General features: G+C 28.6%; 105 protein-coding genes, 5 tRNA genes, 1 other RNA gene and 1 pseudogene (1 of these 112 only partly in view). 18 read left to right on the forward strand and 94 right to left on the reverse strand.

From position 1 onward, the window contains the following. The 25 genes from ileS to AACP42_RS00465 all read right to left on the reverse strand — a co-directional run. Positions 1-722: the 5' portion of an isoleucine--tRNA ligase gene (gene ileS, locus AACP42_RS00345; protein ID WP_212775467.1), read on the reverse strand. Its footprint begins 1,981 nt before the window's first position; only the first 722 of its 2,703 coding nucleotides appear in the window; its start codon is at positions 720-722; its stop codon lies beyond the left edge, outside the window. 113 nt (positions 723-835) lie between these two features. Beyond that, positions 836-1,927, reverse strand: coding sequence for a redox-regulated ATPase YchF (ychF, locus tag AACP42_RS00350; RefSeq protein WP_212775466.1), 1,092 nt, complete (start codon positions 1,925-1,927; stop codon positions 836-838). Between the two features lie 1,228 nt (positions 1,928-3,155). Then, the gene (gene rsgA, locus AACP42_RS00355; RefSeq protein WP_212775333.1) at positions 3,156-4,076 is read right to left on the reverse strand and encodes a ribosome small subunit-dependent GTPase A; all 921 of its coding nucleotides are present in this window, start codon (positions 4,074-4,076) and stop codon (positions 3,156-3,158) included. Between the two features lie 478 nt (positions 4,077-4,554). After that, positions 4,555-5,805 carry a serine hydroxymethyltransferase gene (gene glyA, locus AACP42_RS00360; protein WP_212775332.1) on the reverse strand — a complete coding sequence of 417 codons (1,251 nt, stop codon included), beginning with the start codon at positions 5,803-5,805 and terminating at the stop codon, positions 4,555-4,557. 93 nt (positions 5,806-5,898) lie between these two features. Beyond that, entirely contained in the window at positions 5,899-6,945 is a 1,047-nt protein-coding gene (locus AACP42_RS00365; protein ID WP_249291042.1) for an energy-coupling factor transporter transmembrane component T, read from the reverse strand. Between the two features lie 12 nt (positions 6,946-6,957). Then, positions 6,958-7,818, reverse strand: coding sequence for an ATP-binding cassette domain-containing protein (locus tag AACP42_RS00370; protein ID WP_212775331.1), 861 nt, complete (start codon positions 7,816-7,818; stop codon positions 6,958-6,960). After that, on the reverse strand, positions 7,794-8,609 hold the full coding sequence (locus tag AACP42_RS00375) for an ATP-binding cassette domain-containing protein (RefSeq protein ID WP_212775330.1): 816 nt from the start codon (positions 8,607-8,609) through the stop codon (positions 7,794-7,796). The genes AACP42_RS00370 and AACP42_RS00375 overlap by 25 nt, the downstream gene beginning before the upstream one ends. A 199-nt stretch (positions 8,610-8,808) precedes the next feature. Then, entirely contained in the window at positions 8,809-10,497 is a 1,689-nt protein-coding gene (locus tag AACP42_RS00380) for a M3 family oligoendopeptidase (RefSeq protein ID WP_212775329.1), read from the reverse strand. Between the two features lie 149 nt (positions 10,498-10,646). Beyond that, positions 10,647-11,288, reverse strand: coding sequence for a hypothetical protein (locus AACP42_RS00385; protein WP_212775328.1), 642 nt, complete (start codon positions 11,286-11,288; stop codon positions 10,647-10,649). A 99-nt stretch (positions 11,289-11,387) separates the two neighbouring features. Then, a complete protein-coding gene (locus tag AACP42_RS00390; RefSeq protein WP_212775327.1) occupies positions 11,388-12,068 on the reverse strand; it encodes a hypothetical protein in 681 nt (226 codons plus the stop codon). 373 nt (positions 12,069-12,441) lie between these two features. Continuing rightward, positions 12,442-13,449 carry a type I glyceraldehyde-3-phosphate dehydrogenase gene (gene gap, locus AACP42_RS00395; protein WP_212775326.1) on the reverse strand — a complete coding sequence of 336 codons (1,008 nt, stop codon included), beginning with the start codon at positions 13,447-13,449 and terminating at the stop codon, positions 12,442-12,444. A gap of 160 nt (positions 13,450-13,609) precedes the next feature. Further along, positions 13,610-14,806, reverse strand: coding sequence for a phosphoglycerate kinase (locus AACP42_RS00400; protein ID WP_212775325.1), 1,197 nt, complete (start codon positions 14,804-14,806; stop codon positions 13,610-13,612). Between the two features lie 165 nt (positions 14,807-14,971). Then, positions 14,972-15,283, reverse strand: a complete 312-nt coding sequence (locus AACP42_RS00405; RefSeq protein ID WP_212775324.1) for a hypothetical protein — start codon at positions 15,281-15,283, stop codon at positions 14,972-14,974. Next, positions 15,258-15,410 (reverse strand): hypothetical protein, encoded by a 153-nt coding sequence (locus tag AACP42_RS00410; RefSeq protein WP_212775323.1) that lies wholly within the window; start codon positions 15,408-15,410, stop codon positions 15,258-15,260. The genes AACP42_RS00405 and AACP42_RS00410 overlap by 26 nt, the downstream gene beginning before the upstream one ends. 106 nt (positions 15,411-15,516) lie before the next feature. Beyond that, positions 15,517-16,383, reverse strand: a complete 867-nt coding sequence (fba, locus tag AACP42_RS00415) for a class II fructose-1,6-bisphosphate aldolase (protein ID WP_212775322.1) — start codon at positions 16,381-16,383, stop codon at positions 15,517-15,519. A 261-nt stretch (positions 16,384-16,644) separates the two neighbouring features. Beyond that, the gene (locus tag AACP42_RS00420; protein WP_212775321.1) at positions 16,645-17,442 is read right to left on the reverse strand and encodes an HAD-IIB family hydrolase; all 798 of its coding nucleotides are present in this window, start codon (positions 17,440-17,442) and stop codon (positions 16,645-16,647) included. Between the two features lie 179 nt (positions 17,443-17,621). Then, positions 17,622-18,446 (reverse strand): triose-phosphate isomerase, encoded by an 825-nt coding sequence (gene tpiA / locus AACP42_RS00425; protein WP_212775320.1) that lies wholly within the window; start codon positions 18,444-18,446, stop codon positions 17,622-17,624. 262 nt (positions 18,447-18,708) lie between these two features. Continuing rightward, a complete protein-coding gene (locus AACP42_RS00430) occupies positions 18,709-19,626 on the reverse strand; it encodes a phosphatidate cytidylyltransferase (RefSeq protein ID WP_212775319.1) in 918 nt (305 codons plus the stop codon). A gap of 72 nt (positions 19,627-19,698) precedes the next feature. After that, on the reverse strand, positions 19,699-20,253 hold the full coding sequence (gene frr, locus AACP42_RS00435) for a ribosome recycling factor (RefSeq protein WP_212508937.1): 555 nt from the start codon (positions 20,251-20,253) through the stop codon (positions 19,699-19,701). Positions 20,254-20,255: 2 nt separating this feature from the next. Further along, complete coding sequence (gene pyrH / locus AACP42_RS00440; protein ID WP_212508938.1) at positions 20,256-20,981, reverse strand: UMP kinase; 726 nt, start codon at positions 20,979-20,981, stop codon at positions 20,256-20,258. A gap of 89 nt (positions 20,982-21,070) precedes the next feature. Further along, positions 21,071-21,895 carry a translation elongation factor Ts gene (gene tsf / locus AACP42_RS00445; RefSeq protein WP_212508939.1) on the reverse strand — a complete coding sequence of 275 codons (825 nt, stop codon included), beginning with the start codon at positions 21,893-21,895 and terminating at the stop codon, positions 21,071-21,073. 101 nt (positions 21,896-21,996) lie between these two features. After that, a complete protein-coding gene (rpsB, locus tag AACP42_RS00450; protein ID WP_212775318.1) occupies positions 21,997-22,812 on the reverse strand; it encodes a 30S ribosomal protein S2 in 816 nt (271 codons plus the stop codon). Positions 22,813-23,405: 593 nt separating this feature from the next. Beyond that, positions 23,406-23,858, reverse strand: a complete 453-nt coding sequence (dut, locus tag AACP42_RS00455) for a dUTP diphosphatase (protein ID WP_069028337.1) — start codon at positions 23,856-23,858, stop codon at positions 23,406-23,408. A gap of 183 nt (positions 23,859-24,041) precedes the next feature. Beyond that, positions 24,042-24,683, reverse strand: a complete 642-nt coding sequence (locus AACP42_RS00460) for a uracil-DNA glycosylase (protein WP_212508941.1) — start codon at positions 24,681-24,683, stop codon at positions 24,042-24,044. 81 nt (positions 24,684-24,764) lie between these two features. Next, entirely contained in the window at positions 24,765-25,538 is a 774-nt protein-coding gene (locus tag AACP42_RS00465; protein WP_212508942.1) for a S26 family signal peptidase, read from the reverse strand. A 277-nt stretch (positions 25,539-25,815) separates the two neighbouring features. Here AACP42_RS00465 and AACP42_RS00470 point away from each other — a divergent pair, with 277 nt between their 5' ends. Continuing rightward, entirely contained in the window at positions 25,816-26,541 is a 726-nt protein-coding gene (locus tag AACP42_RS00470; RefSeq protein ID WP_212775317.1) for a DUF2963 domain-containing protein, read from the forward strand. Here AACP42_RS00470 and AACP42_RS00475 read toward each other — a convergent pair. The 9 genes from AACP42_RS00475 to trhA all read right to left on the reverse strand — a co-directional run bounded on the left by AACP42_RS00475 (position 26,538) and on the right by trhA (position 30,924). Further along, positions 26,538-26,678, reverse strand: a complete 141-nt coding sequence (locus AACP42_RS00475; RefSeq protein ID WP_212508944.1) for a hypothetical protein — start codon at positions 26,676-26,678, stop codon at positions 26,538-26,540. The two genes, AACP42_RS00470 and AACP42_RS00475, sit on opposite strands and share 4 nt — an antisense overlap. 14 nt (positions 26,679-26,692) lie before the next feature. Beyond that, positions 26,693-27,382, reverse strand: coding sequence for a hypothetical protein (locus AACP42_RS00480; RefSeq protein ID WP_249402804.1), 690 nt, complete (start codon positions 27,380-27,382; stop codon positions 26,693-26,695). 343 nt (positions 27,383-27,725) lie between these two features. Then, a tRNA-Trp gene (locus tag AACP42_RS00485) sits at positions 27,726-27,800 on the reverse strand. 20 nt (positions 27,801-27,820) lie between these two features. Continuing rightward, a tRNA-Leu gene (locus tag AACP42_RS00490) sits at positions 27,821-27,902 on the reverse strand. A 50-nt stretch (positions 27,903-27,952) separates the two neighbouring features. Beyond that, positions 27,953-28,027: transfer RNA gene (locus tag AACP42_RS00495), tRNA-Gln, on the reverse strand. An 85-nt stretch (positions 28,028-28,112) separates the two neighbouring features. After that, positions 28,113-28,188, reverse strand: a tRNA-His gene (locus tag AACP42_RS00500). A 438-nt stretch (positions 28,189-28,626) separates the two neighbouring features. Then, positions 28,627-28,714 (reverse strand) — tRNA-Ser (locus tag AACP42_RS00505). Positions 28,715-28,760: 46 nt separating this feature from the next. Further along, the gene (locus AACP42_RS00510; protein WP_212775316.1) at positions 28,761-29,993 is read right to left on the reverse strand and encodes an acetate kinase; all 1,233 of its coding nucleotides are present in this window, start codon (positions 29,991-29,993) and stop codon (positions 28,761-28,763) included. Positions 29,994-30,231: 238 nt separating this feature from the next. Further along, positions 30,232-30,924 carry a PAQR family membrane homeostasis protein TrhA gene (gene trhA, locus AACP42_RS00515; RefSeq protein ID WP_212508946.1) on the reverse strand — a complete coding sequence of 231 codons (693 nt, stop codon included), beginning with the start codon at positions 30,922-30,924 and terminating at the stop codon, positions 30,232-30,234. A gap of 697 nt (positions 30,925-31,621) precedes the next feature. Here trhA and AACP42_RS00520 point away from each other — a divergent pair. Further along, the gene (locus tag AACP42_RS00520; RefSeq protein ID WP_249402803.1) at positions 31,622-32,191 is read left to right on the forward strand and encodes a hypothetical protein; all 570 of its coding nucleotides are present in this window, start codon (positions 31,622-31,624) and stop codon (positions 32,189-32,191) included. A gap of 12 nt (positions 32,192-32,203) precedes the next feature. On the opposite strand, the gene AACP42_RS00525 is transcribed toward AACP42_RS00520, so the two are convergent. Next, positions 32,204-32,416 carry a hypothetical protein gene (locus AACP42_RS00525; protein ID WP_212508947.1) on the reverse strand — a complete coding sequence of 71 codons (213 nt, stop codon included), beginning with the start codon at positions 32,414-32,416 and terminating at the stop codon, positions 32,204-32,206. Between the two features lie 443 nt (positions 32,417-32,859). On the opposite strand from AACP42_RS00525, the gene AACP42_RS00530 reads away from it, so the two are divergent. The 9 genes from AACP42_RS00530 (at position 32,860) to AACP42_RS00570 (ending at position 42,881) form a co-directional block, all read left to right on the forward strand. After that, positions 32,860-33,129, forward strand: coding sequence for a hypothetical protein (locus AACP42_RS00530; protein ID WP_212775315.1), 270 nt, complete (start codon positions 32,860-32,862; stop codon positions 33,127-33,129). A 39-nt stretch (positions 33,130-33,168) separates the two neighbouring features. Then, positions 33,169-33,573, forward strand: a complete 405-nt coding sequence (locus AACP42_RS00535; protein ID WP_212508949.1) for a hypothetical protein — start codon at positions 33,169-33,171, stop codon at positions 33,571-33,573. A 519-nt stretch (positions 33,574-34,092) separates the two neighbouring features. Further along, on the forward strand, positions 34,093-35,574 hold the full coding sequence (locus tag AACP42_RS00540; RefSeq protein ID WP_339332549.1) for a hypothetical protein: 1,482 nt from the start codon (positions 34,093-34,095) through the stop codon (positions 35,572-35,574). Further along, positions 35,575-35,973: an AAA family ATPase gene (locus tag AACP42_RS00545; protein WP_212775393.1), complete on the forward strand. Its 399-nt coding sequence runs from the start codon at positions 35,575-35,577 to the stop codon at positions 35,971-35,973. Positions 35,974-36,001: 28 nt separating this feature from the next. Next, the gene (locus tag AACP42_RS00550) at positions 36,002-36,427 is read left to right on the forward strand and encodes a hypothetical protein (protein WP_212775340.1); all 426 of its coding nucleotides are present in this window, start codon (positions 36,002-36,004) and stop codon (positions 36,425-36,427) included. Next, positions 36,424-37,080 (forward strand): hypothetical protein, encoded by a 657-nt coding sequence (locus AACP42_RS00555; RefSeq protein ID WP_249402806.1) that lies wholly within the window; start codon positions 36,424-36,426, stop codon positions 37,078-37,080. The genes AACP42_RS00550 and AACP42_RS00555 overlap by 4 nt, the downstream gene beginning before the upstream one ends. An 8-nt stretch (positions 37,081-37,088) precedes the next feature. Continuing rightward, positions 37,089-38,366: an ATP-dependent metallopeptidase FtsH/Yme1/Tma family protein gene (locus AACP42_RS00560; protein ID WP_249402811.1), complete on the forward strand. Its 1,278-nt coding sequence runs from the start codon at positions 37,089-37,091 to the stop codon at positions 38,364-38,366. A gap of 158 nt (positions 38,367-38,524) precedes the next feature. Beyond that, positions 38,525-40,966 (forward strand): replication restart helicase PriA, encoded by a 2,442-nt coding sequence (gene priA / locus AACP42_RS00565; RefSeq protein WP_212775341.1) that lies wholly within the window; start codon positions 38,525-38,527, stop codon positions 40,964-40,966. 634 nt (positions 40,967-41,600) lie between these two features. Next, on the forward strand, positions 41,601-42,881 hold the full coding sequence (locus AACP42_RS00570) for a hemolysin family protein (RefSeq protein ID WP_212775342.1): 1,281 nt from the start codon (positions 41,601-41,603) through the stop codon (positions 42,879-42,881). A gap of 107 nt (positions 42,882-42,988) precedes the next feature. On the opposite strand, the gene pth is transcribed toward AACP42_RS00570, so the two are convergent. The 34 genes from pth to AACP42_RS00740 form a co-directional block, all read right to left on the reverse strand. Next, on the reverse strand, positions 42,989-43,555 hold the full coding sequence (gene pth / locus AACP42_RS00575; RefSeq protein WP_212775343.1) for an aminoacyl-tRNA hydrolase: 567 nt from the start codon (positions 43,553-43,555) through the stop codon (positions 42,989-42,991). A 301-nt stretch (positions 43,556-43,856) separates the two neighbouring features. After that, positions 43,857-44,198: a 30S ribosome-binding factor RbfA gene (gene rbfA, locus AACP42_RS00580; RefSeq protein WP_212509139.1), complete on the reverse strand. Its 342-nt coding sequence runs from the start codon at positions 44,196-44,198 to the stop codon at positions 43,857-43,859. A gap of 3 nt (positions 44,199-44,201) precedes the next feature. Next, positions 44,202-46,061: a translation initiation factor IF-2 gene (infB, locus tag AACP42_RS00585; RefSeq protein ID WP_212775344.1), complete on the reverse strand. Its 1,860-nt coding sequence runs from the start codon at positions 46,059-46,061 to the stop codon at positions 44,202-44,204. A 159-nt stretch (positions 46,062-46,220) separates the two neighbouring features. Continuing rightward, positions 46,221-46,478 (reverse strand): YlxR family protein, encoded by a 258-nt coding sequence (locus AACP42_RS00590; RefSeq protein ID WP_212775345.1) that lies wholly within the window; start codon positions 46,476-46,478, stop codon positions 46,221-46,223. Between the two features lie 5 nt (positions 46,479-46,483). Beyond that, positions 46,484-47,557, reverse strand: a complete 1,074-nt coding sequence (nusA, locus tag AACP42_RS00595; RefSeq protein WP_212775346.1) for a transcription termination factor NusA — start codon at positions 47,555-47,557, stop codon at positions 46,484-46,486. Between the two features lie 242 nt (positions 47,558-47,799). Next, a complete protein-coding gene (locus AACP42_RS00600; protein WP_212775347.1) occupies positions 47,800-49,656 on the reverse strand; it encodes a DUF2779 domain-containing protein in 1,857 nt (618 codons plus the stop codon). A 207-nt stretch (positions 49,657-49,863) separates the two neighbouring features. After that, positions 49,864-50,322 carry an SsrA-binding protein SmpB gene (gene smpB / locus AACP42_RS00605; RefSeq protein WP_212775348.1) on the reverse strand — a complete coding sequence of 153 codons (459 nt, stop codon included), beginning with the start codon at positions 50,320-50,322 and terminating at the stop codon, positions 49,864-49,866. Between the two features lie 245 nt (positions 50,323-50,567). Next, positions 50,568-51,122: an inorganic diphosphatase gene (locus AACP42_RS00610; protein ID WP_212509133.1), complete on the reverse strand. Its 555-nt coding sequence runs from the start codon at positions 51,120-51,122 to the stop codon at positions 50,568-50,570. 94 nt (positions 51,123-51,216) lie between these two features. Continuing rightward, positions 51,217-51,921 (reverse strand): TrmH family RNA methyltransferase, encoded by a 705-nt coding sequence (locus tag AACP42_RS00615; RefSeq protein ID WP_212775349.1) that lies wholly within the window; start codon positions 51,919-51,921, stop codon positions 51,217-51,219. Positions 51,922-52,044: 123 nt separating this feature from the next. Continuing rightward, complete coding sequence (gene thiI / locus AACP42_RS00620; protein ID WP_249402807.1) at positions 52,045-53,337, reverse strand: tRNA uracil 4-sulfurtransferase ThiI; 1,293 nt, start codon at positions 53,335-53,337, stop codon at positions 52,045-52,047. Between the two features lie 286 nt (positions 53,338-53,623). Next, complete coding sequence (locus AACP42_RS00625; RefSeq protein ID WP_212775351.1) at positions 53,624-55,264, reverse strand: nucleoside kinase; 1,641 nt, start codon at positions 55,262-55,264, stop codon at positions 53,624-53,626. A 171-nt stretch (positions 55,265-55,435) separates the two neighbouring features. Continuing rightward, positions 55,436-56,752 carry a cysteine--tRNA ligase gene (cysS, locus tag AACP42_RS00630; RefSeq protein WP_212775352.1) on the reverse strand — a complete coding sequence of 439 codons (1,317 nt, stop codon included), beginning with the start codon at positions 56,750-56,752 and terminating at the stop codon, positions 55,436-55,438. 161 nt (positions 56,753-56,913) lie between these two features. Beyond that, positions 56,914-58,263: a glutamate--tRNA ligase gene (gene gltX, locus AACP42_RS00635; RefSeq protein WP_212775353.1), complete on the reverse strand. Its 1,350-nt coding sequence runs from the start codon at positions 58,261-58,263 to the stop codon at positions 56,914-56,916. Between the two features lie 99 nt (positions 58,264-58,362). Beyond that, entirely contained in the window at positions 58,363-58,755 is a 393-nt protein-coding gene (gene rpsI, locus AACP42_RS00640) for a 30S ribosomal protein S9 (RefSeq protein WP_212775354.1), read from the reverse strand. A 4-nt stretch (positions 58,756-58,759) separates the two neighbouring features. Then, positions 58,760-59,218, reverse strand: coding sequence for a 50S ribosomal protein L13 (rplM, locus tag AACP42_RS00645; protein ID WP_212775355.1), 459 nt, complete (start codon positions 59,216-59,218; stop codon positions 58,760-58,762). A gap of 341 nt (positions 59,219-59,559) precedes the next feature. Further along, positions 59,560-60,102: a DJ-1/PfpI family protein gene (locus AACP42_RS00650; RefSeq protein ID WP_212775356.1), complete on the reverse strand. Its 543-nt coding sequence runs from the start codon at positions 60,100-60,102 to the stop codon at positions 59,560-59,562. Between the two features lie 152 nt (positions 60,103-60,254). Then, positions 60,255-60,479 carry a 30S ribosomal protein S15 gene (gene rpsO, locus AACP42_RS00655; RefSeq protein ID WP_034172201.1) on the reverse strand — a complete coding sequence of 75 codons (225 nt, stop codon included), beginning with the start codon at positions 60,477-60,479 and terminating at the stop codon, positions 60,255-60,257. Positions 60,480-60,554: 75 nt separating this feature from the next. Then, positions 60,555-60,878, reverse strand: coding sequence for a cyclic-di-AMP receptor (locus AACP42_RS00660; protein ID WP_212775394.1), 324 nt, complete (start codon positions 60,876-60,878; stop codon positions 60,555-60,557). 120 nt (positions 60,879-60,998) lie between these two features. After that, on the reverse strand, positions 60,999-61,700 hold the full coding sequence (locus AACP42_RS00665; protein ID WP_212775357.1) for an ABC transporter permease subunit: 702 nt from the start codon (positions 61,698-61,700) through the stop codon (positions 60,999-61,001). A gap of 12 nt (positions 61,701-61,712) precedes the next feature. After that, positions 61,713-62,756 (reverse strand): MetQ/NlpA family ABC transporter substrate-binding protein, encoded by a 1,044-nt coding sequence (locus AACP42_RS00670; protein WP_212775358.1) that lies wholly within the window; start codon positions 62,754-62,756, stop codon positions 61,713-61,715. A 94-nt stretch (positions 62,757-62,850) separates the two neighbouring features. Continuing rightward, positions 62,851-63,546, reverse strand: a complete 696-nt coding sequence (locus AACP42_RS00675; RefSeq protein ID WP_212775359.1) for an ATP-binding cassette domain-containing protein — start codon at positions 63,544-63,546, stop codon at positions 62,851-62,853. Positions 63,547-63,664: 118 nt separating this feature from the next. Further along, the gene (locus AACP42_RS00680; protein WP_212775360.1) at positions 63,665-64,576 is read right to left on the reverse strand and encodes an RluA family pseudouridine synthase; all 912 of its coding nucleotides are present in this window, start codon (positions 64,574-64,576) and stop codon (positions 63,665-63,667) included. A 235-nt stretch (positions 64,577-64,811) separates the two neighbouring features. Continuing rightward, complete coding sequence (gene ftsH / locus AACP42_RS00685) at positions 64,812-66,830, reverse strand: ATP-dependent zinc metalloprotease FtsH (protein WP_212775361.1); 2,019 nt, start codon at positions 66,828-66,830, stop codon at positions 64,812-64,814. Between the two features lie 121 nt (positions 66,831-66,951). Next, positions 66,952-68,262 carry a tRNA lysidine(34) synthetase TilS gene (gene tilS / locus AACP42_RS00690; RefSeq protein ID WP_212775362.1) on the reverse strand — a complete coding sequence of 437 codons (1,311 nt, stop codon included), beginning with the start codon at positions 68,260-68,262 and terminating at the stop codon, positions 66,952-66,954. 9 nt (positions 68,263-68,271) lie between these two features. Continuing rightward, positions 68,272-70,032 (reverse strand): aspartate--tRNA ligase, encoded by a 1,761-nt coding sequence (aspS, locus tag AACP42_RS00695; RefSeq protein WP_212775363.1) that lies wholly within the window; start codon positions 70,030-70,032, stop codon positions 68,272-68,274. A gap of 3 nt (positions 70,033-70,035) precedes the next feature. After that, positions 70,036-71,304, reverse strand: coding sequence for a histidine--tRNA ligase (hisS, locus tag AACP42_RS00700; protein WP_212775364.1), 1,269 nt, complete (start codon positions 71,302-71,304; stop codon positions 70,036-70,038). A 304-nt stretch (positions 71,305-71,608) separates the two neighbouring features. Further along, the gene (locus AACP42_RS00705; RefSeq protein WP_212775365.1) at positions 71,609-73,846 is read right to left on the reverse strand and encodes a RelA/SpoT family protein; all 2,238 of its coding nucleotides are present in this window, start codon (positions 73,844-73,846) and stop codon (positions 71,609-71,611) included. Positions 73,847-73,913: 67 nt separating this feature from the next. Further along, the gene (mnmA, locus tag AACP42_RS00710) at positions 73,914-75,077 is read right to left on the reverse strand and encodes a tRNA 2-thiouridine(34) synthase MnmA (protein WP_227807390.1); all 1,164 of its coding nucleotides are present in this window, start codon (positions 75,075-75,077) and stop codon (positions 73,914-73,916) included. Between the two features lie 105 nt (positions 75,078-75,182). Beyond that, positions 75,183-77,129 (reverse strand): NAD+ synthetase, encoded by a 1,947-nt coding sequence (locus AACP42_RS00715; RefSeq protein WP_212775367.1) that lies wholly within the window; start codon positions 77,127-77,129, stop codon positions 75,183-75,185. Between the two features lie 404 nt (positions 77,130-77,533). Then, entirely contained in the window at positions 77,534-78,235 is a 702-nt protein-coding gene (locus tag AACP42_RS00720) for a hypothetical protein (protein WP_212775368.1), read from the reverse strand. Between the two features lie 158 nt (positions 78,236-78,393). Further along, complete coding sequence (groL, locus tag AACP42_RS00725) at positions 78,394-80,004, reverse strand: chaperonin GroEL (RefSeq protein ID WP_212775369.1); 1,611 nt, start codon at positions 80,002-80,004, stop codon at positions 78,394-78,396. Positions 80,005-80,185: 181 nt separating this feature from the next. Then, positions 80,186-80,455: a GroES family chaperonin gene (locus AACP42_RS00730; RefSeq protein WP_011160495.1), complete on the reverse strand. Its 270-nt coding sequence runs from the start codon at positions 80,453-80,455 to the stop codon at positions 80,186-80,188. Between the two features lie 247 nt (positions 80,456-80,702). Further along, the gene (locus AACP42_RS00735; RefSeq protein ID WP_212775370.1) at positions 80,703-81,416 is read right to left on the reverse strand and encodes a hypothetical protein; all 714 of its coding nucleotides are present in this window, start codon (positions 81,414-81,416) and stop codon (positions 80,703-80,705) included. Between the two features lie 1,115 nt (positions 81,417-82,531). Continuing rightward, positions 82,532-82,888 carry a hypothetical protein gene (locus tag AACP42_RS00740; protein ID WP_212775371.1) on the reverse strand — a complete coding sequence of 119 codons (357 nt, stop codon included), beginning with the start codon at positions 82,886-82,888 and terminating at the stop codon, positions 82,532-82,534. A 547-nt stretch (positions 82,889-83,435) separates the two neighbouring features. Here AACP42_RS00740 and rpmB point away from each other — a divergent pair. The 6 genes from rpmB to AACP42_RS00770 all read left to right on the forward strand — a co-directional run bounded on the left by rpmB (position 83,436) and on the right by AACP42_RS00770 (position 88,164). Further along, a complete protein-coding gene (gene rpmB / locus AACP42_RS00745) occupies positions 83,436-83,624 on the forward strand; it encodes a 50S ribosomal protein L28 (RefSeq protein WP_011160481.1) in 189 nt (62 codons plus the stop codon). 223 nt (positions 83,625-83,847) lie between these two features. Further along, on the forward strand, positions 83,848-84,129 hold the full coding sequence (gene rpmE / locus AACP42_RS00750) for a 50S ribosomal protein L31 (RefSeq protein WP_212775372.1): 282 nt from the start codon (positions 83,848-83,850) through the stop codon (positions 84,127-84,129). A 118-nt stretch (positions 84,130-84,247) separates the two neighbouring features. Then, positions 84,248-84,877 carry a thymidine kinase gene (locus AACP42_RS00755; RefSeq protein WP_212775373.1) on the forward strand — a complete coding sequence of 210 codons (630 nt, stop codon included), beginning with the start codon at positions 84,248-84,250 and terminating at the stop codon, positions 84,875-84,877. A 58-nt stretch (positions 84,878-84,935) separates the two neighbouring features. Then, the gene (locus tag AACP42_RS00760) at positions 84,936-85,421 is read left to right on the forward strand and encodes a nucleoside deaminase (RefSeq protein WP_212775374.1); all 486 of its coding nucleotides are present in this window, start codon (positions 84,936-84,938) and stop codon (positions 85,419-85,421) included. 377 nt (positions 85,422-85,798) lie between these two features. After that, positions 85,799-87,019 (forward strand): CCA tRNA nucleotidyltransferase, encoded by a 1,221-nt coding sequence (locus AACP42_RS00765; protein WP_212775375.1) that lies wholly within the window; start codon positions 85,799-85,801, stop codon positions 87,017-87,019. Between the two features lie 179 nt (positions 87,020-87,198). Next, on the forward strand, positions 87,199-88,164 hold the full coding sequence (locus AACP42_RS00770) for an HD domain-containing protein (RefSeq protein WP_227807278.1): 966 nt from the start codon (positions 87,199-87,201) through the stop codon (positions 88,162-88,164). A 107-nt stretch (positions 88,165-88,271) separates the two neighbouring features. On the opposite strand, the gene AACP42_RS00775 is transcribed toward AACP42_RS00770, so the two are convergent. The 7 genes from AACP42_RS00775 to AACP42_RS00805 all read right to left on the reverse strand — a co-directional run bounded on the left by AACP42_RS00775 (position 88,272) and on the right by AACP42_RS00805 (position 94,829). Then, positions 88,272-88,553 carry an ATP-binding cassette domain-containing protein gene (locus AACP42_RS00775; protein ID WP_249402808.1) on the reverse strand — a complete coding sequence of 94 codons (282 nt, stop codon included), beginning with the start codon at positions 88,551-88,553 and terminating at the stop codon, positions 88,272-88,274. A 149-nt stretch (positions 88,554-88,702) separates the two neighbouring features. Continuing rightward, complete coding sequence (locus tag AACP42_RS00780; protein ID WP_249402809.1) at positions 88,703-88,822, reverse strand: ATP-binding cassette domain-containing protein; 120 nt, start codon at positions 88,820-88,822, stop codon at positions 88,703-88,705. Between the two features lie 205 nt (positions 88,823-89,027). Then, complete coding sequence (locus AACP42_RS00785; protein WP_212775376.1) at positions 89,028-90,212, reverse strand: hypothetical protein; 1,185 nt, start codon at positions 90,210-90,212, stop codon at positions 89,028-89,030. A gap of 426 nt (positions 90,213-90,638) precedes the next feature. Continuing rightward, positions 90,639-91,733: a metal ABC transporter permease gene (locus tag AACP42_RS00790; protein WP_212775377.1), complete on the reverse strand. Its 1,095-nt coding sequence runs from the start codon at positions 91,731-91,733 to the stop codon at positions 90,639-90,641. Then, complete coding sequence (locus tag AACP42_RS00795) at positions 91,733-92,797, reverse strand: metal ABC transporter permease (RefSeq protein WP_212775378.1); 1,065 nt, start codon at positions 92,795-92,797, stop codon at positions 91,733-91,735. Before AACP42_RS00795 ends, AACP42_RS00790 begins: the two co-directional genes overlap by 1 nt. 91 nt (positions 92,798-92,888) lie before the next feature. Further along, entirely contained in the window at positions 92,889-93,653 is a 765-nt protein-coding gene (locus AACP42_RS00800) for a metal ABC transporter ATP-binding protein (protein WP_212775379.1), read from the reverse strand. A 30-nt stretch (positions 93,654-93,683) separates the two neighbouring features. Beyond that, positions 93,684-94,829 carry a metal ABC transporter solute-binding protein, Zn/Mn family gene (locus AACP42_RS00805; protein ID WP_212775380.1) on the reverse strand — a complete coding sequence of 382 codons (1,146 nt, stop codon included), beginning with the start codon at positions 94,827-94,829 and terminating at the stop codon, positions 93,684-93,686. 1,399 nt (positions 94,830-96,228) lie between these two features. Here AACP42_RS00805 and AACP42_RS00810 point away from each other — a divergent pair. Further along, positions 96,229-97,134: a hypothetical protein gene (locus AACP42_RS00810; protein WP_249402810.1), complete on the forward strand. Its 906-nt coding sequence runs from the start codon at positions 96,229-96,231 to the stop codon at positions 97,132-97,134. 286 nt (positions 97,135-97,420) lie between these two features. Here AACP42_RS00810 and rnpB read toward each other — a convergent pair. From rnpB to AACP42_RS00900, 18 genes and pseudogenes are all read right to left on the reverse strand, one after another. Beyond that, positions 97,421-97,792, reverse strand: an RNA gene (rnpB, locus tag AACP42_RS00815) — RNase P RNA component class B. A 95-nt stretch (positions 97,793-97,887) separates the two neighbouring features. After that, positions 97,888-98,403, reverse strand: a complete 516-nt coding sequence (locus tag AACP42_RS00820; RefSeq protein ID WP_212775382.1) for a Panacea domain-containing protein — start codon at positions 98,401-98,403, stop codon at positions 97,888-97,890. Positions 98,404-98,745: 342 nt separating this feature from the next. Then, positions 98,746-100,005, reverse strand: coding sequence for a GTPase ObgE (gene obgE / locus AACP42_RS00825; protein ID WP_212775383.1), 1,260 nt, complete (start codon positions 100,003-100,005; stop codon positions 98,746-98,748). A 35-nt stretch (positions 100,006-100,040) separates the two neighbouring features. Continuing rightward, positions 100,041-100,319, reverse strand: coding sequence for a 50S ribosomal protein L27 (rpmA, locus tag AACP42_RS00830; protein ID WP_011160463.1), 279 nt, complete (start codon positions 100,317-100,319; stop codon positions 100,041-100,043). 1 nt (position 100,320) lies between these two features. Continuing rightward, positions 100,321-100,656: a ribosomal-processing cysteine protease Prp gene (locus AACP42_RS00835; RefSeq protein ID WP_034172006.1), complete on the reverse strand. Its 336-nt coding sequence runs from the start codon at positions 100,654-100,656 to the stop codon at positions 100,321-100,323. Positions 100,657-100,661: 5 nt separating this feature from the next. Then, positions 100,662-100,970 (reverse strand): 50S ribosomal protein L21, encoded by a 309-nt coding sequence (gene rplU, locus AACP42_RS00840; RefSeq protein WP_212775384.1) that lies wholly within the window; start codon positions 100,968-100,970, stop codon positions 100,662-100,664. 183 nt (positions 100,971-101,153) lie between these two features. Then, on the reverse strand, positions 101,154-102,080 hold the full coding sequence (locus AACP42_RS00845; protein WP_212509238.1) for a rhodanese-related sulfurtransferase: 927 nt from the start codon (positions 102,078-102,080) through the stop codon (positions 101,154-101,156). A gap of 200 nt (positions 102,081-102,280) precedes the next feature. Next, positions 102,281-102,604, reverse strand: a complete 324-nt coding sequence (locus AACP42_RS00850) for a hypothetical protein (protein ID WP_212509237.1) — start codon at positions 102,602-102,604, stop codon at positions 102,281-102,283. Positions 102,605-102,797: 193 nt separating this feature from the next. Next, positions 102,798-104,072, reverse strand: a complete 1,275-nt coding sequence (gene serS / locus AACP42_RS00855) for a serine--tRNA ligase (protein WP_212775385.1) — start codon at positions 104,070-104,072, stop codon at positions 102,798-102,800. A gap of 164 nt (positions 104,073-104,236) precedes the next feature. Next, on the reverse strand, positions 104,237-104,491 hold the full coding sequence (locus tag AACP42_RS00860; protein ID WP_212775386.1) for a hypothetical protein: 255 nt from the start codon (positions 104,489-104,491) through the stop codon (positions 104,237-104,239). A 128-nt stretch (positions 104,492-104,619) separates the two neighbouring features. Beyond that, complete coding sequence (locus AACP42_RS00865) at positions 104,620-104,883, reverse strand: hypothetical protein (RefSeq protein WP_212775387.1); 264 nt, start codon at positions 104,881-104,883, stop codon at positions 104,620-104,622. 147 nt (positions 104,884-105,030) lie between these two features. Next, entirely contained in the window at positions 105,031-105,291 is a 261-nt protein-coding gene (gene rpsT / locus AACP42_RS00870; RefSeq protein ID WP_212775388.1) for a 30S ribosomal protein S20, read from the reverse strand. Between the two features lie 234 nt (positions 105,292-105,525). Then, positions 105,526-106,113, reverse strand: coding sequence for an IS3 family transposase (locus tag AACP42_RS00875; RefSeq protein ID WP_212775389.1), 588 nt, complete (start codon positions 106,111-106,113; stop codon positions 105,526-105,528). A 177-nt stretch (positions 106,114-106,290) separates the two neighbouring features. Continuing rightward, positions 106,291-107,019 carry an amino acid ABC transporter ATP-binding protein gene (locus AACP42_RS00880; protein WP_212775390.1) on the reverse strand — a complete coding sequence of 243 codons (729 nt, stop codon included), beginning with the start codon at positions 107,017-107,019 and terminating at the stop codon, positions 106,291-106,293. Position 107,020: 1 nt separating this feature from the next. Further along, the gene (locus tag AACP42_RS00885) at positions 107,021-108,799 is read right to left on the reverse strand and encodes an ABC transporter substrate-binding protein/permease (protein ID WP_212775391.1); all 1,779 of its coding nucleotides are present in this window, start codon (positions 108,797-108,799) and stop codon (positions 107,021-107,023) included. A gap of 511 nt (positions 108,800-109,310) precedes the next feature. After that, a complete protein-coding gene (locus tag AACP42_RS00890) occupies positions 109,311-111,899 on the reverse strand; it encodes an ABC transporter substrate-binding protein/permease (protein ID WP_212775392.1) in 2,589 nt (862 codons plus the stop codon). Positions 111,900-114,284: 2,385 nt separating this feature from the next. After that, complete coding sequence (locus AACP42_RS00895; RefSeq protein ID WP_212775638.1) at positions 114,285-114,620, reverse strand: hypothetical protein; 336 nt, start codon at positions 114,618-114,620, stop codon at positions 114,285-114,287. Positions 114,621-114,792: 172 nt separating this feature from the next. Then, positions 114,793-115,181: pseudogene (locus AACP42_RS00900) on the reverse strand (sigma-70 family RNA polymerase sigma factor); the annotation flags it as partial. Positions 115,182-115,343: the final 162 nt, after the last annotated feature.

A 115,343-nucleotide genomic window follows, 5' to 3' on the forward strand; every position in this document is an offset into this window, starting at 1 on the left:
GCTACATTGGCAGGCAAAGTCCAAGGAGTAGTTGTCCAAATTACCAAAGCCACATTGTCAAAAATATCTAGTTTTTTCATGCTAAAAGCAACATAAACAGAAGGAGATTGGTGATTGTGGTACTCTAATTCTGCTTCTGCTAAAGCAGATTCTAAAGTAGGTGACCAATGAATGGGTTTGAGGGCTTTAAAAATTAAGCCTTTGTCAACCATTTGTCCAAAAATTCTTACCTGATCAGCAACAAAAGTTTTATCCAACGTTAAATAAGGATTTTGCCAATCTCCTAAAATACCTAATCTTTGAAATTGCTGTTTTTGATTATTAACATTTTCCAAGGCAAATTCTTGACATTTATCTAGGAAAGACTTTCTAGTAAAAGCATTTTTAGAAGTTTTTTTAAGAACTGCTGCCTCAATTGGCAAACCATGAGTATCCCAACCAGGAATTAAAGGAGTGTAAAAACCTTGCATACTACGAAAACGAACAATAAAATCTTTTAAAATTTTGTTTAAGGCGTGCCCCATATGAATATTGCCGTTAGCATAAGGAGGTCCATCGTGCAAAATAAAAGGGTTGTTGTCTTGATTTTGTTGTAATTTTTTTTGATATAAGTCAAGTGTTTGCCAATGTTTTTGAATGTTAATTTCGTTTTTGCCTAAATTTCCTTTCATAGGAAAATCAGTTTTTGGCATCAAAAGAGTTGTTTTATAATTTGTTGTCATATCTTTTTTATCTCCTTATTTTTAGGTTGTTAAATTGATAATTTGTTATTTGGGGGGGTTAAAGTTGAAAATAGAAAAAATCGAATTTCAAAATTAAAAGTTTGAATATTAAACTAAACATTAAATCTAAAAGTAATAATATCACCATCTTTAACTATGTATTCTTTGCCCTCAATGCGAACTTTGCCTTTTTCTTTGCTTTTTTGAAAAGTTTGGGCTTCTAATAAATCAAGGTAAGAAACAACTTCGGCTTTAATAAAACCTTTTTGTAAATCGGTGTGAATAATGCGGGCACATTCGGGAGCTTTAAGACCTTTTTTAAAAGACCAAGCGCGAACTTCTTTAGGTCCTGCAGTAAAATAAGTTTGGAGACCTAAAAGAGCATAACTTTCTTGAATTAATTTAGTAAGCCCTGATTCTACAAGACCATAGTCCTTTAAAAAAAGTTGCTTTTCTGCAAAGTCTAAAGACGATATTTCTTTTTCTAATTGCACACACAAAGGAATTACTTTTTTGGATTCTTTAGTAGCATACGCTAAAACTTGTTGATAAAAAACGTTGGAATCCAAAGATAATAAATCATGTTCTTTAATGTTGGTTAAATAAAGGGAAGGTTTTAAAAACAACAAATTAAAGGTTTTGACAAGCTTTAATTCTTCATCCGAAAAAACCAAATTTTTTAAATCTTGGGTAGTTAAATGGGTTTTAATTTTGGTTAATAACGCTTTTTCTTGCAATAATTCTTTGTCAAGTTTATTTTTTTGTTTACCCAGTTTAAGTAAGCGTTTTTCAATTTGTTCTAAATCTGCTAAAGCTAGTTCTGTTTGAATAATATCAATTTCTTCTACAGGATTATTCGTTTCTGTCACATGAGCAATATTGGGGTCTTCAAAACATTTAACCACATGACAAATAGCATCTACATTGCGAATATGACTTAAAAATTGATTGCCAAGCCCTTCGCCTTTGGAAGCTCCCGCCACTAAACCTGCAATATCTTTGAATTCTATCAAAGCAGAAATAGTTTTTTGAGATTGAAAAATTTGAGATAAAGTTTGGAGACGCGAATCTGAAACTTCTACAATGCCAACATTAGGTTCGATAGTGGCAAAAGGATAATTTCCTTCTAAAACTTGCATTTTAGTTAAAGCATTAAATAAGGTAGATTTGCCCACATTTGGCAAACCAATAATTCCGACTTTCATTTTTGAGTTTCCTTATGGTATTTTATTTTGTAAAAAATAATTGGTTGGTAAAAAAAGGGGGTGGTTTTTTGGTTGGGGGTAAAATGCGATTTTACAATTGTATAAAAAATAGATAAAATGCAATCTTGTAGCAATTCTTAAATTAAGTGGGCGCGAATAAACGCATCATTATAGTAATCTAGCCAGTTGCCACGGATTTGATTATTCCGTGAGGTCATGCGGTCGGTCAGCCAAACGAAAGAATGGTGGATTACAGCAGACCGTAAAAGCGGAGTGAGGTGAAATAACTAGCCAAGATGCTTTCGCAAGACTAAGATAGTCATGGAAAAGGTGCAAATCCCTAATCGCGGAAATTATCGTAATTTAAGAACTTCAAGGGCAAGTTATTGAAACCCTGGAATGAAGGTAAGATATGAAGATATGATTTAAGTCTTTATATATAATCACATGTCGCTTTAAGTAGCACCCTTCATGATATCGTTGACGGAAACAAAGTGTTCTAGTCTAGCCACAAGCTTTAACAACGAAAGCGAACCTAAAACTATCAGGCATAATGATGTCGGAAATTCGAGATTCCTAAAAACCATACCAAACAGAGGAAATTAAAATGCCTCTGGGTTCAAGGAAAAAGAGACTTTTAGTAGTCGGAGGAGTTAAAACTTGGTTTGGAATAACCAAGATAATTGTCCTCACACGGAGCCTAGGAAAGCTAGGTACAAGGCGAAGGAGTCAGTAAATTAATTTAAACCAGAAGCAAAAAAGAGTCTAAATTTCTGAATCCAGAAATGTTAAACCTATATTATTAGGCGCCCAAACCCTGACACCAATTATATGACAATACCATATAAGAATGGAAGACTGTCACGGCTCACTTAGGTGTGGTAAGACAAAAGTCCGAAAAGAAAACTTCCTAGAATAAATGCGGGACATACCGAAATGAAAACAGGATTCGGGGTAATATAGGACCTTAACTGGGCGGAGCGATTATTTCGTTAAGAAATAAGGACTCGTGGAGGAGCTAGGGTGTATCCTAGGTAAAGCAGTTGCGAAATACTGGCCTTCAAAAAAGAGATGTGAGCCTGAATATAATTAATTTAGGGAAAGCCGTATGCTTGGAAACTTGCTTGTACGGTTTGGAGCGGGGCTGCACGTAAATAACCAACACGCGTGTAATCTATCGCTATTCTAAAATGATGCTATAAAAAATGTGCAAAAAAATAAAAAATAACTAATATTTGAGTTGGTTTTTGATTTCTTCGTAAAAGCTCACATAATTTTGATATCGAAAGGGAAGTATTTTGCCGTTTTCTAAGGCTTTTTTAACGCCACATTTTTCTTCTTGCAAATGAAGACAACTTTCACCAAAAAAACAATCACAAACATGTTCTACAAAATCAGGATAAAAATTCTTTAAAGTCCTAGGGCAAAAAGTAGTTAAGTCTAGTTTGGAAAAACCAGGAGTATCAACAATAAATCCACCATTAAACTCGTATAATTGGGCGTTTTTGGTGGTATGTTTGCCTCTGCCAAGACTTTCAGAAATTTCTTGTGTTTTGAGTTTGGCATCTGGAATTAAGGCTTTGAGTAAGGTCGATTTTCCTACTCCGGTTTGTCCTGCCAAAACTGTAATTTGATTAGCAAAAATGTGTTTAAGGGCATCTATTCCTATTTTTTGCTTGGAGTTAATATAATAAAAGGGTTGAAATTTTTGGTAATAAGATAATTGTTGTTGCATTGTTGTAAGGTTTTCGGGTTCTAACAAATCTATTTTAGAAAAAACCAAAACTACATCTAATTTTTGTTGTTCTAAAATTAATAAAAACTTATCTAATAAAAAAAATTGAAAATTGGGCTTTACTAAGGAAAAAACTAGCAATACCTGGTCAATATTTGCAACATTAGGTCTTTTTAATTCATTTTTACGAGGCAAAATAGATTGAATTAAATAAGTATCACAAGAAAGTTCATAAAACACAATATCGCCTACTTTAATAATAAAGTCAGAGGCAGAACTATTTTCTTTTTGGGTAGTTTTGATATCAGGGGTTTTTAATTTGCCTCTTTTTTTAGCTTCCAAAATAATTTGAGTTTTTAAATCTTTAATATAATAAACTCCAGCCAAAAATCTTAATACTAAAGCTTTTTCCAAATAATAACTCCTTTTTATATTTTGAAATCTTTTTTAATTATTTTTTTCTTATTTTGTCTAAATTACTTTTTAAAAATTTTTAAATTGTCTGTGTGTGTGCGATAAAAAATGCTAGATACTAATTTATTCTAATTTGAGTAACTTTTTTATAATTAATTAAAAAAACCATTAATTATTTTTATTATAACATATAAAAAAACAATAATTACATATAAAGATAAATTGGGTTTAAATAAGCAAAAGCAGAGTTTATTTGCTAATGTTTTTATGGGTGTGGCTTTGACAAATGGGATGTTTGTTGCAAAATAAAAAAGTTTTGGGGGGTGGCAAAAATTGTTACATAAAAAAGGAAGGACCCCTTAATAAAAAGGAGTCTTTTGTTAATGTTTTATTAATATTTTATTAATGGAATTAGGCAAGAAAAAATGTAGGATTACAAAATAATTATTTTTATGTTTGAAAATAGGGATGTTGTTTTTTACTTATTAAATTTACTTAATAAAGCCAAAACTTGTTGTTTAATTTGGGCTAAATAAGATTCGTCGTCCAAGTGATTGATAGCTTTGTCCATCAAATCTGCAACTAAAATAAAATCATTTTCTCTAAAACCTACTGTTGTCATAGCAGGTGTGCCAATTCTAATACCGCTTGTCACAAAAGGTTTTTCTTGATCAAAAGGAATGGTATTTTTGTTGACAACAATATTTATTTTTTCTAACATGTTTGCAATTTTGGATCCTGTAAACTCAGGATTTTTATGTTTAACATCAATTAAAAATAAATGATTATCAGTGCCTCCACTTACAATGCGATAACTTTTTTGTTGGAAGGCTTTAGCAAAGGTGTTTGCATTTTTGATAACTTGCTTTTGATATTCTTTAAAGGAAGGCATCATCGCTTCTTGAAAAGCAACAGCTTTAGCTGCAATAGTATGAATACAAGGTCCTCCTTGAATACCTGGAAAAATACCACGATTTATTTTTTTAAATACTTCTTCTTTATTGGTTAAAATCAAACCTCCACGCGGTCCTCTCAGCGTTTTGTGCATAGTAAAAGTAACAACATCGGCGTTAGCTTCAAAGGGACAAGGATGAAGCCCACAAGCAACTAAACCTGCAATATGGGCAATATCTGCCATTAAATAGGCATTAACTTCATCAGCAATTTGACGAAACTTTTTAAAATTAATAGTTTTAGAATAAGCCGAATATCCTGCAATAATTAATTTAGGTTTAACTTTTAAGGCAACTTTACGAATTTCATCATAATCAAGCATTTCAGTTTGGGGATTGACATTATAAAAATGAGCTTCATAAAAACCACCAGAAAAACTTAATTTATGACCGTGAGTAAGATGTCCTCCATCCATTAAAGATAATCCTAAAATTTTGTCACCAGGTTTTAATAAGGCTTGAAATGCTCCCATATTGGCTTGTGAACCTGAATGAGGTTGGACGTTTGCATATTTAGCACCAAACAGCTTGGTTGCTCTTTGAATGGCAATTTTTTCTATTTGATCTACATTTTTACAACCATTATAATATCTAGCTTGAGGATAACCTTCTGCATATTTGTTAGTCAAAATGCTTCCTTGGGCATCTAATACTGCTTGAGAAACAAAATTTTCCGAAGCAATTAATAAGATATTTTCTTTTTGTCTAATTTTTTCTTGTTCAATAAGATCAAAGATTTCTTGATCTTGGTCTTTTAATCCTAACTTTTGATTCATTTGGGCACAACCTTTTTCTTTTTTTATTTTTAGGCATTCAATGTAATTATTGGAAAAACAAAATGTTTTATAAAAGCATTTACAAATACGAATTTATTTGATAAACAATAGAGCAAAAATGGTAGTTATGGTTATAAAATCAAGCATTTTCCAACGATAAGTAATCATTTTGGTGCGAGGAGCTCCCAAAACATAACCTCTTACTTCCATAGCATTAGAAATTACCAAAGACCTTTTAAAAACCAACACAAAAATAGGAACCAATAAGGCTAAAAGATGATTAATTCTTTTAAAAATATTTTTTTTGTGCAAATCCATGCCTCTTGCTGTCTGAGCTTTTAAAATTTTATTGGTTTCTTGCAATAAAAAAGAATTAGCCATAAAAATTAAAGAAAGCATCAAAGTAAAAGTTTCAGTAGAAATTTTGAGTTTTTTTAAAGGAGACAAAATAATATCTAGACCATCTTGAATTTCGATAAAAGAAGTTATTTTATTGAATAAAAAAAACAACATCACAATTAAAAACAATCTTGTCATAATAAAACAAATTCTTAGAAAAGAAGTCGTTTGCAATATATAATTTTTAGGTTTGCAACCCAAAATTTCTTGTATATTGGAAGGAAAATACGAAGGAATAACAAAGACGCACAAAAGCAAAAATAACAAATAAGATAATTTAAAGGGAATATATTTTTTAGTGAAATTATACAATAAAATACATATTAAAAACAACCAAAAAGAATGGATGGCATCATAACTTAAAATAGGAATTTGAGCTCGCATAAAAGCATTAAAAGAAGTATCTTCCGAAGGAACTAAATTTATTACCAAAGAAATAATAAAAACAAATCTTAAATGTTTAATTCTTTGCCAAAAATAACTCCAAGTTACTCCAAAAAAGAAACAAAGACTCATTAAAGCTACCACACAAAAAAGATAAAATAAAGTGATGCGTTTGGGGTTTGCAAAAATAAAAACTTGATTTGGAGCAATATTTTCAACATTAATGGGCAATTTTAAAATAAAAACTAACAGCAACACAAAAGCAAGAATTTTGATAGAAGGATGGAGTTGGTACAAAAAACAACGCGATAAAGAGGGGTGGGATAAATTATTATTTGTAAAATCATTATTTTTCATCAATAATACCTTTTAACAATAAAATTCTTTTAAATATTGGGCAAGGGTGCTAAAACAATAGTGTGCTTGAAAGGGGATTCCTAAAGTTTGATTTAAATGTTTTAAAATTTTAAAAGTATCAGGAATATCTAAGTTAAATTGCTCAAATCGGGAGTGTTCAAAAAAAGTTTCTTTTGTGCCATCAAAAAGCAATTTTCCTTGAGACAAAACCAAAACACGTTTTGCATATTGGGCAACCAAATTCATATCATGAGTAATAATGATAATAGTTTTGTGAAATGTTTGATGCAAAATTTGTAAAAAATCCATAATATCAGAGCTACTTTCCAAATCAAGACCACGTGTAGGTTCATCAAGGATTAAAATATCAGGCTGCATGGCTAAAATACCTGCAATAGCGACTTTTCTTTGTTGTCCGTCACTAATTTGAAAGGGAGATTTTTGATGTAAAGCGGGAGGAATGTTGATTTGTTCTAAAGTTTTGAAAGCTTGCTTTTGGGCTTGTTGTTTGTTATTTAAAAAAACTTCAGCACCAAACATTACATCTTTTAAAACAGTTATTTCAAATAATTGATATTCAGGGAATTGGAAAACTAAACCTACTTTTTGGCGCAAGGGCACTAAGAGTTCTTTTTTTGTTTTAGAAGTTATGGTAGTGCCACAAACTGTTACTTTTCCTATATTTGTGGTAAGCAAAGCATTCATTAATTGCACTAAGGTCGATTTGCCTGAACCGGTTTTCCCCACTAAAGCAATAAATTCATTTTGAGAATTGATTTTTAAATTAATGTCAGATAAAGTGGCAGTAGTTTTTTGGGGGGGGTGGGGTGGTTTTTTATAATAAAAGTTTACTTTTTCAAATTGTATTGCCATAAAATATCCTTTAAATTTTCTAACATTTGATTATTTTTAATATTTTTAGTGGTGCTGTCTTTTAAAATTTCATAGTAAAGCTCTAATGATAAAGGAGGTTTTAATTTATATTGTTGCAAAAATAAAGGGTCTTGAAAAAGGTTTTGGGGTGGGGTTTGGGTAATTAATTTTCCTTGATCAAGAACAATAATTTCATCACTTTTGGTAGCAAACTCTAAATCATGAGTAATGGTAATCAAAATTTTATTTTTAATGGTTTGAATAATTTTTTGCACTTCCAAAGCGCCTTGAGGATCTAAAAAAGAAGTTACTTCATCAAAGATAATAATTTCGGGCTCCATCGCTAAAATGGAGGCAATTGCTACACGTTGTTTTTGTCCCCCTGAAAGTTGATTCACGTTTGTGTCCAATAAATCATCTATTTTTACCATTTTGGCATATTGCCAAACTTTGGCTATAATTTCTTCTCTACAAACATTATAATTTTCCAATCCAAACGCAATATCTTCTCTTACAGTAAGTCCTGTAAACTGATAATCAGGATTTTGGAAAACCATACCTATTTTAGGTCGCAAAAGGGACAAATTTTTTTCATTTAAAACGATATTGTCAATTAAAATTTGTCCTTTGGTACAAGAAAGCAGCCCTACTAAAATTTTGGCTAAAGTAGATTTTCCCGAGCCATTATGACCAACAATAGAAACCCAAGAATTATTTTGAATGGTTAAATTAAGATCTTTGAGAATAGGATTAAAACCGTAATAAAAAGTTAAATTTTGAATAGATATCATAACTTTAAATTTTTCTTTCTTTCTTTGTTTGTTTGGTAGTTTTGATGGGGCATTTTTGAGGTAGTTGATTTATTTCGAGGGGAGGTTAGTTTGAAAAAGGCAAAACCACTTTTGCAACGAATCGCAAATCGTAATATAAGATATAAAATAAGATTGAGTTTTTGTGGAAAGAGTGAAAAATTGTTATAAAATGGTGTAATTAAAATTTAGTATCATCAATTTTTTGCAAATAACAAGTTACAAAAGAAACAATGTTTTTTAAGTGATTAGGTTCAAAAGGATTAGTAAGTCCTGTAGTTTTTAAAAGGTTTAAAAAAGTTTGTGAACCGCCTAATTGACATAATTTTAAGTACTTTTGCCAAGTATTGGAATAATCTTGCTTGCTTAAAAGCCAAATTTCTAAAGCACAAACTTGGGCTAAAGTATAGTCAATGTAGTAAAAAGGAGTAGAAAAAATGTGGCTTTGACGGAACCAAAAAGTACCTTTTTCTAAAAAAGGATCGTCTTCATAAGTTTCTAACAACAAATATTTTTTTTCCAAATTACGCCAACGCTCTTTTCTTTGAGCAGGAGTCATTTGAGGATTTTGATAAACTTCATGTTGAAAATGATCCACTAAAGCACCATAAAGTAAGAAATTAAGGGATTGGGATAAATGTAGAAATTGATATTTGTCTACATCTTGGGCAAAAAAATCTTTTACCCACGGATAAGCTAAAAATTCCATTCCCATAGAACTAATTTCAGCTGCTTCAAAAGTAGGCCAACGATACTCAGGAATTAAATGACGACTTTGATAAACTTGGAAGGCGTGTCCTATTTCGTGAGTCAAAACATCTACATCATGACTTGTGCCATTAAAATTAGCAAAAACAAAAGGAGCGCTATATTTAGGAAGGTAAGTACAGTATCCACCGCCTGTTTTGTTGGGTTTGCTATCTAGGTCTAATAGATTTTTTTCTAAGAGAAAATCAAAAAATAATTTGGTTTGGAGAGACATTGCATGATACATTTTTTTTGCTTGGGTTAACTGAAAATCAACTCCTCTTTGAGGTTTGGGATTGCCACTTGAAAAATTAAAACTTTTGTCATAACTTTCCAATTTAGCAATACCTAAACGTTTGGATTTACGTTTTTGAGTCATGGTATAAAACGGCAAAACATATTTTAAAATGTTGGCGCGATAATCTGCAATTTGGTTAGCATCGTAATCAGTGCGTCCTAAAAGATCATAACCTAAGGCAACGAAATTGGAATATCCCAATATTTGAGCCATCTTGGTTCGTGTTTGGACTAATTGGTCATAAATAAGGTCATATTCTTGCTCATTTTTAGCAAAAAATTGCGAAACAGCTAATTGGGCATTTTTTCTAGTTTTCCTTTGGGACGATTCCAAAAAAGGAGCCATTTGACTTAAATTATAAAGTTTGCCTTCAAAAGCAACAGAAGGATCAGAAATTAATTTTTGATATTTGGTTGTTAAAGTATTTTCTTCTTGTAAATAAGGAATAATTTTAGGGTCAAATGTTTTTAAAAATAGTTTGGTTTGGTCAAATAACAGGGTCCCAAATTCTTGTACTAAGGCGTCATAATGTTTACTTTTTACCATAGTTTGGCTAAATTGATGTTGTAATTCGGTTAGCAAAGGGGCATTTTGGGCACAAAAATGTTTTTCTTGTTGATAAAAAGTATCTTTTACATCTAGGCTATGCCTAATTTCTGCCAAAGTAAACATGGAATTAATTTCATCCATTAATGAATTAAGACGGTTAATAATTTTAATTTGTTCTGGTAAGGAAGCATCCAAAAAAGCCTCTATCATAGGCAAAATAGTTTGTTTGTTTTGAACAATATCCACTCTTTGATATTCAAAATCTTGAAATTTCACTTTGGTTTAATCCTATCTTTTTAATTTTTATGAAAAATATCTAAATAGCAACGGCGTGGCAAGTTTAATTTTATTTATGTTAGTTTGAAAAAATATTTTATTGTCGAATAACTACATTTTAATTATAAACTAATAAATTTGATTATTTCTTATAAAATTCGTAAGTATCTGCTAAAAAATTGCAATCTTTTAAACAGCTCTTTTAAAAGGATAACTACAAAAAGGGAAGTCACAAAGACAAGGGGCAAAGCAATAAAGAGCCCTTTATTTACCATAGTTGTTGCAATTTGTTGGATGGTAATATCTTGGGAAAAAATATTTATTTCGGCTGTCCACCACCATTTTAACATTACATACCAATATAATGTTTGATATAAAGCTGATAACATGACAACAACTAAATACATTTTTAAAAAATTATCTTGGGGTCTTAACAACAAACCAGGTAATAATCCAAACGATAAAACACAAGCTAAATTAGCAATCAGTTCAAACTGATAACCAAATTCATAACCATATCCTACAAAATATCCAATTGTTTCAGCCAAACAAGCACCCAGGCAAGAAAGATGCCAAGGAACATAAAAAGACATTACAATTAAAGGTAAAAAACGCACATAGACAAGAATATTTACATCTATATGAATAAAATGAAACCCTGGAAAAGATGTTGTTTTATCTGGGAATATAATTTGTAGTATTTTAGATAAAACAATAGATAAGGAAGTTAAAAAAGAAGTTAGGATAATTTGTCTTAAAAGTTTTAGATTGCGATTAAAATTATTATTCATAGTTTTTCTCTTTTCTTTGTGTATGTAATTTTATTATTTATATTGAATTAATAAAATGTTCTTTGACAACATTGAGGAAAAAAGAGGAGGGGGCAAAAATTATCTATAATAGTTAAGGTAAGTTTTAATTCTAGGATTTAAGAAAAATAAAAAAATAAAAATAAAGATAAAAGTAGCAAAAACGGGGATTAAATTATAACAAAAACACCAAATAATAGGGTAGTTGATTAGGGGAGCTAAAAAGGGGAAATAATTTTGTTTATTTGCAATAAGGGGCAACCAAATAAAATAAGAAGCCAAACATTTAAAAGCAAAAACAGAGGCAAAAACTATTAATAAATTAAGTAAAATGCTTTTATAATTATCAAAATATTTTAAATTAGGGGTATAAAAAACAAAAGAAAGACTATAAGATAAATCAACTAAAAGATAATCCAAAAGTAAAACTGCAATTTGTTGTAAGGAGCGCATTTGTTGGGCTTGCATATAAGCTAAAATATTGGTGGATTCACTTAAAAAAATAGCTTTAAATAGATGAAATAAGGCATAAAGAGTACAAAAAAGAAAGCTATGTTTTTTGCCTAATAAAAAACCAATTAAAATTAAGGGAAGGAGAGAAACTTTAATAAAAGAGCCAATATTTGCTCCCATTTTGGCAATCCCTAACTTATCATAAGCAAATTCTAACACAATTGTGAATCCTAACAAAGTAGAAGCAATAATGTGTTTTTGCAAGGGGGAGAAAAAAACTTTTGTTTCTTTGTTGTTGGTTTTTAGCATATGAGATTAATTTCTTTCTAAAGAAATATCAAAATTACTTTTCATCAGGCAAAGTAATAATTGGGGTAAAAAAATAAAATAAAGGTGAAGGGGGTATTTTTAGCAAGGGAATAATTATTGGTTTTGATAATATTTTATAATAATATAATGTTGCAAATAAAAATATAAACTAAGGGAAAAAAGTGGAGAAAAAATAGTGGGATGATCGCCAATAGAAAATCATTAATAAAAGATATTGATAATAAATTTAATTAATAATAAAGTGATAACAATATTTTTGAAGAGTTGCAAAGGAGAGAATAAAGAAAATAGACCACTTTCAAAAAAATAATCTAAGGAGTTTTATTTGTAATAAAGATAGGTTCAAAAAGGATTAAACTAAAGTTGCTACTTTGTGAAGCAATCTTACTAATTGACTAACATAACTCATTTCATTGTCATACCAAGACATTAATTTAATAAATTTAGGTTTTTCTTTGAGGACTTGCAAAGTGTGAGAATCATATAAAGAACCATAACTTGTTCCAATAACATCTGAGGAAACAATAGGATCTGTAACGTAGGCTAGGGTTTCATTAGCAGCTTTTTTGAAAGCTTCATTGATGGCTTCTGGAGTAGCTTCTTGAGTCAGTTCTGCGGTAAGGTCAACTAAAGAGCCTGCAATTGTAGGAACTCTAATTGCTGTACCATCTAGTTTTCCTTTTAATTCAGGAATAACTAAACTAATAGCTTTGGCAGCTCCAGTAGAACTTGGCACCATATTAAAGGCTGCAGCTCTACCGCGACGTGTCCAAATGCCTTTGGGATGGTTTTGATCAATTAAACTTTGGTCACTGGTGTAACTATGAACGGTAGTCATAAAAGCTTGGTTGATGCCGAAGTTGTCATTTAAAACTTTAACAACGGGCGCTAAACAGTTAGTAGTGCAAGAAGCCCCGCTTACAATGGCATCTTCTTTAGTAAGTATTTGGTCATTAACATTGTAAACAACTGTTTTTACATCCCCAGTAGCAGGAGCACTAATTAACACTTTTTTAGCTCCAGCTTCTAAATGAAGAGCTGCTTTTTCTTTGCTAGTAAAAAAACCTGTACATTCTAAAACAATATCTACTCCTAGTTTTTTCCAAGGTAAATCTTGAGGATTTTTTTCTTGAAACACAGGAATTTTTTGTCCTTCAACTACTAAATAGTTGTCTTCAAAACTAACAGCGTCTAATTTGTAAGGTTTTTGAATGCTGTCGTATTTTAATAAATAAGAAATAGTTTCTAAAGTTGCTAAATCATTGATAGCTACTACTTCAAATTTAGGATTTCCAAAAACAAGACGAAAGGCTAATTTACCGATACGCCCAAAACCATTAATTGCTACTTTAACTTTCATAATTAATTAAACCTCTTTTTCTTTTTTTATCCTTTTTTAATGTAAATGATGGATCTATTTGTTGGTTGTGTGGATTGTTTTATTTTGTGATGTTTGTAATATTTGGTAATTTGAAGAATAATAATGATCAAAAAATAAAATAAAAATAGGGGAGTTGTGATTACAGTTTCTCCATACATGCAAGCCCTGGCATTGGTTTTCCTTCTAAAAATTCTAAAAAAGCGCCTCCACCCGTAGAAATATGGCTGAAATTTTGATCTAGACCGAATTTAAAGACTGCAGCAGCGCTATCGCCACCACCAATAATGGTAGTTGTATTGGGCGAAAGATTGCTTATTGTTTGGGCTAAAGCTTTGGTTCCTTTAGAAAATTGTTCAAATTCAAACACTCCTACAGGACCATTCCAAACAACTGTTTGAGCCGTTTGTAAATACGTTTTGAAAAGTTCAATTGTTTGAGGTCCGATATCAAGTCCCATTACATCATCAGAAATATTATCATAACTATAAACAGCTGCTTGTGTTGTTGGCGAAAATTCTTTGCCACAAACAAAATCTTTAGGTAAAACGATTTTTTTGACTTCTGGAGAAGCTAATAATTCTTTTACTAAAGGGATTTTGTCTGCTTCTAACAAACTAGTTCCTATGTTAAAACATTTGGCTTTAAGACAAGTATAGCTCATTCCTCCACCTATCAAAAGAACATCAACTTTTTGCAAAAGACTACGAATAACTCCAATTTTGTCAGATACTTTGGAGCCACCCAAAACAGCAACCAAAGGTCTTTGAGGAGTTTGGACAATTTTTTTGAGAAAAGATATTTCTTTTTCGACCAAAAAACCAAAGCATTTTTCTTTGATATATGTTGCAATACCTACATTAGAAGCGTGGGCGCGATGGCATGTACCAAAAGCATCATTGACAAAAACATCACCTAAAGATGCCCAATATTTGCCTAATTCGGGGTCGTTTTTACTTTCTTTTTTGAAAGGAACATCTTCAAAACGAGTATTTTGGACTACTAAAACATCCCCTGGAAGCATCTGGCCAACAGCTTGATTTAAGGTGTTGCCTTGAGTTTCTGGAACAAACTTTACTTTTTGTTGCAAATAAAAAGCAATTTTTTCAGCTACCACTTGCAAGCTAAAATGGGCTTTATCAGCTTCAGTTTTAACGCGTCCCAAATGAGAAAAAATAATAACTTTAGCTTTTTGCTGAACTAAATATTTTAAAGTAGGTAAAATAGCCTTAATTCTGTTGTCATCTGTGATAACGCTGTTTTCTAAAGGAACATTTAGGTCTGCTCGCAATAAAACTTTTTTATTTGTAATATTCATATTAGTTAAGGATTTTGTCATGCATTTATGCCTTTCACTTAGGAAATATTAATTATTTTTAAGTTATTTTTAATCTAAATTAGTAAATAGTTTGTTTGAATGGTTAATTTTATTTTTTTGTTGTTTTATTTTATTTATTTTATCCATCGTTTAGAGGAATAATGATTTTTAAATATTGGTATTATTTTATCGTTTATGTTTTTTAATTTTTTCAATTGTTGATTCTGGCAATTCGTCTTTAATGGCATTTAGTTCTTCTAAGTATTGGTCAAGTTCGCCTTCTATAAGGTTGTATTTGCGATTGGTAAAAGCTCCTATTACAAAAGTTAAAAACATTTCGCCTCCCATTAACCGTTGCTTTTCAAAATCATCAATTCTTTCCACAATAAATTGAATTTTTAAAGAAAACTGTTCTTTTAGTTTAAAATTATCGCATTCAATTAACCTAATTTTAATATCTTTAATTAACCACTTAATAAAACAAACGTTTAGTTTCAATTTTTTTGCCTTTAAAATAACTGCGCAAGGTTAAAATACCCACAACAATAGGTACAAGTGTTTTAATTGCTAATAACACAATAACTATGGTATTGTTGGTGTTCATATTTGTATTAGAACTTGCCATATTTTGGACCTTTCTTCTCTAAAATGTAAAAAAGAAATTTTTTATAATTGTAGCTATATTTTCTTAAGGGAAAGATTTAAAATTGGGAAATATTGATATTCAATAATTAAGCTTTGTTGATTGAGCCAAAAAGAGCTAATTTATGTCTCATTAATTCTTTAATAGCTAAAAAGCCGGGATTTAATAACTTACGCGGATCAAAGCCTTTGTCTGTTAAATCTTTTTTTTCTTCAATGTATTGTCTAGTAGCTTGGGCAAAAACTAATTGAAATTCAGTGTTGACGTTGATTTTTACTACTCCCAAAGAAATAGCTTTTTTAATCACGTCTTCAGGAATACCAGTGCCTCCGTGCAGCACTAGGGGCGTTTGTTTGTTGGTAAGTTCTCTAATTTTGGCAAAAACACTAAAATCAAGTCCTGTCCAATTATCAGGATATTTACCGTGCACATTACCAATTCCAGCAGCAAGCATATCAACACCTAAATCAGCAATTTGTTTGCATTCTTGAGGATCTGCAATTTCTCCTTGACCAATAATGCCGTCTTCTTCGCCGCCGATGCCCCCAACTTCTGCTTCTATTAAAAGTCCTTTTTGGTGACATATCTCGGTGATTTCTTTGGTTTTACTTAAATTTTGGGCAAAATCATAATGACTGCCATCAAACATAACAGAAGTGAATCCTGCCTCCATTGCTTGTTTGGCGCCTTCATAAGAACCGTGATCTAAATGCAAAATAACAGGGACAGAAACCTTATAAAAGGCGTCTAGTTCTCTTACCATTGCAACGACTGTTTTAAGCCCTCCCATATATTTCGCAGCTCCTTCGGATACTCCTAAAATAACAGGTGATTTTAGTTCTTCGGCAGTTTGTAAAGCAGCTTTGGTCCATTCTAAATTATTAATATTTACTTGAGCTATAGCGTATTCTTGTTGATGCGCTTTTAAAAGAACATTTTTATCGGAAGTTAACATTTAACTTAATCCTTTCTTTGGTTTTAGATTTGCATCTAAATTGTAATTAATGAGGTTTGTTAATTGGCTTTTGGACTAAAAAATAATTTAGGATTCTGGGTAGTTTTGCAAGTATAAGTGCAAAAAACAAAATATATTATTGTTGGTCAAAAGGAATGCAAATTAACAGTTTTAAAATCACAAAACAGAGAAAAAAATATAAAAATTATAAAAGTAAGTAAAAATGCATGCTGTTTTAAAATCAAAATCCAAAAGAAAAAATTAAACTAAATGATGTAGTTTTAAAAAATCATAGAATTTATCATCGTCGATATGAGGAGCTAAAAGATTGCAATTATCTTTTATTTCTTGGCAATTGGTGTTTTCCAATCCGATGCCTACATCAGCTAATTTAAGCATTTCAACATCATTATAGCCGTCCCCTACACAAACTAATTGATGATGGGGGTAAAATTCTTTTAATTTTTTAATACCACAAGTTTTATTCACACTTTGAGGCACCAAATCAACACCACCATTAGTTCTCCAATAATAAGCTTGCAAATCTTTCAAATCTTTAAGAAAATTTTGCAATTTTTCTTTGTTGGGTTCGAATAACCACACTTGATAAACATTGTTGTGCAGATGAAATTCAGGGTCCACTACAGATTTTTTATTAGTGCAGTAAAGTTCTCCTAATGAAGGCGGAATTAAGTCTTGTGGGCTTGGTACAATTTCTTGTGTCATTCCTGTAAGACCTATGTGAATTTTGGCTTGATGGGCTTTTGCGATTAGTTCTTTGACTACTTCTTTTTTAAAAGGTCTATCATCAATTACTTTATCAAAATATTTAGTAAGACCGCCGTTAAAAAAGACAAAATGTTTGAAATAAGGTAGCAAATTGCCTAAAACATCTATTCTTTTAATGTTTCTTCCTGTGGCAACTGCTAAAACATTATCAGGGTTTTGGGCTAAAGTTTGGATGGCTTTGATTGTTTGGGGAAAGATTTTTTTATATTTAGAACTTAAAAGGGTGCCATCAATATCAAAAATAAATAAAGATTCTTTTTTTTGTTTCATTTGAAACTCCTATTATCCTATCGTATTTGAGAAACACAAAAAATGATGAAATGCAAAAATGAAAGAAAAAATGCAAAAATGAAATTAGAAAAAAAAGGGGATGAATTAATTAATTGTAGCAAATTAAAATAAAAACCTTTGCTAAATGTTTGTCTTATTTTCCTAATTGTAAATTGGAATTAACAGCAAAAAGGACAATCATTTTTTTGAAAAATATCTTTAGTGGAAGCTAAGGCTTGTTTGCTTGCTATTTGAGCAAAAAATAAAAAATCCTCAGTTTGGAGGGAAGATTTTCCTGCTAAAATGCCATCAATAGCGGGTTGTTCTAAAATGGTTTTAATGTTGGTAACAGACACTGAACCGCCATAAATAATTCTCATGGCACAAGATGCTTGGGAAGAATAAATTGCAGTGACTTTGTCTCTGATTTTTTCAATGACTTTGTTAGCATCTTGGGGAGTTGCACTTTTGCCTGTACCAATTGCCCAAACCGGTTCATAAGCGATGATGATGTTTTGTAATGCTTCTTCTGGAACACCTGCAAAAATGTTGGTTAATTGTTGGTCTAAAAACACTTGGGTTTGGTTATTTTCCTTGGTAAGAAGCGATTCGCCCACACAAACAGTAGGAACTAATTTGTGTTTGAGAGCTGATAAAAGTTTTAGATTAACTGTTTGATCGGTTTCTCCAAAAAAAGTTCTTCTTTCGCTGTGTCCTAATAAAACGTGCTTGACACCTAATGAAAGCAAATTTTGTGGTGAAACTTCGCCAGTAAAAGCGCCTTCGGATTCATAAAACATATTTTGGGCCCCTACTTGTAAATTAGTGCCTTGGAGTTGTGCTAAGGAATCCAATAAGGTAAGTTGGGGGAAAATTAAAGTTTGGACTTGGGTTTGGTCAGGAACTTGCAAGCTTACTTTTTGGATGAATTCCAGGGCTTCGTCTTTGCATTTGTACATTTTCCAATTACCTGCAATCACTTTTGTTCTTGGTTTGTAATTCATAAATTACTCCTTTAATATTTTTTTTACAAAAAATAGATGGTGGACAAATTTGAACTAATTTTTTAAATCAATATTTTTGAAATGGAAATTGTTAAAAAGTTTTAAAATATTGAATTTAAATTTGTGATAAAGAGAAAGGAAAAACGCGAAAAGAGTTATTATTTTATATTAACATTTACAAATAAAATTATATCATAACAAGGCAAGGGCAAAAAGATTAAATGTTGAAAAAATATAAATAAATATGGTAGTTTGGATTTGTTTAAAAAGGTAAATTAAAGAGTATGAGAGCAAAAAAAGAACTCAAAAGCCAAGAATCAAACCTATCTAAAAAACCACCATGACCTGGAAGGAAACTTCCAAAGTCTTTGATGCCATAATCTCTTTTAAATTTGGAAGCTAACAAATCGCTAATTTGAGAAATAATAGAAATTAAAAAAGCATAGATGGGGAAACTAATGCAAGAGTTGCAATCAACAAATAAAAAGACCATCAAAACTGTTATAGTAGAGCCAAAAGTGCCTAAAATAGCACCTTTTTGAGTTTTTTTAGGACTTAGGTGAAAAGCTAGGGGTCTTGTCCCTAAAAAGGGGCAAAAACGCGGGAAACGTGCTAAAAAAGCAGAAGAATCAGTGAGCATAACTGCTAAAAAAAACAAAAGCAAATAATGCCAATGCAGGAAAAACAAAGAAAAAAGACAAGCCATCAAAAAACCAATATAAAAAGTGATAAGAAAGGTTTTGCTTACATCTTTAGTTTGCAAAAAAGGTAAAAAAACTAGCATTATTAAAACTAACACAAAAGGCAAGAATAAAAGAAGGAAAAAATTTAGGTTCGAGGGAGTTGATTTTGTTAGGGATACAAATGTGTCTTTATTAAGGAATAAAAAGTTTAATTGTTTTGCGTCTTTTATTAAGTTTTGATTTTGACAAATATTTGGATACAAAATCAAACAAACAACTGTAAAAAATAATAAAGTAGAAGTGGCAACTAACCCAAATTTAATAAAGGTCTGTTTTTGGGTATCTTTGGGATGTTTGAGTATAAAAAATATTTCTTGCACTGCTTTTATTGCTAAAAGGGCAAAAACTACAAATTTGATTTCTAAAGGGGCATAATAATAAAAGAAAAAAGAAAATAAAACTAAGGTGGCCCCTGTTATTATTCTCTTTTTTATCATATAAACCTCCATTTTTTTAAAGCGAAAGGTAAAAATTGGGTAAAATTGTTGTATTTGGAAAACGAAATCATTTTAAGCTTTTAATAATTCAGTGTTTTTAGTGGTGGTGTGTTTTTCAATAAGTTTAATGTTTTTATCAGTTAATGTTTGAATTTGATTTAAATAAAAAGTTTCTAAATCTTTAGTAAGTTCCACTTTTTTGATTTTGTCATTGCCTTCGCGACGCACGTTTCTAATAGCTACTTTGGTCTTTTCTGCTAGTTGCTCTACTTCTTTCATTAAAGCTTTTCTTCTCTCTTCGGTTGGTTTGGGGAAAACAAGTCTTACAACTACACCATCAGTTTGAGGAGTGATTCCTAGATTAGATGACAAAAAAACTTTTTTAATATTAGGAATTAAAGTGCTATCGTAAGGTTTGATGTTGAGTTGGTTGCCTTCAGAAACGCTAATAGAGGCTAACGTTTTTAAAAAAGTGGGTGCTCCATAATAATTAACAGTAATTTTATCTAAAATATTAGGATTAGCAGTTCCAGTGCGAATATCGCAAAAGTTTTTTAACATTACTTCTTGGGCTTGAGTCATTTTAGTTTCTAACGACGCAAGAATATCTTTGGCAAGTTGTTGCATATTTATTCTCCTTTTGAACTAATAACAGTACCTATGTTGCCTTCTTTGAGTACAACTTTTTTGATATTACCTTTTTTTAACATATTAAAAATTAAAATATCGATGTTATTTTCTAAACAAAGAGAAGCGGCTGTAATATCCATAACTGCCAGTCTTTGAGATAAGATTTGTTGGTGTTTCATGTGTTTGATTAAAACGGCATCTTGATGTTTTTTGGGATCTTTATTGTAAACACCTTCAATATTATTTTTAGCCATTAAAATAACATCAATGTTTAGTTCAGCAGCTCTTAGGGCAGCAGCAGTGTCGGTGGAAAAGTAAGGAGAACCAGCCCCTGCACCTAAAATAACTACTCTATCTTTTTCCAAATGACGAATAGCTTTACGGCGAATATAGGGTTCGGCTACCGAAGAAACAGGAAAGGCAGTCATCACGCGTGTGATGGTATTTGTTTGTTCTAAGGCATCTTGCAAAGCTAAAGAATTCATGATAGTTCCAAGCATTCCCATATAATCTGCCTGAGAACGATCCATACCCAGTTCTTCACCAGTGCGTCCGCGCCAAAGGTTACCTGCTCCTACAATGATGGCAATTTTGACTCCTAAATCTTTGATTTCTTTGATTTCCCAAGCAATTTTTTTAATGGTGCGAGGGTCAATTCCGTATGAAGATTCGCCTTTAAGGGATTCACCACTTAATTTTAAAAGAATTTTTTTATGCATCCACAAAACCTTTCTTCATAAACATCTGCAACATCTTTAAAAGAGTCTAAATTTGAGTTTGTTAAATAAAGTATGAAATAAAGATTTTTGAATTATTAGTTGCCCATTTCCCAACGCACATAAGAAACTACATCAGTGTTGTTGGCTTTAAGATAATCTTTTACTTTTTGATCTGCATTTTTGACAAAAGGTTGTTCTGATAAACACATGTCTTTTAACATTTTGCCTAAACGATTTTCAACAATTTTTTCTATCATTTGTGCGGGTTTGTCGGATAATTCTTTGGCAGTTTGTTTATGTAAAATCTTTTTTTCTTCTGCTAAAAATGTAGGATCTACTTTGTCAGGAGTTAAAAATTGCGGTTTGGAAGCAGCTATATGCATCGCTATGTCTTCTGATACAGAAGGGCAGTCGTTTTTTAAAACTACCAAAACAGAAATACGTCCGCCTTGGTGTTTGTAAGTTCCAAAAGATTCTTGAGGCTTTTTAGTAACTTTTAAAACACGTTTAAGAGTAATGTTTTCGCCCAAAACTGAGGTTTTTTCTAACAATAATTCTTGAACAGTTTTATTTTGGTAATTAAAGGCTAAAAGGTCTTTGGCGTTAGATAATTGGTTTTTTAAAATAATTTCTCCAAGCACTTTTACTAATTGTTGAAAATGTTCGTTTTTGGAAACAAAATCAGTCTCAGAATTGATTTCATATAAAAAAGCGTTATTGCCAGCAAAAACAATATTAGTTATGCCTTCAGAAGTTGCACGTCCTTGTTTTTGAGCTGCTTTAATGATGCCTTTTTCTCTTAAAAACACGATGGCTTTTTCGATGTTGCCTTCAGTTTGTTGTAAAGCTTTGTGACATTCCTTCATTCCAGCATGCGTTTTTTGACGTAAATCCTTAATCATTTCGGCTGTAATTTTCATTTGTTGCTCCATTCTAAATTTTAATGATTTAATTACTTTTAATTATAAATTGTAAAAATAAAAATTGCGTATTGGTTAGTTAAGGACCAAAAAAAGTTTAATTATATTTGGTTTTGATTTTGATTTTGGTAAGATGGTTTTCTTGGTGAATCTTGGTAAGGACGTTTGTTAGGGGTATTGTAATTTCGAAGTTTTAATGGGTTTTTAGCATCAAAAGTTTCTGCTTTTTCAGCAACGCCACCAGTGCCTTCAACACAAGCATTAGCCATTAACCAAATAATTAATTTCACTCCTCTAATAGCGTCGTCATTAGCAGGAATAATGTAGTCTACTAAATCAGGGTCGCAGTTAGTGTCTACAATTCCAAAAACTTTGATTCCTAATTTGCGCGCTTCGGCAACTGCGATGCTTTCTTTTTCTGGGTCAACAACAAAAATAGCTTGAGGCAAGTCTTTCATGTCTTTGATGCCGCCTAAGAATTTTTCTAATTTGTCTCTTTTACGCTTTAATTGCACTACTTCTTTTTTAGGAAGTTTTTTCCAAAGTCCTTCTTCTTCTTGTTTGTGGAGCAAATGAAGTAATTCGATTCTTTTTAAAATAGTTTTGAAATTAGTTAATGTGCCACCTAACCAACGATGATCCACGTAGTATTGTTGTGAACGTTGCGCTTCTTCTCTAATCGCTGATTGAATTTGTTTTTTAGTGCCTAAAAATAAAGCTTTGCCGCCTGAAGTAATGATGTTTAGCAATTCTTGATAAGCTTTTTCAATTTCTTCTGAGGTTTTTTTCAAGTTGATGATGTGAATGCCATTTCTAGAAGTAAAAATGTAGGGTTTCATTTTGGGATTCCATTTGCGAGTGGCATGACCAAAATATACTCCTGATTCTAATAATTGTTTTGTTGTAACTACTGCCATTGTTATTAAAAACTCCTTTTTATTTTAATTGATATTTTTTGAAATATTGTGTTAAATTATGATAAAAAATAAATAAATGATAATTTTGTTTGTGTTTGGGCTTTTGCATTTTAACTATTTAATACATTTTTTAATTGTGAATTGTGTATCAAAATTGATCCAAAATGATGATGCATCATCAAGTTTTTATTTCTATTTGCAAATATTGTGTTAAATTGCTAAATTTTTTAATTGTGTCAAAAATGTTTGAGCAATGCATTTATACATCCCTTATAATTAAATAAAAGCTTTTTTGCAAGTTTGTTTGGGGAAGGAAAATGGCGTTTTAATAATTATTTGATAATTATAAATTTATAAATCACAAATATAACAATTAAAAAAATAATTAAATAATCAAAATTGACGGGCAAAATGGTTTTCCTAGTAGCAAAAACGGCAACAAACAAACAAATGCATTAAAAACCAAGAACAAAGAACAAACAATAAAATGTTTTTGAAATAATAAAAATAAAAATAAATAACTTTTTTCCTAACATATTTTACCATATTTAAAACCATTTAACAATGTTTTTGTTGATTTGGATACAATTTTGTTACTTTGTGCTACCAAAACCGCCTTTTCTGGCAAAATTATTTTCTTTTTCTTGGGTAATTTGAAAAAAGGGTTGAAAAATTCCTTGTGCAATTCTTTCGCCTTTACAAACTTGAACTGGGTTTTTAGAAAAATTATACAAGGCAATAAAAATATGACCTTCATTTTGCAAATTATTATAATAATCACTATCGACTACTCCCACGCCGTTGGCAAGGGTTAGTTGTTTTTTCAAGGGCAAAGAAGACCTTACATAAATTAATAAAACTTCGTTCCAAGGAAAAGATGCTTTAATTCCTGTGGGAACCAAAATGACTGTTTGCGGTGGGATTTCCATGCTTTGGGCTGCTTCAAAATCATAACCAGCGCTGAATTTGGTTTGACGTTGGGGAAGGTTGATTCCTTGATTTTGATAACTGCTTACTTTTTCAAAAAAACGGTTTGTTTTATTCATAAAAATGAAACCTTGGCTTTCTTTTGGGGTAGTTAGTAATTTTACTTTTAAATTAATAAATGAAAATCACAAAATAAAAATAATACAAAACGAGAGACAAAAAATAATTCAAAAGGTGGCAAAAATAAAAATTTTCAACAAAATAGGTTTAAATATTATAAAATTAAAAATATTATAAAAAAGTTAAAGATTCCAATCAACAACTTTAATTCCACAAGTTTGTAAATAAGTATTAGCACGAGAAAAAGGTTTAGATCCAAAAAAGCCTCTATGAGCGGAAAAAGGGGAAGGATGGGGGCTTTTAATTATGCAATTTTGGGATTGACAAATATATTGTTCGTAGGTTTGAGCAAATTTTCCCCACAAAATATAGACTATATTTGGTTTAGCTTGCAAAGCTTGAAAAATAGTTTTGGTAAATTCTTGCCAACCAATTTGATGGTGACTTAAAGGTTTATCTTTTTCAACAGTCAAAATAGCATTAATCATCAAAACGCCTTCTAGCGCCCATTTAGTTAAATTATTGGTGCGAGCAGTAATTTGTAAATCATTTTGTAATTCTTTAAAAATATTGGATAAACTAGGTGGTTTTTGGAAGGTTTTTACACTAAAAGACAACCCGTGAGCTTGATTTTTGCCATGATAAGGATCTTGCCCCAAAATAACTACTTTTACTTTTTCAAAAGGAGTTAAATTAAAAGCTGCAAAAATATCTTCTTGATTGGGATAAATAATTTTGTGATTGGTTTTTTCTTCTTGCAAAAAAGTAAATATTTTTTTAAAATAAGGTTTAGTTTTTTGATTATTAATGATTTGTTGCCACATTAATTGTTTACCTTTTGATTTGTTATTGTAAAATTGTTGTATTATTTTGTAATTTGGTGTTATTTGATTGCATTTTTGTAATTATTTGGCTGCTTTTAATTCTTTAATTAAGGAATATAAGAGATACGCCATAATCATTAAATAAACGATTATTAAAAACAAATATAAGGGATTTTCGAATAAAAAAGCAAAGAAAGAACCAATATAAGCAAACAGATCAGAAAAGAAATTTTTGATGGATGGAAAAATATAACGGTCTTTACAAACATATTTGCCTACAATTTTGTTATAAGGAATTTTTTGTTCGTATTTGTGTTGGGTATCATTTGCATCACCCCAAGTGCCAATTAATTCGTTTTTTGAATCATTATAAACGACTCTATGAATAATAAAACGATGTTTTTGGGCTGCTTGTCTTTCTTGTTCAGAAACATTAGGATTATTATAATTAGGGTTTTCAAAAATTACAACATCGCCGTTTTTTGGATGAGTTGTGCCTACTTTATAAGGTTTGGTTGTAGGATTTTTGGTGATTTGTTTCCCATCAACAGCACCGACAGGCATAAGTTTGGAAGCGTCCCAAACACCTCTAATAAAAACTAAATCCCCTATTTGTCCTGAATCCTCATTTTTAGGACCTTGTAAAAAAGGTTTCATACTACCAGAAGCCACAGGAAAAGCAGCAATGCCTAGATATTTGGATGAATATTTAGGAAAAAAAGCATTACCCAAAGAAGCAATAAAGAGATAGATTAGAAAAAAATCTAAAATAATAATCATACTTTTTTTTAAAATTAAAAAGATAGATTTGGTTTTTTGACTTTGTGGCGGAGTTTTTGTTTTATTTTTGAACATAAATAATTACCATAATAATCATTGTTTCCTTTTTTATTTATTAACTATGAATTATTTTCAACTATACAAATTAATTATAGCATAGAACAAGATTTTTTTTGATGAATCAATTATAAGTGCTAAAAAAATATTATTATTATAAAATAAATGTTATAATATTATTGAAAATACCATATAATCTAAAGTATTATAAAAATGCTTAATCTCACAATAAATAAATTAAATGAAAGATAAATTAAATTACATCTAAGAATTTCCCAATAATAAATTAAAAAATATGAAAATTATAAAATTAAGAACTAGGTTCGCAACTATTACAACTACTTTTACATTATTGTTGTTAGTGGTGCTAATTTTTAAATCTTTTGACAATATTGATAATATAATTAGTATTGATAATATAAGCCCAACAAAAAACAAACCTAATCATAATGTGGATGTTATTCAAGAAAAAATCTATAACATGGATGGAAACATTGACTATATTTTGGATTATGATAGCAAAACAAATAAAAAAATTAAACTCACAGCGTTTAATGGTGATGAAAAGTGTGTTTGGTATATCATAGAATATGATTTGCAAACTGCCAATAAAATGAAACATACTGTCTTTGAAAATGACAGAAATATCTTAGATATTAAAGAATACGATCCGCATACGCAAAAATTAATTAAAGAAATAAGTTTTGCAGAAGACAAATCAAATATTTTATATATGTATGAATATGATGCTAAAAGCGGAAATGTTATAAAAGAAACTCACCATAATAGTAAAAATGGCAAAGTAGAATATGTTTTAGAATATGATCCTCAAACCCAAAATAAAATCAAACATACAAAATATTTCCCTAATGGAAATATTGATTATATAAATAAATATGACCCCAAAACAGAAATAAGAATTTGGCGTGTAAAATACAAATATCAAAGCAAAAATGATGATAAAGAGGTTTATAATTATGATCCTAATAGTGGTGATGTCATAAAAAATAATGGTAATTAGAATTGTTTGAAAAGATGTTGCAAGGAAAAATCAGGTAATCTGTTTGCAGGCAAAATCAAAACTAGTTTAAAAAAGGTAGTTTTTTCATAATGATAAAAAGAAAAAGCATGCAAAAAGGGGCTTTTACATGCTTTCATCCTAATATTTTTATTTAATTTTTTAATTGTTGTTGTTTTTTATGTCCTAAAGCTTTATTGATGTGCAAAAAGTCTTCTGGATGAACGTACAAAACTCTATCATCAGAACTGTAATAAGTTTTTTTAGTGTAATCTTGTAAAATTTCGAACTGCATTTCTTCGATGTTATTTAATTTTTCTAAAACTTGTTTTAAAGTTTCTGGGATTTCATCCCAAAAATTCTTTTGTGAGTTAAAAGTTTGGGCATTATTAGGAATGGTATCAGCTTTGGATTGCTGTTGTTTTTCTTCTAATTCTTTAATTTTTTGTTTCATTTCTAATTCAAAGATCTTTTGATTAAAATAAGTTTCAAGCATTTTATGCTTTAATTCTAAAAGATCGATTTGCGAACGGTTGTTATCTTTTTTGTCCATCATCTCCATTAATTTTAAATTAATTAAACAATTAGAATCAAAGTCTTTGTTATTAATCAAAACATTGGGAATTTGAGGTTGTTCGTTTTTATTGTCGTTGTTTTTGCTCTCTTTAGACGGTTTGGAAGGACTAAAAAAAGCTGCAATACGAAAATTAACAACATAAATGAAAATTAGCGTTTTAATCACTAATTTTACTAAAAGAAATATCAATACAGGGAACAAAACAGCGCCAACAACCAAAATCCAAGGATTATTGGAAACCCAAGTTACCAATTCTTCAAATCTCAAAAAACCAACCTCCTAATAAAAGCGTTTGTAAAAGTTTTATACTTTATTTGTTAGCTTTATAAAAAACTTAAATATAGCTTATATTTATTTTATCATAAAACTTTATATCTACACCTTTATTTAATCAAAAAAAGAAACAATTGTCAATGGATTTTGGTGGTTTTTTAAGATAAAGTTATTTTTTTGGGTAGTTTGAAAAAGATAAATAAGGTTTTTTTAGATTTTAAGAGCAAAATGATTAAAAAATGCGTTTTAAAATATCTTAATAAAGCAAAAAAATGATTGTCAAAAAAATTAATTGTTTTTTTATTTTATTAAAATATTTTTATTGGGGTAATTTTTTTGGCAGGGATATCAGGATTCGAACCCGAACGAGCGGTTTTGGAGACCGTTATGCTACCATTGACATCATATCCCTTCATTTACAAGTAGGTTGCATGGTACGGGTGACAGGATTTGAACCTGCACGCCTAAGCGCTAGATCCTAAGTCTAGTGCGTCTTCCATTCCGCCACACCCGCGTTTAACTTTGTTATTTTCGTTCGTTAATCACTCATAAACACTTATAAAATGGCAGACCCAGCTGGATTTGAACCAACGAATCACGGAGTCAAAGTCCGTTGCCTTACCACTTGGCTATGGGCCTCAATATAACTTTATAATCTGGATATTTTATTATTAAATAATGTTTATAATAATTTTTGTATTTTTATATTTTGTAAAATATATTCTGGGGCGGCTAGTGGGAATCGAACCCACGCATATCGGCGCCACAAGCCGCCGCGTTAACCACTTCGCCATAACCGCCAAATAATTTTAATAATTAAAATTCCATAACATAGAATATTATACCTTGATTTTGTTAATTTGTAAAGTAAAAAAGTTAGGTGGGTTGTTTTTTGAATGATAATTGAGTGTTTTTATAAGTTTTTTGCAGTCAATATTTTTGGTGTCGATGTTTAAAAAAGATTTGAGGGAATAAATTGAGATAAAAAATGTGCATTCCAAAAACCTCAAAAGAAAAAAAGATAAGTATAAAAAGTTCCAAAAACAAATGCAAAAAAACGCAAAAAACAAATGCAAAAAAAACAAATTACCAAAACATTTCCCAACAACAAGCCCTTAAAAAACAAATTCTTAAAAAACAAGTTCTTAAAAAAATAATATGAGCGACGAAATTATGGAAATTATTTTTATCAAAATGAAACTGACTTTGCAAACTAACAAAAAATAGCTAATTTTAGTTGGCGGAGGAAGAGGGATTCGAACCCTCGCATCTTTTGGATCTACACGCTTTCCAAGCGTGCCTCTTCGGCCACTTGAGTATTCCTCCAAAAAGCCCAAAAACTATAAAAGTGATTGGGTTTGTGATTTAATTATTAGCCGCAACAGCAAAAACATTCTTGCTGATCGTCTTTATCTTGATTAGTTTGATTTTGTTGTAAACGCAAAACATCTTGAGCAATAGCAAGTTCTTCATTGGTAGGAACAACAAAAGCTTTGATTGCAGAATCAAAAGTTGTAATAAGTTCTTGTTTGCCTTGAACTTTGTTTTTTTCTTCGTCTAACTTAATTCCTAAAACTGATAAACGTTTAATAATTTCAGAACGGAAAAAAGAAGAATTTTCGCCAATACCAGCTGTAAATACTAAAGCATCAACTCCTTTTAATAATACGTAATAACTAGCAATATAATCAACTATACGCTTAACTTGGATGTCGTGTGACAAAATGGCTTGCTGGTTGCCTTCTTTAATGCTTGCCAAAATATCACGAGTGTCATTAGAAATACCTGATACTCCTAAATAACCTGATTTTTTATTCAAATCATCGATAACACAAGCAACAGTTTTGTTTTCTTTTTCAGCTATAAATTTCACTACTGCAGGATCAATATTGCCACTACGAGTTCCCATAGGAACCCCTTCTAACGGAGTAAAACCCATAGAAGTATCAACTGATTTACCAGAATCAACTGCACATAAAGAAACGCCGTTGCCAGCATGACAAATAATGATTTTGGCGTTTTTTTTACCCAAAATTTGTTGCATTTGCTCAGTTATGTATTTATAAGATGTACCATGAGCTCCGTATTTTCTAATTTGGTATTTTTGGTACCAGTAATAAGGAGTGGCGTATAAAAAATTAACTGCAGGCATACTTTGATGAAAAGTAGTATCAAAAACAGCTACTTGAAAAACTTGGGGAAGTACTTTTTGAAAAGCTTTAATACTTATGATGTTTACAGGATTATGTAAGGGAGCTAGGTCGCATAAACTTTCAATTTGAGCAAGAGTTTTTTCAGTTAAAACAGCAGAATCGCTAAATATTTCTCCACCTTGAACTACGCGGTGCCCTATTCCTTCGATTTCTTCCAAAGTATTAATAACTTTTTTTTGAATCAAAGCATCTAGCAATAACTCTACTGCTGTTTGATGATTTAGCACTTCTAATACTTGTTTGTCTTTTTTGTCTTTGGTCTTCATTGTAAAAACAGCCTGATTGCTACCGATTCTTTCAACTAAACCTGAAACAATTACTTCTTGTTGTGGCATTTCTAATAATTGAAATTTTAAAGAAGAACTACCAGAATTTACCGACATAATTTTCATATATTTTTCTCCGTTTTTTGATGTGTAATAATTTATTTGTTGTTTGTATATTAATTTTAATTGTTGTTTGACTTAATTTTTTTGGGTTGAGTTTGGGATTGGGATTTTAATTATTTGTTATTTGATTTATTTTTATTTTTAATTAATAATTTCTTTTAATGAGTGGAATTATTTTTGGGTTTGTAATTATTTGTTTGCAAGTTTGATTTCTTTGTATTGTTGGAAATTTTTCAATTTGTTATTGATTGTTTGGCAAAATTTCAAGCAAACGATATATGCCCCAAGCATGAAAACAAGTTCCTGCCATAACAAAAAGATGCCAAATAAAATGAAAATATTTTTTATTATCTTTAACATAAAAATAGATGCCTAAACTGTAAAAAACACCGCCCAGTAAAACAAAATGAAAAATATTGGCTTTCCACATTGCAGGCACTAACAAAAGCCCACTCCATCCAAGCAAAGCATAAAAGATTAAATGAATGATTTTCCCTTTATTCATCCAAAAAACTTTACATATAATACCTGAAAAAGCCAAAATACATTGGCAAACAAAAAAGCATTGTCCTTTGGAAATTGGCACATTTGATTGAGGAAATAAGGGTTTTTGCAATTCTGGCAAAAGTAACAAAATAGGGGCAAAAGTTCCCCAAATTAATAAATAAATACTAATGTGATCGGTCTTTTGAAAAAAATTATGAGCTTTGGTAAAGGATAAAGAATGATACAAAGTACTCATCAAATAAAGAATAATCATCGATATGCTAAAAACAAGTACAATATAACCGTTAGGATTTGACATTACAGAGGCTTTAAGACAAAAACAAACAAGAATAAAAACTCCTAAAGGAATCATTAAACCATGGGAAATGGCATTGGCAATTTCTTCGCCCAAAGTTTGTTTATCACTTGGTTTAGTAGCCCATTTCACAATAAAACTCCCTTCTTGCTTGGAATATGTAGCAATTACTGAGATTATAAAAAGTTTAGAAATTAAATAAGTTATAAGGAAAATAAGGAAACATTTAAAAATAATAATTAACTTTATTAAATAATTTATAAATTAGATTAAGTTGTAATAAAAACTAATTCTTATATATTTTACCACATAAAAGTAGTTGCTAAACTAAATTTGTAAATTGACAAAAGATAAAATATGAATTTTTCAACATTTCCAAATATAATAATGTATAGTCAGTCAATAATAGTATAATATTTAAGGAAACTAGTTTTCCATAGAAAGGATTTTGTTATTTTTCATGAAATCTATTCAAACTAAATACTACAAGTATTTAATAATTATCACATTTATTATCGCACTAATAATTTTGTTATCTGCAATTATTTTTATTAAATAAAAAAATAAATCTGTTCCTAATGCAAAATTAACCCACATCCTTCCTGAAATCAAACCCGATACCAAGACAAACATTATTGAACATTATTTAGGTCTCAATCCTAATTTAGAAAATTTAAAAACCGAATTTAGAAAAATAAACCCTGATTGGAACCAAGAAGTTTTTGCTTATAATTATCATATGCTTTCTAAAAGTAATGCAAATCAAAAAATTACTGATGCTATCCAACACAAAATTTTTGCTATTTTTTTAAACTTTAATGATGAAAAAATGAAATCATACCAAACTCAAAATAATCTTTTAGATGCCTTAAATCAAAATCAAAACAATAAAATGCATATTTTTTGGAAAAAAGAAAAACCAAATACCGAACTTATATTAGTTTTAAAAGACCAATTATTGCATAACACAAATAAATGGCAACAAACAGCAACAAATATTTGGGATAAAATACAAACCTATATTAATAATGATATAGATCAAATATTAAAAAATCAACTAAGCTTGCTTGAAAAAAATAAAATTATAATTGATATGAATGCAGGCAAACTCAAAATCACAGACATTAAAGATTTTATAAAACAAAATTTGATGGCTAATGCAAATGCCAAACTTGAATCTAATCCAGAACAAAATATTTTAATAAAACAATTAAGAAAACAATCTTTTAATTTAATGGAGTTAAGAAACAAATTCCAAACTCTCCAAAAAATAATTCAAAAAATAGCTCAAAATGGTAATATAACTACCATATTTCAAAAAGATATGCAAGAATTAGAAAATCTTATAAAAACAACTATATTAGAAATTATAAATGAATCTGATAAATTAAATATATAATTTGGTAAATGACTAATTATTTTTCAAATCCATTTTTTTCCTCAATTCTTCCAAAACTTGTTCTACAATAACTTTCACTTGAGGATTGACAAAAAGAATCTGATTTTTAACTTCAAAATGAGTTTTTTTACTACAATTTTTCAAAATCACAATTTTTAATTTATCAATATTAACTTTTTTCAACATTCTTCTAATTTTTTGTTCTTTAGCTTGTCTTTTTAACATGAATATCGCCTTTTCGTTTTATTTTTATTAATAAATTATTTTTAGTTCATCAAATAAAATAATATAAGTTAGTTTTTTAATGCCGTTTTTGCATTTCAGCTTTTATTTTAATCTTTTAGACATAAATTTTGGCTTGATTTTATCTTTACCATATTTGGTTTTCTTTTTTACCTTTATAAAGATATTATACAACTTTTAAAATAACTTTTTTATATTTTGTCATTATTTTTTAATATATTTCATCATTTCATTATTCCTATCATTTAAATTATTCCCATTTTGGATATATTTAAATATTTTTAATCACAAAGGAGCCAAACTTCATTAATCATTTTCAAAATCAAAAAAAACTACTATTTTACCACAAAAACCCCCAATTCAAATTATTTTGTATTTTTTGCATTTCTATAACATCAATAACATTATTAATTGGGTTAGTTTATTTGCAATTTAGAAATCAAAGACTAAATCATAAAATTGCAAGCAAAACAGTAGCTATTAGCACACCTCAAATCCAAACTCTCAAAAACTATAAAAAAACTCACCCAAACAAAATCAAGGAAAAAAAGTGGGATAAAACTTTAAATAAGGAAATAGAATTTGTATCTATAATCCACAAACCTACTTTAATGACTCACAACAAATACATTTTTGATGGCATTAACGGATTTAGATATTATCAAAAGAATTATCACGTATGCAAAATATTTTAACCCAAGAGCTCAAAAAACCAACTATTACAAATTTATGAGGTGTTCCAAAACTTTACTCAAATCCAAAAAGAACTTGATTTGCTTCAAAAAAGAAATAACCATTTTCAAGAACCTTTAGATTCGCACTGGATTAAATTATTGCAAAATCCTTTTAATAAATGGCAAAGCCAAACTTTAAATAAGATAGATATTTTTGATCAAACCCAAATAAGACAAGATAACAATACTATTTTTAACCAAAATATGGTAATTACCTTAGATAAAATAAATAAGATTATAATTATGGAATATAACGGTCCTCAAAAATTATTAATTCAAGACAAAGAGAATTTTTTAGGTAATTTAATATTAAACATTTGCCAAAACCAATTTAACTGCAAAGAAAAGTTTAATTTATACTTTAATCCTGTAAGAAAAACTTTATCTATTTATAACAACAAATAAATTGCCATAATAAACGCCCATAATTGTTCTAAAACTTTCAAAAAATCAAATATTTGCTACATTAAATAAGATCAACTCTAAAAAGTTGGTCTTTTTTTTATATACAAAATTGCAAGGAAAACACTCATGATCTACAGATTAGTGAGCAAAAAACTTGTTTTTTTTTTTTTTGTGATAAAATGATGTTAATAGCAATATTTTATTTTTTTAAAATAATGTTGCAAAATTTAAAAAGGGAAATAAAATGATGTAGAAAAAATGCATTCCAAATAACAATTATTTTTCATTTCAATATTTAACTTTTTTGTTTTTTTAAAATATATTTCTAAGATGCTTTAAAAATGATTCTTCTTTAAGAACTTTCGAGAATCACTAGAATCATTAAATAGCATCATAACAAAATTAATTTTTACACATCAATCATTATTTTTTATTTTTTTAAAAAAAGAATAATTTTTAAATTTTAATTATTTTTTAAATCACAACAATAATAACAATAGAAAGGCATATAGTACCCAAATGAATAATTTAGACAAAAACTTCGAGAACTATTTCAAATTATCTAAATTATCTAAAATTTGTTTTTTAATTTTTTTAGGGTTTTTAGTTTTGGGATCAAATTATAATACAGCCAAAGCTGACAAAGAACAATTAGAAGCAATTTTAGGTGAATGGCAAGAAATCTACAACAAAAAAAATAGTACTATGATCGAAACCATCAAAAAAGAAAACAACATTACTTTAAAAATTAAAAAGCAAGCTTTAATGGTTGATAATAATAAAAAACTTCTTTCAAGAGCACTTAACACAAATGGAATAATTAATTGGAAACATACTGATACTTATGATATAACTTATGATAATAAGGGTAACGTATTATCTAAAAGAAAGTTTTTACAAGGACATACAGAAAAAAACCCCAACATTAATTGGCACCATAATGATACTTATGATATAACTTATGATACCAACGGAAATCAAATAGCAAAAAGACATTACAAATTAGAAAGTAAGCAAGATAATAAAGTAGTTGATGGGACGTATTATAATGCTTGGCGTGCTACTTATGATAAAAATGATTTAAAAAAAGCATTACAAAACAGATTCATAGATAGCTTAAATAAAAAAATACATTCGGAGAAAAACCCTATAATTGACCAAAACACAAACACAAATCCTAATGACAACACTACTACAAAAAGCAATTTATTTCCTCTCCAAAATGAAGTAAAAAAATTAGATCAAATATTAAAAGATCTAGATAGCCTTAATTTAAAATTATTAGATTTTAATAGACATTCTTATGATCTACAAAAACGCTTTGAACAAATTAGCGAACAATTTGTCCTAAATGTTCAAAACAAAGATACTAATTTATCATTATATAACCAATACTCAAATTTAAAACAAGATATAACTGTTTTTTTAGAACAAAATTTTTATCTTTTAGAAACTAAAATTACTAATCTAAATAAGGAAAAAATAGGATCATTAGATAAGTTAGTACAGCGCATATTTATAAAACAAGAAGAAATCCAAACTAATTATCAAAATAAATATTCTCAATTATCACAAGAAGATAAGAATAATTTACAAAACCGCTGGAATCTAGAAACAATTAATAAAGAACTTGATTTTAAAGCTTTATTAAAACATTTATTTAAATTTGATAATAAAATACAAATTAAAAAAAAATACAACGAACAAATACAAACCACAAATACTACCTTATCTCAAACAGGTGAAAATAAAATAAAATTATTAGAACAAGTATTTCTAAAAGATAATTTAGCTACACTACACAAAGAAATGAAAAATTTAAATAACGAATTGAATTCCATTATCACAGATTCTATTCCACTTTATTTTAAAGATTTTATTTCTTTACAAGATGACACTAAAGAATTTTTATCCAATGTTAAAGGAGCTAAAGAAACTAAAAAAGAACTTAAAGAATTATTCCATTTTTTTAAAAACCCTAGACAATACCAAGATATGTGAATTAAAGTTCCTAAAGGTTATTTATTCTACGGTCCCCCAGGAACTGGTAAAACTTTTTTAACTAAAGAATTATCTAAAGAAGCAGGAGTAAAATTCTTATATAGGAGTGGTTCTGAATTCCAAAAAGACCAATATGTAGGAACAGGTGTAAATGAAGTAATGGAATTGTTCCAAGAAGCAAAAGAATCTAACCAACCATGTATTATTTTTATTGATGAAATAGATGCAGTAGGAGCCAAAAGGTCAAATAACGATGAGGTTTATAATAAAACCCTTAATCAATTATTAACAGAACTAGATGGTTTTAATTCCAAAGATAGAGACCCTTCTAAACCAATTGTAGTTATTGGAGCAACTAACCGCCCTGATATACTAGATAAAGCTTTGTTAAGACCTTGAAAGATTAGAAAGGAAACTTAAATTAGATTTGCCTAAACCTGAAGAGATAGAAGAATTTTTAGACTTTTTTGTCAAAGATGAAGAATTACACAATGATATAAAAGATCAAAATGGCAAACTAAAACCCCAAATTTTAAAAGATTTAAGTCAAAAATGTTATGATAATAAATTCAGCCCTGCTCAATTAAAAGCTTTAGTTTCTGAAAGTGCTTTAGCAGCTATGAGACAAAATCATTCCTATTTAACTGCTGATAATCTAGAACAAGGTTTTCAAAGAGTTTTACAAGATGCCAATAAAAATCAACTTTTACCAACCAAAACTAATCCTGCATTTAATTTAAGTTTATTAATCAAAGTGTCATGTGCTTTGGTAGCATTTACAATAGTTATGTTTGTTTTAATATATTATTTTAAAAAATACTTGAAAAACAAAAGATTACGAGGCTTTTTATGAATAAAATAATAAATAAAATCATTAAATGGAGTTGTATTACTGTCATTTTAGCATTAGTTTTATTTTTATCAATTAAAGAAATTAATCACCAATGGTTTAATAACGACAATAAAAAAGAATATATGCCATTTGTTTTAATTGACAAAGTGACTAAAGATAATTACGAAGATATCGAAAAAATTAAAATTATTAATTTAGGACATAGTTCCTTTAAACAAAGTACTATTCATAAAATAGAAGTCTATTATAAAAATAAAGATGTTGCTTATGATTATATGGATGATATTATGTATCGCACTTTGCAAGATAAATTACTAGAAGAAAGTAAAAAAATCTATAAAGAACACGGCGAAGAAGTTTTTGAAAATAAAAAACCTAAAAATCATTTAATGACTAATTCCCAAGAATATTTAACCAATGGTTTATCTAATACTTTTGGTATTTTAAGTATTTTTTCATCAGCTTTATGGATGTTTTATATTTTTAATAATTTCTTATCACAAAAAAGAGCTGATTCTAAAAACAACAAAACTTCCTCTATGAAACAAAAAAGCAAATTAACTTTCCAAGACGTTGCAGGAAACCAAGAACCTAAAGAAGAAATGAAAGAATTAGTTGATTTCTTAAAAATCCTAAAAAATATATCACTTTAGGAGCACGAATCCCACGAGGAGTTTTATTAGAAGGTCCTCCGGGAACAGGAAAAACCTTACTTGCAAAAGCTTTAGCAGGAGAAGCAGGAGTGCCATTTTATGCTGTTTCTGGTTCTGAATTTGTTGAAATGTATGTTGGACTTGGAGCTGCACGTGTAAGAAAATTATTTAAAGAAGCACAAAATAATGCTCCTTGTATCGTTTTTATCGATGAAATAGATGCTTTAGGAGGAAAAAGAAGTAATTCAGGAGAAGGAGGAAATTCCGAAAAAGACCAAACACTTAACCAATTACTTACTGAAATGGACGGTTTTAACCAAAATAGAGGAGTAATTGTAGTAGCTGCAACTAATAGAGCTGATACTCTAGATCCTGCTTTGCTTCGCCCTGGACGTTTTGATAGAACTATTCAAGTATATCTTCCTGATGTAAAAGCTAGAGAAGCAATCTTAAAAATTCATGCTCGTAACAAAAAAATAGAACCTTTAGTGGATTTTAGCCATTTAGCTAAAAGAACTCCAGGAATGAATGGAGCCCAACTTGCAGCTGTTCTTAATGAAGCCTCTCTTTTAGCAGCCAAAAACCAAAAAGCTTTTATTACTATGGATGAATTAGAAGAGTCAGTTGACAAAGTTTATATGGGACCTGCCAAAAAATCTTTAGTTATTCATGAAATAGAAAGAAAAATGACAGCTTACCACGAAGCAGGACATGCTGTTATTGTAATGAAGCACCCTCATAGTTCTGAAAAAGTAAGAACCCTCACTATTACTCCAAGAGGAGGCGCTCTAGGTTATATGTGGCCTACATCTGATAAAGAATATTTTTGCAATACCGAAAAACAACTCACCTATAACATCGTTGTTGCCTTAGGTGGAGCAGCCGCTGAAGAACTCTTTTCTAAAGCTAGAACTAATGGAGTGTATTCCGATCTTAAACAAGCTACTCGCACTGCTTTTGGGATGGTGGTTTATTCAGGAATGAGTCCTTTAGGATATATTAACTTTGAAAAATGTTCCGAACAAACTCGTTATCAAGTAGACCAAGAAATTAAAAAAATAGTAGATGAATGCTACAAACAAGCTAAAAACATTTTAGAAAAAAATAAAGTATTAGTAGAAAAAATAACCCAAACTTTATTAGATAAAGATACTTTAAGTCAAAAAGAAATTTATGCTTTAGATGAGACACAACAACCAGAAGCACAAAAAGAAAATTCTGAAAAAACTAAAACCAAAGCAGGTAATAAACCTAACAAAAATAAATTAGCTACTGTAAAAAAATAAATTAAAATCGTTTACACACATTAATTACAATCAAACAAATCCCAAAGAGGCTTTTTAAAGTCTCTTTTTTTATTAATCCCAAATGATTTATAATTTTGTTATAATTGAAGTATCAAACTCTCAAAAACTAAAGCAATAAGGAAAGCAAGGATAAAAAATTGATAGCTGAAATAATTATAGATATAAAAACTACATATCAAGGAATTAACAAACCTTTTGATTATTTGGTACCACCCCATTTTGAAAAGATAATCAAAAAAGCAATGAGAGTTGTAGTTCCTTTTGGTAATGCTAATTCGCAACGCTTAGGCTATATTATCAATTTAAAAGAAAATAGCAAGTTCAATAAGAACTTAAAAGAAATAATAACTATTTTAGATGAAACTCCTTATTTTGATCAAGAATTTTTTTTATTATCCCAAGAAATGTTAAAAACTCCTTTCATTATTAAAGCCTTAGTTTATGAAACTATTTTCCCCAAAGAATTTGTAAAATCTTTTTTAAAAGAAATTAAAATTATAAATAAGGAGTTATTTCCTGAAAATCTCAAAGGTTTTTTCGCAAACAAAAAGGAACTTTTTTTAAATCCCAAAAACAAATCCCAAGAAAAACTATTAGAATATTTTACAAAACTATCTAAGAAAAAAATTGTCATAATCAAAGATATTTTACAACTCAAAGAAAAAAACACTGAAAAAAAAATATGCATTTACCACCTTAATCCGCAATTAAGTGAACAAAAAGATATAAAATTAACACCCAAGCAAAAAGATTTTATTGTAAAATTAAAAGAATTAAAACCTTTAAAAATGTTAGATAAAACAAGCTCAAATGAAATCAAACATAGCAAACCAAAAATAAAAACTCAAGAAATCACAAGAAAAAAAGCCTTAGAATTGACTTCAAACAGCATTATTCAATCCTTAATCCGCAAAAAGATTCTTTTACAAACAGAACAAAAAATAAGTATAGTTCTAAATCACAACTTTGATTTACTTGCAGAAGACAAAAAAATAATTTTGAATGAAGAACAACAACAAATAGCAAAAAAAATAAATCTTAACTACCACAAAACTTATCTTTTACACGGAAAAACAGGCTCAGGCAAAACTGAAATTTATCTCCATTTAATTACCAAAGTTCTCAATCAAAATAAACAAGTTTTATTATTGGTACCTGAAGTAATGTTAATAGCTCCTTTAATGCAACGCCTCCAATCCAAATTCACAAACAAAAATATAGCTGTTTTACACAGTTATTTAAGCCCCAAAGAACATTTAGACCAATTTTTAAAAATCAAAGAACAAAAAGCCTGCATTGTTTTAGGCACTCGTAGTGCTATTTTTGCTCCTTTAAATAATTTAGGAATTGTCATCATTGACGAAGAACACGACGAGGCTTTAATAGAAAAAGAGCGCGCCACTTATGATGCAAGAACCTTGGCACAAATAAGGGCTAAATACCACAAAATTCCTTTAATTTTAGGAAGCGCTACTCCTTCTTTGGAAAGTCATTATCAAGTTTTACAACAAAATTATCAACTTTTAAGCCTTACCAAAAGAGCTTTAATTGATGCTTTACCTACCATCGAACTTGTAGACATGAAAGAAGAATTAAAAAAAGGCAATTTAGAACCTTTTTCCCAAAGCCTTAAACATGCATTAAGGGAAGTTCTAGCCAAACAACAACAAGCCATTTTATTTATCAACACTAAAGGTTTTGCACCATTTGTTTTATGTCGTTTTTGCGGCTTTGTCCCCAAATGCCATAAATGCAACAATAGCCTTACTTTTTATCAAAAACAAGAACTATTAAAATGTAGTCATTGCAACTATAAAGAGCAATTTACACCAAAATGCATGCGCTGCTCCAAAGAACAAATAAAAGAAGTAGGCGTTGGTATCGAATACATCGAAGCTTATCTCCAAAAAGAATTTTTGCAAGCAAGACTTATCAAATTTGATTCAGATACTATCACAAAAATTAGTCAATACGAAAAATTATGGAACGATTTTAATCAAGAAAAAGCAGATATTTTGTTAGGAACTCAAATGATTGCCAAAGGACTTGACTTTCACAAAGTTACTTTAGTAGGTATTTTAATGGCAGATTCTTTACTCAAAATTCCTAGTTTTAAAGGCTCAGAAAAAACCTTTCAATTACTCATTCAAGCAGCAGGACGTTGTGGCAGAAAAGAACAAGGCAAAGTAATTGTGCAAAGCTATAATATAGACCATTTTGCAATTAATGCGGCAGTCAAATATGAAGAAAAGGAGTTTTTGAGACAACTTTTAGAAGAAAGAAAAATGTCACAAAACCCTCCATTTGGATACCTGAGCCAAATTTTAATCTCTCATAAAGATTTTAAAAAAACTTTTGATATTGCTTACCGCATCAAAGCAGCATTGGCCAATCGCTTTTCACACAAAATAACTGTTTTAGGTCCTGTTTTATCACTTATTCCTAAAAAAAATAACCGTTATCGCTGTTTATTGACACTAAAATATAGCATTTGGCCTTTGGATCTAGATTTTATTTTGGAAAACAACATTCACCAAGATGCTTTAATTATTTTTGATAGGTTTGCTAATTTATTGTAAACAAATTATAAAATCCAAAGATAAATTAAAATTGCATGGAGGCAAAAAAGAAACGCCTGAACTGTTCCGTTTTTTTAGACACTTTTTTATTTAAAAATTACTCTTTAAGACTTAAAATTAAATAGATAATTTCATATCTTTTCAAACTAACAAAGTAATTTCATTACACTTAAAAAGTGTCTAAAAAAACGGAACAGTTCACCAAACCAAAAGGCAACAATAATAGCAAACAGAAGTTTTTGAAAATAGTCATCAATTTTTTCAATTACCACAAATCACAAAAAAATCACAAAACCAAAAGAAACACCCAAATAAAATTACTATTCTTTTTTATTGCTTTTATTTTCCATTAACAAAAAAAATATGTAACACAAAAAGCGAGCAAAAACAAATGAAAAACCAGCAATTATTTTACTTTATAAATTGACATTTTTTATTATTTATGTTAAAATGAAATCAGTTAGTTATTAAAAATATAAATTAAAGGCGAGGTGTTGTTTCAAAAAAATATGGACGATAGTGATAGTATAAAATTTAGCACAATAAAGATCTTTGAAAAAAAGACGTTTGTGGGTAAAAAATCAAATTTAGCAAATAAAAAAATGTGCATTAATGCCAAAAGGTGTTTTTTCTTATGAATCCGATAGTCATATTGATTATTTTAATCGCATTAAATGCTTTTTTTGCAACTTGCGAAATATCTTTTATTTCTACTAACGAAAGCAAAATTGAATTAGATATCAAAAAGGGCAATAAAAATGCTCTAAGAGTCAAAAAAATCAAAGCCAAACCAACCACTTTTTTATCAGTAATTCAAATTATGATTCACATCATTACTTTTTTTCAAGGAAATATTGTAACATCTTGTTGGCTAAGAGAAACAGAAGGGCATTTTTCATTACATAACATCGGAATTGAGGCTTTAATTATTACCCTTTCTATTATTTTTGGAGAATTAATTCCTAAACGCATAGCAATGCATGCACCTTCCAAAATTGCTTATCTTTTTTCTGGTTCTATTTCCTTAATTGCTTGGTTAATTACGCCTTTGGTTTGGATTTTGACTCAAGTAAGTAATCTTTTTCTTATTGTTTTCGGACTAAATCCTAACAAAAATAGCATACAAGTCTCAGAAGACGAACTACGTTTAATGTTAACTTCAAGTTATCAAAAAGGCATCATTGACAAAGATGAAAATAAAATGATTCAAAATATTTTTGAATTTGATCACACAAACATTTCTGAAGTAATGCGCCACCGCACCGAAGTAGTTGCAATTAATGTTGAAATTACCAAAAAAGAATTAATTAAAACTATCCAAAATGAAAAATACACACGTTTTCCAGTTTATGAAAATAGTATTGATAATATTATAGGCATTTTACATGTTAAAGATATTTTTAATTATTTAATGTCCTCAAACCCAAATAAAATTTTTGATTTGAAAAAATTCATTAGAAAACCTTATTTGGTCCCAGATACAAAAAATACTAATGAATTTTTCCGCGAAATGAAAAAAACCAAAACCCATATGGCAATAGTAATTGACGAATATGGTGGCACAGCTGGAATAATTACTTTTGAGGATTTAATTGAAGAGATCTTAGGTGAAATTTCGGATGAATACGACAATGAAGAGCTAATGATTAAAGAAGTTGCCAAAAATGAATATATTGTTAATGGATTTGCTGATTTAGAAGAGGTCGCAGAAGCAATTAAATTAGAATTTAACACTGAAGATTATGATACTTTAAGTGGTTTTTTAATAGGACAATTGGGAAGATTTCCCAAACCAAATGACAAAAATATCGAAATCATTTACAAGAATTTTAAATTTACAATCTTAAAACACAATGATAAAGTAATTTCTCAAATCAAAATCACAAAAATAGATTTACAAGAAGAAATAAAATAAATAAAAAGAGCAAATATGAAAATATTTGCTCTTTTTTTATACCTTTATAAATTTGTTCAATTAAGAAATCATTTATTTTCAAATAAATAATAATGGGTAATACAAAATCAAAGTTTAGAATTATACGCATTCATTAAAATATTAAAATCCACATCTTGGATAAAATTAAATATAATTTTATTAATAATATTAATGTTTTTTAAAATATTTTTTTGACTGCTTGCATTGACAGGCGTTAAAAGATATTGATCCAAAGGCATGCAAGAATCTAAACTTACTCCTATTTTTAACCTTTTAAATTGTTTAGTGCCTAAACGATCAATAATATTCCTTAATCCGTTATGCCCTCCATGACCACCTTGCATTTTTAACTTTAATTTGCCTTCATCCAAATAAATATCATCTACAATAACTAAAATATTTTCTATCTTAATGCGATATTTATTTATAATTTTTTTTACCACTTCACCTGATAAATTCATATACGTTTGTGGTTTAATCAATAATGATTGGTGGTGGTTAAAATTAATTTGATAAATGTGGGCGGTTTTGTCTTCCTTCAAGATTTGATATTTATTTTGACTTAAAAAAGAATCAACAACAGCAAAACCAACATTATGACGAGTGTTTACAAATTTGGTACCTGGATTCCCCAAACCTACAATAAGTTTCATCGTTTTTTCTTTCTTTTTGTTGTGTTTTATTATTTCATTTTATTATTTATGATAAGCAAAAGCAAAAAAACAAAACAAAAGCTGTTTGCAAATTTATTTTTGCAATTATATATTTGAATTATTTTACTAATTATATTATTTTTTGGAATTGCACAAAGAAAAGTGATTTTAATTTTTGTATTTTGTGCGCAAATTATTTTTAATAACAAAGATAACAAAATACCAACGCCAATAAAGAAAAAAGACGCCTTTATTAAAGCATATCTTATATAAATTATTGAAACAAATAACAAAGAAAGAATTATTTATTAATATCTTTTAAAATATTTTCTATACGGCGTCCATAAGATAAAGATTTATCATATTTAAAAACTAAATCAGGTATTTTACGAAAATTTTTAATTTTTTTAGCTAATTCCAACCGAATAACAACTTTATTTTGTTGAATAGTTTCTTCTGTTAATTTCAAAACAGTTGGATCATCGCTTAAAATAGTATAATAAACATTAGCAAAAGACAAGTCTTTTGTTACTTTAACATCGGTTAAATTAATATATCCTATTTGTTCGTCTTGAATAACATCATTAATTAACACCAATTCTTTTTGAATTAGACTAGACAATCTTTCAGCTGTTGTTACCATTTTTTATTCCTCTACTTTGCTTAGTTTAGATGTTTCTATTATATCATTAATTTCAAAATCATTAAAACCATCAAGTAAAATGCCGCACTCATAACCTTGTTTGGCAGATTTAATGTTGTCTTTGAGATGTTTTAAGGATGCAATTTTACCTTTAAATAAAACTTCATCATTGCGCATTACTTTGGCAAAATCGCTATTATTGACAATACCTTGTGTCACATAACAACCAGCAATATTGCCAACTTTACTGATATTAAAAATTTTTCTTACTTCTACTTTACCAGTAACCACTTCTTCAAAAGTAGGTTTAATCATAGATTTTAATTTTTGTTCAATATCTTCAATAATGCGGTAAATAACATTATGAATAGTAATTTTTACTTCTTGTCTTTGAGCAGATTTGAGTGTGGAAGAAGCAGGTTTGATATTGAAGCCTATTAACAAACTGTCTGATGATTTGGCAAAAGCAATATCTGTTTCTGTAATGGTGCCAACAGCAGCGCGCAAAAGTTGCACTTTAAGATCAGATACTTTAATTTTGGCAATCATACCTTGAAGCGCTTCCAAACTTCCTTGAGTATCAGCTTTTAAAATGATATTGAGTTCTTGCGGTTTTTCGGTTTCTAAGTCTTGTAAAATATCTTCTAAATTAAGAGGTGAAAGGGTTTTGGCTAAAGTTTCTTTAGTTTGGGATTTTTTTTCGGCTACAATTTGGCGTGCTTGTTTTTCATTAGCAACGGCGTAAAAAATATCTCCTGCTTGAGGCACTCCTTTTAATCCTGCAACACGCACAGGTTGCGAAGGTAAGGCTTTGGTTAGTGTTTTTTTGTTTTCATCTTCCATGGAACGAATTTTTCCATAAGAAGCTCCAGCAACGACGATATCGCCTACTTTAAGGTTGCCATCACTTACAATAAAAGTAGCCACCAGTCCTAAAGATTTATTAAGGCTTGCATCAATAACTGTTCCTTGAGCTTTTTGATCGGGATTAGCTTGTAAATTTTGGATTTCACTAACTAAAAGAATAATTTCTAATATTTTTTCCAAACCTTCTCTTTTTAAAGCAGAAATAGCAATATAAGGAGTAGTGCCGCCCCATTCTTCAGGCAACAAATCATAACTAGATAATTCTTGCATAATTTGTTGTGTGTTATTATTGGGTTTATCAATTTTATTTAAAGCAACAATAATAGGAATTTGGGCTTTTTGGGCGTGCTTCAAGGATTCTAAGGTTTGTGGTTTGACGCAATCATCAACTGCTACTACCAAAATACAAATATCAGTAATTTTAGCTCCTCTAGCCCTCATCTTATCAAAAGCTTCATGTCCTGGAGTATCAATAAAAGTTATTTTATTTCCTTGGTATTCAACTTGATAAGCTCCTATGTGTTGGGTAATGCCTCCAAATTCTTGATCAACTACACGAGTTTTTCGAATGGCATCTAATAGAGTAGTTTTGCCGTGGTCAACGTGTCCCATAATAGTTACAATGGGCGGTGTTTTTTGAAAATTAAGTTTTTGGTTGGGTTTGGTTTTAGTGAGGGAAGGCATTTGCGGTTGAAGTTGTGGTGGGGTGTGTTTTTCTTGGGGTTCGATTACTTGAATATTGTAATCTTTGGCTAAAAGTTCAACAATATCTTTTTCTAAGGTTTGATTAACATCTGCTTTAAGTCCTAATTGTAATAATTTTTTAATTAAAAAAGCACTGGTAATGCCAAAAACTTGAGCGATTTGAAAAACTTTGTCTTGGGGATTAAAAACATAGTTTTTACTAGCAAAATCGTTTCGCAAATCCGTTTCCTTGGATAATTTAGGGGTAGTTTTGGATGAATTTTCATTATTTGTTTTTTTGTTAAGGGTCATTTACATCCCTCCTTTAATTTTAATAATTTTTAATGCATGAAAATAAAAGATTGCAACATAAAAAATAAATTGGGCAAAAAATAAAAAATGTGAAGTGTGAAGTGAACAAAAAATATTTCAAAGATGGAAAAATGCATAAATAAAATATAAAAATGTTTGCTAAGTTTGTAAAGCAATCAATTTTAAAAGAGTTTGATATATTTCTTCAGGAACTTTGGTTTTGAGTTTTTTATCTAAAAGTTTCTTTTTTTGCGACAAAATAACATATTCAAGTTTTAAAGTTAGATATACTCCTCTTCCTTGAAGTGCTAAATTAAAATCAACAGCTACTTTTCCTTGTTTAGTGCTATTTATTCTAATCATTTTTTTGATATCTTGCATTTTTTTAGAAACTATACAAGTTCGCAAAACAGTCATTACAATTAAATTAATCCTTCTGTTTGGGCTTGATCTAAGGTTTTGATATCAATATTCCACTTAGTTACTTCCGCTGCTAATTTAACATTTTTACCTAATTTACCAATCGCTAAAGAAAATTGGTCGTCAGGAACAATTGCAAGAGCGTATTTGTTAATGTCGTCTTTGATGACAACTTGAAGGCATGAAGCAGGTTTGAGGGCATTTGCAATAAGTTCTTGGGGATCGTCGCTCCAAACAAATAAATCAACTTTTTCGTCTTTAAGGATTTTGATAACATTTTTAATACGGTTGCTTCTTTCGCCAATACAAGAGCCAATGGCATCTACTTGAGCGTCGCAGGACAATAAACCAATTTTGGTACGTTCGCCAGAAATGCGGGCAACCCCTACAATTTTAACGATGCCTTCTTGGATTTCAGGAATATTTTCTTCTAACACTTTAACTACAAGTCCCACATGATTACAACTGACAAAAATCTTAGGCCATTTAGTAGTTTTTCTTACTTCTGACAAAAAAACTTGAATTCTTTCGCCTACTTGCATTTCATTATTGGAAGCAATTTCTTTTTTAGGCAGCAAGGTAGTAATTTCTTTTTCTAATTCCAAATTATAAAATTTATCGTTTTCCGAAATAATTTTAGCGATAATTAATTTGCCTTCTTGTTGTTTGAAAAAATTATAAATGTTTTCTCTTTTCTTTTTGGTAAGCTCTTCGTTGAATTGATTTTTAAGTTCTTTGACAGCGTATAGATTAAAATCTTTAGGATCAACTTTAATATCAATTACTTGACCTATTTTGGCATGAGGCTTAATTTGTTGGGCTTCTTCAAGAGTAATGGGAGTTGACTCTTTTAAATTAATAGTGCTCATAGTAGCTTCGTCGGCAACCAAAAATTGTTTATATAAAATAATTTCGCTTTTGTCTTCTTTTAACTGGATTTTACAGCTTTTAACTTTATGATTTTTTTTGCAACCAGAAATCAATCCTTTAGCAAAAGCATCAATAACTTGGTCTTTATCTAAATCTCTTTCTTGAGCGATTTTATCTAAAAGTTTAAAAAAATTCTTACTAATCAAACGATACCTCCTAGTAAATGCATCTTGTTAGATGTGGGCGAATTTAACATTAACAAACACAACCAACTAAAACCAGATACAAAATAAAAAAAACAGTGATTTGTTACAAGCACCATTTTTATCTTTTGATGAAAAAAAATAACTCATAATATAATTATATCATTTCCCAAGGCAAATAACAATTTTTTATGCATCCTTAAGGAATTTTGTGAGTAAAAAGGAGATACAAATAATAAATTTGACTATTGGACAATATCTTTAGGAGTTAAATATAAGAAATTAGGTTTTTGGGTTTGGCTGATAAGTCCTTTCAAAATTTCTACCATTACCCAAGTATCTTGTTTGCAATATTGTTCTAAGGCTTGAAATTGCGCTTGAAATTGCAAAGGAGACATTTTAGGCAGTTGAATATAAGTTAAAAAAGCCTCAATACCATTTTGAATAACTAAATTTTGATAATTCAAATTGCAAAATAAAGGAGTAATTTTTTTGATAGAAAAAGAACCTTGCAAATGGGGATGATAAAAATTAATGCCTGCGGCTTGTTCGGAATCAAATCCTAGATTTTGATAAATCGTTTTGCTGCCTTTTAGAAGGTCTTTAAGGTCGAAAATACGCGCAATAATGTTTTGGATTTGCAAGGAATATTCAGGAAAAAGCAAAGATAATTCTTGAAGGCGTGTTTTTTCAAAAGCTTTATGATAAACAATAATGGAGCCTCCATCATCTAAAATGGCATTGGTTAGTTTTTCTAATAGGGTTTTTCTGTAATCGGCGTGATCGGGTGCCAAAAAAGAAACGTGATTTTTATCTTTGTTGCACAAACCAGGGGCTTTTTCGATGTGAAGTGAAAATTGAAATAAGGATTGAGTATAGGGTTTTTCGCCTTTAAATCTAGGAAAAGGACACGGAAAAGCCTCAAAATCTAAATAATAAAGAGGGTATTTTAGAATTTGCAACCCTGCTTTAATCTTATCAAAACAATAATAAGGAAGCTTTTTTTGGGTAACTTTTTGTTGCACTTTGTTATCAAAACGATTCAACCAAGCAAAAGGAATGTCAGAAACATGATAATATTGTTGCAAAATTAACTGTTGTGTTTCGTGTTTTTGTTTGTTTTGGGAGTCAAAAAAACCTAAATGATTATAAAAATAAGTAAAAATACTGTCTTTGGAAGGGATGTTTTCATAAAAATGAAGGATTTTTTCAGGCAACAAATAATAAGCAGAAGTGTCGTTTGGCTTGTTAGTTTTTGAAGACAAATAAGAAATTAAAAGATTGGCATCATTTTCTAATATTTGAGTTCCTTGTTGTGTAATCAAAGTCAAATCAATAAAAGTAAGCAAGTTAGGATCCAAAGCCGCATTACAACTTTTGCAATCATAAACATAATCCGAATTAAGAACTACCAAATAATACTCTATTTTTTTCTTTTTTTGTGCCTCAGTTAAATTATTTTCAATTACCCATCTTTGATAAGTTAAATCATAGATGTATTTTCCTTCTTGTGATTTGGGATTAAAAAAAGTTTGCATTTTTTTTTGATAAGATGGGTTGTCTTGATTGGAGCCCTTGCAAAAAGGTGATAAGGTGTTAGGACTTGTATAATGGAAAAAGGGCATTTTTTCTTTGTTATCGTTTACAAATTGCAATTTTAAGAATTTTTTGCTAGTAGTAGTTTTAGTTTCAAAAATACGAATAGTAGTTTTGTCTTCTTGATATCCATCTAAAAAACAATAAAATTGATATCCTTGTTTATTCATTTGAAACTTTTTTTGTTGATAAGTTTCCAAAGAAAAAATAACTTCTCCTGGAAAATGTTTTTCCAAATAAGAACCTACCAAAAGCTCTAATTGTTTGTAATAAGGTTGCATAATGTTTAAATGTTTTTGGTTTAAAACAGCTTGATATTCGTCTTGCTCGCTTAGATTTTCTTGTAAAAAAGCAAGTTTTTTAGCATAAGTTTCTTCATTAATTAAATCTTTGAGTTCATTGGAAAAATCCAAAAGAAACTGAGATTTATTTTGATACAAAAAATTAAAATTCAAATATTTTAAAACTTTTAAAAACTTAATAAAACGAGTTTTAGAAATTTTCATTCATGTGTCCTTAATTATTGTCTAATTTGATATCTGCATAAAAGCAAAAAATACAAAATAATTAATTATTTTGTATCATTATTATTGCAAAAATTTAATTGTTATAAATTATTGTTAAACTACAAAAAAATACAAAATATTAAGCAATTTAAGTTGGGGATTTTTAAAATTGGTTTTTTATTCATTAAAAAATACAAGGGTTAAGAATTATTGTTTTTGATTAAAGTTTTTTAATGTTTTTTGAATACGCAATTTAGCATCAAAGTCTTTTAAAGCATTTCTTTTATCGTGTTGTTTCTTACCTTTAGCTAAGGCAATTTCTAATTTAACTAAATTTTTATTAAAATAAACTTTTAAAGGAATAACAGACAATTTTTCAGTTTTAATTTTGTTTTGAATTTGGATAATTTCATGTTTTTGCAACAAAATCTTTTTAGTTCTATTTTCATCATATGCCAAACAACAACTAAAAGGATATTTTAAAATAGTCATATTCATTATAAAAGCTTCTTCATTTTTGATATGAATATAGGAGTTTAATAAATTAATTTTTCCTATTCTAATTGATTTTACTTCGCTTCCTAATAATTTGATTCCTGCTTGATATTTTTTCTTTTCTAAAAAATAATCATAAAATGCTTTTTTATTAGTGATAATTGTTTTCATAATTTAAACTTTTCCTTTGCAAAATGAAATAAATGCAATAATCAAATTTGAGTTAGTAAGTTTTTTAAAATAAGTTTGTTGTACAGTATATTTATCACCAATATTATTGTCAAATCTTTTCTTTTCAAACATTTTAATCAAATATTAATCAAATAATTTAATTACAATTGAGCCTTATTAAAACTGAAAAATGATATGGAGGCAAAACACAAATAAACTTTATTTGCAAAAATATAAGAAGGTTTTTATTGCTTTTTTTCTTTCTTTAAAGAAGGTTTAATAACTTTTTGATAAGTTAAAAGACTTGTTTCAATAGCACTAAATGCTGCTTGTTTATCTTGTATAGCTTCAATAACTACTTTTTTCTTTTCCAAAGCTTTGTAATTTTCAAAAAAATGCTTAATTTCTGCAATCATTGGCAAAGGAATATCTTTTAAATCTTGTAAATGAGAAAAATACTTATCAAAAACAGGAACTGCAATTACTTTTTCATCTAATTCATCATTATCAATCATTTTAATTACTCCCAAAGGACGACATTTTACCAAAGTCATAGGATCTAGGATTTCTTGAGATAACACCAAAACATCTAAAGGATCATTGTCTTCACAATTAGTTAAAGGAACAAATCCATAATTAATCGGATATCGAAAAGCAGTTGTCAAAAAACGATCAAGCAACAAAAGACCTGTTTCTTTGTCAATCTCATATTTTTTTTTACTTCCTTGAGAAATTTCAATAACTACTATAAACTCTTCTTTTGTAATTCTTTCAGGATTAATATCATGTAATATATTCATTTTTAAACCTCTTTATTATTTTATTTATTTTATAATTTGTTTTATGATATTTTTATTGTTTTATTTTTTTGCAATAAATTTTTATCTTTGGTAATTACAAAAGATACATTAAAATGCTTCCTGCAACTGCAACATTTAGGCTTTCGACATTTTGAGTGCAAATATTTACAAAATAATCAGAAAGGGCTTCTGTTTCCAAAGAAATCCCTTGTCCTTCGTTTCCTAAAACTAATACTTTTTTAGGATATTTTTTAGCATCTTCCATAGTAATATTGGCTTTTTGGGGAAAAGCACTAAAAATAGAATAGTTTTTTTCTTTAATTTCTTCTAAAAAGGATTTAGTATTGCCTCTTTTTAAGGAAAGCGAAAATAAGGCACCTTGGCTTGATCTAATAGTTTTTTCATGATAAAAATCAGCACTATGAAAACTGGCAAAAACTTGATTAAACCCAAAAGCACTAGCAGAACGCATTAAAGCTCCTAAATTAGCAGGGTCTTGAATATCATCCAAAACTAAAATTTTATCAGACAATAAATTATTCTCTGAGGTAGGTTTGCAAAGAGCCATTTGCTCAAAGACAGTTTTAGTTTGAGATAATTCTTTCATCAAAGAAGGCGCAATAAAAGTCCCTGGTTTTTCCTCATTAGAAGTAAAAACGGTAACAACAGCGTTGTTTTTTTGTGCTTGTTCAATGAGATGATCACCATATACTAAAAATTGTTGATATAAATCGCGATATTTTTTTAATTGTAATTTTTTTAATTTTTTAAAAGTATGATTTTGTTTCGATGTAATCATAAATGTTCCTTTGAATGAAATTAGTAAAGCATAAAAATATAAAATTAATTTGCATTTTACGCTCTTTTTAAATATTATTTTATTGAATATTATTTTATTGAATTGTTTTTTATCTTTTGTATTTTAATATTGACTTACAATTGTTTGCTCTGGATTTTGTTCGCAAAAATGCTTAATTGCTTCTTTTACATCAAAAAAACCATAATCACAGATATTAAATTGCAAATGTTGGTCTATATTTAGAGTAATTGTATTTTGCAAAGCATCATTTAATAAGGGAAAATAATCTATTTTTTGCTCTTCTCTTTTAGATTTTAGAATAGTTGGTTTAGTGGTGGGATTTTGAGGCAAATAAAGAGTACAACAATCATGAAAAGCACGAATAGAAATATCAAAAGTATCAATTTGTTTAGCTATTTTAATTATTTCATTTTTATCCATAGTAACTAAAGGTCTTAAAATAGTCATACTCGTTACTTGAGTGGTTGTCTGCATACTTTCCAAAGTTTGACTTGCTACTTGTCCTACTGATTCACCATTAATTAAACATAAATGATTTTTTTGAAAAGCAAATTGAGAAGCTAAACGATACATCATCCGACGCATAACATTAATGATATAAGAATCTAGAACTGTTTTAGTAATTGTTTCTTGCAAATATCTAAAAGGCACTAAATGCAATTTAATTTGATTACCAAAAGCATAACGACTCAAAACTTTAGCTAAATCAATTACTTTTTGGATTGATTCTAAAGGAGTTAAAGGGCTTGATTCAAAATGTAATAACTCTACTGTAATACCTTTTTTCATCGCCAAATAAGCAGCTACAGGAGAATCAATACCACCACTCATCAAAACAATTCCTCTACCACCAGAAGAAACAGGAAACCCTCCTAAAGCTTGAGTTTCATCACTTTTTAAATAAAGATAAGTGTTTTCTTTTCTAATACTAACATGTAAAATAACTTGAGGATTTTTAACATCAACTATTAATTTACCTTCAAACTGCTTTAAAATTAAAGGAGCAATTTGTTGGGTAAGTTCCAAACTTTTTAAAGCAAAACTTTTATCTTTTCTAGTGGTGTCTATTTTAAAAGAAGTATTTTTTGTAATTTTTTCTTGCAACAATAAACAAGCTTTTTGAACAATATCATCTAATTGTCTACTTGCTTGACTTACTACAACAAAAGAAGAAATCCCTGATACATAAGATAATCTTTTAAGAATTTCTTTTTCTAAACTTGCATCATAAATATATTCTAGATAAGCATAATCATGTTTAAAATACATTTGAACGTTGCAAAGGTCTTTAATTTTATTTTGTAATAATTGTCTTAATGTATTAATGAAAGCTTTTTTATTTTTTCCTTTTAAAAATAATTCTCCAAATCTAATTAAAATTTTTTTCTGATACATAAAGTTCCTCACATCAATATTTTGTGTATGAATATTTTTGAATAAATTATATTTAAATATCTTTATACACTTAAATATTAAAATATAATAACTTTTTACAGCTTAATTATAACATGAATATAACTATTTTTGTGATACAACTGCATATTGATAAGTTTTTGCCTTAAATACTGCAATTATAATTTATACATCCTCATTTATATAATATATCTTTTTCAACAAAAAAAGATTAACTTTTGCAAAAGTTAATCTTTCCATATAACAAAATATTTAATTATAAAATAATCTAAAAATAAAAAGGACTCCCACCAATAAATTCTTTTAACAAAGACTCATGAAACACTAAATTAGAATCCAAAGATTTAAAAAAACTTAACAAATTTAAAAAATACTGAGCTTTATCAAAATACTTACTTGTTTCAGGAATTTGCAATAACAAAGGAATTAAATATGGTTTCAAAACATTAAATTCATAAATTAATTCAGAATTGAAAACAAAATCAGCTTCTTGTTGATTAGGATAAATCCATCTAAACTCCCCTTTTCGCACAGAATCCCAAAACTCAAAAGTCCTTAAAATAGTAGTATTCCTAGAAATATAATCTCTTATAGCTCTTCTTAAAAACCTCACATCGGTTAAATGTAAAGGATTATGGAAATCTAGTGATAATTGATGTTGTGGGGCAATATAGATTTGAAATTTTTGTAATCTTGGAATAAAAGGAGTAAGTTTAGGGTTTATGGCATGTATTCCTTCTACCAAAATAATATGATTATGGGTTTGAATATCTTTTTGGGTATGACTACGAGTAACAAAATCAAATTGGGGAATAGTAGTCTTTTTGCAAGTCAGCAAATCATAGATATTTTGATTAAATAAAGGAATATTTAAGGCATCAATACTTTCAAAATCAAAGGAGATGCCATCTTTTTCTTTGGGAATATCTTTCAAAGGCAAATAATAATTATCCATAGCAATAATAAAAGTACAAATTCCAAACGCTTGTAATTGTAATTGTAATCTTTTAGCAAATGTAGTTTTTCCACTAGAAGAAGGACCCGAAATATTAATAATTTTAAGATTGGAGGCACGTTTAGCAATTTTAGCAATTAATTGTTGCAACTGATTTTGATGATTAATTTCTGCAAGATTAATTAAATTAAATTGACTTTGAGCAGTTTTGGCAAATTGATTAATTTGGGAAACATTTTGCATTTGAATAGTTTTTTTAAAAGCCAAACTTTGAGTAAGCATTTGTTCAAATAGAGGTTCTTGTTGAAAAGGAGGAATTTTTTCATCACTAAAAGGAGTTACAAATTGCATAACAAACCCATTTTGATGATAAAATAAATGATATTTATCTAAATAACTAGTGTTAGGAACTAAACCTTGATACATATAATTACAATAGTTTTGGCAAAAATAAAGGGTAGCAAAGGAAGGAGCTTTTTGTTTGAGAAGACTAATTTTATCCCCAAAGCCCAAAGATTGATAAATTTGCAAGGCTTTTTCAAGGAGCAATTTCTTTTTGGTAATATCTAATTTTTGCGATACTAACAAATGCATTTCTTCTTTAATTTTTTGAAACATTTCTGGCAAAAAGGTAATTTCTTTGGGAAAAGATACCAAAATACTAGAAGAACTATAATAAGTAAAATGTAATGAAATATTTTCAAAAAGTTTGTAAGATGCCATAGCAACTAAATATCTTAAACTAGCTTCATAAATATTTACAGCCGCAGCGTTCCAAGCGCCTAAAAAAGTAATTTGATTGATGGGGGCATGCAATTTAAAGGTAAGTTCTTTTAATTTATTGTTTACTTTGGCAGCATAAACATTTTTAAGGTTTAATTGATTTTTTAAAGTTTCTAAACTAGTGTTTAAAGGAACATTTAGGATGGTTTGATTATAATAAACTTTTAGCACGATTCCCTCTGATACTGATAATATATTAAAAACCTCAATTAAGAGGTCTTTTTCTAAATAAATAAAATTATTGTAATGTTTGTGAATTGCAATAAATAATATTGAAAAATAAAAAAAGGTAAAAAAAATAATTAAAATGTGGGGGCAAATTATTTGAGTGTTTCAAAGTTTTTAAATAAAGCCTTTATCTAATAATTGCTTTCTTAAAATATCTGCTTGGGAAAAATCTCTACATTTTCTTGCATCTTGCCACAAAAAATATGTTTGTAAGTCTGTTTTTGTTGGTTTGTTAAATGGAATTGTAATTCCTAAAATATTTAAAATTAATAATAAAGAGTTTTGAAATTGGGATAACTTATCCAAAATTTGGGTTTGATGGGCTTGTTTAATTGTTTGTTCCATTAAATCAATTACTTTATGAGTAGCCAAATCATCTTGCATTAATTGATGAAATAACTGCATTATATCTTGGTCTAAGGCTTGGCAAGAAAATTGATTAACTTTTAAATAAAAATTATTTTTAGTTAAAAAATCAGTTATTTTTTGGTATTTTTGTTGGGCTTGTTCCATCAAATCATAACTAAAATTGATTGGCTTGCGGTAATGAGTACTCAAAATTAAAAGCTTTATTATGCAAGGATTGTATTGTTTTAATAAATCTTTACACCAAATAATATTTCCTAAAGATTTAGACATTTTTTGATTTTGATAATCTAATCTTTCTACATGCATAAAAAAATTAGCTAGTTTTTGGTGGCTATGGGCATGTGTTTGGGCAATTTCATTTTCATGATGAGGAAATTTTAAATCTGTACCTCCTCCATGAATATCCAAAGGCAATTTAAAAAGTTGTTCAATCATAGTTGCACATTCAGTATGCCAACCAGGACGCCCTGCAAACCAAGGACTTGGGTATGTAATACCTTGCGAAGTTTTTTTCCATAAAACAAAATCTCCTGGAAATTCTTTTTGGGGGTCTAATTGTTTACGTGCATTTTGTTTAAGTTGGGATAAATCTTGTTTTTTGAGTTTACCATAATCATCAATTTTAGATACACAAAAATATATTCCTTGATCGGTAAAATAAGCAAATCCTTGGTCTAAAAGAGTTTGGATGTAGACAATCATAGAATTGATATATTGAGTAGCTTGAGGTTTAAAATTAATGGTTTGAATGTTTAGGGTTTTGAGGAGATTGTTGAAAGATTTAATATATTTATTGGCTAAATCTTGTTCCAAAACTTGGTTTTTAAGAGCATTTTCAATAATTTTATCATCAATATCAGTAATATTTACTACATAATATACCCTAAAATTAAGCATTTCTAAATATCTTTTCACTGTATCAAAAAAAATTAACGGTCTGGTGTTTCCTAAATGCAGGTGATTATAGACAGTAGGTCCACAAACATACATGTTAATTTGGGGCGGATGGGCAGGGTTAAAAAATTCTTTTTTGCGAGTTAAAGAGTTATAAATTTTTAACATTAAAGAAATCCTTTTTGTTTGGAAAATGGCATAAAGAAAAATGAGGGGGCAAATAAAAGAAAAAAATAAGGGTTAAATTGCGATGGAATGAATTATATAAAATAAAATGATAAGTAAATTAATTATGAAATATATAAATATTATTTTTCAAATGGAATTAATTAAAATTTTTGGGCTTGTTCTAAAACATAAGATAGATTTTTAAGTACTTGTTTTTTTCCTAACAATTCTAATAAAAGGGCGATACTGGGACCATGCATTTTGCAAGTAGTTCCGATACGCAAAGCCATAAAAAGTGTTTTTTTAGCAAAATCATTTTGGTTAGTAACTTGTTTAATGGAATTAGCAATAACATCTTTTTCAAATACAATAACATCAAAAACATTATAAAAAGTTTTTAAAATAAGGGTTGTTTGGGGATTAGTTTGTAAAAAATGTGTAGCTTCTTGCGATAAAAAAGGTGTTGATTGAAAAAAAAGTTGATAAAAATCTGTGATTTGTTGCATATAATTCATTCTATCTTGAAACAAAGCCACAAATTTAGTCATCCACTCTTTGTCATTTGTAGGAGCGGTTGTAAGAGCTAAATATTTTTTTTGCAAAATAAATGATGCAATTACTTCTGGAAGCAACTTTCTTAAATGTTGATTATTCAAATAATCTAGTTTAGTTTTATCAAACATAGCAGGAGCTTTATTGAGGCGTGCCACATCAAATAAATTAATTAATTCTTGGGGACTTAATATTTCGGTTTGGCTTAAAGGACTAAATCCTAACAAAGATAAGAAATTAAATAATGCTTGTGGCAAGTATCCTAATTTTTCATATTGTTCAATAAATTGCATAATATTAGCATCTCTTTTGCTTAATTTTTTTTTGTTGTCGTTAAGAATTAAAGTCATGTGAGCAAATTGAGGAAGATTCCATTGGAAAGCTTGATAAATCATAATTTGTTTAGGAGTGTTAGTGATGTGTTCTTCTCCTCGAAAAATATGAGAAATCTGCATTAAGTGATCGTCAATGACAACTGCAAAATTATAAGAAGGATAGCCGTTTGATTTGAGGATAATAAAGTCTTCGATTTCTTGACTTTGAAAAGTAAGTTTGCCTCTAATTAAATCATCAAAGGCAAAAGTTTGATTGGTAGGAACGCGAAATCTTATGGCAAAAGTGGTGTGTCCTTCTTGAAATTCTTTGTAAGCGAGATCTTGATCAAGTAGTTTTTGGGCGTATTTTTGGTAAATGGCAAGTCTTTCTGATTGGCGATAAGGTCCAAAAGGTCCTTTGATATCGGGCCCTTCGCTCCAATCAATTCCTAACCAACGTAAATTTTTTAATTGAGAAGCCTCGCCGCCTTCAACATTGCGTGAAAAATCGGTGTCTTCGATGCGGATGATAAACTCTCCTTGATTGTGTTTGGCAAACAAATAATTGAATAAAGCAGTGCGGGCATTTCCTATATGCAAAAAACCAGTAGGGCTTGGAGCATAACGAACTTTAATTTTTTTCATAGTTACAGTAAGGGTTTTCCTTTTAATTTAAAATCGATAGGGGAGGTGTTGGTGGAAAATTTAAAAAAAAGGAACTTTTTGACAAAGTTCTTTTTTGGATTAACGTTTGGAAAATTGTGGTGCTCGACGAGCTTTTTTTAAACCGTATTTTTTGCGTTCAACACAACGAGCATCGCGAGTTAATAAACCAGCTTTTTTTAAAATGGCTCTTAATTCGGGAACACTTTCAATTAAAGCGCGTGCAATTCCTAAACGAATAGCGCCTGCTTGAGCTGAAAGCCCTCCGCCGTTTACATTCACACTTACATCAAAAGTTTCTCTTTTTTCAGTTAATTCTAAAGGTTGAATCATTTCTAGGCGTGTTGCAGGTAATGGTAAATATTTTTCAAAATCTCTAGTATTGATTGTAATTTTGCCAGTACCATTAGTTAAAATAACTCTTGCCACAGCACTTTTACGACGACCAGTACCAAAATAATTTACTTTTTTCATCTAATTAAGCCTCTAAACTTTCTGGTTGTTGCGCTTGGTGATTGTGGTTTTGTTCGGCATAAACAAATAATTTTTTACCAATTTGTGAACCTAATTTAGTATGAGGAACCATTCCTAAAATTGCTTTTTCAACCATTTTTGTAGGAAATTTACGCATCATTTCTGAAGCTACAATTTTAGTTAAACCACCTGGATAACCTGAATGTTTGTAGTAAGTTTTTTGTTGCCATTTTTTGCCAGTTAAATGAATATAGGCAGCATTTACAACAATAACATAATCGCCATTGTCTACGTGTGGCGTGTAATGTGTTTTGTGTTTTCCTTTTAAAATGGAAGCCACTTTGGTAGCTAATCTGCCTAGGGTTTTGCCCTTAGCATCTACTAGGTGCCATTTAGGTTTTACTGTTGTTTTATTAGCCATTAAAGTTTTTTGATTGTTTTTTGGTTGCAATTGTTCTGTCATGGAATTTTCTCCTTATTATTAATGAAAAAATAGTGATTAATTTTATGTGTGTATTTGTGTTTTGTTTGAAAGCGACAAAAACAAAAGAGTTATGAAATCTTTTGTAATTTAGATATGAAATAGTCTTAATTATTATGAAATAGTAATTTTTTATTTTCAATATTCTATTAATATTTTACTAAAATAATGTCATTAAGTCAATTAAAAAAATCATTTTGTCAACTTTTTTTAAAAAAGAATGCATAAATTGTGTAAAAAAAATTGAAAAAAGAGGATAATGGTTGGATGGTTATCAGATAATTTTGATATTTTTTATATACAAATAAAAAGTCCCAAATTTACTAAACATTAAGGGAATTTTTAAAAGCAAAAGCAAAAGCTTTGCCTTTCAGCACTTCTACTAAAGCAAAAACAAAGTCAAAGACGGTTATAGGAGAACGCGAAGTTACAAATTTATCACTAATAACAGCTTTTTGGTCTGGCAAATAAGTACCTTCAATAAAATGATTACAAGAAGGAAAGCAAGTAAAAGGGTGATTTTTTAATAAATCTAGTTTGCCTAGAAACATGGGAGCGGAACAAATAGCTCCAATAACTTTATTAGCATCAACAAATTTTTGAATTAATTTTAATAAAAAAGTTTCTTTTTCAATAATTTGCGCTACGTAAGGTCCTCCAGGAATAACTAAAAAATCGTATTCTAAAGGATTAATAGTAGCTAAATTGGCATCTGCTTTTACACAAAGCCCGCTAGAAGACATAACTTCTAATTGGGGATTTAGAGTTGCAGTTGTTAAAGGAAGGGCTACGCGATTTAATAAAGCTCTTGTGACTAAAGCCTCACAATCCTCAAATCCGTCATATAAAACTAATAAACCTTTCATATTGTTCCTTGTTGTCTCCTTTTTAACTTTGTTATGCGTTTAGTTGCGTGTGTGTGTGTAAGTAATTTTTGGGGGTTGGGGTTGGTTTGAGTAAATTAAATGCAAGGAAATAAAAATAAAAAAATACCACAAAAGCTGTGATATTTGAATTATTAATTTTGGTTTGCTAAATATTTTACTAAATTACGTCTTTTGCTGTTTTTCATAAACAAACCTCTTTTAGAGTGAAAATCGTGAGGGTGTTGTTTTAAATGTTCACTTAATTGTTTGATTTCTGCTGATAAAATAGCAATTTGAACTTCAGATGAACCTGTGTCTTTTGCAAAACGTGAATTTTGTTTAATGATTTCTTGTTTTTGTTCTTTGGTTAATGCCACGTAAAAACTCCTTTTTTTAATTTAAATTTGGTTGAATTTGATAGGTTTTAGGTTTGTTGAAATTATTAATTAATGTTAAACTTTTAAAAACTGGCCCACATCAAGAACAAAAATCGTTGCTCCGCCCACAGAAACTTCGGTAGGAAAAGAATTATAAGCACTAAACTCATTGATGATATTGTTTGGAATCATTTGAGTTTTTTTATGAGAATGGGCTTTTATAATTTCTAAAGCTTTGGGTACTTGTTCTTCTTTGACTCCTAAAATAAAAGTTGCATTAGCTTCTTTTAAAAAACCTCCTTTAGTAGCTAATCTAGTTGTAAAAAAACTATTTTCTATTAAAGATTGTTGTACTTTGTTAGCATCGCGACTAGAAACGATAGCTATAATTAATTTCATATTATCCACAAGAGTATTATACCTTATTTTACTTTATTTGATGAAAAAAAAGACTAAATTGTGGAAAAAAATGATAAAAAAGTTGGTGAGAGGAAAAAATTTGGTAAAAAATGGATGTAATTAGCGTTTATCAAGGGCAAAAGCAATGCGATTTCCTAAAAAATAAACTGTTTGAGTTAAAATAAAGGTAAGCAAAACAGATACTATAATTAAATCAAAGCGAGTAAAAAAAGGTTCAAAATCATAATGTCCGTTATAGCCATTATCAATTGCCACTGCTGCAATACCTTGATGCCCTACAATTTGCAAAACAGAAGAATAAGCAAGGGAAGTGATAAAAAGAGAAGCTAGTTTTAAAATGATATCAGAACGGGTTTCTGTTAACAAAAATTTAGTCACAAATTGAAATTTAGTTGCTCCAAAACTAAATGATGTTTGGTATAATTCTGGATTAGTAGTTAAAAAAGCTTGTTCACAATGACGAGCAAAAAGAGGAGCAATAGCTAAGACTAAGAAAAAAAGGGCAGCACCAAAGCCATAACCCATGCGAAAATAAGGGATTAAAATTAATTTTAGTAATAAAACAATTAAGATTAAAAAAGGAGTAGAAATGAAAAAATTCATCAAACTATTTAAAATCCAATATCTTTTATAATGTTTTTGTATTTTGAATAAATATAATAAAACTCCTAAAATAAGCCCTAGAAAAAAAGCAATAAAACAACCTATTAAAGTAATTTTAAGAGTTTCTTTAAAACCATTCCATACCAATTGATTTTTAGCTAAAACATTCCACAAACGAATAAAAATATTATTTTCCATTGAGTTTTTCCATTAATTAGAAGCAGGAGCAGCGCCTGTTTTGCCTAAATATTTATCTTTAATGTTTTTACTTATTTGTTTAACTTCTTGTCTTGGAATCATATAAAAATTGGTTGCAAATTGGCTTTTTTCCATATATGCAATAGCTTCTTCTTCTTTTAAAATATCTTGTAAAATTTTAATTTTCCAGTTATTTTTATTATTGTTAGTAGTCACTAAAGAAATGGTATAAGAATAAATAATATCATCTAAATTAGTGGGTTTTTGCATTATTCCTAGTGATATAAAATTATTTATTCCCAATCCCATAAGAGTAGGATAATTAAGACATAAATCAAAATCATTAGGAGCAAGAAATCTAGATGTAATTGTCATTAAATCCGATTCAGTAGTGTATTCTATGTCAGGATATAAATTAGTAGATTTAAAATCTGTAGTTTTTAAATTAAATTGTTCTTCAGTGCTAAGAGTGCGTTTTGGGTTTATTTCTTCAATAATTTTTAATTCTTGCAACACGCGCAAAGCTAAAGAACGTTGAAAATTGTCTTGTGGAATCAAAATTTTAAGTTTGTTAGGATGATTGTTTTTTTTAATTCCTTCTAAATTATTAAAAGCATTAGGTTTAGCAAAAAGCCCAAATTTAGCTAAATAAACTACTTGGCTAAACGTTAATTTATCTTGATCTGGAATATTTGGATTTTCTTTATTAAAAATATTTAAATCATGTACATGAGCGTCTAATTTAGCATCAACTTTTTTGTTTAAAAGTAATTCATTGGTTTGTTTAAATCTAGAACTTATATATTGAACATCTAAATCAATATTGTATTCTTTTAAACGGTCTTTGGCATATTCTTCTAAAAAATATTTAATAGTTGGCAGAGCAGTTGCTACTGTTAATTTATGGTTTTTTTGGTTGGAAGGGGTATGAGCTAAAGATTTTTTAGCATCCCAAAGAAAATAACCCAAAAGCAAATTACACAAAAGAGAAATAGTTAATAAGGCAAATAATAGATTTTTTTTAGTTTTGGAAGATAAAGAGGATAGTTTAAACATGTAATGTGTCTTTTTTCTAAGTGATTTTATTTATTAATATTTTGTTGGACAAAAACATTTGTATGATAAAAAAGGATAAGAAAAAGGATAAAATTTAGATAAAAATGTTTTGATAAGAAGTAGCTTCAAATTTACAAGAAGGATTAAGGGTAGCAATTTTAGCTAATTTTCCTTGCTCCAAAATAGCTACACAATGGCACAAACTTTTAATTACTGCAACATTATGAGAAACCAAAACAATGGTAGTTTTTAGTTTTTGATTGGTTGTTTGCAATAACTTCAAAATCTCTTGACTTGTCATTTCATCCAGGGCAAAAGTAGGCTCGTCACAAAAAATAATTTTAGGCTCGTAAACTAAGGCACGTGCAATGGCTACACGTTGTTTTTGTCCGCCCGAAAGCGTTTTAGGATAGGCAGTTGCAAATTGGCAAAGTCCTACAAAATCTAACATTTTATTTACTTTAGTAGTAATTTGTTCTTCGGGAGTGCTTCTTATTTCTAAAGGAAGAGCCACATTTTCAAAAACATTTAAATTACTCAAAAGATTAAAATTTTGAAAAATCATAGCACTTTCTAGATGACTAAAAGCTTTTTGCATGGAAGAATTAGCATTTTTATCAGGCAACATAAATCCATTCATAATTTTTAATAAAGTAGTTTTGCCAGAACCCGAAGTTCCTACTAACCCAAAGATTTCGCCTTTCAAAACTGCAAGTGAAATGTTTTGTAAAACTGGAAGTTTTTCTTTTTTAAGGAAAAAAGTTTTCGAAAGATTATTAATTTTAATCATAAATAATTCCTTATTTATTGTTTTTTTAATTTAAATGATTGTAAAATTGGAAAGTGAGTGAAAAAAATAAAAAGTTTAAAACACAAATGATAAAGTAAAGAGAAAAAAGTTTAAAGCATTAATTGGAGTTGTTAAGAGATTGTAAAAGCTTTTCAAAATTAGCAGGTAAGGGTGCTTCTAAAATAAGATTTTGATTGGTGATAGGGTGGTTGAATTTTAACATTTTGGCATGCAAAAATTGACCTAAAGGAGTAATATGGTGTGATGAACCATAAAGTAGATCTCCTATAATAGGACGTTTGAGGAAGGAAAAATGTGCTCTTAGTTGATGAGTTCTTCCTGTTTCCAAATTAAATTCCATCAAAGAAAAGTGAGAAAAACGTTGCAAAGTTTTAAAATGAGTAACAGCAGTTTTACCGTCTGGAATAACTTGCATTTTTAATCGATTATGAGGATTTCTTCCAATAGGCAGTTTGATAGTGCCTTTATCTTCTAAAAAACCTTCAATTAAAGCCCAATAGATTTTGGTAATTTTTCTTTGTTGGAACGCAATTTGTAGTTTGTCGCTTACATCATTATTTTTGGCAATAATTAATAAACCAGTAGTATTTTTGTCAAGTCTATGCACGATACCAGGTCTTTGGGTATCTACATGACTTAAAGTTGCAAATTGGTACAACAAGCCATTAACTAAGGTTGTTTCTTGAAAACTTAAAGAAGGGTGTGCTACCAAATTGTCAGGTTTATTAATAACTGCTAAATAGGGGTCTTCGTAAATGATGTCTAAATTAAGATTTTGAGGAGTTTGTAAATTAACAGATTCTTGAGTTTGAGGGATAATAACTGTAATGAGGTCTTGGGCTTTGAGCAAATAACTTTTTTTCGCAGGTTTGGAGTTGACCAAAACTTGTTGTGCCAAAATTAATTTTTGACATTGACTTTTATTTAAATTAATGTGAGTCAATAAAAAATGATCTAAACGTTGAAATGCCTCACTGGCAGAAATAAGAAACTCTTGTTTTTCATTCATGTAAAAGGCCTTGTTTTCTAAAAGTTAAAAAAATGTAGTAAAAGAATGGGGTTTCAAAAATAAAAAAAAATAATAAAAAGGTTAAAAAAATCAAGAAAAAGCATTGGTGATAAATTTAAATTATCATAACGAACACCAACTCTAATCAAGCTTAAAATTGGTGTTAATTGTAAAGATATTTTTGATTTTTGCAAAAAACTATTTTTAGAAATGAAAAAATAGATTGGTTTTGGGTTTATTCGGAATCTGTTGACACAACTTCTGGAGAAGTTGTTTCCTTATTGTTTGGATTTGATTCGTTTGATTCTTGGTTGTCTAAATTGGTTGTTGTTTTCAATTCATCATTTAAAGGAGTTGTATCAGTGCTAGTTGTTTCGTTGTTGGAAGGCATTTGAGAAGTTGGTTGGGTTAGGTTGTTGGCTTCTTCTTTTTCTTTTTCCCACCAAGCAATTTTTCCTGTAGTTACAATTTCATCAATATCTCTTTTATTAAGAGTTTCAATTTCAAGTAAATATTTAGCGATTGTGTCAAGCAAATCTTGGTTTTCTTGAATAATTTGTTTGGCTTGTTGATAACAATTAGCAATAATTTTTTGAATTTGTTGGTCAATTTCTAAACCTTTAGGATCAGAAAAATCATTTTGGAAAGTATTTCCTGAATATTGCACTGGTCCTAAATCACTCATGCCGTATTTAGTTACCATCAGTTTAGCTATTTGCGTAGCGTGTTTAAAATCGTTGTAAGCGCCGTTAGAAACGTCGTCAAACATTAATTCTTCGGCAACACGTCCGCCCAGAAAGGAAGTAATTTGGGCTAATAGGGTTTTTTTGGAAGAAAAGAAAGTTTCTTCTTGAGGAAGCATTAAGTTGTATCCGCCTGCGTTTCCGCGGGGAATAATGGTGATTTTTTGCACTATTTGGGCAAAAGGAATTTTAATTCCAATAACAGCATGTCCTGCTTCGTGATAAGCTACCATACGTTTTTCTTTGTCATTGTATTTTTTAGATTTTTTAGCAGGTCCAATTAAAATACGGTCTAAAGCTTCGCTGATATCTTTTTTATTGATAAAAGTAGCATTTCTTCTAGTAGCTAATAAAGCAGCTTCGTTTAAGGTGCCTTCTAATTGAGCACCACTAAAACCTGGGGTTTGTTTAGCTAATTCTTCTAAACTAATTTCTTCTGAAAGTTTTTTATTACTTGCATGTAATTTTAAGATAGCTTCACGGTCTTTAACATTTGGTAAAGCAATATTAAAGTGACGGTCAAAACGTCCAGGACGCAAAATAGCTGAGTCAAGAACTTCGGGTTGGTTAGTAGCTGCAATAACAATAACACCCATTTTTTGGTTAAAGCCGTCCATCTCTACTAAAAGTTGGTTTAAGGTTGGTTCAGAACTGTTACTCCCACCAATATTGGAGCCTCTTTTTCTAGCAACTGCCTCAATTTCATCGATAAAAACGATACAAGGAGCTGCCAGTTGAGCTTCTTTAAAAAGATCTCTGACACGTGAAGGACCAACACCTACATAAACTTCATCAAAATCAGAACCTGAAGCAGCAAAAAAAGGAACGCCTGCCTCACCTGCTAAAGCTTTTGCAAGTAAGGTTTTTCCTGTACCTGGAGGTCCATACAACAAAACTCCTTTAGGAATTCTTGCTCCCATAGCAGCGTATTTGCGCGGGTTTTTTAAAAAGTCAATCAATTCTGACATTTCTTCTTTTTCTTCATCAGCTCCTGCTACATCTGAAAAAGTAAATCTTTTTTGATTGATAATAACTTTGCGACTTTTAGAACCTTTTTTACCAGGGGCTGATGCCAAAATTTCTTGTCCCATTTGTTTGATAGTATCGGCAAAAAAGAGAAAAAAACAGTAAAAAATTAACATTGTTAAACATTGTCTAAATACCCAAACAACAGGTTCATAACCATTCCAAGGTCTAGGATCTACAGAATCAATTTTATATTTGGGGTTTGGTTTTTTGTCAAATACTTTTTCACAAGGAATATTAAAAAAATCAATTTCTTTACCGTCTGTAGTAGTAACTACAACATTACAAAAATATGAATTAAAATAGTGAGGTTCATAAATAATTTTTTCAATTTTGTTATCTTTTGCAAGTTCATCAAATGTATTGTTATCTTTTTTTGCATTCTTAGTAAAATAACAATAAATAAAAGTGGCAACTATTAAAATTAAAGCAAAATAAAGGACGCGCATATTGAATTTTTTAAAAATTTTATCAAAAAATGACATAAATTAACCTTTCTTGCAAGAAATTATCTTTGAGTTAAACATTGAAATCAAATATTTTAATTTTTGGAGTTTAATTTGGGATGGATGTAATTTCTGCATTTATTTTTTTGGATTCTCATTTTTAATTTGTTTGAGAAAAACAATTTGAAGAAGTAAAAAAGTTTTTAAAAGCTAAATAAATCTTGGATTGGTTTCCTAAAGTTAGGTTGATATATAAGTGAGGAATAAATAAAATATTGTCTAGATTGTCTACTACTAACCATAAATTATTTCTTTGAGTAAGGGGCACTTTTTTTTCAATTAAAAATTTTTTCAATTTTTTAGTGCCAAAACTAAATTTTAATGTGTCTTTTGGTTGGCGCAAACGCACTTTTAAAGGAAAACTAACTTTTTGAAGATTATAATTGAGGGATTGTAACGAAGGAGAAATGCAAGCAAGACAAAGATTACATGTAGAAACACACAACAAAGGTTTTGACAAAGCAAAGGAAAGTGGTGGTGCAGGACTCATTAATGTAATGTGCTTGTAATCTTTAATTAAATGCCACTCAAAATTAAGATGCCAAGATAAATTAGGCTTATAAGGATTGTTAATGCCTTTGATGATATTTTGGATAAAAATAAAACTTTTAGTAATATTTTGTTGTTCTAATAATAATAAAATGATATCTTTTTGAATAACTAAATCAAGGTTTAAAAAAGGTGCAAGCGCAAAAGAGTTTGGTGAGTTACAACTATGATTTGTGTGTTTTGTAAGAAATAAAAGAGTTTGTTTGCGAATAAAATTATAGGCTTGCAAAAGAGTTTGTTGGTATTTTGGGATATTTTGCAAAAAACTAGTTTGGGTTTTTAAGTAAGGAATAACTTGGTGCCTGATTTGGTTTCTTTGATAAGTGAAGTTTTGATTGGTGTAATCTTCCAAAAAAGGGATTTGGTAAAAAGCAGCATAACTTATGATTTTGGCTTTGGGAACGTATAAAAAAGGTTTTAAAAAAATGAAATCTTGCCAAGAAGTTTGGATCTGCATGCCACTATAACCTAGCAAAGTGCTGCTTCTAGTTATTTTTTGTAAAATAGTTTCTGCCAAATCATCTAAATGATGGGCTGTTAAAATAAAAGGAGTTTGGTGCTTTGTAGCTATTTGCATTAATTTTTGTTGTCTTAATAAACGTGCTTGGGCTTGAAAGTTTTTTTGGGGGCAGTTAAGTTCAAAATAATGGAAACAAAGGGAGTTTTGCAGGCAATAACTTTGGACTAATTCTTTATCTTTCCAAGCATTAGGGCGCGCTAAATGGTTGAAATGCACAACTTGCAGTTTTATTTTTTGTGCCACCAAACAATGAAGTAAAGCCATTGAATCAACGCCGCCACTTACAGCTATAATATAGGTTTGATTGGCATCTAGACTACAAGCAAGTTTGATAGTTTTCATGAAACATCCTTAATTACAATTGCATTTGAATTTGAGTTTTAGGGTGTTGAGTTGTTCTTGGTCAACTGCGCTGGGAGCTTCTAACATCAAATCTTTGGCGCTTTGGGTTTTAGGAAAAGCAATAACATCTTTGATATTGTTGGTTTTGGTAAACAACATCACAAGACGATCAAGACCTAGGGCAAGTCCTCCATGAGGTGGGGTGCCGTATTTAAGGGCTTCGACTAAAAAACCAAAACGAGTTTGCACTTCTTCTTGTGAAAATCCTAAAAGACTAAAAATTAATTCTTGCGTTTGGGGATTGTTAATTCTTAACGAACCACCACCCACTTCGTAGCCGTTCCAAACTAAATCATAGGTTTTGGCAAGAGCTTTTTGAGGATTGCTTTTCAAAATAGCAATATCACAAGGAGCAGTAAAAGGATGATGCAAAGAATAAAGACGGTTGGAAGTATTTGAGTTTTCCAAAGTAAGATCTGGCTGTGGCAGGTCTTCTTGAGTAGTTTCAAACAAAGGAAAATCAACAATCCATAATAACGCTTCTTGAGTTGTATCAACCAAAGATAAATCAAGGGCTAGTTTGGTGCGAAAAATACCTAAAGCTTTGTGCATAATGTCTTTTGTGCCAGAAACGACAAAACAAATTTCTTCATTTTTTAAAAAAGAATCATCTTTAATAAATTGAGATATTCCACCTATAATTTTATCATTTTTTTTAACAAAAGAAAACAATTTCAAGTTAAAATGTTTACTAAAAAACAATTGATACTCATCTAGTTTTCGGCGTGTCAAAACTGCTGTTTTAGAAACTTTAAAGCCTTTAATGTTGCCTGAAAACATATTTTGGGGGTAAGTGGTAGTAACAAAAAAAGTAGTAAAATCGGTGATTTTAAGGGGATTTCTTAAATCTGGTTTATCAGAACCATAAAGTTCAAAGGCTTGTTGATAAGTTAATCTTAAAAAGGGTTGAGAAAGTGGTTTTTTCCAAATATTGGCAAATAAATCTACTATAATTTCTTCTGTTAAGGACATAATTTCATCTTGATTTAAAAAAGATGTTTCAATATCGATTTGACTAAATTCAGGTTGTCTATCAGATCTGAGGTCCTCATCGCGGAAACAACGTGCTACTTGAAAATACCTTTCAAATCCTGCAATCATGTATAATTGTTTAAAAAGTTGGGGAGATTGAGGAAGGGCATAAAAATTACCTGGATAAATTCTGGAAGGCACTAAATAATCTCTTGCTCCTTCAGGAGTGGATTTAGATAAAATGGGAGTTTCTAGTTCTAAAAAATCATTTTTCAAAAGAGTTTGACGAATACTTTGGGTAATGTGGTGTCTTTGAATCAAAAAATGTTTAACTTCAGGATTTCTTAAATCCAAATAACGATATTTAAGTCTGGTTTCTTCTAAACTTTCTTGACTTTGAAACACATTTAAAGGTAAGGTTTGAGCCTCACTTAAAATTTCAATATGAGATACTAAAATTTCAATATCACCAGTTGGCAAATCAGGATTTTTATTGATTCTTTCAATTACTTGACCTTTAATTTGCACGACTGTTTCTAATTTAATTAAAGCTATTTTGTCGTATTGTGGATTATTTTCTTTAACTAATAATTGAACGATACCAGAAACATCACGTAAGTCAAAAAAAAGAGTTTTTCCTAAGTTGCGTTTACGAAAAATAAAACCTTTTAGAAAAACTGTTTTTCCTTGATGGGCAAGTTGTAATTGATTGTTATAATGGCTATATTTAGTTTTCATGAATTAATTTAACTCCTTGTTGTTTTGAAAATAAGAAACAACATCTTTTTGCAATATGGTGGTTTGCTGTTGGGTGTCAGTATTTTTGATTGTAATTTGATTGTTGTCAAATTCTTTTGGTCCCAGAATTAAAAAATAAAGGGGTTGTTGTTTTAAGGCTTGTTTGAGACTTTTGGAAAAAGATAAAAACTGATAATTAAGATCGACGGAAAAACCTTGATGGCGGAGAGTTGTTGCAAGTGCAAGTCCTTGATAAAAAAATTGCGGCACACTAACTAATATAAAGGCATCCAAAGAAGGTAAGATATTTTTATTGCAAAAGGAATGAGTGGCTAAAATCGACATTAAACGTTCCATGCCTAAGGCAAAACCAATACCAGGCGAAGGGTTTCCTCCAAATAAAGTAACTAAATTATCATAACAACCACCCCCACCTAAAACTGCTTGATGTCCTTGTTCGTTATTATAAACAATTTCAAAAACGCTATGAGTATAATAATCAAGTCCACGGACTAAATCATGACACAATTCAAAATTAACATTCATTTGTTTAAGCCCTTCTAAAACTTGTAAAAAACGAACTTTGGCGTCCTCAACAAGATGGTCAAAAATGCGTGGTGCTTTCTTTAAAAAAGGTTCGTTGTGACAATTTTTACAATCCCAAATACGCAAAATATTTTTTTCAAATCTTTCTTGACATAAAGGACATAATTGTTGATAGTGTGTTTGTAAATAGTTTTTAAAAACTTGTAAATAATTATTGTATGTAGTTTTACATCCCAAAGAATTAATCTTCACAGTAATATCACAAATCCCTAATGATTTGAGGGTTTCATAGGCAAGAGCAATTACTTCTACATCTAAAAAAGGGCTTGATTGTCCTAAAATTTCTACTCCTACTTGATGAAATTGACGATAGCGTCCTTTTTGAGGTCTTTCATAGCGAAAACAAGGTCCATAATAAAAAAACTTGTGTAATTGTGAGGTTTTATCTAATTTATTTTCCACATAACTACGAATAACACCAGCAGTTCCTTCGGGACGCAAAGTAATAAAACGTCCTTTTTTATCTGCAAAAGTATAAGTTTCTTTGGAAACCATTTCTGAATGTTGAGCTGCTCTATCAAAAACACCACGATATTCAATTATAGGGGTTCTTATTTCTTGCAAATGATACTTGGCAAACAAAGTGCGAATGTGATTTTCTACTTTTTGCCAACAAACCATTTTATCTGACATCAAATCATAAGTACCTTTAATTTTAGAAAACATCTTTGGGCTCCTTTGCTTTTGGGGTTGGGTTGGGTTTTAATTTTGTGATGATTATTTTTTTGTTATTTTTTTGTTGTTTTGGGATAAAAGTTTTGATAAAGCTTTTTGGGTTTTTGTTGTTGGAGATTTTATATTTTTTAATTTTTGGTGCTAATAAAGCTTTAAAAAATACATGAAAATGATTTAAAAAATACGCACAAACACACAATAAACAAAATAATTTTAATAAGGTGTCATTAATATATGGAGTAAAATAAAATAAATGGGGAATAAATAATTGTCTGCATTATAAATAATAAATTATTTAATTATTGATTCTTTGAATTTGATAAATTTGCGAAATTTTATATAAATTAGTAATTAGATTATTTAATTCTTTAGTATTAGCTATTAAAACCCTAATCTTAATAATAGTTTCTAATTTTTGTTTATTAATAACATTAAATTCTAAAATACTTACATTAAAACTGTTAATTTTATTAATAATTTGTTGAACTAAAGTATCTTTGGTAGAAGCAATAATACTAATCCAAGCAGGATATTTAGCAATAGTAGGGTCTTGTTGCCATGAAGCAGTAATTAATCTTTTTTCATCACATTGAGCTAAATTATTACATTCCTTGCGATGCACAATAATACCTCTTCCTTTAGTGACAAATCCTAGGATTTCATCGTTATAAACAGGGGTGCAACAACTTGCCAATTTTAATTTAGGATTTCTAAGACCTTCAATAATAACGCCTGTCTCACTTTGATGTTTGAGTTTTTTATGCGATTTTGCCATTTGTTTTTGTAAAATATTTTGACTTAAAGTTTCTTTGGCTAAAACAAGCAATTTATTAATTACTGACTTAGGATTTAATTGTTTTTTAGCAATTTCATAATAAAAATCATTAAGAGTTTGAATATTGTAACGCTCAAAATGTTTTTGGACAAAATTATTATCAATCAAGGAAAGTTCAATTTTATTGGCAGTTAATTCTTTTTCAATAATATCTTTTCCTTTTTGAATCTCTGCTAAATATTCAGTTTTATTTTCTTTGATATCTTTTTTTAAAAAACCTTTAATTTTTCTTTTGGCATGTGTTGTTTTTACCATGCGCAACCAGTCTTTATTAACTGATAAAATATTTTTATTGGTTTTAATCGAAATAATATCACCATTTTTGAGTTGATAATCAATTGGTACAATTTGCCCGTTAATGATGGCTGCTGTCATTTTGCTTCCTACTGCGGAATGAATACGAAAGGCAAAATCAATGGGGGTAGAACCTTTGGGAAGTTCAAATACTTCTTGAGTAGGAGTAAAAACATAGACATTATCACTTAAAATATCATTTTTAATAGAATCTACAAATTCTTTGGGTGTTTCTTCGGGATGATTTTTGGCATCCATAGTAATTTTAACTAATTCTTGATACCATCTTAATTTTTTGGCAAGTTCTAGTTGTTTATCTTCTTGGGAATAAGTTTTATTTTCTTTATAAGCCCAGTGAGCAGCAATTCCTTTTTCAGCAATTTCATCCATTTCTTGAGTTCTTATTTGCATTTCAAACAAAGAGCCATCCTTAGTTAAAACAGTTGTATGCAAAGATTGATAAAGATTAGGTTTAGGAACTGCAATATAGTCTTTAAATCTTAGGGGAAGTGGCGAAAAATGACCGTGAATAATCCCTAAACATTGATAACACAAATCCACAGTAGGCACAATAATTCGAATAGCTAAAAGGTCAAAGATTTCTTCAAAACTAACTTTTCTTTTAACAATTTTTTTATAAATACTATAAATATTTTTGACACGCCCTTTAATAGTGTAATTTTTGAGTTGGTGGCTGTCTAAAAGAGATTTAATATTGGTGATAATTTTGGTAATTGATTCTTCACGTTGTTGTTTTTTTAACCGAATTAAATTAGAAACACGATAGTATTCTTGAGGAAAAGCATATCTTAGAGACAAATCTTCTAATTGTGATTTAATTTCAAAAAGCCCTAAACGATGTGTTAAAGGAGCGTAAATTTCTAAGGTTTCTTTGGCAATACGTAATTGTTTTTCTGAAGACATCGCATTTAAAGTTTGCATATTGTGCAAGCGGTCAGCAATCTTTACAATAACAACTCTAATATCTTTTGCCATTGCTAAAAACATTTTTTGTTGATTATCGGCATGTCCTTGATTTTTGTGAAAAGCAATTTTGGTAAGTTTAGTTGCCCGATAAACTAAATAAGCCACGTCTTCGCCAAACAAAGAAGTTAAATCTTGCATAGTAGCATTAGTGTCTTCCAAAACATCGTGGAGTAATCCTGCCATTAAAGTATTGGGTTCGCTGTTTAATTGTGCCAAAATTTTAGTCACTGCACAAGGATGAATAATATAGGGTTCTCCTGTAAAACGTGTTTGTCCGTGATGTTTTTCTTTGGCAAAAAGATAGGCTTGAGTAATTTTTTGCAAAATGGTGGCATCTTGAATATTTTTGGAAATCACAGCCATTAAATCTTGATATAATGTATCTTTTTCTAAAGTTAAATCGGAATCTAAAATCATCTTATCACCTTCTTTTTTAAGGATTTGCAAAAAAACGCAAAGAAAATAAAAGAAATCAAAAAATAAATTAAGTGTATAGTCTTTTTGTGCCTTGAAAATAAACTTCTTTAATAACGCCTGCCCCACAACAAATATTGTTATCATAAAAAGCAAATATTTGCCCTGGAGTTACTGCTTTAATTGTTTGAGGATAATGAATTTCTAAGTTGTTTTGGTCTAGCCAAGTTAAAATAACGTCTTGATTGGGTTGGCGGTAGCGCATTTTGGCTTGTAGGTGCAAATTGGTTTTTTTGCCGCGCCAAACAATATCACCAATTAAGGCTTTGTCGCTGTATAAATAAGGATGTGTGCTACCTTGTTCTACGTATAAAGTGTTAGTTGGAAGGTGTTTACCAACGACAAACCAAGGTTTTTGGCTGGGAACATCACCCAAACCTAAATTTTTACGTTGCCCTATGGTATAATACATTACTCCTTTATGATGTGCTAAAAAAGTCCCATCCAAAGTTTTAATATCACCTTTTTGAGCGGGTAAATAGTTGCTTAAAAATTGAAAAAAATTTCTTTCACCAATAAAACAAATCCCCGTGGAATCTTTTTTAGTGGCATTAATTAAATTATTTTCTAAAGCAATTTGGCGTACTTCTTGTTTTGTGAGATTGCCCAAAGGAAACAAAATATTTTGTAATTGTTTAGTTGTTAGTTGTGATAAAAAATAAGTTTGATCTTTGTTTTGGTCAACAGCACAAGCAAGTCGTGGAACTAATTTTTGGTCTGAAGAAGTTTCATATATAATGTTAGCATAATGTCCCATAGCAATATATTGAGGGGCAAGTTTTGTTGTTGCATACTCAATAAAAGCTCTAAATTTAATTTCATTATTACACAAAATATCAGGATTCGGAGTAAGATTATTTTCAAAGGCTTTGATAAAAGACATAAAGACTTTTTGCCAATATTCTTCAATAAAATCAACACGATGCAACTTAATTCCTAGTTGTTCAGACACTTTTAAGGCATCTTTATAATCTAGTTCTTGCGGGCATATGTCATTTAAAGTGGGATTACCTTGGATATCAAAATTAAGATTGCTATCCCAATTACGCATAAAAACTGCTTCTACCAAATAACCTTGTTTTTTTAAAAGAAAAGCAGCAACGGCACTATCAACTCCGCCTGATAAACCAACAACAACTTTTGTCATTTTTTGCTCCTTTTCTTTGTTTTTAATTTGTTATGTGTGTGTTTTGATTTATTATTTTGATGATATTTATTGATGTTTTGAGATTTGGGTGTTTTGGGATTTTATATTTTTAGAACTTTGATTTATTGCTTTTTATTCTTGTCTTTGTAGATAAATAGGAAGCAAAAATTCGTTTCTGGGCGAAAGACTATTTTCTAAAACTTTAGGACCTGGTGCCATATTTTGTCTTTTAAATTGATTTTGATAAAAAGTTTTTAGATATGAAACAACTAATTGATTGCTTTTTTCTGGACTTAAATCAAAGGCAATTTGCAAAAACCAAGCAATTTTAGTTTTGGTAAAACCTTTTTTAATGTGGCAACAAAGAATAAAATCTTCCATAATTAATTTTTGATTGATGTTTTCTTGCACTAATTTTTGATATAATTTTTTTAAGGCAGGTGTAATTTGTAAATAGTTTTTTTCTAAATGATAAAGTAATAATTCTTTGACTAAAACATTAGGAACGCCAGCATTGACATTATAAATGTGGTCGTAATGAATACGAGGATTGTTTTTTCCTAAAGCCATATCCGAAAAATTATTATTTTCTAACAACAAAAACTTTTGTGTTTGGGAATCTAATTCCTTTAAAAAAACTTGATCTAGGTCTTTGGAACAAGAAGCAAGTTCGTTTGACAAAGTAGAAATGTTGTTAATATCGTTGAATAAAGTAGTTGTTTCGTTTGCTTCATTTATTTCATTTGTTGCGTTTGTGTCATTTGTGGCATCAGTTAGATTAGTTGTGTTAGTGGTGGCATCAGTTTTGTCAAGCCCCAAAAAGGCTAACAAATCTTTTTTCTTTAAAAAACTACTTTCACAAATGTGGCAAACTCCTTTGGTTTGTAAAAAATCTTTGAGGAGTTGATAATGAGTTTGGTTGGAAAAAAGAAGTGGATTTAGGATTACAATGAAATCTTCTAACGGTTTTTGCAACAAGGAAAAGCTTTGAAAAGCAACTACCAAAGTTAACAAATCATTAATATTTTCAGTAATTTCTACAATTATTTTGGCGTTTAAATTGCTAAGTTTAGTTTTAAGTGCTAATACTTGGATTTCATTTGCCAATTTTAAATGCGAAGCAACATTTGATTGAGGAATAAAAGGCGTTTGATTAATTGGTTTTTCAAAGTGATAATGGGGCGTTTCTTGGAGTTCAAAATAAGCTTTTAAAAAAGGATGTTGTTTTCCTATTCTTTGGTCACCATAAGTAGTATCAATTCTTCTTTGAAATTTAATTAAATCAACACAAACATCAACTACTAAACTTACATCTTGATTAAATAAATCTTTTTCGGCGACCATTTGGCCTAACAAAGCAGCCATTTTGTGATTAGAAAATAAATTATCAACAGTAGATTCAGTAATTCCGCTACTAGTGTAAAAATAGCCTCCAATTTGTTTGCGAGAATGATCAAGAACGGCATTTTTTCTTAAATCAAGTTTGCCTATGTGATCGGTTGAGGCAGAAGGATTAAAAATTAAATGAGCACCGTTTAAGGAAAGTAGATCACCAGGAGAAAAGACAGTCCATAAATCTTGACAAATTTCTACTCCAAAAATAAGATCAAATTGGGAATTAATAAATAAAACATCTCCAAAAGGAACTGTTTGACCCAAAATTTGGATGTATTGGGATTCGCAGGTTTTGCCTGATTGAAACCATCTTTTTTCGCTAAATTCTTTATAATTGGGAATAGTTTTTTTAGGGATTATTCCTAATATTTTATCTTTTTGAATGATAACTGCTACATTAAATAAAACTTCATGCAAAGCAAGAGGCATGCCTAAAATATAGACTCCTTCAAAAGAATTATTTTTTAAAAGCCAATCTAGAGCTTGAAAATTTTGTTCTAAAAAAGTAGTTTCAAAAAAAAGATCTCCTGCTGTATAACTACTTAAACAAAGTTCAGGGAACAAAACAAAACTGGCTTTACTTTTGTTTAGAACATTTTGCATACTATAAGCATTTTTTAAGGGATTACCTACTGTTAAAGGAGGGCTTGCTAATTCAATTTTAATAGAACCGTTTTTGTACATTTTCTTTCATTTGCTTCCTTAGTTATTCATTATTTAATAATTAAAGATTAATATTTATGATAATTAATATTTTTATTAAGATAATTTATAATAATAACTATAATTTTTATTGTTTATATTTAAATAATTTAATAATTTTTTATGATGTTAAATAAATTGATAAATATTTAATTTATGGTTTGGGATGATAAAAAAAATAAAACCATTATATATATTATATAATTTTTTAATAATTTTCCCAAATAAAACCTTATAATTGATTCTTTTTTATTATTAATAATAATTTTTGATTATAATTGTATTTATAAAGATTATTTTATTGCTAAAAACTATTATTAATAATAAAGATAAATAAAAAAAACTAGGTTAAAAAACCTAGCTTTTTAAATAATGATTAAATAAGATTATTTATTTTTTTTGTTTTTTTTAACAAAGAAAAACACACCACCAGCAACGGCAGAAACAACTACAACAGCTACTAATGTTAAGAACCACACTGTTTTGTACCAAGGTTTTTGAACTACATTAAATTCAAAGGTAACTTGTCCTGAAACAGTAGTTTTACCATCTACAGCTTTAACAGTAACTTTATTAGCATCGTCGCCTTTACCAACTGTGAAAGTTAAGTCGTTTTCGGTTACAGTTGCAGGAACTTTAGCTCCAGCTTCTCTTAAAGCTTTTAAACCAGCTTTTGCATCTACTTTGTCATCTTTAACTGTAAGTGTAAGTTTTTTGTCTGTTCCTAAAGTTAATTTATTTAATTCACATACGCCTACTAAATCTAATAATTTTTCGCCTTTTAAAGCGCTTGTAGTTGAGGCATCTACAGGTGTAACTTTTACTTGATTATTGATAACTTGTACTTTTACAGAATCTTTTGTTACTTTTTTATCCAATGAAGTGTTTTGAACTTTCCATTGAGTAACAACTTTTTCTGCATCAGATGCATCATTAGCAGTAAGTTCAAGAGGGGTGTCACATTTTAAAGTGCTTAAATCTAGTGGATCATCAGCAAAAACTTGAACGCCAACAAACATTAAAGCAACAGCAGCAAATAAAACTAAAACTTTAGCAACTAAAGATTTTTGAGTTTTTTGATTTTGCATTGTTTATTCTCCTTTCTTTCGTTATATAATTATATGGTTTGAGTTGTTTTCTAATAAAGAGTTAAAAGACAATCAAAACCTACTATTATTTTAACATGAAAAAAGGAAAAATGGGAAATAATAATTAAAAAAATAAAGCTTTATTAGTTATAAAAAAATTATTCTTGTGTTCCTAAATCAAAGTTATTATCTTTATTTTCTTTCAAACTTACCACAGCAGCCTCAGTTGTAATCATCAAAGCAGAGATAGAAGCAGCATTAAGAACAGCTTGACGAGTTACTTTAGTAGGGTCAATTATACCTTCTTTTAAGAGACAAACATACTTACCTTCTTTAGCATTAAACCCAAAATTTAAGGGTTGTAAAAGTTGTTGTTTTACCACATCTTTACCTGAAAATCCTGCATTATAAGCAATTTGATAAGTAGGTACTAAAAGACTTTGTACTACTACATCAATTCCTTGTTGTACTTCTTTATTATCAGATACCAAAGTATCTTTTAATTCTTGATAAACCTCCACTAAAGCTTTTCCACCACCAACTACAATTCCTTCAGTAATAGCAGCTTTAGTAGCATTAAGAGCATCTTCAATACGTAATTTTTTATCTTTTAATTCAGTATCAGTTGCAGCCCCAACTTTAATTAAGGCAACTCCTCCTGATAATTTAGCTAATCTTTCTTGCAAATTTTTAGTTTCATAATCAGAAGTAGCATTTTTAATTTGAGTTTTTAATACTTGAATACGTTTTTCTAATTCAGGACTTTTAGAATTACTTATCAAAGTAGTATTATCTTTTTTAATAATAGTTTTATTGATATTTCCTAAATCATCTATTTTTAAATCTGCTAATTTCATATTAAGTTCTTTAGAAACAAAATTAGCTTTTGTAAGTACTGCAATATCTTGTAACATTTCTTTTTGATTATCACCAAAACCAGGAGCATTAGTTACAACTACATTAAAAGTTCCTCTTAATTTATTAGCTACCAAAACCCCTAAAACTTCATTTTCCACAGCTTCAGCTACAATTAATAAAGGTCTAGATGCTTTTACTACTTCTTCCAAAATAGGTACAATTTCTTGCACAGTACTAATTTTATGATCAGTTACTAAAACTAACGCATTTTCTAACTGTACTGTCATACTTTCTCTATCAGAGACAAAATAAGGAGAAGCATATCCTTTATCGTACTGCAATCCTTCAACAACTTCTAATTCTGTTTCAAAACCTTTGGATTCATCAACATTAATAACTCCATCTTTTCCTACTTTTTGCATCGCTTGGGCAATGATTTTACCAATTTCTTGACTACCTGATGAAACAGCAGCCACATTTTGAATATCTTCTTGGACGTCTACTTTTTTAGATTTAGCTAAAAGTTTTGTGGCAACTGTTAATGCAGCTAACTCAATTCCTTCTTTTACTAAAACAGGATTAGCTCCTGCATCAATTGCATCAAACCCACGATGAATCATACTTTGTGCCAAAACAGTTGCTGTAGTTGTTCCATCTCCTGCTTTATCGTTAGTTTTGGAAGCTACTTCATATACTAACTTTGCTCCCATATTTTGATAAGGATTTTTTAATTCAATTTCTTTAGCAATAGAAACACCATCATTTACAATAGCAGGTGAATCATAGGCTTTTTCTAAAATAACATTACGTCCTTTAGGTCCTAAAGTCACTTTAACAGTATTTGCAATTGCATCTACTCCTTGTAATAAAGCTTTTCTTGCTTCTTTGCCATAAAGTATTTTTTTACTCATTTTATTACTCCTTAAATATTTTGATTATTGATTATTATATCTTTATATCTTTATTTATTGATTTATTGATATTTAATTAATATTTATAATTTTATGATTTATAATTTTAAAAAAAGTTTAAAATATTGTCTTTTTATTTATTAATACTTAGTTTATAATTATTTATCTTATCTATATTATCTTATTTAATTTGTGCCAAAATATCTTTTACAGCAACAATTAAATAATCTTTTTCTCCTAAAGTAACTTTGCTACCAGAATAGCTTTTATAAACTACTTCATCATCTTTTTTTAAACCTTCAACTTTGGAACCTACTCCAACAACAACCCCAACAGAGGATTTTTCTTTTTCTGATAAAGCCAAAATAATTCCGCTAGCTGTTTTAGTTTCTTCCATTTTCAATTTTAAAACAACATTGTCATGTAAAGGGATAATTGTTTTTTGTTTCATGATTAAACTCCTTTTAATTTAATAATTTATTATAGTAAATAAAATATTTTTGTAATGATTTAATTTTGGCACTAAATAATTTAAGTGCCAAAGCACTTTTATTATATCATAAGATTTAATAATTGGCAAGTATTAAAAAAAATAATTTGGTTTGGAGGATTCAAAAATTTATTTTATATTTTTGGTAAATATTATTAAATTTGTCTTATTGGGAATTGCAAAAAAAGTTTTTCATTTATGTTATTGTTTATTCATAAAAATAAGTTTGATAAATAATCTTTAATCTTGGATTAAGATAAATAACACAACCAAATAATAATAAATTACAAGTAATAACTGTTTCTAAATTAAGAACAAAAATAGTGATAAAGGAAGTTATTTCATTAGCAAAAAAGATATTATAATATGGATTATCTTTTAGAATATGTTTAATACTTGACAAATAACATAAATAACCATTTATAGCATAAGAATAAGCATGAATTAACATAATTATAATTAAAATACTTAATAAACGTATAATATTTTTTTTATTAATATTAAAATGACTTAAATCTTTACAATATAATAATCCTGTAAAAGACCAAGATAAAATAGGTATTAAAGTTTTTAAAAGATAATTCAGTATAAGAAAAGTTGATTGATTAATATTTTTTTTCCCAAGCGAAAAAATATCATAATTAGCTAAAATCCAAGAATGTCCCAAAGTAGTTACAAAGTCACAAAACACATAAATAAGAAGCATCCAAGAAGCTTTCTTAAATCCAAAGAAAAACCCTAAATAAAATAAAGGTACTAAAGCCAGATTAAAATAAGCTTTATAAGTTAAAGAAGACTTAAAATCATATAGCCCCATTTGTTTAGAAAGATGAAATAATATAAGAGCTAAAGCAATTATATGAGCTGCTAGAATATATTTATGTACTTTCTTATTTTTCTTATTCTTATTAACATTACGCATATATTTATTCTAATTCCCTTCCAATATTGTTTTTATTATGAAAACAAAATATAAAAAATTTTTTTATACAACATGTTATTTCCTTGAAGCAATATTTTAACTTAACTAAATAGTATTAAATAATAATTAGTGTCAATTAAAATATTTATAATTTATCAATTAATCAATTAGCTATTATTAAAGATTAGATAATAATTAATTTGATAATAAAAAAAATAGCCTTCAAAAACTACTCAAAAACAATTTTAATTAATAAATAATTAAAGATAATAATTTGATAATTTTTAAAAACTAATTTAATAAGGATAAAAAGGGCATTCCTATAATAAGGAACAATTTGTTCTTAAATTAAGGAATAATGATGTTCTTAAAATGAAGAACAATTAAGTAATACAAAAAAATGATACTAAAAGTAAATTATTTATTGTTCCCCTTTTCAAATATTAAATGTTTCCAAACATGCAAAACAAAATAATTGATGGATAGCAAAATAATAATTTAACCAGCTATATTATATAATATTTTTTTAAGGAATGAATCAATTATTTTTTTAAGGAATGAAAAAATTAAGATGCAAAAAAAAGGCGAAAAAGTGAAAAAAAGCGCGGCGCAACAATTATGATATTATAGTTTTTTTACTCAACTCTTATATGACAGTGTTGAGTTTTTTATATTATAAATTCAGATCTGATATACAAAAAGAGCTAGGATATGACGCCGAACTCTTTTTTTATTTTTTTCTACAAAAATAAAGTATGACACCGTTGTGCCAATGAACCAACCCAAAGACAACTCACCAAAAGGTTAAAGTTCAATTATATTTGAACAAATTATAAGGGGTTCGTCAATATTCAGGGTTAATTATTTTTTGGGTTTTTGAGATTTATCATTGTTTTGCTGCTTTGGTTTTGGTGGATTTGGCTGAGAAAAACTATTTTTCGCTTGTTGGTTTTGAGTTTGATTTTTGTAATCCTTTTTGGGGTTTGAGGGTTTATCGTTGTTCTTCTTTTGCTTTTGTTATTGTGTCCCTTTATTTGGGTTTGGGTTGTTTGGGTTGTTCGGTCTGAACTGTTCCGTTTTTTGCATCAATTGTTAAAATATTAGATTTATTTTCTTCAGTTAAAATTTAGATCCACCAAAGGCTTTAACTCTCCTTTTATTGCTTCTAATTGTTCTTTGGATAAAACTATTTTGCCATCCTTAATTTCTTTAATTTGGCTTTCTGTTAAAGTAGTCAGTTGAAATTGTTCCTTTACTTGTTCAGCAACTCTTTGAGCTAATTGATTTGTCTTATTATTTCTTTGCTCTTGTGTTTTAGGTGATTTTATGTCTTTGTATAAATTAGGTTCTTTAACATCTTTAAAACTCAAATATCCTAACTTACTTACAACAATTACAAAAACTAACAACGAAAATAACATTGCAATTAAGGAACACACAAAGACAATCAATAAATTTTTTTTCTCAAACATAAATATCTCCTTAATAAAAATATGAATAATACAAATGTTAATAATGCAAATGAAATAGGAAAAAAATAATTAGGAATGAAAATAATAAATAAAATAAATAACAACAAATATAATAAACCCTAAGCAAAAACAAAATATACTAAAAAAATAAAATATTCATTCTTTACTAGGGGCAAATTATTGGAGTGTTTCATCTAAATATATATTATATTTTAATTGTAGCAAAAAATATAGCAAAAATCCAAGAAAAAACAAAGTGTTTATGTACAAACCAAATAAAGGCTTTAACTATTTTAATAAATTATCAAATAAATATACAAATATAATGGAGATGATGGGCAAAAAAGATAATAACCGTGCGCAAAATAACATAAAAACAATCAAATCAAATAATGTTGCAATTAAAATAAACCCCTATCCTAAATATAAAATTATCCCAAACCAAACAACTAACAATAAATTTATTTTTAACAAAAAAACATCACCCAAATAAACCCTTATTGTGATATAATAACTTATATATTGTAATTAACAAAGGAGAAAAACAATGAGTAAATGTTATATCACTGGAAAAACCACCCTTTTTGGTAATCGTCGTAGCCACGCTATGAACGCAACTAAAAGAATTTGGAAAGCCAACTTACAAAACGTAAAAATTGTTGACGAAAACGGCAAGGTTCAAAAAGTAAAAATCTCTGCTAGGGCACTCAAAAAGCTCAAATTACAAAGAGCCTAAAACTCTTTGCCTTCCTTTTCTTTCTTATTTTTTATATTTATATTTTATGATTTTTTCATAAAGATAAAGAAAGAAATAAGAAATCAAAAGTTCAAAAATCCCATCAAAAAGTTCAAATAATAAAAATCAAAAATTAAAAAATAATAAATAATAAAACACAAACACATCGCATAACAAAATAAAAATAAATAAAATCAAAAAAATAATAAGGAGTCCTAAACACATGAAAGCAAATATTCACCCTCAATTTGAAACAGTGGAAGTTTCTTGTGCAACTTGTGGCAAACAACACCCAATTGGCACCACAGTTACTAGCATCAAAATAGAAACTTGTTCTAATTGCCACCCTTTTTACACTGGCGCACAAACTTTTGTAGTTAAAGCAGGGCCAGTTGACAAATTTAACAAACGTTATGGTATTACCCAAGACCAAAAAGTTAAAACAGTTTCTTCAAATGCTGATAACCAAAAAGAAACCACCAAAGAATTGATTAAAAATAAATAATAAATACTTAAAAAATAAAATAGCAAATCACTCTCCAAGTTCTTTTGGACCAACTATCACACCACAAAAACCAAAAAAATTAATTCAAATTATCTTATTTATAAAGGAGTTCAAAAGAATGACCCAAAAAGAACAAGGGCAAGGGTTTATTGAAGTTGTTTGTGGACCAATGTTTGCAGGCAAAACAGAAGCATTAATTCAACGCAGTAATCAAGCATTACAACTCAACAAAAAAATTTTATCCTTTAAACCGCAAATAGATGACCGTTATTCTGTTAAAGAAGAAATAGTTTCTCACAATCAAAACACTATTCCTGCTATTTTAATTGACAAAAGCAAAGACATTCTCCCGTTTATTACTCCCGAAATTAATGTTGTCATAATAGATGAAGCCCAATTTTTAGATAAAGACATTGTCGCTATTGTAGATTATTTAGCTAACTGCAATATTGAAGTTATTATATCAGGTTTAGAACTTGATTTTTGCGGAAAACCATTCGGACCAATGCCTTATTTATTAGCAATTGCAGACACCGTTACTAAATTAACTTCAATTTGTGCTATCAGTGGCAAAAAAGCCAACCGCACTCAAAGATTAATTGACGGCAAACCTGCTCAAAGCAATGAACCTGTTGTTTTGGTAGGTGGAAAAGAATACCACGAACCTCGTTGTCGCAAACACCATTGTTTAGCAGATATTGACAAAACAAAAATTAACTGGCAAAACTTCACCAACCAATCTAAATAACTCCACTAAAATAATTCATCTCAATAATTCGTTTGGAATGTGGATTAATACTTAAAATATGGAAAATAACAACCAACAACATATTTTTTTTATGAAAGAAGCTTTAAAAGAAGCCCAAAAAGCCTACCTCAAAGAAGAAGTCCCCATCGGAGCTGTCGCTGTTTTAAACCAAAAAATAATTGCACGAGCTCACAATAACAGAAACACTAAAAAACTTTTTTTTGGACACGCTGAATTTTTAGCCCTCATGAAAGCAGGCAAAAAGATAAACAGCCGTTTTTTAAATGATGTATCTCTTTATGTCACTTTAGAACCTTGCTTAATGTGTACAGGAGCCATCATACAAGCAGGCATCAAAAACCTTTATTATGGCACAAGCATGGAAAAATCATATTCTTTTAATGATATGTCATCTATCCAAAATATGCCTTTTATGGATAAATTAAATATCCAATCAGGAATTTTAGCTCAAGAAAGCATGCAACTTTTACAAAAATTTTTTCAAGAACTAAGAATCAAAAAAAATAATTTACTATCCCGATAAAAACAACAAAAAAACAAAAAAAATAATTTCAGCAACCCAATAAAAACTCTTATCACAACCAAATTAGACCATCACAACCGATGGTCTTTTATTTTCAAAAAAACTAATTTGCCAATAATAAAATGTTGTTATTTTAAATATTGGCACATCCTAAATAATACACCCTACATTAAAATTACAAATAAATACTAATAAAAAATACTATATTGAACCACATTTACCAAAAAATAAATAATAAAACAAACTAAAAACAACCTTTAATATTTATATCTATTATCTATTTTACTTTTATCTTAACTATATTTATAATCAAAGGCAACCAACCAATCAAACACAACAAAATAAAAAAATTAGAAATATTGTTAAAAGCCCAAAATATGAAATATTCCAATCAACTAAAAACAGCTCAAAAAATAATTACTATCTTAAAAACAAACGGATTCGAAGCCTTTATTGTGGGTGGCACTGTCAGAGATTATTTACTCCAAATAAATGCTAACGAAGACATCGACATCACTACTAACGCCGCCCCCCAACAAATAAAACTCCTTTTATTCCCAGAAAAAACAACCCAAATAAAAATTAATTATGGTAGCTTTAAAATAACTTTTGAAAATTATCTTTTCGAAATTACTACTTACAGAAAAGAAGGTACTTACAAAGACTATCGCCACCCTAGTGAAATTTTTTTCACCAAAAACGTCCATCAAGACCTTTTAAGACGTGATTTTACTATTAACGCTCTTTTAATGGATGAAACTGGTAAAATATTTGATTTCACACCTGAAAAACAAGGAAAAAAAGATTTAAAGCAAGGTTTGATCCGCACCATCAAAGACCCTTTTATTAGATTCCAAGAAGATCCTTTAAGAATTTTAAGAGCTTTTTATTTTCAATCTAAACTAGGATTTTGCATAGAAAAAACTACCCAAAAAGCTATCATCCACAAAAACCATTTATTAGCTAAAATTTCTTCTCAAAGAATCTATGAACACATCGAAAAAATCATCACTCACAAAAACTGGCACCAAACTTTTAAAACTATGATAGAAACTAAAACCCATCTATTTTTACCCCAACTAAACCAAAGCATTCTTTGTTTAGCTTATCTACATGAAACTCAACTTAAATACATTCAAGCACACCACAAATTAAAAAGAAGAATTTTTTGGTCAATGTCGCTTTTACTCAACAACCAAATCCTTGCATCTTTTCCTTTTACCAAACAAAAGAAAAAAAGCTACCAAAACATTGCCTCTTTAAGTTTATATCTTTGGGAAAATATTACTTTTAATTTATTTAAACATGGATTAAAAAATTGTCTCCTAGCTAATCAAATTAATTATCTTTTGCAAAAAGAACCTTATGCAGCAGCCAAAATACAATATATTTATCAATATTTACCAATAAAAACAATTACTGAACTTAATTTTAGTTGGCAAGAAGTCTTAAAACAATTACCCCACAAACCCAAAGGAACATGGATTAAACATACACAAAAACAACTAATTACCAAAGTACTTAATAGAGAAATACCCAACATTAAAGAACAATTAATTAATTTTGTACTTAGCCAAAATCAAATCCTAGATAAATAATAAATAAATAAAATAATGAATAAAAAATAAAATGAACTAAATTATGTAATAACAAAATTATAAACATCAATTTATTTTTGTTTATAAATGTAATAATGCAAACTTACTATTTCCATTTACAAACACTTCCATCAACATATTTTTATCAATCCCAATCTAGACCAATAGGAAACAAACGTATGAAAAAAACCCAAACCAACATCTTACCCAAATATCAAAAAGGACAAATCAACTTTTTTACAGGCAAAGTAACAAGCATCAATCAAGGACTTCATTTTTATAATATCACCTTGCAATTACAAGACAAAAGCGACATCAACATCAAATTAGAACCTCAAACCAAACCACCTATCCAAGGAAAAATATATCATTTTAAAACTATTTGTCTTCTCAAAAATGAAGAACTTATTTTGATGAATCAAACATACAATTTAGCTTATAATGTATTAGATATGCAAACTTTGTATGAAATTTATTTAGCCTTTTATGAATGTGCTCCTATTTCTTTTGTAATAGTAAAAGACGAATTAGAAAACTATTTACATAAAATAAAAAACAAAGTCTTAAAACAAATTACTTACAATTTATATTGCAAAAACAAAAATAAATTTTTAATTTCCAAAGCAGCGTTAAAAATTCATCATAATTATTATGGCGGACTTGGTTATCATACTTTAACTATGTTAAAAATGGCAGAATCTCTTTTAAAAATTTATCCTTTTCTCAATAGTGATTTACTATTTGCAGGTACTATTTTACATGACATGGAAAAAATTAAAGAACTAGATTTAGAACAAAAAAACTATACTCCCAAAGGTTTGCTATTAGGTCATTTAGTCATGAGTGCTTGTGAAATAGAAAAAGAAGCCCAATTATTGGGTTTTCAAGATAAAGAAGAAGTATTATTATTAAAACATATGTTAATTTCTCATCATGGACTTTTAGAACATGGAGCTGCCAAAAGACCACAAATAGGAGAAGCTCTTTTACTTTGGTATTTAGATAATATTGATTGCAAATTAACATCTTTACAAGAATTTTTACAAAAAACCACCACCCAAACATTTACAAAACCCATCCCTGTTTTAGAAAGAAAAGGGTTTTATAAATCATTAGATTTAGATCAAAATAATGATGATGAATAATTTTGTTTTCTTAATTATAAAAAATAGTGAGTTTGAAAATGCATTTCATAATAAAAAAAGACCGTTTTTAAACGGTCTTTTTTGTTGTAATAATCATTATTTATTATCTATTTTATTTTTGTTATAATATGAAATATTAAAAGTTTTGTAATTAAATTATCCAAGTAAGAATTCTTGCAAAGTTTGCCATGGCAACAAAACACAATTAATTTTACCTGGCAATTGATAAACTTGAGGTGTTCCAAAATCATTTTAGGATTTTTAATTAAAGCACGAGCAATACTTACTCTTTGTTTTTGTCCTCCTGAAAGTTGATTAGGATAGCGAGTTTCTAGACCGTCCAATTCTACTTGAATTCTACTTGTTTTAATATTTGTTGCATTTTCCAATTATCTACTTGTTTTGATTGTAGTGCACAAACCATTTGAATATTTTCAAAAACTGTTAAATTATCTAATAAATTATATTCTGGGAAAACAAATCCTAAAAAATAATTGCGATAAGCATCTAGTTCGAATGAAGCAAATTCATTAATGTTTCATCCTAAAACTGTAATATTTCCCTTAGTGGGTTTGTCAAGCCCTCCTATGAGATTCAATAAAGTAGACTTACCAGAACCTGATTTACCAATAATAAAAACTAATCCTTTTTGAGGCAATTGAAAAGAAACATTTTCAAGGACTTCTGTATTTTGAAATTTTTTAAATAAATGGTTAATTTTTATGTTAAAAATTAATCTCCTTTTTATTTCGTATGAAATTGAAATAAAAACACTAATAATGTAATATTTAAGAAATAATAATAGCAAATGATGTAAAATAAATTATTGTTTTTGCTTATTTATTATTTAAGAATAAAAAAGTTTATTTTGTTTTATTTAAGGTAACTTTTTTACTTATTTGTGGTTTTTTAATTTGATTTTTTTTAATTTTTTTAATTATAAACCAGTAAAGAAATGCAATAACTAAAGCAGTAAAAGCAACAGCAGCGGTAATAACTTGAAATATGTGGCCTTTAACTGCATCTGTAGCTTTTTGATGAACATCTTTTTTAGCTTGTTCTACTTTATTTTGAAGTTGTTCCTCAGCTTTATTGCTTATATATTGAGCTAATCTGTTTGTTAAATTATAAGCTATTGTTTGAACATCATTACTTTTTTCTCCTAAACACCAACCAAGCAATTTAGTTGCAAATTTATGATTATTTAGAAAATCTTTAATAGAAGGTATTTCTTCTTGTGAATTTAAATCAGAAGGTGTAGGAGTAACATCAGCATTAGCAGAAGGCCAAAAATTATTAATTTTATCTTTAATAGATGCCCAAAGACTTTTTCCTTGTACATCATCATTTATATTTTGTAATTTATTACAATCTTCTTTTACTTGTTGAACTTTTTGTAAATTATCCAACGCAGTTTTATAAGCTTCTTTTAAGGGTTGAGGAGTTTGATTATCCACAAAAGGAAAAAAACTTATAAAAGAGTGCCACCAAGTTGGAGAAGGTTTTAATAAATTGGAAGCTTCTTGAAACTTATTTTCTTTTAAATTGTTTTCTACTTCTTTATATTGTTGTTCCGCTTTTTTATATGCTTCATCAGATTCTAACATATTTTTTAATGTTTCGTCTTGTTGGGTTAATTCTTTAATTTTTTCTTTTTTTTCTTCAATGGCAGTTATTTCTTCTTTAATTTGGTTTAATAATTGTGTGTCAATATTTTCAGGGGATTTGGTTCCTGGCAATATATTATAAATAGCTGTTCTACCTTCTTTGACTTTATTCCAAAAACAAGAACCAAACCCTTTTTTTTGTTCTTCTTGCTTTTCTTCGTTTGGTTTATTTAATTGATTATCTTTTGCATCATTTTGATCTTTATTATTCCCCTTATTTGCACTTTCTTCTTTCTTTGCATAAACAAAATTATTATTAAAATAAGGATTTTTCTTCTTAAAAAAACTAAAACTACAAACATTAAAAACTATAAAAATAAAAAAATTAACTAAATTTAATATTAATGCTAAACATAATATTTTTTTACCTATAAATTTCATCGTTTTACTCCTTAGTTTTATAGAACATTTAAGTATTACATTAAATGTTATGATAAGATATTTTATTGTCATTATAATTTATTTTAGTTTTTTCTAAGTTAAACAAATAAATTAATTTTTTTGATAATTATGGTTTTGCGGTGCAAAGTTAAAAATAATTCATGATGTTTTTGGTGATATAAAGTGTTGATATAAAATAGGAAAGTGTTGTTCCTAATTTCTATATGCTTATAAATGCTACCTTATTTATTATAACTTAATTTTATAAAACAAAAGCAAATTTGTGATGTTGGTAAGCTAAAAAAATACCTTAGCAAAGGGTTAATTTTTTTTATTTAAGTGTTTTAAAATTCTTTCAATATGATAAAACTCATTATAAATATGATAAAGCCCACTTTATTGAAGTTGTTTGTTGGGTGTAGGTTTTTATATCCAAAGAGCAATTTTTTCTTCTAAAATATAGTTTCCTGAATCATTTAGTATTACTTGATTTTGCTTTATTTGAATATAGCCTTTTTTTAAAGCATTATTAAGACATTTATTATAACGAGATAAAGACCATTTTAGATCTTTATAAATCTCTTGAAAATGGTTTTTTTGTAATTGATCTTGATGATTTTTGAGATGCATTAGTAAAGAAATAATCATAAATTCTTTTTTTTGCAAATTATTTTTAATCATTTTGGCAACAATTCCAGTTTTAGGGGCTAAGAAGAAAAAGAGCAAAAAGTTCACTAAATTCATAAAAGCAATTAATCCTGATACTGGTAAATTAAGTCCAATTGCCAAATAATAACCAAGACTAGAATTCACAAATGCAAGCCATAAAGAAAGCAAAAAGCTATTATATAGATTCTTAGTAACTAAAAGAGATGTAGCAGCAGGTCCAATCATACAAGAAATTACCATAATAGAACCAACTACATCAAAAGAAATAACAGCTGTCATAGAAACTAAAAACATCAATAAATAATTAATTAAATTAGTTGAAAATCCGAGGATTACAGCAAGAGTAGGGTCGAAAATATAGATTTTTAATTCTTTATAAAAGAAAAGCACAAACAACAAATTAAGACATAAAAGAGGAATAATTTTTTTGAGTTGTTTAATGTGGGTAAGTTCAATATTGCCTAAAAAAACAGCATCAGTATCTAAATGTTCGTGTCTTGTATAAAGACTTATCAAAATAATTGCTACCGAAAAGAAAAAAGTAAACACAATCCCAATAGAAGCATCTTTGGTAACTTTAGAATGTTTGCCTAAAAGTTCTACCATATAAGATGTAAGCACACCTACTAAAGCAGCTCCCATAATTAAAAGAGGGGAATTAAGATTTTTAACTACTAAAAAAGCTACAACTATTCCTAATAAAACACTATGACTCATAGCATCAACTACCATAGAAGACTTTTTCAATACTAAAAAAACTCCTAAACTAGCCAAAGTCAAAGAACAAAATAAAATAACTAAAAAAACATCTAGTTCAAAGCCACCAACAACATTATTTATAAAACTTATCATTAAACAATACCATCAATTAAATTTTCAACTAATTTAATTCCTTTAGGTGTTAATTGGGCTTTTTGATTTTGTAACATTAAATATTTTTCCTTCCATAAAAAACTTTCTATTTGAATTATTGGCAAACTCAAAGTATGAGTTTCTTCTTGTTCGTAATAAAGATGAATAAGTTGACGAAATTTTTTAATCTTTTTTTGATATTTAATTTTTTGCACATATCTACTAATAACTCCATATTTAGGAGAAAATAGCAAGGACAAAGCAATAAATAAAGTAGTAATAACAATAATAATTGGTCCTGTTGGCATATCTTGTACACTATTGCTTATAAAAACTCCAATTAAACTAGAAAAGAAAGTAACAATGGAAGCAACAATAACATTAGTAACAAATCTATCACTAAATTGACGAGCAATTACTCCTGGCATAATTAAAAAGGCACTTGTCAAAATAATACCAATAATTTTTAAACTAATAACTACTACTCCAATTAATAAGAAATTAAGAATAAAAGTCATAATTTTAGTGTTAAATCCTACACTTTGGGCAAACTTATCATCAAAAATATAAATTTTGAATTCTTTCCACAAGCCAACTACCACAACTAAAGTAATTAAAGCCATAATGCCAGTAGAAATCATATCTAGTTCAGTTACTAAAGCAATTTGCCCTAAGATAAATTTTTCCAAAGTAGCTATTTTGTTATCCTCACCAGTATTTTGAGCAATGGCAATCAAAACGTTGCCAAGACCAAAAAAAGAAGCAAGCACTAACGATAAGACTGTATCTGATTTAATTTTGGAATATTTTTTAATAAGTTCCATCAAAAGCAAAGTAACAAACGAGGCAAGAATAGCACCCAGCCACAAAACCCAAATATCTGTACTACGAGCAAAAAAATAAACTAAGGCAATTCCTGGCAAAGCGGTATGAGAAAGAGCATCTCCAATTAAGGCTTGTTTTTTCAGGATAATAAAAACACCTAAAATACCTGATGTAAATCCTAAAAAACTAGCTGCTAAAAGCACTTTAACAACAGTATAATTAAATTCTAAAGCAAACATATTTCATCCTTTCTTATTTATTGGTTATTTTATTATATGATTATTTATTTTAATCATTTATATTTAATTTGATTATTTATTTTGGTTCTTTTTATTTAGTTGTTTTGGGGGTTTGCAAATTATGGATGTCTGTTTTTAATTGTTTATTTTGAAAAGTTTTAGTTAAATTAGTTTGGTTAAAAACTTCATCCGTAGTACCACTTGCAATTTTTTGTACGTTTACCAAAACTACATGATCAAAATATTGAGTCACTGTTTCTAAATCATGGTGCACTACAATAATGGTTTTATTTTCTTTTTGCAAATCTTTTAAAACTTGGATAATTTTTTTTTCTGTTTGGATATCAACTCCTTGAAAAGGCTCGTCCATAAAATAAATATCTCCTTGTTGAGCTAAGGCACGAGCTAAAAAAATTCTTTGTTGTTGTCCGCCTGAAAGTTCAGATATTTGACGGTCCTTAAGGTCTTGCATTCCTGTTTTTTCCAAAGATTGCATTACTATTTCTTTATCTTTAGCAGTTGGTTTTTTAAACCATCCTAAATGTCCGTAGCGGCCCATCAAAACAACATCAAACACAGTAGTTGGAAAATCCCAATCAACTGAATTTCTTTGTGGCACGTAGGAAATTTTTTTTCTTACTTGTCCATATTTTTGATTATAAAATAAAACTTCTCCAGAAACTTTGGGAATCAATTCTAAAATAGTTTTAATTAAAGTAGATTTTCCAGCACCATTAGGACCCAAAATAGCTGTCAAAGAGCTTTGATAAATATCTAAATCAATATCCCACAAAACTGGTTTTAGATGATAAGCTACAGTTAGATCTCTAATTTTAATGGCTATTTTTTTTTTCATTATAATCTCCTTATTTCTTTGTTATTGTTGTTATTGTTTTAATTCTTTTTCTATTGTGTGAATGTTGTGTAATAAAGCTCCAATATAGGTGGAATGTTTGTATTTTGTTGGTTTGGAATTCCCGTCTTTATCTTTGTCGGCTTCAAATTCTATTGGCTCTTCGCTTTCTGAACCCAAAGCATCAGCGTATAATTCTTCATCACTTTTTTTAATATTATGACCTTTACTTTTTACAGATTCTTTAATAGAATCAAGCGTTCCTTCTGGAAAAGCACTTTCTACAAAAATAGCTTTTACTTGGTTTTCAACCAGTTTATTAGCTAATTCTTCAATATCGCTGATACTGGCTTCTGTTTGAGTAGAAATTCCTTGAATTGGACTTAATTCAAAATCATATTTTCTAGCTAAATAAGAAAAAGCATCATGGGCAGTAACTAAAATAAATGTTTTGCCTTGAGAAGAAAATTGTCCTTTTAATTCGTTAAATTTCTTGCCTACATATGTATCTAATAATTTTAATTTTCGTGCATATTTGTCGCAATTATTTTCTAAATTAGCAATATCCCTTTGGATAAAACGTAGGTCTTTCCCCAATACTGTTTTTAATTTGTATTTTAATTGTTTTAAAACTTTAATCCAAAGATCTATATCAAACCAAATATGAGGATCTGGTCCATGAGTATCTTCATCTCGCTTAATATTTTCTTCTTTAATGTGTTCCTCCTCTTTACCTTCTTGATTTATAACTTTGGTATGCGTTTCATCTAACTGCACTGCGGTAAAGGAATTATTCGTTAAAAGCGGGAAGGCTTCTGCCATTTTAGCTTCCAAATGCAGTCCATTAATCACAACTAAATCAGCTTCTTTAATTTTTTTGCGATCTGATAATTTGGTTTTGTAATTGTGCGGATCAATTCCTACTCCCATCAAAGAATCAACTTGAATACCTTCAATTTTTTGATATTCGTTTTGTTCTTCTTCTGCCACATCACCAACTAAATGCCTGACTAAATCTTTTAACATGGTAGTAGTCGTTACTATTTGTAAATCTTTTGAAGCAGTTTTGGCATTATTGGTTTTTGTCAAAGATAAAAAAGGAATAGACAAAATCAGCGTTGTTATTGTTGCCAAAAGAAAAATGATTATTTTTTGTTTGTGTTTAATAAAAAAATCCATAATTATGGTCTCCTTTTGCCTTTCTGAATTGATTTAAAATGATCTAAAATGGAACTATTTTGTGAGGTAAAAAACGATGTTATAAAAAATATCTAATGATATGCAATTATAAATTAGTGGTTTTGGAATTTCTTTGTAAAATCCATCATTAAAAATTTCAATTTTGATACAGTTATGGCTATACATTTGTAATAAAGTAGCAAAAATATTTAATTATAATGAGGGCTAATTTGTTATTTGGGGGGGTGGTTTGGGTTAATTTTAGTAATAAAATGTTTTTATTTTATATTTTAAAATAAGTTTATTACTTATAATTTCATTTTTTAAAATGTGTTTCATATTTACATTATGAAAAAACTAAAACTTTAAAGATATTTATTATATCTTAATATAAATTAATGCAAAATATTATGCAAGTGTTTTTGAAATGGTTTTGTAATACCTCGTATAAATGACCCTGAATAAATATAAAAAAAGGGGGGTACAAAAACTAAATTAAGGTGTTAAGGGAAATGTTGCAAATATAATAATTTAGTGCCAAAGTTATTAAAAAAAGATACAAATATGGCTTTAGGGTGCAAAATTGATAAAACTTACAATAATTAACAAAATCTAAATTACAATTAACGCTAATTTGTTGTTGGTGGTGTTTGTTGCGAAAAATGATAAAATTATGGCTAAGAATTAAATAAAAGAGGCTATTAACACAATAATAAACTTAGAAAATATGCTTATTATTTTCCAAAACATTGCAAACATATTATAAAAATAATTTAATTAATGATTAAATATATTGGGGATTATATAAATTATTATACAAATAAGATTTTATTTTGTGAAAATCAATTGCAAAAAAATAATTTTTGGGTTTGAGTTTGAAAGGAATTGCAAAATAGAAATATATCCATTATGTAAATTGTATATAATTAAAAATAAAGAATAAATATAGTTAATTTATTATCTTGTTTGTTTTGCTAATATGTGATTTGTGAAAAATTAACAAAATTAATAAAATTAGAAATAAATAATTTATAAAGTTAGTAGTTGCTTTTGAATATTTTAAATCTAAGATAAGTAAGAGTTTAGAAATTAAGAATCAAAATATTTAAATAATTATATTTATATTATAATATAAAATTGTTAAAATTAAACATAAAAAAACAAAAAAATAACTTTTGGCACAATATTTTAATTCAAATTTTTTTATTTGGGGGGCGTAAAATAAAATTAAAGGATGCAAAGTTGTTGAAAAAGGCACAATAATAAAATGTGATAAATACAAATGTTGCACAAAAAATATAATTATACTGTAATATTTTAATGGGGTTATTTTTGAAACCCTTTAATATTTATAGAAAAGTAAAATATTTGTAATATGCAAATCCAAAGCAAAGCAATTATGCGTTTGTTTCCCAAATACTTTACTTTAATTTTATTCATGATTTTATTGGGCATACATTTTTGCAATCAAATTAGTATTTATGCTGGAAAACAACAACAACTAGAAAACATCCAAGAAAAGGAAAATGGAGTAGGGGTTGAAAAAAATGCAAATAACACACAACAAAAACCCCAAATAATAAATAATCTGCCTTTAAAAAATTTAAAGAATCCCAAAAATTTCGAACAATTATTTCCCCTAAAAAAAAGAACAATCAATGATTTTAGTTATTATAAACAAAATAATCAATTAACCAAAGAAGATATTATAATTGCTTTAAATGGCATACTTAAAGAAATAAATAAAGAATCAAACATCCAAATACAAAGCGATGATTTTGAAATAGCAAGCGAACAATTAGAAGAAAAATATGAATCGGAAGAAATGCAATGGCAAGGCAGTTTTCAAATTGAAGATATATTGGGAAATAAAATAGAATTTAATTTTACTAAAAAAACGATAAACTTGGAGGACATTATTACAAATGCCCATTTAGGAACAATACAAATAACACCTAATATTACTGATGAACAAAGAAAGCAATTAATATGTGAATCTATTTGGCAAAAAAATCCTCAACTTCAAAATAAATTTTTACCTAAAGATTTTCAATTTAGCAAAAACAAAGATGGCAGTAATAATTTTTGTAAAATAGAATACGATTTAGCAAAAGAAGACCAATATCACGAATATGAAAGCGAAATGGAACTAGAAATTAACTATCAACAAGAAACAAATGCAGCTTCAACAACTAAAACTACTACAACAAATTCAATAATTTTTTATACAATTATAATAATTATAACTGGTCTAATAGTTGCTTTTTTACTAATTTTAATTTATAAAATCAAACATCAAAAATAAATAAATTGCTATCTTTACTTATTTAATATCTTTTAAGAAATATCACAATATGAAAAGCATAAAGACAACGAAAGCCAAACTTTACAGTTTGGCTTTTTTGTTTATAAAGGGGGAACAAATAATTTTTAAATTACTTAAAAACAAATAAAATACAATAATTATAAATAAATAATATAAATAACATTAATTATAATTCTTGCCAAAATATAGATATACCAAATAATAAATATAATAGCAAGCAAATAATCTTTATTGATTTTTAAATAATTTAATAAAAAAGGTCAATGTGCATAAGCCATGTTCTGTTCTTGTTAAACAAGTGTGGCTATTTATCTTCTACTAATAAGTAGTGCAAAACTAATTTCATTTAATCGCTTTGCATGCCCCTACCATTATTTTGGGTTGTTAGCTTGAGGGGTTTATCGCGTTTCACTTAATTATTTCTAATTAACTCGTCTCTGTGACACTTTCAGTTTTTATCTCATAGATTAAAATAATGTAATTATTGCAATCCTTAGAGCTAAAAAACGCCGTTACTTTTTACAGTACTCTAAGTTATTAATTCCTTAGACACAAACACTACATGCAATCGCAGCATGTGCTAACATGGACTTTCCTAAGCTTAAAATACTTATTTTAAACCTCAGCCACTTCCATTGACCTCTTTTATTGTATCAAACATTAAAGTAAAATGCAATCTTTAAATTATGTTTGTAGATATTTTATTAATTTTATTTAACAATCCACAATATTTTACATCCTTTGTAAACAAGTAGGACAATATTTAGGAAAAACATACCAATTACTAGAATCTTTAAAATAATGATATATTGCCTCATCAGGAATATAACAGGTTTTGGGAAAATGATACATTGGAGTTTCTTCAAAATAATTATCAAAGGGAGCTTCTCTCATGGATTGCCTCATCAAAGATCCTGAATCTACCCATCCATATTTGGAAATAATGAAATCCATTACTTGTTTTCTTTCCCAATTTAATTTACTTTCACAAGTTTGAGAAACAGGCTCTTTAATAATTTTGTCTTTGTCATAATGTTTAAGTTTTTGATATAATCTTTTAAAAACAGGTCCTTTTTGCCATGCTTCTACTAGATTAACAGCCAAAGATTCTTTATATTTAACTAAATAAGCAGCATAAGAATAGTAAAGTAGCTTTTGGAGTTTCATATGATTAACATCAATTCTTTTAATAATATAATTAGCACAATCAGATATATAAATTCTAGTATTTCTAGTTACAAAATTCATGATTTAGTCCTTTTGTTTTAAGTATTTGTTTTTGCTTTTTATTTTATTATAACTCAATTTTGATGAATTAGGTTATATTTTTTACTGGGGAAAGTAAAATTTGGGTTGTTTAAAGGGGTGGTATGTTGTTTTATTTGCTTTGTATGTTGTTTTTGTTGGTTTTGGGTAATAAAAAAGATCTTATATTAAGATCTTGCATTTGTTTATTTAGTTTTGGGGGCAAAAAAGATTTATAATGGGAGGTTATGAAGTGTAAGAAAAATATTTTTAAATAATAAGGGGGGTGATTTAGCATTTTTTTATGGAGCAAAAATATAATTTCTTTATGTTATAATTACCAAATTATAAAAAATCAAACAAACGATCAAAAATTTTAACTTGATCTCCTGGTTTGGCTCCTTGTTTTTGTAATTGTTCTTCCATTCCTATTTTTTTCAATATTCTATTAAATCTTTTTACAGCTTCTTCATTGTTAAAATCAGTACGATGAAAAAAAGTTTCTACTTGCTTACCAGACACAACAAAAACAGAATCACTTTCTTTAATAACAGAAATAGTATTTTGATTATCAGGAAGGGTGTATAATTTAAATTCGTTGTTTTTGTTTGGAGTAACTTCTAAGGGAGTATTTTGCAAAAGAGAGCTCATTTCATATTTTAAGGTCTCTAAATTATCAAAAGAAACTAAAGAAAGAGGGATAATTGGTTGGTCTTTGATTTGTTGTTTTAAAAGAGTAAGTTTTTGCAAAGCATCAGGTAAATCCATTTTATTGGTAACAATAATTTGTTTTTTAAGTAATAATTGGGGATTGTATTGACTTAATTCTTGATTTAAAGTTTGGAAATCTTGGTAAGGATTGGCACTTTCCATACTTAAAATATGAACTAAAACACGACATCTTTCAATATGTTTTAAAAATTGAATTCCCATACCACAACCTAAATGAGCATTGGCAATTAGTCCTGGTAGGTCAGCAACTATAAAACTAAAACCATCTACTTCAACAACTCCTAAATGAGGTTTAATTGTGGTAAAAGGATAGGAAGCAACTTTGGGTTGGGCTTTGGAAATAGCAGAAATAAGAGAGGATTTACCAACACTTGGAAAACCTAATAAACCAATATCAGCTAAAACTTTAAGTTCTGTTTTGATTTTAAAACTTTCACCTAAATCACCTTTTTCAGCATAACTTGGAGCTTGATTTTTAAAAGTAGCTAATGCTTTATTACCTTTGCCGCCTTTGCCGCCTTTAGCAATAACTAAGGTTTGTTGATCGTATAAAATCTCTCCTAAAAACTTGTTATCAGCAGTATAAAAAACTGTCCCCAAAGGAACTTTAACATAAAGATGAGGGGCGTTGGCTCCATTTTGACCTTTATTTTTGCCATTTATTCCATGTGGTGCTTTAAGATGTTTTTGATATTTTAATTTTAATAAGGTAGTCTCGTCTTTGTCGCCTACAAAAATAACAGACCCGCCGTTGCCACCATTGCCACCAGCAGGTCCTCCAAAAGCTACATATTTTTCTCTTCTAAAAGCAACGATGCCATGACCACCATTGCCAGCAAAAACTTCATTAAAGGCTTCGTCAACAAAATGCAAACTAAATACCTGCTTTCATTAAATGCATAAAAAAATTATTGCAGATAAACAGAAACTTTTTTACGACCATGCTTTTTTTCAAATTTAATAATGCCACTCATTTTAGCAAATAAAGTGTCATCTCCACCTCTACCAACATTAAAACCAGGGTGAATTTTGGTTCCTCTTTGACGATAAATAATAGCGCCTGCTTTGGCAAATTGACCGTCAGAAAGTTTAGCACCTAATCTTTTGGAATGAGAATCTCTACCGTTTCGAGTAGAACCTGCTCCTTTTTTAGAAGCAAATAACTGGATTTGTAATTGCAATAACATGTTATAACCTCTTTCTTGTTTGAATTTGAGATATTTTTTTAAAATTATTGGGATATTGTTTGGCTAAATTGCAGATAGTGTATTCTAAATTATCTAGCAAAGTAAAAAGAACAGTATTTTGGGTGGTTTTCACTTCTAATTCAAACAACTTATCTTGTAGATTATAGGTAATATCTGTTTGGAATTGAAGTTTTTCTAAAGCATTTAAAGTTACAATAATAGCAGTAGAAACCGAAGCACACACAATATCAAAACCTTTAGGAGCATATAAAGCGTGCCCCCAAACTTGAATACTAGTAATTTTTTTTTGTTCTTTGTAAAAACAATAGCGAATCATAGTTTTTAAACAGTGATTTTAGTAATCAAAAGTTTAGTATAGGATTGTCTGTGTCCTTGTTTACAACGATATTTTTTACGTTTTTTATACTTAAACACAATAATTTTTTTAGCGCGGTGGTGCTTGATTACTTGAGCTGTTACTTTAGCGTCTTTAACAAAAGGGGTGCCTAAAACAGGATTGGAGCCACCAACAGCTAAAACTTCTTGAAATTGATAAGTTGTTTCTGGCTCAACATTTAGTTTTTCAACATAAATTTCTTGTCCTTCAGAAACACGGAATTGTTTTCCCCCAGTTTTGATGATTGCAAACATTTTCTTTCCTCCTTGCAAAAATTGCAAATTATCTTGGATAATTTATTGGATCTGATAATAATTAATTGTTTAAAAACAATGGTTTTTATATTTTTTTAATTGGGTATTGCAGCCAAACCAAAAAAATACAATAATCATACATTATTATAACATATCTTATTAAAATATGAGTGTTTTTTTTTGTTATGAGTTTGGATTATTGTTCTTTTTGAGATATCTATTTTGCGGATGGTTGCTACATTTATCACTGCAAGCTCCTAAATATTTGTGTTCGCTATGTTCGTGGCACAAAATTTGTTTGTTGCATTGAGGATTAGAGCAATTAATATAGCGTTCACAAGGAGTGCCATCAAAATAGTCTTTACCAACGATAACATGTTCTTTTTGATTAACAGGGACTGCTATTCTTTGATCAAAGACATACATTTGACCATCCCACAAAGCACCTTGAGTTTCGGGGTGTTTGCCATAAGAAATGATGCCTCCTTCTAATTGATAGACATCATCGAAACCTTCTTTTTTTAAGAAAGTGCTAAATTTTTCACAACGTACACCACCAGTACAATAAGTTACGATTTTTTTATCTTTTAATAAATGGGTGTTTTGTTTGACCCAATTTGGCAAATCACGAAAATGTTTAATATTGGGATTAACTGCATTTCTGAAGTGTCCTAAATCATATTCATAGTCATTACGAGCATCAAGAATTAAAGTATCTTTTTCTTGCAAGGCTTGCAAAAATTCTTGAGGAGCTAAATAAGCACCTTTGTCTTTAGTAAGATCAAAGTTTTCTTGAAGACTCAAATTAACCAATTCGGGCTTAACTTTAATAGAAAGACGCGGGAAAACGTGTGCCTCTACAGTTTCCATTTTAAAAACGGTGTTGCAAAAACGAGGATCTTGTTTTAGTTGATCCATGTATTTATGTATTTGTTCTTCTAGACCTGACAAAGTACCGTTTATACCTTCTTGGGCAACGATAATACGTCCTAAAAGTCCTAGAGATTCACAATATTTAAAATGTTGGTCTCTAAAAGTTTGAGGGTCTTTTATTGGAGCATATTGATAATATAAAATAACTAAGTATTGGGAGTTAGAAGTTTGTGTCATAAAATAATTATGCCTCTTTTCAATTGAGATTGCATGCAAAATCTGATTAATTTGGACTTTATTTTATTATTAAAATAAATTGTTAGGAATTTGAAACAATGAATGATTAATGTTTTTGGCTTCATTTATAATTTTTTATTTAAGATTTTTATGGAGCAAATCTTAAACTCTAATAAATATTAAAGATTATAAAATAAATTTTAGGAGCGTTCTTTCCAAAAAATATACATATTTTGAGCACCATTTAACATTTGTTTTAAATCATCTAAACTATATTTTATTTCGCCTTTGAAACTTGCAGTCCTTGTGCCACCATCAAAAAAGACTCCTAATAAATCTGAAGAAGCATCTTTAATACGGCACAAAAGACAAGGATAAGTTTGGATAGTCTCGGAATTATAACAAGGATAATTAGATACAAAACCCCAAAAAGATGGATTAATATTGGTTTTGATATAGGTTTTTATTTGTTGAGGAAAAGTTTGAGAATTGTGGGGTCGTAAATAAATGTTTTTAATTTGCATATTGATATTACCTCACAATTATTTTTGAAGATGAAAGTAATAAATTTTTGAGGTTGCCTTTGAAAATGGTGAAAAAAATAGTAAAGGTTTTGTTAGTGGCTTTTGTTTTACCAATAAAAAATGCCGAATCACTTTATTTTTCATAAAAGATTCGACTCTATATTCTAAATTATTCTTGTTAAAAACATTCAAATTACTTGATAATATCGGTTCCTAAATAAGGCTGTAAAACTTCAGGAACTGTAATAGTACCATCTTGGTTTTGATAATTTTCCAAAATAGCAATGACAGTTCTTCCAACAGCCAAACCTGAACCGTTTAGAATATGAACGTATTCATTTTTATTATTTGCAGGATTTTTCATTTTAATATTGGCGCGTCTTGATTGGAAATCGCAAGAATTACTGATAGAACCAATTTCACGATAACAATTATAGCTGGGTAAAAAAACTTCTAAATCATAAGTTTTTGCCATGCTAAAACCCAAATCCCCAGTAGAAAGTAAAACAACACGATAAGGAAGTTTGAGCAGTTTTAGCACTTCTTCGGAATCTTTTAACATTTGGTCTAGACATTCATAAGAATTTTGGGGATGGCAAAACTGAATTAATTCTACTTTATTAAATTGATGTTGTCTAAAAATTCCTCTAGTATCTTTGCCAGCTGAGCCTGCTTCTTGGCGAAAAGCAGTAGTGTAGGCGACGTATTTAATAGGAAGCGTGTCTGGTTTAAAAATTTCTTCATGATGCAAATTAATAGTAGGAACTTCTGCTGTAGGATTTAGATACCAATTATTTTTGGAGTTGTAAAGCTTGTAGACTTCATCTTCAAACTTGGGTAATTGCCCTGTTGCAAACATGGTTTTTTCATTGATAATATAAGGAGGAATAATTTCTTGATAACCTTTTTTACTATGAAGATCCATCATAAATTGAATTAAGGCTCTTTCGAGGCGTGCTCCTAGCCCTTTGCAAACAACAAATCCACTACCAGAAATTTTAGAAGCCCTTTTAAAGTCGAGAATATCTAATTTTTCAGCTAAATAAACATGGTCTTTGGGCGTAAATGCAAAAGTTCTTATTTGTCCTTCGCAATACAATTCCTTATTGTCCTTATCGTTTGTGCCAATTGGTAAAGAATCGTGTGGTAAATTGGGGGTAATGCTTAAAATATCAAAAATTTCTTGTTCTTTTAGTTTTAACTTTTGTTCTAGTTTTTGTAAATCATCACGCAAAAAATTAGTGTCTTGCAAAACAAGAGTAATATCTTCTTTGGCGTTAGCTTTTTGGGCAACTTTTTTAGCTGATTGATTTTTTTGACTTCTTAAATCCTGTATTTCCAAAAGTAAAGATTTTCTTTGTTGTGCTAAAAGAGGCAATTTATTTAAATAAGCAAAATTTTGTTGCCTTTTTTCTAATTTTGCAATAACAGATGGCAGATTTTGGACTACAAAATTCAGATCTAACATAAAAAAAATACCTCTTTCGTTTGGGAAAAATTAATTTAATGGTGGCAAAAATAATAAGTTTTAATTGGAAAAATATAAATGTAGCAAGAATATAAATTTTGTTAGTTAATGGGGTTTGAAAAATTTTTACTCATTTTTTATTATTAAAACCCTTATTAAAATCATTAACCAATTTTATTAAAACCATTTATAAATTCAAGCCACCAATGTAGAAATTCTTCACTAGAAGAAGGTTTTCCTGTAGGAGATTCCCATTCGGTACCTAAAATGTTATTAATTCCATTTACACCTTGATTTACTGTGGTTTGTGCAAAATATTTAGGTTCGTTATTTGATGCTGTAACATATAAATTAGCTCCACAAACAGCACCTACTAAAAAACCCACAATAAATAAGAAAATATTTAATAATTTATTCATTTTTATCCTCTTTGTAATGGTTTGTCATAAATCCAAATTGTTTTAGAAATTATATTTTAATAATTATAAAAAGAAAAATGTAAAAGTATTTATAAATAAATAATAAGCAAATAATAAACTTAAATATTTTACAATATTTGTATTAATGTTTTTGTTTGTTTGTTGATAAAATCAAACCATAAATGCATCAAATTATCAGATAAAGAAGGCGGCATTAATACATCTTTGCCAATAACTTTATTAGAAATATTATTAATTGTAGTGCTAGATCCTTTTTTAAGGATATATTTAGGTTCATTTAATAACGATCTAAAATATAGACTTGTCCTTAAAACTGATCCTACAATAAATCCTGAAGTTACATAAATTACTTTATTTGCCCAAAAAAACATAAATTTATCAACCTTTTCCACTCAAATATATTTAAATAAAATAATTACAATTAAAATATTAATGTTATGTTTGTTGGTCCAATATTATGATAAGTTTTGATGTTTGTTTTAATTAATGTGGTTTTTGTGAGTTTTGTAAAAAAAAAATTAAAGGGTATTTACTAATTTTTGTAAATCAGATTTGTTTCTAGCAGAAAAGTTAGCGTGATAAACTCTTTTAGAAACCCCTTTATCAAATTTTTTATAAGCTACACTTAATAAAACTAAGGCTTTTTGTTTATCAGTGTTTGCAACTGCAGTTTTTACTTGTTTTACCACTGTTTTTACAGATGATTTAAAAGAAACATTTTGCAAACGACGTTTTTCATTAGTTTTATTACGTTTTTTTTGTTGTTTAATATTAGCCATGATTATAATCTCCTTTTTTTAGTTACTTAATTATCAATTTATTATTAATAACTCTACTGAGGATTATACCAAAATTTAGATAAAAAAGCAATAAAATAGTGTAATTATAGTATTTTTTTATATCTTTTGCATTTCATAATAAATTATGTAATATTTGTAAAAATAAAATTATGGAAGCTCGTTTATGGAGATTTTTTATAACTCGAAACAATACCCAAAATTACTTTCAAATACTTATTCATTTAACTTTTTAAAATATTTTTTTTCAAATGCATCAGGAGTAGCATAATTAAGTGATGAATGCATTCTTTCTAAATTATAATATGACATATATTTACAAATAGCTTCAATCATAACTTTTTTACTAATAGTTCTAGGGTTTGGAATGCCATAATAAATACATTCACATTTAAAAGAAGAAAAGAAAGAAGTTAAATAAGTACAAGGAGAAGATTGTCCTTTTTGAATCCTTTGTCTATCTTCAAAACTCTGAATTAAATTTTTGGTTTCTAAAATTTCTTCAACATCCAATTTATAATATGGAAATTTAAGATAAGAATGAAAAATGCAATCGTTTTCAAATACATTTAATTTATCAATAGTATCTATAATTAAAGGTGCGCCTTCATAATCAGAAACATGATAAGCCAAAATTTTGCGACTATATGTATCTAGGACAACTGAAACATATAAAACTTTATCCTGGTAATAAACTTCGGTAATGCCACCACATAATATTTGATGAGGTCTTGTAGCTTTCATATTTTTAGCAAGATTTAAAAATTGACGATTTAATATCATTTCTTCAGTATAATATTGCATATTTATCTATCTCCATTTATTTATTATAATCATTCCTAAACATTTAAAACATTAAATAATTCTATCACCCTAAATTATAAACAATTACAACAATTTATCTACCCCAAAAAAAAGGAAAACCCAAACTGTAATTGCAGTTTGGGTTATTTTAATAAATAATGATACATTTATAAGGAATCAAAAATCTTCAAAAAAAGCCTTAGATTTAGGAAACTTATCAGTTTCAAAAATTTCTTTCGGAGTACCTTTTTCAAGAATTTTACCTTGTTCCATAAAATAAATAGTATCAGATACTCTTTGAGCAAATTTCATTTCATGAGTTACAATAATAAGATTTATTTTTTTCTCTGATAATTTTTGTAAAGTTTGTAATACTTGCAAAGTAGATTCAGGATCTAGGGCAGAAGTTGGTTCATCTAAAAGAATAACTTCAGGTTCCATACATAAAACTCTAGCAATAGCAACACGTTGTTTTTGTCCCCCTGAAAGAGTTTCTACTCTTTGATTAGCAAGAGCTTCTAAATCTAGTTCTTTTAACCGTTCTAAGGCATTTTCTTGAGCTTTTTGTTTAGATAATTTTAATACTTTCATCGGAGCTAAACAACAATTTTCTAATACTGTTTTTCCTTCAAATAAATTAAAACTTTGAAACACCATTCCTACTTTAGTTCTTAGATCAGATAATTTTACTCCTTTATCTAAGATATTTTTATTATCAATTAAAATTTGACCAGAATTAGGTTCTTCTAATAGATTAAAACATCTTAATAAAGTAGATTTCCCTGAACCTGAAAAACCAATAATAGTTACTATTTCTTGTTTTTTAATTTTTAAATTAATATTTTTTAAAATCTCTTTATCGCCAAACTTTTTACAAAGATCTTTAACTTCAATTAAATATTGCATTCTAAACTCCTTTTTTTTGTTTTTCTAAATATTTAACAAATAAATTAGCAATCGTAATTAACACTAAATAAATACAAGCAGTAATAGCATAAGGAATAGCAATGCTTCCTGTTTGAACAATTTGAGTTTTGGCTTTCCATGCTACATCTAACAGACCAACCAAACCACCAAAACAAGCACTATCTTTAATATTTACAATAAATTGTTGTACTACAAAAGGAAGTGATCTTTTAAGCGTTTGGGGGAAAATAACATAAAAAAATGTTTGTCTTTGAGTCATTCCTAAAGCTAGAGAAGCTTCTACTTGTCCTTTATCTAAAAACTTAATATTTTGTAATAAAATATTTGTAATACTAACTGCTGAATTTAATAATAACACTATAATACCTGAATACATCGGATTTAATTCAGGATTATAAGCTCTCCAACCAAAATGAACTATAATCATTTGAGCTGCTACTGGAATTGATTTAAAAATATAAAGTATTGCATCAAGCAAGTAAAGAAAACTTTGTATTAACCCTACAATAAAGGGATTTTGTGTTTGATAATTAGGTTTAATACTTTTAATCCCTGTTAAAACAATAGCTAAGATAAAACCTACAATAACTCCATCTAATGCAAGTAATAAAGTAGTTTTTAAAGGTGTGGCATAATCAGGTAAAGCAAGAGATACTTTTTGATACCAATTTAATCCTTGTTTTTGACTTAACTCTTTTAAAGATTGTTCTAACCATTTATTAGTTATTTCTTTAAATTTAGATATTTTGTCTTCTAAAGTTTTTATTCTATTTAGGTCTTGTTTGTCAGTTGGTTTTGATTGTTCTTCTTTTAATTCTTTGGTTAACTCAATTATACCTTTAACATCTAAACCATAACCCTCTAGAAAAAGTTCTTCTTTTTTTAAAACTTCTTTAAAAGCATTATTAATTGGAGTAATTAATTTTGTATTACCTTTTTTAACTACAATTCCTAAACCTGTAGGAGAAACAGTAAAACGAGCATCATCAGATATAATTGATATATGTTTTAATTCATCATTTTGCGAAGCATAATATTTAGTAATATAACTATCAGTTACAAAAATATCAGAAGCTTTATCTTTAACGCTTTGAGCACACATAACAGCATCATCAATAGGATTGGATTTAGTAATTTGTAATAAATTTCCTAAATCTGATCTAATATTTTCAATAACTTTATCAGCCACAGAACCAGTAAGAGTTAAAAATTTAATTGGGTCTTTGTAATCTTTTAATATACCTTTTATATCTTCATATTTTACTTCTTTTGGCAAATCTTTAAAACGCGCATCATCTTTTCTTACTAAAAACCCTGTATTATCCAAAGTATAGGCAATAGGAAAATCAAAGTTTTCTTTTCTTTTATCAGTAATACTAATAGAAGAAATAGCTACATCAACTGAACCATTTTGAACAGCAGTAAACATCCCATCAAAATCAAAAAGACTAAATTTACAACCTTCATACTTTTCTTCTTGAGGTAATGCTTTTACTATTTTATCAATTAAATCTATATCAAATCCTGAAATATATTCACCTTGAATAGTTCTGTGAGCTTTACTTGTATCTTTATCAGATTTAATAGTCAAACTATTAGGAGCTGCATCAGCTACCACAGCTACTCTTAAATATTTCTTAGAATTATTAACTCTTTGAAATAACCCCACACTAAAATGAAGCCATCCCCAAAAAATCATAAACATAAATAATAAAACATATTTAGTAATTTTGTATTTTTCTTTTTTCCTTTGAATCATAATATATAATTTTTACCTTCACTTGCAATTTTGATGCTTGTAAAAACCATCTATTTGATTTAATTTAATTTAAAATACCAAAAAACAAACATCATTGTTATAATAGATACAACAATTTTAATATACTTATGAATATGAAATCTATATTTGGGAGGCATCTTTTTAATTTTCATTTTTTAACCTTTTATTTATATATTATAAATATACATAAATTGTAATGTGCATCATTTATAAATATTTTTCAATTCTAAAACAATATCAAACTTTTAATAATAAGATATTTTTTAAAATAATACTTTATTATTTATAATAACATAAAAACAATTAAAATTAACATTTAATTAATATCAGTATAACTATTTTAATATAAAAGATTCAAAGGTAAGAAATAAATATTGGGTTAATAATTAAAATGTAGTGAGTTATGCATTAATTATCTTTATATTTTATATTAAGAATTAATATTTGTTTTATCTTAATATTTGTTTCTTATAATTCTTAAATTAATTTATTAAGCACTAACTACAGTTTTTAAAGCAGGATTTAATTTTTTTTCTAAATATTTACTTAACATATTAATAAATTGAATTAAAACTAAGTAAACAACGGAAAGTATTACAAATGGAGCAACTAAATCTCCTGTAACGTTCATAGCATCATTTGTAACAAATGACATATCAATTAATGCAATTAATCCGAAGAAAGTACAAGCTTTAATATTAGTAACAAATTGTGCTGCTACTAAAGGAACTGATTTTTTTAATGCTTGTGGGAAAGTAACATAATAGAAGGTTTGTTTTTTATTCAATCCTAAAGATTGAGCCGCTTCTACTTGTCCTTTATCTACAAATTTAAGAGTTTGCATTAAAACAACAGCAATATTAGCAGCTGAATTTAATACAATGACAACTAATGCTGCATGAGTTTGATGCATTGTAGGGAAAATACTAGGCCACCATAAATGTCTTGCAAACCAAACTAACAATCCTTGAGCAGCAATTGGAACTCCATTTAATAACCAAACATAAAAATCTACAAATTTAGAACCTACTTGTTTCACACCTTTTACAAAGACATTATTTGTTCTAGAAAGGGTAGATTTATTTTTAACTGCTAATAGAACTAATGATAATAAGAATCCAAAAACAACACCATCAACAGTAAGTAATAAAGAAGTATAAAAAGGTTTTGTATAAGTGGGTAAGTGATATTTAATTTTTCCCCATAAAGAATCGTCTCCTTTTTGAAGAAAACCCTTTTCATTATAAACAGTTTCATCAAATACTACTTTTAATATTTCATCTATTTTATTTTTTATTGCTTCCTTTTTGGATGTCAAATATTCGTATTTTTGCACATCTGAAGAATCATTTTCTGTTGCAGTTTGTGCTCTTGTAGTTTTATTTAATTCAACAAATTCTTGTTCTTCTGCTGCGTTTCTTTTATTTTTTGTATTTAATTCTTCGTATCTCTTTTGAACTTCTTCTAATTTTCCTTTGTCGTTTTCGTCTAAACATTTACCCAAAGTTTCTTTTTCTTTTTGGCTAGCTTCTAATTCTTGTTTTTTTGCATTTAATACTCTTCTTGTTTTGGCTTCTTTAGTTTCATCAAAAAACGCAAATAGATACTTTTTCAAAAATTGATATTGTTGTTCTTCGTCTAATGTTCTTTCTTGGTTTTTAATTTTTTCTTCTGATGTACTTGAAAATTTGTATGATTTTTTAACTTTTAATTCATCATAATTGTTTTTGAAAATTTGTCTTTCTTTACTACCTTTTAAACATTCAGTTAAAGTATAAACAACTTTTTCCAATTGTTTCAATTCATTAGGTAAATTTTGCAATCTTTGTTTTGCTGTATCTTTTTGTAATGTATTATTAAGAGAAAACCAAGACCAAACTTTGAATAAAACTTCAAATTCTTTTTCTTCTTCTGGTTTTCTTGTATTTTTGCCTTTTAAATCTTTGTATCTATTTTCTTGGTCATTTGTTCTTTGTGGTGCTAATCTTAGTTTTAATTTCCTAAGAGTTTCTAAAATCTTTTTAAGATCATATATTTTATCTTCTACTTTAAATGTTTTTGTACCATTATCTTCTTCTTTTTCTACTTCTTTTTTCTTAACATCTAAATCAAATATTTTTACTAAAGCATTATTAACTGCTTTTAGCATCTCTTTATCGCCTTTATGAACGGCAATACCTATCCCTTCAGGACTAGATAATAAAAGAGGATTATCAGTTTGAAGAGAAATATATTTTAAGTCTTTGTCACCTTCTACATTACCACGAGCAATAACATCATCAATTACATAAATAACTTCTTTGCCTTGTTCTTTATTTTCTCTTACTGCTTGTAAATTAGGAGCTGCATTATCAGAACCAGTTGCATAATTAATTAAATCATCTCTATATTTAGGGCTTAATTGTGCTTTCATATTCCCTTTTTTAAATAATTCTTTATCAGTGGTACTTGTAGCCATCGCAATAAAATTAAATTTTTTTGTTTTTCCTTCTTTTGCTGCTTTATCTGCTAATTTTTCTAAATGTGCAAAAAGATCTTTATCTTGAACTTTAGAACCAGCTTCAAATTCTAAAAAATCAGGATTATCTTTTCTTACTATTAATGCATTCATAGGAACATTATAAACTACACTAAAATCAATTTTATCTCTTCTCTCAAGTGTAATACTAAAACAAGCAGCAGCCACATCAGAATTTTTATATTCAATATCTCCCACTAATCCTGCAAAAGTATTAAGTCTTAAATCTAAACTTTTACCCATTTCTTCGGCAATTTTCTTTAATAACAAAACTTCAAATCCAGTTAAACGTTCTCCTCCTGTAGAAACAACACTATTTTGAACTGAAGCTTTTTCCGATTGTAGACAAATAGGACTCATCCCTGAAAAAGTAGATGCTCTTAGGACATCACCTTCTTGTTTGGTTTCGCTAAACACTTGAACATGCAACCACCCCAAAAAAACAAGCGAAACTCCTACTAATAAGTAATTTAGATACCGATATACTTTGTTTTTAGTAAAATATGCATTTGTCTTGGGAAAATAGCTTTTGACTTGATTAAAATATTTTCTTAAGTCCATAAGTACAGTAAATTACCTCTTTTTTATATAATTTTATATATTTATTTTTTTAGTTATAATTTTTTTATAATTTTTATTTTGATAATGATAATACTCTTAAATTATTGTGTTCTTATAATTATTTTCTATAATTGTATTAATTCCTTTTTTGAATGACAAACAAAGATACACATACAATAAATAATTAAGCAAAAAATACATAGCAAAACAAAGCAAAGTTATAATTGCAATTATAGTTTCATTAAACTTATAAATAATCAATAATAATATATTAATAAATAATAAATAATTTTTAAACATTAATCTATTACAAATTAATTTTTACTATCAGCTACTAAAAATATAATCACATAATACAAATAAAACTGTTCTTAAAGAACAATTAAAACGATAAATAAAAAGATAATAACAATAATCAAAATAACCCAATTAAGGAAAAATTTCAATTATATTTTCCAATTCCCAACCATAAATTAAAAATGATAATCAATATAAATAGGTAATGTCATCTTTGTAAATTGCTAAATAATATTAACTTGCAAACAAATTAATATCACTAGATATTGCTAAATATAATATCTAGAACCGTATAATTCGATAAGTAATCATTGATAAAAATACTCTAAAATTGAATGTGTTTAACAACGAAACTCCTCCTTTAAGTTGTTTTTAATGCACCAAAATAAAAGTATTTTTGGAGACATTTTAAAATATAATCTAAATATAATATTAAAATATAATCAAAATAATTTTTAATCATAATGATAAAAGGATAAAAGTCCAAAGGGTAAAAAATGGTGGGTGGAAACCTTAAAAAATATTTTGGCAAACAACAAACATTAAAATTAGTTGCAAAAGATACCAAATAATTCAATAAGGGTAAAAAAAATAATTAATTAAAGAAAATAATTTTTGTCTAAACCAATCTCAAAATATTACAATTGAAACATTTAACAAATATTTAATCAACCTTAATTAATATAGCGATAGATTACACGCGTGTTGGTTATTTACGTGCAGCCCCGCTCCAAACCGTACAAGCAAGTTTCCAAGCATACGGCTTTCCCTAAATTAATTATATTCAGGCTCACATCTTTTTTTTGAAGGCCAGTATTTCGCAACTGCTTTACCTAGGATACACCCTAGCTCCTCCACGAGTCCTTATTTCTTAACGAAATAATCGCTCCGCCCAGTTAAGGTCCTATATTACCCCGAATCCTGTTTTCATTTCGGTATGTCCCGCATTTATTCTAGGAAGTTTTCTTTTCGGACTTTTGTCTTACCACACCTAAGTGAGCCGTGACAGTCTTCCATTCTTATATGGTATTGTCATATAATTGGTGTCAGGGTTTGGGCGCCTAATAATATAGGTTTAACATTTCTGGATTCAGAAATTTAGACTCTTTTTTGCTTCTGGTTTAAATTAATTTACTGACTCCTTCGCCTTGTACCTAGCTTTCCTAGGCTCCGTGTGAGGACAATTATCTTGGTTATTCCAAACCAAGTTTTAACTCCTCCGACTACTAAAAGTCTCTTTTTCCTTGAACCCAGAGGCATTTTAATTTCCTCTGTTTGGTATGGTTTTTAGGAATCTCGAATTTCCGACATCATTATGCCTGATAGTTTTAGGTTCGCTTTCGTTGTTAAAGCTTGTGGCTAGACTAGAACACTTTGTTTCCGTCAACGATATCATGAAGGGTGCTACTTAAAGCGACATGTGATTATATATAAAGACTTAAATCATATCTTCATATCTTACCTTCATTCCAGGGTTTCAATAACTTGCCCTTGAAGTTCTTAAATTACGATAATTTCCGCGATTAGGGATTTGCACCTTTTCCATGACTATCTTAGTCTTGCGAGAGCATCTTGGCTAGTTATTTCACCTCACCTCGCTTTTACGGTCTGCTGTAATCCACCATTCTTTCGTTTGGTTGACCGACCGCATGACCTCACGGAATAATCAAGTCCGTGGCAACTGGCTAGATTGCTGTAATGATGCGTTTATTCGCGCCCAATTAATTTAAGTATTTAATCTAAGAAAACAAATTAGCATCTTAAACACTTTATAAAAAAAGTGAATTTAATCACTTTTAAACGTATATATTCCTATTTATATCAATAACAAATTGCACTGTTCCATTATTTTAGACACTTTTTTATTTCAAAATTACTCTTTAAGACTTAAAATTAAATAGATAATTTCTTATCTTTACAAACTACTTTGTTAGTTTGTAAAGATATTTTTTTTAAATATTTTATCCCTACACTATATATATAGGCCGAAAAAATAAAAAAACTCCTCATTTAAAGGGTGTCTAAATCAATCCTAAGGGTAAATAACCCTAATTGGATTTAAATCAAAGCGAGAGGGGTATTTCTGAATCAAGGGGTCCGCTTGATTTCCTTCCCTGTTTGGGGATCGTACTCTACATTGGGTTTGTTATTTGGGATTTGTTGTTTGGGTTGGTTAGCTTTAGTAGTAGTGGATTCGATGGGATAAGAAGGTTTATCATTATGTGGTTTTAGTGGTTTTGTGTTAGATTGGTGGGGGTAATAGTTACTACCAACATTATCATCTCTGCCTTGAGATGATAATTTCTTATTGGTGCCGAAATTTACGGAAAGCCAAAGAAGCCCCGCGCAAATTAACAAAACTGCCACAATAACAAGGGTAGTTTTCCAAACTGATTTCGTTTGGTTGTGTGATTGATAATTCATTTTAATTTTTCTCCTTTTTTAACTTATTAGGGTACCAACAATATCCCTTACTTTTATTTTACTCTTTTTTTTGTACCAAAATCGCCCCTCTGGGGAGGGGATAATTAATTTGTGATTTTAAGAGTTGAAGTAAATATTTGTCCTTCGGTTTGATTTAAACTTGGGTCAACTAAATTTGATGAGGGTTTAGATTGTTGATATTAATAGATTGAGGTTGTTTTTCTTCAAAAGGAATATTACTTACTTGTTTTTCTTCCCGAAAAACTTCTCTGGAAGTAGAAGTAGCTTGTAGGCCTCTGATAAGTTCTGTGATTTTACCTTTAATTGTTGGGTAGCATAGACAATAAAATCACATCCTAAATCTTGGTAATTATTTAAAGCTTTGATTAGACCTAAAATCCCTTCTTGGTATAAATCTTCTCTTTGAAGTACTTTAGGGAAATATTTGAATTTGTTAGCTATTTTTTTTACCAAGGGATAATGAAACTCGATTAATTGATCGCGAATTGCTAAATTGTTTTTATTTTTTAAAAAATCTTTAAATAATTTTTGTCTTAACATTTTATTCCTTTCTAAAAATATTTTTAGAAAAGATAAGAAATTTTTTTAGTCTTGAAAAGAAAAAAAGACTAACTTAATAGTTAGTCTTAAAAAATTTTTAAAAAGTAAAAAGTTGTCCAAAGTTTTGGAACACCTCAATTGATATTGATATTGAGGATGATT

The organism is Hydrangea phyllody phytoplasma (genome assembly GCF_036985185.1).
Taxonomy (GTDB): domain Bacteria; phylum Bacillota_I; class Bacilli_A; order Acholeplasmatales; family Acholeplasmataceae; genus Phytoplasma; species Phytoplasma asteris.

Bases quoted from the DNA above. Each gene is read 5' to 3' on its own strand.
- AACP42_RS00460 (WP_212508941.1), bottom strand. From the start codon at position 24,683: ATGTGGCAACAAATCATTAATAATCAAAAAACTAAACCTTATTTTAAA.
- AACP42_RS00845 (WP_212509238.1), bottom strand. From the start codon at position 102,080: ATGACACAAACTTCTAACTCCCAATACTTAGTTATTTTATATTATCAA.
- pth (WP_212775343.1), bottom strand. From the start codon at position 43,555: ATGAAACTTATTGTAGGTTTGGGGAATCCAGGTACCAAATTTGTAAAC.
- AACP42_RS00770 (WP_227807278.1), top strand. From the start codon at position 87,199: ATGAAAAAAACCCAAACCAACATCTTACCCAAATATCAAAAAGGACAA.
- hisS (WP_212775364.1), bottom strand. From the start codon at position 71,304: ATGTTTTCTAAAATTAAAGGTACTTATGATTTGATGTCAGATAAAATG.
- AACP42_RS00660 (WP_212775394.1), bottom strand. From the start codon at position 60,878: ATGAAATTAATTATAGCTATCGTTTCTAGTCGCGATGCTAACAAAGTA.
- AACP42_RS00520 (WP_249402803.1), top strand. From the start codon at position 31,622: ATGAAATCATACCAAACTCAAAATAATCTTTTAGATGCCTTAAATCAA.
- AACP42_RS00835 (WP_034172006.1), bottom strand. From the start codon at position 100,656: ATGATTCGCTATTGTTTTTACAAAGAACAAAAAAAAATTACTAGTATT.
- AACP42_RS00430 (WP_212775319.1), bottom strand. From the start codon at position 19,626: ATGATAAAAAAGAGAATAATAACAGGGGCCACCTTAGTTTTATTTTCT.
- frr (WP_212508937.1), bottom strand. From the start codon at position 20,253: ATGCAACAACTTGCCAAAGATATTCTTGCGTCGTTAGAAACTAAAATG.
- rplU (WP_212775384.1), bottom strand. From the start codon at position 100,970: ATGTTTGCAATCATCAAAACTGGGGGAAAACAATTCCGTGTTTCTGAA.
- rpmA (WP_011160463.1), bottom strand. From the start codon at position 100,319: ATGTTATTGCAATTACAAATCCAGTTATTTGCTTCTAAAAAAGGAGCA.
- fba (WP_212775322.1), bottom strand. From the start codon at position 16,383: ATGTTAACTTCCGATAAAAATGTTCTTTTAAAAGCGCATCAACAAGAA.
- AACP42_RS00880 (WP_212775390.1), bottom strand. From the start codon at position 107,019: ATGCAATATTTAATTGAAGTTAAAGATCTTTGTAAAAAGTTTGGCGAT.
- AACP42_RS00525 (WP_212508947.1), bottom strand. From the start codon at position 32,416: ATGTTAAAAAGACAAGCTAAAGAACAAAAAATTAGAAGAATGTTGAAA.
- smpB (WP_212775348.1), bottom strand. From the start codon at position 50,322: ATGAAAACAATTATCACTAATAAAAAAGCATTTTATGATTATTTTTTA.
- AACP42_RS00590 (WP_212775345.1), bottom strand. From the start codon at position 46,478: ATGACTGTTTTGCGAACTTGTATAGTTTCTAAAAAAATGCAAGATATC.
- aspS (WP_212775363.1), bottom strand. From the start codon at position 70,032: ATGAAAACTAAATATAGCCATTATAACAATCAATTACAACTTGCCCAT.
- rplM (WP_212775355.1), bottom strand. From the start codon at position 59,218: ATGACAGAACAATTGCAACCAAAAAACAATCAAAAAACTTTAATGGCT.
- AACP42_RS00760 (WP_212775374.1), top strand. From the start codon at position 84,936: ATGGAAAATAACAACCAACAACATATTTTTTTTATGAAAGAAGCTTTA.
- dut (WP_069028337.1), bottom strand. From the start codon at position 23,858: ATGAATAAAACAAACCGTTTTTTTGAAAAAGTAAGCAGTTATCAAAAT.
- rpsI (WP_212775354.1), bottom strand. From the start codon at position 58,755: ATGAAAAAAGTAAATTATTTTGGTACTGGTCGTCGTAAAAGTGCTGTG.
- ychF (WP_212775466.1), bottom strand. From the start codon at position 1,927: ATGAAAGTCGGAATTATTGGTTTGCCAAATGTGGGCAAATCTACCTTA.
- AACP42_RS00675 (WP_212775359.1), bottom strand. From the start codon at position 63,546: ATGATTAAAATTAATAATCTTTCGAAAACTTTTTTCCTTAAAAAAGAA.
- AACP42_RS00735 (WP_212775370.1), bottom strand. From the start codon at position 81,416: ATGCGTAATGTTAATAAGAATAAGAAAAATAAGAAAGTACATAAATAT.
- tsf (WP_212508939.1), bottom strand. From the start codon at position 21,895: ATGAAAATTACAGCCGAAATGATTAAGGATTTACGTCAAAAAACGCAT.
- AACP42_RS00555 (WP_249402806.1), top strand. From the start codon at position 36,424: ATGAATAAAATAATAAATAAAATCATTAAATGGAGTTGTATTACTGTC.
- AACP42_RS00420 (WP_212775321.1), bottom strand. From the start codon at position 17,442: ATGAAACAAAAAAAAGAATCTTTATTTATTTTTGATATTGATGGCACC.
- AACP42_RS00650 (WP_212775356.1), bottom strand. From the start codon at position 60,102: ATGAAAGGTTTATTAGTTTTATATGACGGATTTGAGGATTGTGAGGCT.
- rbfA (WP_212509139.1), bottom strand. From the start codon at position 44,198: ATGGTAACAACAGCTGAAAGATTGTCTAGTCTAATTCAAAAAGAATTG.
- AACP42_RS00365 (WP_249291042.1), bottom strand. From the start codon at position 6,945: ATGAAAAATAATGATTTTACAAATAATAATTTATCCCACCCCTCTTTA.
- AACP42_RS00470 (WP_212775317.1), top strand. From the start codon at position 25,816: ATGAAAATTATAAAATTAAGAACTAGGTTCGCAACTATTACAACTACT.
- AACP42_RS00720 (WP_212775368.1), bottom strand. From the start codon at position 78,235: ATGCAAAATCAAAAAACTCAAAAATCTTTAGTTGCTAAAGTTTTAGTT.
- thiI (WP_249402807.1), bottom strand. From the start codon at position 53,337: ATGTATCAGAAAAAAATTTTAATTAGATTTGGAGAATTATTTTTAAAA.
- serS (WP_212775385.1), bottom strand. From the start codon at position 104,072: ATGTTAGATCTGAATTTTGTAGTCCAAAATCTGCCATCTGTTATTGCA.
- AACP42_RS00865 (WP_212775387.1), bottom strand. From the start codon at position 104,883: ATGTTTTTTTGGGCAAATAAAGTAATTTATGTAACTTCAGGATTTATT.
- AACP42_RS00600 (WP_212775347.1), bottom strand. From the start codon at position 49,656: ATGAAAATTTCTAAAACTCGTTTTATTAAGTTTTTAAAAGTTTTAAAA.
- AACP42_RS00370 (WP_212775331.1), bottom strand. From the start codon at position 7,818: ATGGCAATACAATTTGAAAAAGTAAACTTTTATTATAAAAAACCACCC.
- AACP42_RS00610 (WP_212509133.1), bottom strand. From the start codon at position 51,122: ATGAATATATTACATGATATTAATCCTGAAAGAATTACAAAAGAAGAG.
- rpsT (WP_212775388.1), bottom strand. From the start codon at position 105,291: ATGGCTAATATTAAACAACAAAAAAAACGTAATAAAACTAATGAAAAA.
- AACP42_RS00680 (WP_212775360.1), bottom strand. From the start codon at position 64,576: ATGAATGAAAAACAAGAGTTTCTTATTTCTGCCAGTGAGGCATTTCAA.
- gltX (WP_212775353.1), bottom strand. From the start codon at position 58,263: ATGAAAAAAATTAAAGTTCGTTATGCTCCAAGCCCTACTGGTTTTTTG.
- AACP42_RS00795 (WP_212775378.1), bottom strand. From the start codon at position 92,797: ATGTTTGCTTTAGAATTTAATTATACTGTTGTTAAAGTGCTTTTAGCA.
- AACP42_RS00765 (WP_212775375.1), top strand. From the start codon at position 85,799: ATGAAATATTCCAATCAACTAAAAACAGCTCAAAAAATAATTACTATC.
- ftsH (WP_212775361.1), bottom strand. From the start codon at position 66,830: ATGTCATTTTTTGATAAAATTTTTAAAAAATTCAATATGCGCGTCCTT.
- AACP42_RS00875 (WP_212775389.1), bottom strand. From the start codon at position 106,113: ATGCAATATTATACTGAAGAAATGATATTAAATCGTCAATTTTTAAAT.
- AACP42_RS00800 (WP_212775379.1), bottom strand. From the start codon at position 93,653: ATGAAAAAAAAAATAGCCATTAAAATTAGAGATCTAACTGTAGCTTAT.
- AACP42_RS00665 (WP_212775357.1), bottom strand. From the start codon at position 61,700: ATGGAAAATAATATTTTTATTCGTTTGTGGAATGTTTTAGCTAAAAAT.
- AACP42_RS00390 (WP_212775327.1), bottom strand. From the start codon at position 12,068: ATGCTAAAAACCAACAACAAAGAAACAAAAGTTTTTTTCTCCCCCTTG.
- AACP42_RS00730 (WP_011160495.1), bottom strand. From the start codon at position 80,455: ATGAAACAAAAAACAATTATCCCTTTACATGACAATGTTGTTTTAAAA.
- AACP42_RS00465 (WP_212508942.1), bottom strand. From the start codon at position 25,538: ATGTTCAAAAATAAAACAAAAACTCCGCCACAAAGTCAAAAAACCAAA.
- AACP42_RS00740 (WP_212775371.1), bottom strand. From the start codon at position 82,888: ATGTTTGAGAAAAAAAATTTATTGATTGTCTTTGTGTGTTCCTTAATT.
- AACP42_RS00705 (WP_212775365.1), bottom strand. From the start codon at position 73,846: ATGATTTTAGATTCCGATTTAACTTTAGAAAAAGATACATTATATCAA.
- AACP42_RS00410 (WP_212775323.1), bottom strand. From the start codon at position 15,410: ATGGCAAGTTCTAATACAAATATGAACACCAACAATACCATAGTTATT.
- AACP42_RS00820 (WP_212775382.1), bottom strand. From the start codon at position 98,403: ATGAATTTTGTAACTAGAAATACTAGAATTTATATATCTGATTGTGCT.
- rpmE (WP_212775372.1), top strand. From the start codon at position 83,848: ATGAAAGCAAATATTCACCCTCAATTTGAAACAGTGGAAGTTTCTTGT.
- AACP42_RS00475 (WP_212508944.1), bottom strand. From the start codon at position 26,678: ATGAAAGCATGTAAAAGCCCCTTTTTGCATGCTTTTTCTTTTTATCAT.
- AACP42_RS00755 (WP_212775373.1), top strand. From the start codon at position 84,248: ATGACCCAAAAAGAACAAGGGCAAGGGTTTATTGAAGTTGTTTGTGGA.
- rpsB (WP_212775318.1), bottom strand. From the start codon at position 22,812: ATGGCAGTAGTTACAACAAAACAATTATTAGAATCAGGAGTATATTTT.
- tilS (WP_212775362.1), bottom strand. From the start codon at position 68,262: ATGAAAACTATCAAACTTGCTTGTAGTCTAGATGCCAATCAAACCTAT.
- AACP42_RS00860 (WP_212775386.1), bottom strand. From the start codon at position 104,491: ATGAATAAATTATTAAATATTTTCTTATTTATTGTGGGTTTTTTAGTA.
- AACP42_RS00510 (WP_212775316.1), bottom strand. From the start codon at position 29,993: ATGAAAATTATGTCGGTAAATTCTGGTAGTTCTTCTTTAAAATTTCAA.
- AACP42_RS00850 (WP_212509237.1), bottom strand. From the start codon at position 102,604: ATGCAAATTAAAAACATTTATTTACGACCCCACAATTCTCAAACTTTT.
- AACP42_RS00885 (WP_212775391.1), bottom strand. From the start codon at position 108,799: ATGATTCAAAGGAAAAAAGAAAAATACAAAATTACTAAATATGTTTTA.
- AACP42_RS00670 (WP_212775358.1), bottom strand. From the start codon at position 62,756: ATGTTTAAACTATCCTCTTTATCTTCCAAAACTAAAAAAAATCTATTA.
- rpmB (WP_011160481.1), top strand. From the start codon at position 83,436: ATGAGTAAATGTTATATCACTGGAAAAACCACCCTTTTTGGTAATCGT.
- AACP42_RS00400 (WP_212775325.1), bottom strand. From the start codon at position 14,806: ATGACAAAATCCTTAACTAATATGAATATTACAAATAAAAAAGTTTTA.
- AACP42_RS00785 (WP_212775376.1), bottom strand. From the start codon at position 90,212: ATGAAATTTATAGGTAAAAAAATATTATGTTTAGCATTAATATTAAAT.
- AACP42_RS00570 (WP_212775342.1), top strand. From the start codon at position 41,601: ATGAATCCGATAGTCATATTGATTATTTTAATCGCATTAAATGCTTTT.
- cysS (WP_212775352.1), bottom strand. From the start codon at position 56,752: ATGTTAAAAATTTATAACTCTTTAACTCGCAAAAAAGAATTTTTTAAC.
- AACP42_RS00540 (WP_339332549.1), top strand. From the start codon at position 34,093: ATGAATAATTTAGACAAAAACTTCGAGAACTATTTCAAATTATCTAAA.
- infB (WP_212775344.1), bottom strand. From the start codon at position 46,061: ATGACCCTTAACAAAAAAACAAATAATGAAAATTCATCCAAAACTACC.
- AACP42_RS00810 (WP_249402810.1), top strand. From the start codon at position 96,229: ATGCGTTTGTTTCCCAAATACTTTACTTTAATTTTATTCATGATTTTA.
- AACP42_RS00895 (WP_212775638.1), bottom strand. From the start codon at position 114,620: ATGAATTATCAATCACACAACCAAACGAAATCAGTTTGGAAAACTACC.
- AACP42_RS00385 (WP_212775328.1), bottom strand. From the start codon at position 11,288: ATGAATAATAATTTTAATCGCAATCTAAAACTTTTAAGACAAATTATC.
- AACP42_RS00375 (WP_212775330.1), bottom strand. From the start codon at position 8,609: ATGATATCTATTCAAAATTTAACTTTTTATTACGGTTTTAATCCTATT.
- AACP42_RS00805 (WP_212775380.1), bottom strand. From the start codon at position 94,829: ATGGATTTTTTTATTAAACACAAACAAAAAATAATCATTTTTCTTTTG.
- AACP42_RS00715 (WP_212775367.1), bottom strand. From the start codon at position 77,129: ATGTACAAAAACGGTTCTATTAAAATTGAATTAGCAAGCCCTCCTTTA.
- AACP42_RS00890 (WP_212775392.1), bottom strand. From the start codon at position 111,899: ATGGACTTAAGAAAATATTTTAATCAAGTCAAAAGCTATTTTCCCAAG.
- groL (WP_212775369.1), bottom strand. From the start codon at position 80,004: ATGAGTAAAAAAATACTTTATGGCAAAGAAGCAAGAAAAGCTTTATTA.
- AACP42_RS00790 (WP_212775377.1), bottom strand. From the start codon at position 91,733: ATGATAAGTTTTATAAATAATGTTGTTGGTGGCTTTGAACTAGATGTT.
- gap (WP_212775326.1), bottom strand. From the start codon at position 13,449: ATGAAAGTTAAAGTAGCAATTAATGGTTTTGGGCGTATCGGTAAATTA.
- glyA (WP_212775332.1), bottom strand. From the start codon at position 5,805: ATGAATCAAAAGTTAGGATTAAAAGACCAAGATCAAGAAATCTTTGAT.
- tpiA (WP_212775320.1), bottom strand. From the start codon at position 18,446: ATGAATTACAAACCAAGAACAAAAGTGATTGCAGGTAATTGGAAAATG.
- AACP42_RS00615 (WP_212775349.1), bottom strand. From the start codon at position 51,921: ATGATTACATCGAAACAAAATCATACTTTTAAAAAATTAAAAAAATTA.